At 72.0% G+C, this 115,343-nt stretch carries 96 protein-coding genes and 1 pseudogene (2 of these 97 running past the window's edge); 44 read left to right on the forward strand and 53 right to left on the reverse strand.

Translation table 11 applies throughout. From position 1 onward, the window contains the following. Together JOD54_RS36135 and JOD54_RS00490 are read right to left on the reverse strand one after the other, a co-directional pair. On the reverse strand, positions 1 to 8,092 hold the 5' portion of the coding sequence (locus tag JOD54_RS36135; protein WP_239573231.1) for a type I polyketide synthase. 7,040 nt of this gene lie to the left of the window's left edge; 8,092 of the gene's 15,132 nt are visible here — the first part of the coding sequence; it begins with the start codon at positions 8,090 to 8,092; its stop codon lies beyond the left edge, outside the window. Positions 8,093 to 8,224: 132 nt separating this feature from the next. Further along, entirely contained in the window at positions 8,225 to 9,466 is a 1,242-nt protein-coding gene (locus JOD54_RS00490) for a cytochrome P450 (RefSeq protein WP_204448644.1), read from the reverse strand. A gap of 298 nt (positions 9,467 to 9,764) precedes the next feature. On the opposite strand from JOD54_RS00490, the gene JOD54_RS00495 reads away from it, so the two are divergent. Further along, positions 9,765 to 10,421: a thioesterase II family protein gene (locus JOD54_RS00495; protein ID WP_204448645.1), complete on the forward strand. Its 657-nt coding sequence runs from the start codon at positions 9,765 to 9,767 to the stop codon at positions 10,419 to 10,421. Between the two features lie 548 nt (positions 10,422 to 10,969). On the opposite strand, the gene JOD54_RS00500 is transcribed toward JOD54_RS00495, so the two are convergent. Then, entirely contained in the window at positions 10,970 to 13,477 is a 2,508-nt protein-coding gene (locus JOD54_RS00500; RefSeq protein WP_204448646.1) for a helix-turn-helix transcriptional regulator, read from the reverse strand. Between the two features lie 344 nt (positions 13,478 to 13,821). Here JOD54_RS00500 and JOD54_RS00505 point away from each other — a divergent pair, with 344 nt between their 5' ends. From JOD54_RS00505 to JOD54_RS34925, 5 genes are all read left to right on the forward strand, one after another. Then, complete coding sequence (locus tag JOD54_RS00505; RefSeq protein WP_204448647.1) at positions 13,822 to 15,252, forward strand: acyl-CoA carboxylase subunit beta; 1,431 nt, start codon at positions 13,822 to 13,824, stop codon at positions 15,250 to 15,252. Between the two features lie 27 nt (positions 15,253 to 15,279). Then, the gene (locus tag JOD54_RS00510; protein WP_204448648.1) at positions 15,280 to 16,029 is read left to right on the forward strand and encodes a thioesterase II family protein; all 750 of its coding nucleotides are present in this window, start codon (positions 15,280 to 15,282) and stop codon (positions 16,027 to 16,029) included. An 84-nt stretch (positions 16,030 to 16,113) separates the two neighbouring features. Then, positions 16,114 to 16,491 (forward strand): hypothetical protein, encoded by a 378-nt coding sequence (locus JOD54_RS00515; protein ID WP_204448649.1) that lies wholly within the window; start codon positions 16,114 to 16,116, stop codon positions 16,489 to 16,491. Beyond that, positions 16,484 to 16,888, forward strand: coding sequence for a hypothetical protein (locus tag JOD54_RS00520; RefSeq protein WP_204448650.1), 405 nt, complete (start codon positions 16,484 to 16,486; stop codon positions 16,886 to 16,888). Before JOD54_RS00515 ends, JOD54_RS00520 begins: the two co-directional genes overlap by 8 nt. Before the next feature lie 547 nt (positions 16,889 to 17,435). Continuing rightward, positions 17,436 to 20,258, forward strand: a complete 2,823-nt coding sequence (locus tag JOD54_RS34925) for a helix-turn-helix transcriptional regulator (RefSeq protein WP_204448651.1) — start codon at positions 17,436 to 17,438, stop codon at positions 20,256 to 20,258. Between the two features lie 413 nt (positions 20,259 to 20,671). Here the strand turns inward: JOD54_RS34925 and JOD54_RS00530 are convergent, their stop codons facing one another. Together JOD54_RS00530 and JOD54_RS00535 are read right to left on the reverse strand one after the other, a co-directional pair. Continuing rightward, complete coding sequence (locus JOD54_RS00530; RefSeq protein WP_204448652.1) at positions 20,672 to 21,076, reverse strand: DUF1707 SHOCT-like domain-containing protein; 405 nt, start codon at positions 21,074 to 21,076, stop codon at positions 20,672 to 20,674. Positions 21,077 to 21,097: 21 nt separating this feature from the next. Next, entirely contained in the window at positions 21,098 to 21,658 is a 561-nt protein-coding gene (locus JOD54_RS00535; protein WP_307859765.1) for a YceI family protein, read from the reverse strand. A 125-nt stretch (positions 21,659 to 21,783) separates the two neighbouring features. Here JOD54_RS00535 and JOD54_RS00540 point away from each other — a divergent pair, with 125 nt between their 5' ends. Next, positions 21,784 to 22,986 (forward strand): cysteine desulfurase-like protein, encoded by a 1,203-nt coding sequence (locus JOD54_RS00540; protein ID WP_204448653.1) that lies wholly within the window; start codon positions 21,784 to 21,786, stop codon positions 22,984 to 22,986. A 57-nt stretch (positions 22,987 to 23,043) separates the two neighbouring features. Here JOD54_RS00540 and JOD54_RS00545 read toward each other — a convergent pair whose 3' ends face one another. Next, positions 23,044 to 24,171: a S1 family peptidase gene (locus tag JOD54_RS00545; protein ID WP_204448654.1), complete on the reverse strand. Its 1,128-nt coding sequence runs from the start codon at positions 24,169 to 24,171 to the stop codon at positions 23,044 to 23,046. 233 nt (positions 24,172 to 24,404) lie between these two features. On the opposite strand from JOD54_RS00545, the gene JOD54_RS00550 reads away from it, so the two are divergent. From JOD54_RS00550 to JOD54_RS00560, 3 genes are all read left to right on the forward strand, one after another. Next, positions 24,405 to 24,686: a hypothetical protein gene (locus JOD54_RS00550; protein WP_204448655.1), complete on the forward strand. Its 282-nt coding sequence runs from the start codon at positions 24,405 to 24,407 to the stop codon at positions 24,684 to 24,686. 25 nt (positions 24,687 to 24,711) lie between these two features. Then, positions 24,712 to 25,602 carry an alpha/beta hydrolase gene (locus JOD54_RS00555; RefSeq protein ID WP_204448656.1) on the forward strand — a complete coding sequence of 297 codons (891 nt, stop codon included), beginning with the start codon at positions 24,712 to 24,714 and terminating at the stop codon, positions 25,600 to 25,602. Between the two features lie 241 nt (positions 25,603 to 25,843). Further along, a complete protein-coding gene (locus JOD54_RS00560) occupies positions 25,844 to 27,475 on the forward strand; it encodes an ABC-F family ATP-binding cassette domain-containing protein (protein ID WP_204448657.1) in 1,632 nt (543 codons plus the stop codon). Positions 27,476 to 27,515: 40 nt separating this feature from the next. Here JOD54_RS00560 and JOD54_RS00565 read toward each other — a convergent pair whose 3' ends face one another. After that, on the reverse strand, positions 27,516 to 27,719 hold the full coding sequence (locus JOD54_RS00565) for an antitoxin (protein WP_204448658.1): 204 nt from the start codon (positions 27,717 to 27,719) through the stop codon (positions 27,516 to 27,518). Between the two features lie 103 nt (positions 27,720 to 27,822). On the opposite strand from JOD54_RS00565, the gene JOD54_RS00570 reads away from it, so the two are divergent. After that, entirely contained in the window at positions 27,823 to 28,440 is a 618-nt protein-coding gene (locus JOD54_RS00570; protein ID WP_204448659.1) for a TetR/AcrR family transcriptional regulator, read from the forward strand. On the opposite strand, the gene JOD54_RS00575 is transcribed toward JOD54_RS00570, so the two are convergent. After that, the gene (locus JOD54_RS00575) at positions 28,372 to 29,214 is read right to left on the reverse strand and encodes an isocitrate lyase/PEP mutase family protein (RefSeq protein WP_204448660.1); all 843 of its coding nucleotides are present in this window, start codon (positions 29,212 to 29,214) and stop codon (positions 28,372 to 28,374) included. The two genes, JOD54_RS00570 and JOD54_RS00575, sit on opposite strands and share 69 nt — an antisense overlap. A 120-nt stretch (positions 29,215 to 29,334) precedes the next feature. Between JOD54_RS00575 and JOD54_RS00580 the strand changes: the two genes are divergently transcribed. Continuing rightward, on the forward strand, positions 29,335 to 30,783 hold the full coding sequence (locus JOD54_RS00580; protein ID WP_204448661.1) for an AlkA N-terminal domain-containing protein: 1,449 nt from the start codon (positions 29,335 to 29,337) through the stop codon (positions 30,781 to 30,783). Positions 30,784 to 30,906: 123 nt separating this feature from the next. Here the strand turns inward: JOD54_RS00580 and JOD54_RS00585 are convergent, their stop codons facing one another. Together JOD54_RS00585 and JOD54_RS00590 are read right to left on the reverse strand one after the other, a co-directional pair. Continuing rightward, on the reverse strand, positions 30,907 to 31,443 hold the full coding sequence (locus tag JOD54_RS00585; RefSeq protein ID WP_204448662.1) for an EF-hand domain-containing protein: 537 nt from the start codon (positions 31,441 to 31,443) through the stop codon (positions 30,907 to 30,909). Between the two features lie 163 nt (positions 31,444 to 31,606). Then, positions 31,607 to 32,398, reverse strand: coding sequence for a DUF3050 domain-containing protein (locus tag JOD54_RS00590; protein ID WP_239573234.1), 792 nt, complete (start codon positions 32,396 to 32,398; stop codon positions 31,607 to 31,609). Positions 32,399 to 32,570: 172 nt separating this feature from the next. Between JOD54_RS00590 and JOD54_RS00595 the strand changes: the two genes are divergently transcribed. After that, the gene (locus JOD54_RS00595; RefSeq protein WP_239573235.1) at positions 32,571 to 32,897 is read left to right on the forward strand and encodes a hypothetical protein; all 327 of its coding nucleotides are present in this window, start codon (positions 32,571 to 32,573) and stop codon (positions 32,895 to 32,897) included. A 34-nt stretch (positions 32,898 to 32,931) separates the two neighbouring features. Next, entirely contained in the window at positions 32,932 to 34,176 is a 1,245-nt protein-coding gene (locus JOD54_RS00600; RefSeq protein WP_204448663.1) for a nucleotide sugar dehydrogenase, read from the forward strand. 3 nt (positions 34,177 to 34,179) lie between these two features. Here JOD54_RS00600 and JOD54_RS00605 read toward each other — a convergent pair whose 3' ends face one another. From JOD54_RS00605 to JOD54_RS00635, 7 genes are read right to left on the reverse strand one after another with little or no spacing between them, the layout of a single operon-like run. Then, complete coding sequence (locus tag JOD54_RS00605) at positions 34,180 to 35,466, reverse strand: FAD-dependent monooxygenase family protein (RefSeq protein ID WP_204448664.1); 1,287 nt, start codon at positions 35,464 to 35,466, stop codon at positions 34,180 to 34,182. After that, positions 35,463 to 35,861, reverse strand: a complete 399-nt coding sequence (locus JOD54_RS00610) for a DUF6917 domain-containing protein (protein WP_204448665.1) — start codon at positions 35,859 to 35,861, stop codon at positions 35,463 to 35,465. Before JOD54_RS00610 ends, JOD54_RS00605 begins: the two co-directional genes overlap by 4 nt. Then, positions 35,858 to 36,784, reverse strand: coding sequence for a Gfo/Idh/MocA family protein (locus JOD54_RS00615; RefSeq protein WP_204448666.1), 927 nt, complete (start codon positions 36,782 to 36,784; stop codon positions 35,858 to 35,860). Before JOD54_RS00615 ends, JOD54_RS00610 begins: the two co-directional genes overlap by 4 nt. Continuing rightward, positions 36,784 to 37,932, reverse strand: coding sequence for an Ldh family oxidoreductase (locus tag JOD54_RS00620; RefSeq protein ID WP_204448667.1), 1,149 nt, complete (start codon positions 37,930 to 37,932; stop codon positions 36,784 to 36,786). Before JOD54_RS00620 ends, JOD54_RS00615 begins: the two co-directional genes overlap by 1 nt. Next, positions 37,929 to 39,203: a M20/M25/M40 family metallo-hydrolase gene (locus JOD54_RS00625; protein WP_204448668.1), complete on the reverse strand. Its 1,275-nt coding sequence runs from the start codon at positions 39,201 to 39,203 to the stop codon at positions 37,929 to 37,931. Before JOD54_RS00625 ends, JOD54_RS00620 begins: the two co-directional genes overlap by 4 nt. A 1-nt stretch (position 39,204) precedes the next feature. Then, positions 39,205 to 40,035 carry a sugar phosphate isomerase/epimerase family protein gene (locus JOD54_RS00630; RefSeq protein ID WP_204448669.1) on the reverse strand — a complete coding sequence of 277 codons (831 nt, stop codon included), beginning with the start codon at positions 40,033 to 40,035 and terminating at the stop codon, positions 39,205 to 39,207. After that, on the reverse strand, positions 40,032 to 41,048 hold the full coding sequence (locus JOD54_RS00635; RefSeq protein WP_204448670.1) for a Gfo/Idh/MocA family oxidoreductase: 1,017 nt from the start codon (positions 41,046 to 41,048) through the stop codon (positions 40,032 to 40,034). The genes JOD54_RS00630 and JOD54_RS00635 overlap by 4 nt, the downstream gene beginning before the upstream one ends. Before the next feature lie 247 nt (positions 41,049 to 41,295). Between JOD54_RS00635 and JOD54_RS00640 the strand changes: the two genes are divergently transcribed. Genes JOD54_RS00640 through JOD54_RS00665 form a run of 6 tightly spaced genes read left to right on the forward strand, consistent with a single transcriptional unit; the run spans position 41,296 to position 48,242 of the window. Continuing rightward, complete coding sequence (locus JOD54_RS00640; protein WP_204448671.1) at positions 41,296 to 42,483, forward strand: DegT/DnrJ/EryC1/StrS family aminotransferase; 1,188 nt, start codon at positions 41,296 to 41,298, stop codon at positions 42,481 to 42,483. Further along, positions 42,480 to 43,604 (forward strand): DegT/DnrJ/EryC1/StrS family aminotransferase, encoded by a 1,125-nt coding sequence (locus JOD54_RS00645; protein WP_204448672.1) that lies wholly within the window; start codon positions 42,480 to 42,482, stop codon positions 43,602 to 43,604. Before JOD54_RS00640 ends, JOD54_RS00645 begins: the two co-directional genes overlap by 4 nt. After that, entirely contained in the window at positions 43,601 to 44,557 is a 957-nt protein-coding gene (locus JOD54_RS00650) for a UbiA family prenyltransferase (RefSeq protein ID WP_204448673.1), read from the forward strand. The genes JOD54_RS00645 and JOD54_RS00650 overlap by 4 nt, the downstream gene beginning before the upstream one ends. Further along, complete coding sequence (locus JOD54_RS00655; protein WP_204448674.1) at positions 44,554 to 45,864, forward strand: protoporphyrinogen/coproporphyrinogen oxidase; 1,311 nt, start codon at positions 44,554 to 44,556, stop codon at positions 45,862 to 45,864. Before JOD54_RS00650 ends, JOD54_RS00655 begins: the two co-directional genes overlap by 4 nt. Continuing rightward, positions 45,857 to 46,669, forward strand: a complete 813-nt coding sequence (locus JOD54_RS00660) for a class I SAM-dependent methyltransferase (protein WP_204448675.1) — start codon at positions 45,857 to 45,859, stop codon at positions 46,667 to 46,669. The genes JOD54_RS00655 and JOD54_RS00660 overlap by 8 nt, the downstream gene beginning before the upstream one ends. Then, positions 46,653 to 48,242 carry an AMP-binding protein gene (locus tag JOD54_RS00665; protein WP_204448676.1) on the forward strand — a complete coding sequence of 530 codons (1,590 nt, stop codon included), beginning with the start codon at positions 46,653 to 46,655 and terminating at the stop codon, positions 48,240 to 48,242. The genes JOD54_RS00660 and JOD54_RS00665 overlap by 17 nt, the downstream gene beginning before the upstream one ends. 31 nt (positions 48,243 to 48,273) lie before the next feature. Here the strand turns inward: JOD54_RS00665 and dprE2 are convergent, their stop codons facing one another. Then, positions 48,274 to 49,011, reverse strand: coding sequence for a decaprenylphospho-beta-D-erythro-pentofuranosid-2-ulose 2-reductase (gene dprE2, locus JOD54_RS00670; protein WP_204448677.1), 738 nt, complete (start codon positions 49,009 to 49,011; stop codon positions 48,274 to 48,276). A 364-nt stretch (positions 49,012 to 49,375) separates the two neighbouring features. Between dprE2 and JOD54_RS00675 the strand changes: the two genes are divergently transcribed. The 3 genes from JOD54_RS00675 (at position 49,376) to JOD54_RS00685 (ending at position 53,429) form a co-directional block, all read left to right on the forward strand. Next, positions 49,376 to 50,803 carry a family 2B encapsulin nanocompartment shell protein gene (locus JOD54_RS00675; RefSeq protein WP_204448678.1) on the forward strand — a complete coding sequence of 476 codons (1,428 nt, stop codon included), beginning with the start codon at positions 49,376 to 49,378 and terminating at the stop codon, positions 50,801 to 50,803. Positions 50,804 to 50,877: 74 nt separating this feature from the next. Further along, positions 50,878 to 52,272 (forward strand): family 2B encapsulin nanocompartment shell protein, encoded by a 1,395-nt coding sequence (locus JOD54_RS00680; protein WP_204448679.1) that lies wholly within the window; start codon positions 50,878 to 50,880, stop codon positions 52,270 to 52,272. A gap of 92 nt (positions 52,273 to 52,364) precedes the next feature. Then, positions 52,365 to 53,429 (forward strand): family 2 encapsulin nanocompartment cargo protein polyprenyl transferase, encoded by a 1,065-nt coding sequence (locus JOD54_RS00685; protein WP_204448680.1) that lies wholly within the window; start codon positions 52,365 to 52,367, stop codon positions 53,427 to 53,429. Between the two features lie 521 nt (positions 53,430 to 53,950). On the opposite strand, the gene JOD54_RS00690 is transcribed toward JOD54_RS00685, so the two are convergent. The 8 genes from JOD54_RS00690 to JOD54_RS00725 form a co-directional block, all read right to left on the reverse strand. After that, positions 53,951 to 54,652, reverse strand: coding sequence for a protein DA1 (locus tag JOD54_RS00690; RefSeq protein WP_204448681.1), 702 nt, complete (start codon positions 54,650 to 54,652; stop codon positions 53,951 to 53,953). After that, positions 54,649 to 55,599, reverse strand: coding sequence for a protein kinase family protein (locus JOD54_RS00695; RefSeq protein WP_204448682.1), 951 nt, complete (start codon positions 55,597 to 55,599; stop codon positions 54,649 to 54,651). Before JOD54_RS00695 ends, JOD54_RS00690 begins: the two co-directional genes overlap by 4 nt. Beyond that, positions 55,581 to 56,321, reverse strand: coding sequence for a protein phosphatase 2C domain-containing protein (locus JOD54_RS00700; RefSeq protein WP_204448683.1), 741 nt, complete (start codon positions 56,319 to 56,321; stop codon positions 55,581 to 55,583). Before JOD54_RS00700 ends, JOD54_RS00695 begins: the two co-directional genes overlap by 19 nt. Positions 56,322 to 56,515: 194 nt before the next feature. Beyond that, positions 56,516 to 57,250, reverse strand: coding sequence for a vWA domain-containing protein (locus JOD54_RS00705; RefSeq protein ID WP_204448684.1), 735 nt, complete (start codon positions 57,248 to 57,250; stop codon positions 56,516 to 56,518). A gap of 10 nt (positions 57,251 to 57,260) precedes the next feature. After that, a complete protein-coding gene (locus JOD54_RS34930; protein WP_204448685.1) occupies positions 57,261 to 59,375 on the reverse strand; it encodes a DUF4407 domain-containing protein in 2,115 nt (704 codons plus the stop codon). Beyond that, entirely contained in the window at positions 59,375 to 60,754 is a 1,380-nt protein-coding gene (locus JOD54_RS00715) for a hypothetical protein (protein ID WP_204448686.1), read from the reverse strand. The genes JOD54_RS34930 and JOD54_RS00715 overlap by 1 nt, the downstream gene beginning before the upstream one ends. A gap of 501 nt (positions 60,755 to 61,255) precedes the next feature. Continuing rightward, on the reverse strand, positions 61,256 to 63,598 hold the full coding sequence (locus JOD54_RS00720; protein ID WP_204448687.1) for a helix-turn-helix domain-containing protein: 2,343 nt from the start codon (positions 63,596 to 63,598) through the stop codon (positions 61,256 to 61,258). Further along, positions 63,595 to 64,851, reverse strand: coding sequence for an Hsp70 family protein (locus JOD54_RS00725; RefSeq protein ID WP_204448688.1), 1,257 nt, complete (start codon positions 64,849 to 64,851; stop codon positions 63,595 to 63,597). Before JOD54_RS00725 ends, JOD54_RS00720 begins: the two co-directional genes overlap by 4 nt. A gap of 272 nt (positions 64,852 to 65,123) precedes the next feature. On the opposite strand from JOD54_RS00725, the gene JOD54_RS00730 reads away from it, so the two are divergent. The 5 genes from JOD54_RS00730 to JOD54_RS00750 all read left to right on the forward strand — a co-directional run bounded on the left by JOD54_RS00730 (position 65,124) and on the right by JOD54_RS00750 (position 71,599). Then, positions 65,124 to 66,437, forward strand: a complete 1,314-nt coding sequence (locus tag JOD54_RS00730; protein ID WP_204448689.1) for an IniB N-terminal domain-containing protein — start codon at positions 65,124 to 65,126, stop codon at positions 66,435 to 66,437. A gap of 89 nt (positions 66,438 to 66,526) precedes the next feature. After that, complete coding sequence (locus JOD54_RS00735; protein WP_204448690.1) at positions 66,527 to 68,218, forward strand: GTPase; 1,692 nt, start codon at positions 66,527 to 66,529, stop codon at positions 68,216 to 68,218. 604 nt (positions 68,219 to 68,822) lie between these two features. After that, positions 68,823 to 69,851, forward strand: coding sequence for a hypothetical protein (locus tag JOD54_RS00740; RefSeq protein WP_204448691.1), 1,029 nt, complete (start codon positions 68,823 to 68,825; stop codon positions 69,849 to 69,851). Between the two features lie 33 nt (positions 69,852 to 69,884). Then, complete coding sequence (locus tag JOD54_RS00745) at positions 69,885 to 70,244, forward strand: hypothetical protein (RefSeq protein WP_204448692.1); 360 nt, start codon at positions 69,885 to 69,887, stop codon at positions 70,242 to 70,244. After that, on the forward strand, positions 70,241 to 71,599 hold the full coding sequence (locus tag JOD54_RS00750; protein WP_204448693.1) for a DUF2867 domain-containing protein: 1,359 nt from the start codon (positions 70,241 to 70,243) through the stop codon (positions 71,597 to 71,599). Before JOD54_RS00745 ends, JOD54_RS00750 begins: the two co-directional genes overlap by 4 nt. Here the strand turns inward: JOD54_RS00750 and JOD54_RS00755 are convergent. The 3 genes from JOD54_RS00755 to JOD54_RS00765 are packed head-to-tail and all read right to left on the reverse strand — an operon-like array spanning position 71,593 to position 74,002. Further along, positions 71,593 to 72,525 carry a ferredoxin family protein gene (locus JOD54_RS00755; RefSeq protein WP_307859770.1) on the reverse strand — a complete coding sequence of 311 codons (933 nt, stop codon included), beginning with the start codon at positions 72,523 to 72,525 and terminating at the stop codon, positions 71,593 to 71,595. The genes JOD54_RS00750 and JOD54_RS00755 overlap by 7 nt on opposite strands. Then, entirely contained in the window at positions 72,525 to 73,769 is a 1,245-nt protein-coding gene (locus JOD54_RS00760) for a cupin domain-containing protein (RefSeq protein WP_204448695.1), read from the reverse strand. Before JOD54_RS00760 ends, JOD54_RS00755 begins: the two co-directional genes overlap by 1 nt. Then, entirely contained in the window at positions 73,766 to 74,002 is a 237-nt protein-coding gene (locus tag JOD54_RS00765) for a hypothetical protein (protein WP_204448696.1), read from the reverse strand. The genes JOD54_RS00760 and JOD54_RS00765 overlap by 4 nt, the downstream gene beginning before the upstream one ends. Before the next feature lie 158 nt (positions 74,003 to 74,160). Here JOD54_RS00765 and JOD54_RS00770 point away from each other — a divergent pair, with 158 nt between their 5' ends. The 4 genes from JOD54_RS00770 to treZ all read left to right on the forward strand — a co-directional run bounded on the left by JOD54_RS00770 (position 74,161) and on the right by treZ (position 82,520). Further along, positions 74,161 to 75,339, forward strand: a complete 1,179-nt coding sequence (locus JOD54_RS00770; RefSeq protein WP_204448697.1) for a serine/threonine-protein kinase — start codon at positions 74,161 to 74,163, stop codon at positions 75,337 to 75,339. A 138-nt stretch (positions 75,340 to 75,477) separates the two neighbouring features. Continuing rightward, positions 75,478 to 77,598, forward strand: coding sequence for a glycogen debranching protein GlgX (gene glgX / locus JOD54_RS00775; protein ID WP_204448698.1), 2,121 nt, complete (start codon positions 75,478 to 75,480; stop codon positions 77,596 to 77,598). Further along, positions 77,598 to 79,835, forward strand: a complete 2,238-nt coding sequence (gene treY / locus JOD54_RS00780; protein WP_204448699.1) for a malto-oligosyltrehalose synthase — start codon at positions 77,598 to 77,600, stop codon at positions 79,833 to 79,835. The genes glgX and treY overlap by 1 nt, the downstream gene beginning before the upstream one ends. Positions 79,836 to 80,798: 963 nt before the next feature. After that, the gene (gene treZ / locus JOD54_RS00785; RefSeq protein WP_204448700.1) at positions 80,799 to 82,520 is read left to right on the forward strand and encodes a malto-oligosyltrehalose trehalohydrolase; all 1,722 of its coding nucleotides are present in this window, start codon (positions 80,799 to 80,801) and stop codon (positions 82,518 to 82,520) included. Positions 82,521 to 82,569: 49 nt separating this feature from the next. On the opposite strand, the gene JOD54_RS00790 is transcribed toward treZ, so the two are convergent. The 4 genes from JOD54_RS00790 to JOD54_RS00805 are packed head-to-tail and all read right to left on the reverse strand — an operon-like array spanning position 82,570 to position 85,629. Then, positions 82,570 to 83,025: a hypothetical protein gene (locus JOD54_RS00790; RefSeq protein ID WP_239573237.1), complete on the reverse strand. Its 456-nt coding sequence runs from the start codon at positions 83,023 to 83,025 to the stop codon at positions 82,570 to 82,572. A 41-nt stretch (positions 83,026 to 83,066) separates the two neighbouring features. Further along, positions 83,067 to 83,510: an SRPBCC family protein gene (locus JOD54_RS00795; RefSeq protein WP_204448701.1), complete on the reverse strand. Its 444-nt coding sequence runs from the start codon at positions 83,508 to 83,510 to the stop codon at positions 83,067 to 83,069. 27 nt (positions 83,511 to 83,537) lie between these two features. Next, complete coding sequence (locus JOD54_RS00800) at positions 83,538 to 85,049, reverse strand: hypothetical protein (RefSeq protein WP_204448702.1); 1,512 nt, start codon at positions 85,047 to 85,049, stop codon at positions 83,538 to 83,540. Between the two features lie 58 nt (positions 85,050 to 85,107). After that, a complete protein-coding gene (locus JOD54_RS00805; protein ID WP_204448703.1) occupies positions 85,108 to 85,629 on the reverse strand; it encodes a GNAT family N-acetyltransferase in 522 nt (173 codons plus the stop codon). Between the two features lie 43 nt (positions 85,630 to 85,672). On the opposite strand from JOD54_RS00805, the gene JOD54_RS00810 reads away from it, so the two are divergent. Next, positions 85,673 to 86,680 (forward strand): hypothetical protein, encoded by a 1,008-nt coding sequence (locus tag JOD54_RS00810; protein ID WP_204448704.1) that lies wholly within the window; start codon positions 85,673 to 85,675, stop codon positions 86,678 to 86,680. Between the two features lie 5 nt (positions 86,681 to 86,685). Here the strand turns inward: JOD54_RS00810 and JOD54_RS00815 are convergent, their stop codons facing one another. Both JOD54_RS00815 and JOD54_RS00820 read right to left on the reverse strand, forming a co-directional pair. Further along, a complete protein-coding gene (locus JOD54_RS00815) occupies positions 86,686 to 87,759 on the reverse strand; it encodes an MBL fold metallo-hydrolase (RefSeq protein WP_204448705.1) in 1,074 nt (357 codons plus the stop codon). A 70-nt stretch (positions 87,760 to 87,829) separates the two neighbouring features. Further along, positions 87,830 to 88,309, reverse strand: coding sequence for a hypothetical protein (locus JOD54_RS00820; RefSeq protein ID WP_204448706.1), 480 nt, complete (start codon positions 88,307 to 88,309; stop codon positions 87,830 to 87,832). 330 nt (positions 88,310 to 88,639) lie between these two features. Between JOD54_RS00820 and JOD54_RS00825 the strand changes: the two genes are divergently transcribed. Then, positions 88,640 to 89,275: an LAVTG motif-containing sortase-dependent surface protein gene (locus tag JOD54_RS00825; protein ID WP_204448707.1), complete on the forward strand. Its 636-nt coding sequence runs from the start codon at positions 88,640 to 88,642 to the stop codon at positions 89,273 to 89,275. Positions 89,276 to 89,342: 67 nt separating this feature from the next. Here JOD54_RS00825 and JOD54_RS00830 read toward each other — a convergent pair whose 3' ends face one another. From JOD54_RS00830 to JOD54_RS00840, 3 genes are all read right to left on the reverse strand, one after another. After that, a complete protein-coding gene (locus JOD54_RS00830) occupies positions 89,343 to 89,816 on the reverse strand; it encodes an Lrp/AsnC family transcriptional regulator (protein WP_204448708.1) in 474 nt (157 codons plus the stop codon). 45 nt (positions 89,817 to 89,861) lie between these two features. Further along, positions 89,862 to 91,010 (reverse strand): trans-sulfuration enzyme family protein, encoded by a 1,149-nt coding sequence (locus tag JOD54_RS00835; RefSeq protein ID WP_204448709.1) that lies wholly within the window; start codon positions 91,008 to 91,010, stop codon positions 89,862 to 89,864. Positions 91,011 to 91,240: 230 nt separating this feature from the next. Then, positions 91,241 to 91,951 carry a TetR/AcrR family transcriptional regulator gene (locus JOD54_RS00840; RefSeq protein ID WP_204448710.1) on the reverse strand — a complete coding sequence of 237 codons (711 nt, stop codon included), beginning with the start codon at positions 91,949 to 91,951 and terminating at the stop codon, positions 91,241 to 91,243. An 83-nt stretch (positions 91,952 to 92,034) separates the two neighbouring features. Between JOD54_RS00840 and JOD54_RS00845 the strand changes: the two genes are divergently transcribed. The 3 genes from JOD54_RS00845 (at position 92,035) to JOD54_RS00855 (ending at position 94,487) form a co-directional block, all read left to right on the forward strand. Beyond that, the gene (locus JOD54_RS00845; RefSeq protein WP_372440249.1) at positions 92,035 to 92,421 is read left to right on the forward strand and encodes an HIT family protein; all 387 of its coding nucleotides are present in this window, start codon (positions 92,035 to 92,037) and stop codon (positions 92,419 to 92,421) included. A 207-nt stretch (positions 92,422 to 92,628) separates the two neighbouring features. Then, positions 92,629 to 93,420, forward strand: a complete 792-nt coding sequence (locus JOD54_RS00850) for an SMP-30/gluconolactonase/LRE family protein (protein WP_204448712.1) — start codon at positions 92,629 to 92,631, stop codon at positions 93,418 to 93,420. A 104-nt stretch (positions 93,421 to 93,524) separates the two neighbouring features. Continuing rightward, positions 93,525 to 94,487 carry a hypothetical protein gene (locus tag JOD54_RS00855; protein ID WP_204448713.1) on the forward strand — a complete coding sequence of 321 codons (963 nt, stop codon included), beginning with the start codon at positions 93,525 to 93,527 and terminating at the stop codon, positions 94,485 to 94,487. 985 nt (positions 94,488 to 95,472) lie between these two features. On the opposite strand, the gene JOD54_RS00860 is transcribed toward JOD54_RS00855, so the two are convergent. From JOD54_RS00860 to JOD54_RS00875, 4 genes are all read right to left on the reverse strand, one after another. Next, positions 95,473 to 96,438, reverse strand: a complete 966-nt coding sequence (locus JOD54_RS00860; protein ID WP_204448714.1) for a LysR family transcriptional regulator — start codon at positions 96,436 to 96,438, stop codon at positions 95,473 to 95,475. Between the two features lie 203 nt (positions 96,439 to 96,641). Then, the gene (locus tag JOD54_RS00865) at positions 96,642 to 96,983 is read right to left on the reverse strand and encodes a hypothetical protein (RefSeq protein WP_204448715.1); all 342 of its coding nucleotides are present in this window, start codon (positions 96,981 to 96,983) and stop codon (positions 96,642 to 96,644) included. Positions 96,984 to 97,043: 60 nt separating this feature from the next. After that, positions 97,044 to 97,517 (reverse strand): cupin domain-containing protein, encoded by a 474-nt coding sequence (locus tag JOD54_RS00870; RefSeq protein ID WP_204448716.1) that lies wholly within the window; start codon positions 97,515 to 97,517, stop codon positions 97,044 to 97,046. A gap of 71 nt (positions 97,518 to 97,588) precedes the next feature. Further along, positions 97,589 to 98,098, reverse strand: a complete 510-nt coding sequence (locus JOD54_RS00875) for a hypothetical protein (protein ID WP_204448717.1) — start codon at positions 98,096 to 98,098, stop codon at positions 97,589 to 97,591. An 83-nt stretch (positions 98,099 to 98,181) separates the two neighbouring features. Here JOD54_RS00875 and JOD54_RS00880 point away from each other — a divergent pair, with 83 nt between their 5' ends. Next, positions 98,182 to 98,607, forward strand: coding sequence for an SRPBCC family protein (locus JOD54_RS00880; RefSeq protein WP_204448718.1), 426 nt, complete (start codon positions 98,182 to 98,184; stop codon positions 98,605 to 98,607). Positions 98,608 to 98,680: 73 nt separating this feature from the next. Beyond that, the gene (locus JOD54_RS00885; RefSeq protein WP_204448719.1) at positions 98,681 to 98,911 is read left to right on the forward strand and encodes a DUF5302 domain-containing protein; all 231 of its coding nucleotides are present in this window, start codon (positions 98,681 to 98,683) and stop codon (positions 98,909 to 98,911) included. A 53-nt stretch (positions 98,912 to 98,964) separates the two neighbouring features. Here JOD54_RS00885 and JOD54_RS00890 read toward each other — a convergent pair whose 3' ends face one another. From JOD54_RS00890 to JOD54_RS00910, 5 genes are all read right to left on the reverse strand, one after another. Next, entirely contained in the window at positions 98,965 to 100,302 is a 1,338-nt protein-coding gene (locus tag JOD54_RS00890; RefSeq protein WP_204448720.1) for a WS/DGAT/MGAT family O-acyltransferase, read from the reverse strand. Between the two features lie 87 nt (positions 100,303 to 100,389). Continuing rightward, complete coding sequence (locus JOD54_RS00895) at positions 100,390 to 101,814, reverse strand: serine/threonine-protein kinase (protein ID WP_239573239.1); 1,425 nt, start codon at positions 101,812 to 101,814, stop codon at positions 100,390 to 100,392. 182 nt (positions 101,815 to 101,996) lie between these two features. After that, positions 101,997 to 102,194: a hypothetical protein gene (locus tag JOD54_RS00900; protein WP_204448721.1), complete on the reverse strand. Its 198-nt coding sequence runs from the start codon at positions 102,192 to 102,194 to the stop codon at positions 101,997 to 101,999. Positions 102,195 to 102,383: 189 nt separating this feature from the next. After that, the gene (locus JOD54_RS00905) at positions 102,384 to 102,593 is read right to left on the reverse strand and encodes a DUF397 domain-containing protein (RefSeq protein WP_204448722.1); all 210 of its coding nucleotides are present in this window, start codon (positions 102,591 to 102,593) and stop codon (positions 102,384 to 102,386) included. Further along, a complete protein-coding gene (locus JOD54_RS00910; RefSeq protein ID WP_204448723.1) occupies positions 102,590 to 103,471 on the reverse strand; it encodes a helix-turn-helix domain-containing protein in 882 nt (293 codons plus the stop codon). Before JOD54_RS00910 ends, JOD54_RS00905 begins: the two co-directional genes overlap by 4 nt. 351 nt (positions 103,472 to 103,822) lie before the next feature. Here JOD54_RS00910 and JOD54_RS00915 point away from each other — a divergent pair, with 351 nt between their 5' ends. Further along, positions 103,823 to 105,010, forward strand: a complete 1,188-nt coding sequence (locus JOD54_RS00915; RefSeq protein ID WP_204448724.1) for an OmpA family protein — start codon at positions 103,823 to 103,825, stop codon at positions 105,008 to 105,010. A 1,139-nt stretch (positions 105,011 to 106,149) separates the two neighbouring features. Here the strand turns inward: JOD54_RS00915 and JOD54_RS00920 are convergent. Together JOD54_RS00920 and JOD54_RS00925 are read right to left on the reverse strand one after the other, a co-directional pair. Then, complete coding sequence (locus JOD54_RS00920; RefSeq protein WP_204448725.1) at positions 106,150 to 106,902, reverse strand: SAM-dependent methyltransferase; 753 nt, start codon at positions 106,900 to 106,902, stop codon at positions 106,150 to 106,152. A 130-nt stretch (positions 106,903 to 107,032) separates the two neighbouring features. Next, the gene (locus tag JOD54_RS00925) at positions 107,033 to 108,544 is read right to left on the reverse strand and encodes an MFS transporter (RefSeq protein ID WP_239573240.1); all 1,512 of its coding nucleotides are present in this window, start codon (positions 108,542 to 108,544) and stop codon (positions 107,033 to 107,035) included. Positions 108,545 to 108,637: 93 nt separating this feature from the next. On the opposite strand from JOD54_RS00925, the gene JOD54_RS00930 reads away from it, so the two are divergent. Continuing rightward, positions 108,638 to 109,285, forward strand: coding sequence for a TetR/AcrR family transcriptional regulator (locus JOD54_RS00930; protein ID WP_204448726.1), 648 nt, complete (start codon positions 108,638 to 108,640; stop codon positions 109,283 to 109,285). Between the two features lie 63 nt (positions 109,286 to 109,348). Next, positions 109,349 to 109,957, forward strand: a complete 609-nt coding sequence (locus JOD54_RS00935) for a class I SAM-dependent DNA methyltransferase (protein ID WP_307859771.1) — start codon at positions 109,349 to 109,351, stop codon at positions 109,955 to 109,957. A 90-nt stretch (positions 109,958 to 110,047) separates the two neighbouring features. Here JOD54_RS00935 and shbA read toward each other — a convergent pair whose 3' ends face one another. Further along, positions 110,048 to 110,626, reverse strand: coding sequence for an RNA polymerase sigma factor ShbA (gene shbA, locus JOD54_RS00940; protein ID WP_204455990.1), 579 nt, complete (start codon positions 110,624 to 110,626; stop codon positions 110,048 to 110,050). A 772-nt stretch (positions 110,627 to 111,398) separates the two neighbouring features. On the opposite strand from shbA, the gene JOD54_RS00945 reads away from it, so the two are divergent. Continuing rightward, positions 111,399 to 112,364, forward strand: coding sequence for a D-2-hydroxyacid dehydrogenase (locus tag JOD54_RS00945; protein WP_204448728.1), 966 nt, complete (start codon positions 111,399 to 111,401; stop codon positions 112,362 to 112,364). Between the two features lie 31 nt (positions 112,365 to 112,395). Here JOD54_RS00945 and JOD54_RS00950 read toward each other — a convergent pair. Further along, positions 112,396 to 112,557: pseudogene (locus JOD54_RS00950) on the reverse strand (acyl-CoA dehydrogenase family protein); the annotation flags it as partial. 58 nt (positions 112,558 to 112,615) lie between these two features. Next, positions 112,616 to 113,959, reverse strand: a complete 1,344-nt coding sequence (locus JOD54_RS00955; RefSeq protein ID WP_204448729.1) for a helix-turn-helix domain-containing protein — start codon at positions 113,957 to 113,959, stop codon at positions 112,616 to 112,618. Positions 113,960 to 114,221: 262 nt separating this feature from the next. On the opposite strand from JOD54_RS00955, the gene JOD54_RS00960 reads away from it, so the two are divergent. Next, positions 114,222 to 114,638, forward strand: a complete 417-nt coding sequence (locus JOD54_RS00960; protein ID WP_204448730.1) for a hypothetical protein — start codon at positions 114,222 to 114,224, stop codon at positions 114,636 to 114,638. A 42-nt stretch (positions 114,639 to 114,680) separates the two neighbouring features. Here JOD54_RS00960 and JOD54_RS00965 read toward each other — a convergent pair whose 3' ends face one another. Beyond that, a protein-coding gene (locus tag JOD54_RS00965; protein ID WP_204448731.1) for an acyl-CoA dehydrogenase family protein crosses the window boundary here: on the reverse strand, positions 114,681 to 115,343 show its 3' portion. 540 nt of this gene lie beyond the right edge of the window; only the last 663 of its 1,203 coding nucleotides appear in the window; the start codon falls outside the window, past its right edge — the gene reads right to left on this strand; its stop codon occupies positions 114,681 to 114,683.

A 115,343-nucleotide genomic window follows, 5' to 3' on the forward strand; every position in this document is an offset into this window, starting at 1 on the left:
TGCCGCGCACGTGCGCTTCGGCGAGCGAGGTGGTGAACCGGTCGCCCTCGTCGCGGCGCAGCGTGGCGAGCACGATCGGGTCCGCGACACCGGCGTCGTCGGCGGTCTCACCGATGCCGCCTGCCAGCACGGGGTGGGGGGCGCACTCGATGAAGGTGCCGTGGCCGTCGTCGAGCAGCGCGCGGGTGGCGGCGGCGAACTGGACCGGGCGGCGCATGTTGGTGAACCAGTAGTGCGCGTCGAGACCGGTCGTGTCGAGCTGACCACCGGTGACGGTCGAGTAGAACGGCACATCGGAAGCGCGGGGCACGACCGGGGCGAGGACGGCCAGCGCCTCAGCGCGCACGGTGTCGACGACCGGCGAGTGCCCGGCACCGTTGATGCGGACCTTGCGGACCCGCACCTGCTCGGCTTCGAGTTCGGCGACGAGCTCGTCCAGCGCGGCGTGCGGTCCGGCGACGGCGGCCGAGCGGGCGCCGTTGACGGCGGCGATAGTCAACTCACCGCCGAAGCGCGCCAGCCGGGCGCTGACCTCGTCCGGTGGCAGCGACACCGCCGCCATCGCACCCTGGCCGACGAAGCGCAGCAACAGCTTGCTGCGCTCGGCGACAACGAGCGCAGCGTCCTCAAGCGACAGTGCGCCCGCGAAGTGCGCGGCGGCGATCTCGCCCTGGGAATGGCCGACGACCGCGTCCGGGGTGATCCCGTTGGCCTGCCACAACCGGGCCAGCGACACCATCACCGCGAACAGCACGGGCTGCACGACATCCAGCCGGTCCCAGGACTCGGGGTCGCGCAGGGCATCCTCGACGGAGAACACGACGTGCCGCTCCAGCGCGGCGGCGCACTCGCGCACGGAGTCCCGGAACACCTCGGACTCGCGCATCAGGTGGTCGGCCATCCCCGACCACTGGGAGCCCTGACCAGGGAAGACGAACACGGTCCGGCCGGTCCGGCCGACAACACCCTGGATCAGGCCGGGCGCGGGCAGATCCGCCGCGAGCGCGGACAGTTGGGCTTCGTGGTCGGGACCGAGGAGCACGGCGCGGTGCTCGAACCAGGTCCGCTTGGCCAAGGAGTGGCCGATGTCGGCCGGATCAGCGGCGACACCGCGCAACTGGTCAGCGCGGTCGCGCAGTGCGGCGGCGGACCGGGCGGACAGCAACCACGGCCCGGGAACCCGGTCGACCTCGCGCGGGTCCGATTCGGGCGCCTGCTCGAGGATCGTGTGGGTGTTGGTGCCGCTCATGCCGAACGAGGACACAGCGGCTCGGCGCGGGCGGCCGGTGTCGGGCCACTCGACGCGTTCGGTGAGCAGCCGCACGCCCTGGTCCCACGGGACGTGCGGGGTCGGCTCGTCGATGTGCAGCGACCGGGGCAGCGTGCCGTGCCGCAGCGCGAGCACCATCTTGATCACGCCCGCAACACCGGCGGCCGACTGGGTGTGGCCGATGTTGGTCTTCACCGAACCCAGCAGCAGCGGGTGCACACGGTCACCGCCGTAGGTCGCGATGACGGCCTGGGCCTCGATGGGGTCGCCGAGTTCGGTGCCGGTGCCGTGCGCTTCTAGCGCGTCCACTTCGGACGGTTCGAGGCCCGCGCCTGCGAGGGCCTGCTCGATGACCCGCCGCTGCGCGGGACCGTTGGGGGCGGTGAGGCCGTTGGAGGCACCGTCCGAGTTGACCGCCGAACCCTTGACCAGCGCCAACACCGGGTGCCCGTGCTTGACCGCGTCGGAGAGCCGCTCGACGAGCAGCATGCCGACGCCCTCGCCCCAGCCGGTGCCGTCGGCGGACTTCGCGAACACCTTGCACCGGCCGTCGGAGGCGAGCGCGCCGCCCTGGGCGGCGTCGATGAACATGCCGGGCGTGGTCATGACGGTGACACCACCGGCGAGGGCCATGTCGCACTCGCCGTTGCGCATCGCCTGGATGGCGAGGTGGAGGGCGACGAGGCTGCTGGAGCAGGCGGTGTCGACGGTGAGTGCGGGGCCTTCGAGGCCGAGCGCGTAGGCGAGCCTGCCGGAGATCACGCTGGTCGCGGTGCCGGTGAGCACGTGCGGGCGCGATCCCTCGGGGATGTCGAAGTGGCCGATGCCGTAGCCGGAGGTCGCGGTACCGATGAAGACACCGGTGCGGCTGCCCTTGAGCTGACTCGGGTCGATGCCCGCGCGCTCGGCGGCCTCCCAGGAAGTCTCCAGCAGGAGACGCTGCTGGGGGTCCATCGCCAGGGCTTCGCGCGGCGAGATCGAGAAGAACGCGGCGTCGAAGTCGGGGGCGTCGTCCAGGAACCCACCGACGAAACCGTGGTCGGTCCACCCCCGGTCGGCGGGCACGGCGCCGATCGCGTCGACCTCGTCGAGGACCAACTGCCAGAGGTCTTCGGGTGTGTTGGCGCCACCGGGGAAGCGGCAGGCCATGCCGACGATCGCGATCGGATCGTCGGTGCTGACCGCCGCCCGCCGGGGCTGAACGCGCTTGTCCGCCGGGGCGTCGAGGAGTTCGCGCAGGTGGTCGGCCACGGCGGCAGGCGTGGGGTGGTCGAACACCAGGCTCGCCGGGAGCGGCTTGCCGATCTTGAGCGCGAGGGTGTTGCGCAGTTCGACGGCGGTGAGCGAGTCGAACCCGAGGTCCTTGAACTGCTTGCCCGGGTCGATCGAGGCCGCGGAGGGGAAGCCGAGGACCGTGGCGGTCTGCGCGCACACCAGGTCGACCAGGCGGGAAGTGTCGACCTGGGCGGCGGCGACCGGGCGGATCAGGGAGGTCAGCAGCGGCGGGATCGGTTTGCCCGCCAGGGTTCGGCGGTCCAGCGCCACGGGGACGACAACCGGGCCGGGCACAGCGAGCGCGCTGTCCAGAAGCGACAGACCGTGGTGGACGGTCAGCGGCGGGTAGCCGGAGCGGGCGATGCGGGCGATCTCGGCCTCACCGAGTGAACCGAGCATGCCGCCTTCGGTCGCCCACGCGCCCCAGGCGAGGGACAGACCGGGGAGTCCAGCGGACTGGCGGGCAGTGGCGAGACCGTCGAGGAAAGCGTTGGCGGCGGCGTAGTTCGCCTGGCCGGGGCTGCCGAAGGTGCCGGAGATCGAGGAGAACAGGACAAAGGCGTCCGGGTCGGTCAGCTCGTGCAGGTGTTGGGCCGCAAGCGCTTTCGGCCCGAGAACTGCGTGCAGGCGTTGCGGGGTCAGCGACTCGAGCAGGCCGTCGTCGAGCACCCCGGCGAGGTGGAACACGGCCGTGAGCCGGGGCAGGCCCGCTACCAGGGCTTCCAGTGCGTCCCGGTCGGTGATGTCGCACGCCAAAGTCCGGGCGCCGTCGACCGAACCCGCACCGGAGCGGCTCACAAGGACGACATCGCGCGCGCCGGAACCGATGAGGTGCTCGGCGAGGACCCGGCCGAGGGCACCGGTGCCGCCCGTGATCAGGATCGTGCCGTCGGGGTCGATGGCGCGCGGCAGGGTCAGCACGACCTTACCGGTGTGGCCGCCCTGACCGACGAACCGGAACGCCTCGGGCGCGCGGCGCACGTCCCAGGCCCGGATCGGCGGCGGGGTGAGCACACCCGCGGCGAACAGGGCCATGACCTGGGTGAGGATCTCGCCGATCCGGTCCGGACCCGCCTCGCCGAGGTCGAACGCGCGGTAGCCGGGGACGCCTTCGCGGACGTCGGTTTTGCCCATCTCGATGAACCGGCCACCCGGTCGCAGCAGGCCGAGCGAGGCGTCGACGAACTCACCCGCCAGCGCGTTGAGGACCACGTCGACCTGCGGGAACTTGGCGGCGAACGCGAGATCGCGCGACGACGAGAGGTGATCGTCGTCCAGTCCGGTGGCGGGCCACTTCGCAGGGCTCGCGGTGCCGAAGACCTGCGCTCCGAGGTGACGGGCGAGTTGGACGGCAGCCATTCCGACACCGCCCGCGGCGGCGTGGACGAGGACGGATTCGCCTTGCCGCAGGCCCGCGAGGTCGATCAAGCCGTAGTAGGCGGTGGTGTAGACGACGGGGATGGCGGCCGCGGTGACGAAAGACCAGCCAGCGGGCATCGGCGCCAGAAGGCGCTCATCGGTGATCGCCTCAGGGCCGATGGCACCGGTGACCAGGCCGAGGACGCGGTCGCCGACTTGGTGCCCTGCAACAGCGGACCCGACCTCGGTCACCACACCCGCGACCTCACCGCCGAGGTCGACCTGACCGGGGTACATGCCCAGGGCGTTGAGGACGTCCCGGAAGTTGAGCCCCGCGGCCCGGACGGCCACCCGGACCTCGCGCTCGCCGAGTTCCCGCGGCGCGACCGGGGCCAGGACCAGGTTGTCGACGGTCCCGCGTTCGGTGATGTCCAGTCGCCACGCACCGTCCGGGACCGCCAGCCCAGTATCCACAGGGGACAAACGAGGGGCGAAGGCGGCGCCGCCGCGGACCGCGACCTGCGGTTCACCGGTGGCGAGGGCGATGTCGACATCGCCGTCGACCAGGACGACCCGGCCGGGGTGCTCGGACTGGGCGGATCGCGCCAGCCCCCAGATCGCGGCCTTGGCCGGGTCGACGTCGTCGCCGGGGGCGGCGCGAACGGCGTCACGGGTGTTGACGACCACCAGGTCACTACCGACGAGGGCTTCGCGCAGAGCGGGGAGCACTTCGTCCACATCGGACCCGGTGACCACCACGTGGGCCGGGACCGCCTTGTCTGCGAGGACAGGGACCCAGGTGACGTCGTAGAGGTCGGTGGTCGTGGACGTGGCGCGCGCGGGCCGGGTGACCACGCGCTCGACGAACACGGCCAACTCGCCGTCCGGGTCGACCGCCGTGACCGACACCCCGCCGCCGGGCGCGGGCGAGACCTTGGCCCGGAGTTCGTTCGCCCCGGTGGCGCCGACAGCGACCCCGGCCCAGGTGAACGGGATGCCCGCCTGCCCACCGACCGCCTTGGCGGCGACGGCTTGGAGGGCACCGTCGAGCAGCGCCGGGTGCACGAGGTGGCTGCGGTCGTCGGTGGTCAACTCCACGAAGACGTCCTCGCCGCGCACCCACACCGCCCGGATCGCCTGGAACGCAGTGCCGTAGACCAGACCGGCGGCACCGAGACGGTCGTAGACGGAACCGGGGGCGACGGGCTCGGCGCCCTCCGGCGGCCAGTGCGCGAAGTCCGGGGCAACCAGCTCGGGCGGCTGCGCGAGAACACCTGTGGCGTGGCGGGTCCACTCTTGGCCTGCGAGTCGCGAGTGGATGGTCAGGGTGTCGCCGGTCGTCGACAGCAGGACCTCGACGGATCCGGACTCCGGGAGCACCAGGGGGTTCTCGAGGACCAGTTCGGCCAGCGCGGGGGCACCCGCGCGGGCACCCGCGAACAGCGCCATCTCGACGAAGGCCGTTCCGGGCAGGACAACCTGACCGTGGACGACGTGGTCGGCCAGCCAGGGGCGGGACGCGACGTCGAGGTGGGCGGTGAACAGGTGGCCGTCCGGGGTCTCCGCCGCGCCGGTGAGCAGCGGGTGACCGGTGGCGCCGAAGGCCGCCGACACACCCGGCCGCGGCCAGTAGCGCTCCCTGGCGAACGGGTAGGTCGGCAGGTCGACCACACGACCGCCGCCCAGGACCGACCGCCAGTCGACCGGCACCCCCACGACGTGCAGGGCGGCGACCGCCCGCAACAGTGATTCCGGCTCGTCTCGCCCGGCCCTCAGCGTCGCGACCCCCGACACCAGCGCCGACAGCACGCCGTCCGGCCCCAACTCGAGGTGGTGGGTCGCCCCGGCCCGCTCGACCGCCGCGCTGAACCGGACCGTCTCCCGGATCTGCCGCACCCAGTACTCGGGCGTGGCCGGGTCACCAGTTGAACTGTTCAACAGCGGGATTGTGGGATTGTTGAACGATAGACCCGTGATCGCCTGGCGGAACTCGTCGAGCATCGGGTCCATCAGGCGGCTGTGGAACGCGTGCGACACGGTCAGCCGCTTGAACCGCCTGTTTTGTTCACCAATCCTACGTTCGAACTGTTCAACAATCCTACAATCCCCAGATACCACAATCGAACGATCCGAGTTCACCGCAGCCAGGTCGAGGTCCTCGGGGAGGTCGATCTCGCCCTCGGCGGCCTCCACGGCGAGCATGGCGCCGCCGGTCGGCAGGGCCTGCATGAGTCGGGCTCGGGCCGCGACCAGGGTGCAGGCGTCGTCCAGGGACAGGATCCCGGCGACGTGGGCCGCGGCGACTTCCCCGATGGAGTGGCCGACCAGCGCATCAGGGCGGACACCCCAGGACTCCAGGAGGCGGAACAGCGCGACTTCCAGGGCGAACAGGCCGACCTGGGCGTTCGCCGTCTGGTCGAGCGCCTCGGCCGAGTCGAGCTCGAACCCGGGGAGCCGCTCGACGACCTCGTCGTGGGCGGCGGCGAAGACCGGGAACACCCGCAGTCCGGCGCCCATCCCCAGCCGCTGCGAACCCTGGCCGGTGAACAGGAACGCGACCTTCCCCGGCGTCACCTGGCCCTGAACGGCGGCGCCCGACCCCTGCGCCAACGCACGGAGACCGTCAACCCCGAACACGACAGCCCGCTGTTCAAGCCCGGCCCGCGTGGTCGCCAGCGACCAGGCCAGATCAGCGGGCTCGGCCTGGACCGCGAGCACCCGCTCAGCCAGCTCCCGCACCGCGTCCGCCGACCGTGCGGACAGCACCAGCGGTGTCACCGGCAGGTCGACCGACGGCGTCGCCTGGTCGGCCTCGACCGGGGCTTCCTCGATGATCACGTGCGCGTTGGTGCCGCTCACCCCGAACGACGACACGCCCGCGCGCCGGACCCGCTCACCCCGCGCCCACGGTCGGGCGGAGGTCAGCAGCGACACCGCGCCTGCGGACCAGTCGACCTGGTGGGACGGTTCGTCCACGTGCAGGGTCGCTGGCAGCACCTCGGCGGCAAGCGCCTGGATCACCTTGATCACGCCCGCGACACCGGCCGCGGCCTGCGTGTGCCCGATGTTGGACTTGACCGACCCCAACCACAGCGGCTCGGTCCGCCCCTGCCCGTAGGTGGCCAGCAGCGCCTGCGCCTCGATCGGGTCGCCGAGCACGGTCCCCGTCCCGTGCCCCTCGACGGCGTCCACATCGGACGGTCCGAGCCCGGCGGCGGACAGTGCGGACAGGATCACCCGTTGCTGCGACGGCCCGTTCGGCGCGGTCAGCCCGTTGGAGGCGCCGTCGGAGTTCACCGCCGACCCGCGCAGCACGGCCAACACCCGGTGCCCGTTGCGGCGGGCGTCGACCAGCCGCTCCAGCACCAGCACACCGACGCCCTCGGCCCAGCCGGTGCCGTCCGCGGCGTCGGCGAAGGACTTGCACCGGCCATCAGCGGCGAGCCCGCGCTGGCGGCTGAACTCGGTGAACACCCCGGCCGTGGCCATGACCGTCACACCACCGGCCAGCGCGAGCGTGCTCTCCCCGGTGCGCAGCGACTGGGCGGCCAGGTGCATCGCCACCAGCGACGACGAGCAGGCCGTGTCGATCGTGACCGCAGGACCCTCCAGACCGAGCGCGTAGGCGACCCGGCCCGAGGTGACCGCGGTCGCGCCGCCGGTGAGCAGGTAGCCCTCGGTGCCCTGCGGGTCACCCACCAGCAGCGACAGGTAGCTCTGGTCGTTCGTGCCCGCGAACACCCCGGTCCGGCTGCCGCGCAACGACTCCGGGTCGATGCCCGCGCGTTCGAGCGCCTCCCAGGACGCCCGCAGCAACAGCCGCTGCTGCGGGTCCATGGCCAGCGCCTCGCGCGGGGAGATGCCGAAGAACGCCGGGTCGAACTCGGCCGCGTCGGCGACGAAGCCGCCCTCGCTGACGTAGCTGGTGCCCGGCGTGTCGGGGTCGTCGGCGAAGCGGACGTCCCAGCCGCGGTCGTCCGGGAACGCGGTGATCCCGTCGCGGCCCTCGGACACCAGCCGCCACAGGTCTTCCGGCGAGGCGACCCCACCCGGGTAGTGGCAGGCCGTGCCGACGACGGCGATCGGCTCGCGCGCGCCCTCCTCGACCTCGCGCAGCCGGGCCTTGGTCTGCCGCAGGTCCGCCGTCACCAGTTTCAGGTAATCGCGGAGGGTCTCTTTGTCTGCCATCTACCAGGACCTCTCGGGCGGCGCACGACCGGCTGCGGACACACGGGAACCAACCCCGCGGGTATTTCCACATCTCCGCGCGACAACCCTAAAGACGGCGGTCCGCACTGGACAACCCCTAGCGGGCCCCTACTACCCGACCGCTACCGGGAACTGCAGCATCCCCCTGATAATAAAGGAATCCCGGCGCCGCACCTGACCGACCCGGCGCAGGTCCGGCAGCCGCCGCGCCACCGCGACCAACGCGATCTCGGCCTCGATCCTGGCCAGCGCGGCACCGAGGCAGAAATGGATTCCGGCGGAAAAGGACAACGTGTCCGGGCCGGATTCCCGGCCGATGTCGAAACGGTCCGGCGCCGAATAGACCTCGGGGTCCCGGTTCGCCGCGCCCGCGCAGATCGCCAGTTCCGCGCCAGCGGGCACGACGTGGCCGTCGAGTTCGACGTCGGTGTGCGCGATCCGCCGGTACTGCTGCACCGGCGTGTCGTAGCGCAGGGTCTCCTGCACGACAGCGGGCGCGAGCGCGGGGTCGTCCTTGAACCGGGCCCACTGCTCGGGGGCACCCAGGAGCGCGCGCACCGCGTTGCCGATGAGGTTGACCGTGGTCTCGGTGCCCGCCAGCGGCAGGAACATGCACAGCGGCACCAATTCGTCCATCGCCAGCCGACCGTCGTCCACCGCGGGCAGCAGGTCGCTGATCAGGTCGTCGCCCGGCTCGACCCGGCGCAGCGCGACGATATCGGTGAACATCACCGTCATCTCGGCGATCGCGGCCCGCACGTCCCTGGCGACCTCGACCGAGGCGACCCCGTCGAGCAGGTAGGCCATCCGCCTGCTCAGCTGGAAGAACAGCCGCCGGTGCCGCTCGGGGATGCCGACGAGGTCGCCGATCACCCGCAGCGGCAACTGCTGGGCGAAGGCGCTCATGAAGTTGAACTCCGCGCGCCCGGCCAGGATCCGGTCGATCAGCTCGTCGCACACCCGCTCGGCGACCGGCAGCCACTTCTGCAGCCGACGCGGGTTGAGCGAGGGCACCGACAGCTTGCGCAACCGCGTGTGCTCCGGCGGGTCGAGGCCGAGCATCGAGTTGTCGAACGGCATGAACTCCGGCGCCTTGGTGCCGTCAGCGCGGCGCACGCCGAAACGCTTGTCCCGCAACACCTTGTTGGCCAGCCGGTAGCTCGCGGTCACCCAGACGCCGAGTCCGCTCAGGTGCAGCGGCCCCCGCGCGCGCACCTGCTCGTAGAGCGGGTACGGGTCTTCCGGCGCGCGCAGCAGCAACGCGTACGGGTCGCCGCGGTCGCTCACGGCGCGCAAGTGGTCCTGCCACAACGCCATCTGCGCCCGCGCCTGTCGATCCGCGAGGTCGGTCATGTTCCCCTCCCGCGCCACGCTAGACCGCGGTTCCCCCCTAGCTTCAACCCCTAGCCCCATTGCGCCGTTCCGGTTCTTCACGCTCCGGGCGCCGTGGACATCCCGCGCTGGTGCTGCTAGGGGTTGCCCGGTGTCACCGGCTGCCGGCACCTTGGCCATGAGGCGCCGGAAAGTTCCCAACGCCCGCGCGCGGAGAGGAAGCCGGAGGCCATGGGCGGGCTCGGTCGCGCGGGGGACGCCCGTGGGTGATTCGTGGGTGTACCGGCTCCGGTCGGCGCCGCGGCCGAGGTGCAGGTTGGTGTGCTTCCCACCGGAGGGCGCCTCGGCGACGTTCTTCTTGCAGCTGGCCCAATCCATCGCGCGGCCGGTCGAGGTGCTCGGCGTGCAGTACCCGGGCCGCCGCGACCGCCGCCACGAACCGTCGATCACCTCCGTACCCGGCCTCGCCGACGGCGTCAGCTCCGAACTCGCCTGCCGGGCGGACCTGCCGATCGCCTTCCTCGGCCACGGCCTCGGCGCCGCGGTCGCCTTCGAGACCGCCGTGCGCGCCGAACGCGCGGGCCACCGCCCCGTGGCCCTGTTCGCCTCCGGCGCCCCGAGCCCGTCGCGCCTCGGTACCGCCGCCTACGTCGACACCGGCGAGTTCACCGAACCCACCCGGTTCCCCGCCCCCACCCCCCTGGCCACCCTGCACGGCGACCAGCGCGCCAGCGAAACCTACCGCTGGCGCCCCCAAGACCGCGTCTCCTGCCACATCCTCGCCATGATCGGCGACACCGACCCGGCCGCCACCCACGCCGACGCGTGGAGTGAAGTCACCACCGGCTGGTTCGAACTCCAACTCTTCTCCGGCGACCGCGGCTACCTGACGACGTTCGTGTCCACAGTGGCCAATACGGTGTCGGAGCGCATCACCGCCCTGTGCAAGTCCGCGAGCTCACCGGCAGCGGACTGACCGACGGCGGAACTTGGGTGCGCGGAGAAGTTGGCGCGGCCGGGGGCGGCGCCTAAGCGGCCTGCGGGTCGACGGTAGGGCGGGGTCGGGGCGGCGCCTAAGCGGCCTGCGGGTCGACGGTAGGGCGGGGTCGGCTCGCCTTCGGCATTGCGCTGGACCCGGGGTGGGTTGGGTGTGCTCGATGGGGCGAACTTGTTTTGCGCGGGGCCCCTACGCCAGCCGTGGCAGGACCGCAAAAGCCGGGGCCGAAAAGCATGGCCCTGTCCGCGCACAACGCTACGACTGCCGCCACCCCACGCAAAACAAGTCCGCCCCATCGAGCAGTTGGCACCTCGGGTTCCTGGGAGCGGTGGTGCGGCGAGCTGAGCAGCCCTTGACACCGGAGCCGATCGGCAGCCCACCCAGGTGGTCGGAGCGCCGCCGAGGCGGGCGGCGGAGCGATCTCCAGCCACTGCGGGGACCGCGACACCCGGCCCTGGATCCACAGTGGCCCAGACGGTGTCGGAGCGCATCAGCGTGAGTCGGCAGGCCTGCCGACCGCCCGCTGCTCACATGGTCGGTGTGCGGTTGAGTTCGGTGGTGCGTCCGGTGTGGATGGCCAGGCCTGCTGGGAGGTCGGAGCGCTTGCGGACGCCGAGTTTTCGGTAGATCTTCGTCAGGTGTTGTTCCACCGTGCTGATCGTGATGTAGAGCTTGTGCGCGATCTCCCGGTTGGTGTGGCCGAGCGCGGCCAGCGTGGCCACCCGGTGTTCGGCGTCGCTCAGGGTTGAGGCGGCGTGGTCGGTGTGGTCCGGGCGGCGGGCGGGGACCCTGTCCAAGAGGCCTCGGACACCACACGCCGTCGCTTCGTCTGCGGCGGTTTTGGCTATTCGGCGGGCTCGGCCCGCGTCGCCCCGGGTGGCTATGGCGGAGGAGAGTTCGGCCAGGGCCACGGCGGCGGCGTAGCGGTCGCCGGTGGCGCGGAACGACTCGGCGACCTCGTGCAGCAGGCGCACCGGGTGGTGGCCCGCCAGGGCGATGATCCGCATCGAGCGGGCCCGGGTGTGGCGGGCGGCCGCGGCGGGCAGGTCGGCTTGCGCGCGGGCGAGGTGCGCGGCGGCGCGGCCTCGGCCCAGGCGGAGGTGGGCTTCGGCGAGGTCGGTGCGCCACGGGACCAGTGCGGGCAGGTCGACACCGGCCGCGGCCAGGACGCGGCCGCAGGCTTGGAAGTCCGCGATGGCGGCGAGCACGCGGTCCGAGGCGAGGTAGTGGTGCCCGCGGGCCCGCAGGTACCGCGCGCCGACCACCGTGCCGGTCATGCCGTCGGGGACCACCTCGCGCAGCGCGGCGCTCTCGGCGTTGCCCATCGCCGTGTCGGCGGCGATCATCGTCGACAGCGGTAGACCTATCAGCACGCCCCACGACCGGGCGGGCAGCAGGGCCAGGCTGCGCCGTGCCGTGTCCCGCGCGGTGCGGATCGCGCCCTGCCGCAGTTCGACCTCGGCGCGCACCGCGCCCAGCAGCGCCGACCACGTGGTCGCGCGCCGCCGCTCGGCCTCGCCGACCAGGTCCGCGCACCAGCGTTCCGCCAGGTCGACCCGGTCGGCCATCAGCAACGCGGTCACCGCCGAGGCCAGCACCTCCAGGGTCCGGTCCCCCAGCGGGCACCCGTGCAGCACGCGCTCCGCGTCGGCGACGACGTCGGGCAACGCGCCGCGGACGAGCCCGGGGACCAGTGCGGCGGCGGCCCGTTCCCAGGACCGCGTCACCCGCACCGACGGCGACGTGCCGCGGATCCACTCGTTGGCCAACGCCATCCCGACGTCGTCGTGGACCTTGCCGGGGTCGTTGTGCCACAAAGTGAACCGCAGCGCCACCGCGGGGTCCACTTCGGACAGATGGGGGCTCTCCCCCGGGTTGTGCCGCCACACCGCGCCTGCCAGGTCGGCGGCGGTCTGCTCGCGGACGCGGCCCGAGGTCATCGGCAGCGCCCGCTGCAGGCACCGCACCGCGAACTCGCCCCGGTCGGTCGCGATCGCGTCCAGCGCGGCCGACCTCAGCACCGGGACCACCCAGTCGGGCAGGTCGGTGCCCGCGGCGACCACGAGCCGGGCCACCTCGACCGGTCGCGCGCGGCGCTGGTGCAGGACCCGGGCCGCGCGCAGGTGTAATCGGGCCGATTCGACCGGCGGCAGGCCGTCGAGCACCGCGGAGCGGACCGCGTCGTGGCGCAGCCGCCAACCGACCAGCACCCCCGCGGAGGTGAGCACACCGGTCAGCCGCGCGGCCGCCGTCTCGGTCTGGTCGGTCAGCTCCGCGATCGCCGCGGGCGAGGACCACGACCCCAACACCGCCAGCGCCCTGGCGACGGCGAGCAGCCTGGGCTCCCAGCGGTGCAGGCAGGCGACCACGGCTTGGCGGAAGGCGAACCCGGGCTCGGCCGCGGCCGGGTCGTCCTGGTTGTCGGCGAGCATGGCGTGCAGCAGCAGCGGGTTGCCGCCGGTGGCCCGGTGGTACGCGGGGGCCGCGCTGTCGTCACCGGTGCGGGCGCGCAGGAACTCGGCGACGCCGTGCTCGGTGAGCAGGCCGAGCCGCAGCCGGTGGTCGGCGTGCGTGGTCAGTTCACCCGATAGGGGCTCCCAGTCGGTCACCACGACCAGCACGGGTAACCCGGTCGCGCGCTCGCGCACCTGCCCGAGCAGCCGCAGCGACGCCGCGTCCACGTGTTGGACGTCGTCGACAACCAGCACCACTGGCCGCTTCCGGGCTTCGGCGAGCACCCGGTCGGTGAACTCGCCGTCGCCGGGGAGACCGGACTCGAGCTGCCGCACCGCGCCGAGGGGGATCTCCCGCTCCTCGCGCGAGCCGGACGCCGTCAGCAGCAGTGCCCCGGAGGCGCCGAGGCGGTCGACGAACAGGTCGAGCAGGCTCGTCTTGCCGCTGGCGGGCCCGCCGACGACGGCGACCACCCGCACCCCGCCCAGCGCGCACTCGGCGAGGTGGCCCACCAACGCCTCGACCGCGTTGTCGCGTTCGACCAGCCGCCGTTGGACCGACTGGCGTTCGACCAGTGTCATCCGGCCTTCCCTCCACACCCGGCGAGCGGCGTCCGACGGGGGAATCTACTCCCGCCGCGGGCTGTCGGAGAAGTGACCGGGCGAGCCGGATCATTGCCGAACAGATATTTTCCCGTTAACGCCACGCGGCCGGACGACTTTCGTCATCATGGGGTCGAATAGGGGTGTCCAGGGGTGGACAACGGGACTCGGCAACCAACCTACCCGCAGGTCAGAACCGGCGGTTTCCCCGGAACGGGGAACGTGGGGCGAGCTGGTCCGGTTAGGGCGGGATAGGGGGTTGTCGGCTTCGGGTCGCCCCTGGGATCGTCGGAAATCCCGGAGCCGGGTGGGGGGAAACAGCCATGACAGTTGTCGCCGGACATTCCCGTGGGGATAGCGCGCACACGCCTGACCCGCGTGAACCGCGAGAGCGGCTGGCGCGGTTGCTCGACGAGGGCAGCGCGGTGGACCTGAGCGACACGGGCCCCGAGACGACCGCGGTGACCGCTGTGCGGGGCCGGATCAACGGTGCCCCGGTGGTCGCCTACTGCACCGACGCGACCAACCGCGGCGGCTCGCTCGGCGCCGCGGAGGCCGACCGCATCATCGTCGCCATCGACCTGGCCGTGCGGCTGCGCGTGCCGGTGATCGGCGTGTGGCACTCCGGCGGCGCCAAGCTCGCCGACGGCGTGGAGTCCATGGACGGGGTCGGGCGGATGTTCGCCGCGATGACCCGCGCGTCCGGCCGGATCCCGCAGCTGTCGGTCGTGGTCGGCCCGGCGGCGGGCGCGGCGGCCTACGGACCCGCGCTCACCGACCTGGTGATCATGTCCACCGGCGGCAGGGTGTTCGTGACCGGCCCGGATGTGGTGCGCAGCGTCACCGGCGAGCAGGTCGACATGGAGGGCCTCGGCGGGGTCGAGGCGCACGGCCGCCGCTCCGGCGTGGTGCACGTGACCGTCGGCAACGAGGACGAGGCCTACGCCAGGGCCCGCGCGATCACCACGCTGTTCACCCGCCCCGGCCTGCTCGACGTGCGCGCGGTCGGCGCGCCGAGGCAGCTGCGGGACCTGCTGCCGGAGTCCGCCAAGCGCGCCTACGACGTGCGGCCGCTGGTCAAGGCCGTCCTCGACGACGGTGCCTTCGAGGAGTTGCAGGCGCGTTGGGCGCCCAACATCGTGGTCGGCCTGGGCAGGCTCGCGGGCCGCGCGATCGGTGTGATCGCGAACAACCCGCTGCGCAAGGGCGGCTGCCTGGACTCGCTGTCGGCGGAGAAGGCCTCGCGGTTCGTGCGGATGTGCGACAGCTTCGGGATCCCGCTGCTGGTCATGGTCGACGTACCCGGGTACCTGCCAGGCGTTGGGCAGGAGTGGGGCGGGGTGGTTCGCCGCGGCGCGAAGCTGCTGCACGCCTTCGCCGAGGCCGCCGTACCTAGGGTCACCCTGATCACGCGTAAGGCCTATGGCGGCGCGTACATCGCGATGAACTCCCGTTCGCTGGGCGCGACCGCGGTGTTCGCCTGGCCGGGGGCCGAGGTCGCGGTGATGGGTGCGGAGGCGGCTGTCGGGATCCTGCACCGCAAGAAGCTCGCCGCCGTCGAGGAGCCGGAGCGGGAGTCGCTGCGGGCCACGCTGGTGCTCGAGCAGCAGCGCACCGCGGGCGGCGTGGACCGGGCGATGGCGTTGGGCGTGGTCGACGAGGTGATCGAGCCCGAGCAGACCCGCGCCCGGCTCGCCAAGGCGTTCGCCGAGGCCCCCGCCGGTCGCGGCCACCATGGCAACATCCCCCTGTAGGACTCGCAGGGGAGAGGGGATCGAGGGATGAGCACGGACCTGTGGCTGCGCCGGTTCCACCCGGCACCGGAGGCGGCCACGCGGCTGTTGTGCCTACCGCACGCGGGTGGGTCTGCCAGCTACTTCTTCCCGGTGTCGCGCGCGCTGACCCCCTCGGTCGAGGTGGTGGCCGTGCAGTACCCGGGGCGCCAGGACCGGCGGCAGGAGCCGTGCGTGGAGACGGTCGGTGAGCTCGCCGACCAGATCGCGGACGTGCTGCCGCCGTACCTGGACAAGCCGCTGACCATCTTCGGGCACAGCATGGGCGCCTCCGTGGGCTTCGAGCTCGCGCTGCGGCTGCAACACCGCGGGACGGTCGTGCACGGTCTGGTCGTGTCCGGTCGCCGCGCCCCGTCCGCGCTGCGCGACGAGCGGATCCACGAACTCGACGACAACGGGCTGATCACCGAGATCAAGCGGCTCGACGGCACCGAGACCCAACTGCTCGACGACGACGAGATCCTGCGCATGGTCCTGCCGTCGATCCGCGCCGACTACAAGGCCGCCGAGACCTATAGGCGCACCGAAGGTCCGCGCCTGCAGGCACGGGTACTGGCGCTGACCGGCGACAGCGACCCGAAGGCGACGTTGGCCGAGGTCGACAAGTGGGCCGAACACACCGACGGCGGGTACGAGCGCGAGGTCTACCCGGGCGGGCACTTCTACCTCAACAAGCACGTGCCCGCGGTGCTCGACCGGATCCGCGCCCACATCAACGCCCTGTCCACAGTGGAGTAGCCGGGCGGGAGGGTGGGTCGCGGCCCGCCCTCCCGCACGTGCGAGGCTCACCGGGTCCGCAGTCGGAGCCTGGGAGCGGTAGCGATGATCGACGGGTTGTCCCCCACCCTGACCTGGGTCGCGGTCGGGGCGGCGGTGTGGGCGCTGGTGCTCGTGCTGCTCAACCGGCCGCTGTCGCTCGACCGCGCCGACAGCCGGGCCTACCTGGGGCTGTTGGCGCTGGTGGAGCTCGGTCTGCTCGCGCAGGCCGTCCTGGGGTTCGTCAAACTCGCGGGCGCCGACCACGACGTGCCCGCCCTCTCCTACGGCGGCTACCTGCTGGGTTCGCTGCTGATCCTGCCCGTCGCGGTGTTCTGGTCGCTGGCCGAGCGCACCAGGTGGGGCACGGCGGTGCTGGTCGTCGGCGCCCTGGTGATCCCGGTGATGATCGTGCGGCTCGACCAGGTGTGGACCCGTGGCTGAGCCGACCACCGACAACCCCACCCGCTCCGGACCGGGGCGGCTGCTGATCGCCGTCTACGCGGTCTTCGCGCTGGCCGCCTGCGCCCGCTCCGGGTCGCAGATCGCGACCCATTTCGACCGGGCGCCGTTGGCCTACCTGCTGTCCGCCTTCGCCGCCGCGGTCTACGTCGTGGCGACCGCGTGCCTGGCGGCCGGTACCCGCACCTCGCGCCGGATCGCGGTCGCGTCCTGCGTTGTGGAACTGCTCGGCGTACTGGCGGTCGGAACATCGAGCCTGGTCGTGCCGAGTGCATTTCCGGACGCGACCGTGTGGTCGGCATTCGGTATGGGATACGGTTTCATCCCGGTAGCGCTCCCCGTTCTGGGATTGCTCTGGATCCGCCGTACCGCAAGGTGAACGCGATTCGGCCCAACCGGACGCCTGCGCATCGGACTAGGCCATTCGAGGACCATTCTCTTCACTCTTCGTAGTGGGAGAAGTAGGGTCATCCGGTGTCTCGCTCTGCGGCCGCCTGCCCGCGACGACCCCTGCGAATCGATCCCGCAACCCCTGGTACACCCCTAACCTGCGGCGACTTAAGGGGCTCTTGATGTTGTTGGTTGGCGATTAACCCACCACCGGGGTCTAACCCACCGTATTCGCTGCGACCGCCGGTCACAGGTTCATCGTCCCAGAAAGTTGTTGAATGTGAGTCAAACCAATCGGACTGCGGTACGGCTGGCGCCGCAACCGGATGCTCCACTTGGTCCACCCGGAAAGCGAAAACGCATCAACATCACGCATTGTTCACCGGAGCAATTGGCAAACCTTCCACAACCGCGGTGATTGCCGTTAGATTCACCTCGGAGCGTGGGGCCACGGGGAAATCACTGATCACCGAGCGTGACTTCGGGCGGGGTGGGGCCGGACCGGAGCCGAGGGCCAGTAGGGGAAGGGGCGGCACATGGCGCTGGTCGAACGAGGAGAGGAACTGGCCGCTCTCGGGCGGCTGTACGCCGAGAGCGGTCGCGGCCGGGGTCAGGTCGCGTTGATCAGCGGCGGCGTCGCCAGCGGCAAGACCGAACTGCTGCACGCCTTCGCCGACCGGGCCGCCGCCGACGGCGCGGCCCTGCTCACCGCGACCGGGTCGCGCGCGGAGCGGACGCTGCCCTTCGGGGTGCTGCGCCAGCTGTTCGCCGGACCCGCGTTACCCGGGGCCGTGGCCACCGGCCTCACCGACCTGCTCGGCGGGACCGCGGCCGCGGCCGACCCGACCACCCCCGCCGACCTCAGCGACCCGACGGCGATCGGCCGGGCCGGGGCCAGGGTGCTCGACGAGGTGTGCGCCGCGCTGCTGGAACTGGCCCGCGACCGCACCGTCGTGCTCACCGTCGACGACGTGCAGTTCGCCGACGCCGAGTCGCTGCAGGCGCTGCTGTACCTGCGCCGCAGGATGCGCTTCGCCAGGGTGCTGGTGCTGCTGACCGAGTGGGCGCTGCCCCGGCCGACCCAGGCGGTGTTCCGCGCCGAGGTGACCCGCCAGCCCAACACCACCCACCTGCGGTTGGACCCGCTCAGCCGCGCGGGCGTCGCCGAGCTGCTCGCCTGCGAGCTCGACCCCGCCACCGCGCAGGTGCTGGCCCCGGTGCACCACGCGGTCAGCGGCGGCAACCCGCTGCTGGTCACCGCGCTGGTCAACGACCACAACGCCGCCGTGCGCACTGGCCTGCGCCCCGGGGACGGCGCGGTGGTGGTCGGCCAGGAGTTCGGCACCGCCGTGCTGGCCTGCCTGCACCGCTGGGAGCCCGCGATGCTGCAGGTCGCCCGCGGTCTCGCGCTGCTGGGCGACGCCGGGTCGCCGGTGCTGCTCGGCGCCCTGCTCGACATCACCTCCGACGCCGCCGCCCAGGTGCTCGACGTCCTGGAGCTGGCCGGTCTGCTCGACGGCGGCCGGTTCCGCCACCCCGTCGCCAAGGCCGCCGTCCTCGACAGCCTCGCCGCCGCCGACCGCCGCGGCCTGCACGCCAGGGCCGCCCGCCTGCTCTACCGCGATGGCGCCGCCGCCGACGAGGTGGCCCGCCACCTGACCGCGGCCGAGCGCACCGAGGACCCCACCGACGCGGCGTGGGCGGTCGAGGTGCTGCGGCACGCCGCGCAGGAGGACCTGGTCGCCGACCGGATGGACCTCGCCGTGCGCAGGCTGGAGCTGGCCGCGCGCACCAGCCAGGACGCCGACGAGCGCGCCGACATCACCACCCAACTGCTGCGCGTCGAGTGGCGCCGCAACCCCAGCGCCGCCGCGCGGCACCTGCCGTCGCTGCGCGCGGCCCGCGCCGAGGGCAAGCTGTCGGACCGAAACGCCGTGCACCTGGCCAAGTTCCTGCTCTGGTACGGCCACACCGACGAGCTCTCCGGCACCCTGTCGGACCTGGCCGCCTCCGCGGCCAACCGGGACGCGCCGATGGCCGGGCAGCTGAGCCTGGTGTTCCACTGGCTCGCCTTCCTCTACCCGCCGGTCGTCGCGGGGGTGCCCGCTCCGGACAACGGCCCCGCGCCCGCGCTGCTGGCCAACCCGTGGACCCGTGCGTCGGCGATGCTCGACCGGGTGCGCTTCGGCGGCCCGCGCGAGGAGATCGTGGTCGCCGCCGAGCACATCCTGCAGAGCTGCAGGCTCGGTGAGCAGACTCTCGGCTCGCAGCTGTCCGCCCTGGCCGCTTTGGTCCACGCCGACCGCAACGACCGCGCCGCGCACTGGTGCGACGCGCTGCTGGCCGACGCGACCGCCCGCGGCGCGATCACCTGGCAGGCCGTGATCGGCGCCATGCGCGCGGAAGTCGCCCTGCGCCAAGGGGATCTGCCCGCCGCGGCCGACTTCGCCACCACCGCCTTCGACAAGCTCTCGCCGCAGGGCTGGGGTGTGGCGATCGGGGTACCGCTGTCCACCGGCGTCGCCGCCGCCACCGCGATGGGCAAGCACGACGAAGCCGCCGCCCTGCTTCGGGTCCCGGTACCGGAGGCGATGTACCAGACGCAGTTCGGGCTGCAGTACCTGTACGCGCGCGGATCGCACTACGTCGCGACCGACCGTCCACATGCGGCACTCGCGGACTTCCAGCGCTGCGGCGAACTCATGTCCGGTTGGGACGTCGACCTCCCGGCGCTGGTCCCGTGGCGGGCCGGGGCCGCGCAGGCGCAGTTGGCCTTGGGGAACAGGGAAACCGCGCGGACGTTGATGGCTGAGCAGTTGACGCGCCCGGGAAGTGAGGGTGCACGCACGCGCGGGACGACCCTGCGGATCCTGGCCACGGCATCGCCCACGGAGCGGCGGGTGGCGTTGCTGACCGAAGCCGTGGAGTTGCTGCACACCGGCGGGGACCGGTTCGAACTGGCGCGGGCGCTGCTGGACCTGAGCCACGCGCACAGCGCCGCCGGGGACTGCGAGAAGGCTCGGACGGTGGCGCGGCGCGCGTTGCAGATGGCCAAGGGGTGTCACGCGGAACCGTTGAGCCGGGAGCTGTTGCCGGGGCGGGAGCCGGAGGTGCCGGAGCAGACGGGGCGGCATCAGGAGCCGACGGGGATGGATTCGCTGAGCGAGGCTGAGCGGCGGGTGGCGGTGTTGGCCGCGTTGGGGCACACGAATCGGGAGATCGGCGGGAAGCTGTACATCACGGTTAGTACGGTGGAGCAGCACTTGACGCGGGTGTACCGGAAGTTGAACGTGAGTCGGCGGACGGATCTGCCTGCGGGGTTGCCTCGGCAGTTGTTGGGGGCTGTGGAGGAGAGGTGACGACTGCGGCATCGCCGCCTGGTCCGTGGTGGTTGGGTGGGCTCGGTGGGGCTCGCGACCCGGACACGTGGTGGAGCGGTGTGCTTGATGGGGCTCGCGACCCGGGCCCGTGGTGGAGCGGTGTGCTTGATGGGGCCGGTCGGCTCGCCTTCGGCATTGCGCTGGACCCGGGGTGGTCCGGGGTGCTCGATGGGGCGAACTTGGTTTGCGCGGGGCCCCTGCGCCACCCGTGGCAGGACCGCAAAGCCGGGGCCGAAAAGCATGGCCCTGCAGCGAGGCAAGGCTACGGGCACCGCCACCCCACACAAACCAAGTCCGCCCCATCGAGCAGTTGGGGTGGGCAGCTTCCGAGTGTCCAGTGGCTGGGTTGGGTGGGTTGGGGCGGGCTACAAGATCGACAATTCGCTACAAGGCTAAGAGGCGAAGACGAGGATTAGGGCCAGGATGGCTAGGGGGGCTAGGGCCCACCAGGTTGAGGTGATGGCGACTACGGCCACGGTGCTCAGGGCGGCTACACCGAGAAAGGCGACCAGGCCTCGGTTGTTGCGCCGAGGCGCTGGTCGTTCCCAGAGGGTGTCCTGTTGAACGACAACCTTGGCCTCGACCTGGGGTGGGTCGAAGGACGGGTGGGGGGCGGGGAGGTCGTCGAAGAGGGTGTGGAGGTCTGAGCGGGTTCGGGCGGCGGTGGCCTGGGTGACGCGTTGCTCGTATTCGGCCAGGTCGATGCGGCCGTTGGACAGGTGGTCGGCCAGGGCGGCCACGGCCGCTTCGCGCTCGGCGGTGCCGACTCTGATGTTGGCCTCGCGACCGGTCGCCATGGCGCCCAGTTTACGCGGGGATCAGGCGTCCTTGCGCAGCACAGCTTCGATTTCCACCAGTACGCGCACGTCGTCGCTGATGACGAAGTTGCCGTTGGTGAGGGTGGACTGGTAGGTCAGGCCGAAGTCGGCCCGGCTGAGGGTGGTCGAGGCCGAGAAGGCCGTCTTCTGCGCGCCGTCGATGCCCACGCCGAAGCCGAGGGCCTCTACGTCGAGGGTGATCTGGCGGGTGGTGCCGAGCAGGGTCAGTTCGGCGTCGAGCAGGTAGTTGTCGCCGTTGGGGCGCAGGGCGGTCGAGGTGAGGGTGGCCGTGGGGTGCGCGTCGACGTTGAAGAAGTCGGGGCTCAGGAGGTGTCTGTTGAACGACTCGAGGCCGGTGTCGAAGGAGGCGGTGTCGATCTCGGCGGTGAAGGTCGAGGCGAACGGGTCCTCCGCGGTGACGATGACGCCGGAGAAGCGCTCGAAGCTGCGCCGGTAGCGGGCCAGGCCGAGGTGGCGCACCACGAAGGACACGTCCGAGTGGATGGGGTCGATGTCCCAGGTCCCGGCGACGTAGCCGGGGATCCGGATGGCGGTGGTCACTGGCGTGCTCCTTCGTGCTCGAACTGCTGACCCGCACAAGGTCGCACCCGTGACAATCCGCGTCAAAGTACTCCCGCGTACCGGGACGCCGACCGCCTAGGCTCGGAGGCGTGCTCAGTCATGGGATGACTTACGACGTGGCGGCGGTCCGGGCGAGGTTCCCCGCGCTCGCCGAAGGTGCGGCGCACTTCGACGGGCCGGGCGGCTCTCAGGTGCCGGTGGACGTGGCCGAGGCGGTGGCCGGGGTGATGGTCGCCGCGGTGGCCAACCGGGGGCGGGTGACGGCGGCCGAGCGGCGGGCCGACCTCATCGTCACCGAGGCCAGGCAGGCGGTCGCCGACCTGCTCGGCGCCGATCCGCGCGGGGTGGTGTTCGGCCGCAGCATGACCCAGCTCACCTACGACCTGTCCCGCGCGCTGGCCAAGGGCTGGGGCCCGGGCGACGAGGTGATCGTCACCCGGCTTGACCACGACGCCAACATCCGGCCGTGGGTGCAGGCCGCGGCCGCGGCGGGGGCGACCCTCCGCTGGGCCGACTTCGACCCGGCGACCGGGGTGCTGCCCACTGCCGCCATCACCGACCTGCTCACCCCGAAGACCAAGCTGGTCGCGGTCACCGCCGCGTCCAACCTGCTCGGCACCCAGCCGGACATCCCCGCGATCACCGCGGCCGTGCACGGGGTCGGCGCCCTCGCCTACGTCGACGGGGTGCACCACACCGCGCACGCGCTGGTCGACGTCAAGGCGTTCGGCGCGGACTTCTACGCCTGCTCGCAGTACAAGTTCCTCGGCCCGCACCTCGGCACGGTCGTCGCCGACCCGGAGTTGCTGGAGACCCTGCGGCCGGACAAGCTGCTGCCGTCCTCCGACGCGGTCCCGGAGCGGTTCGAGCTGGGGACGCTGCCGTACGAGTCATTGGCCGGGAGTACGGCGGCCGTTGAGTTCCTCGCGAACCTGGTGCCGGGCGAGGGAACAAGGCGAGAGCGCCTGACGAGGTCGCTGACCGCTCTGCACGAGCACGAGACCGTCCTCTTGCGACGACTCGAAAGCGGCTTGCGCGCACTTCCCGGCGTCACCGTCTACGGAGATCCTGAGCGCGCGAGGACTTCTACCGTTCTGTTCACAGTGGACGGCTTGACACCGCAAGAGGTGTACGAGCGCCTGGGATTGGCTGGGGTCAATGCGCCCGCAAGCCACTTCTACGCCATCGAGTGCGCTCGACACCTGGGTATCGGTGACGCGGGCGCAGTTCGCGCCGGGATCGCCCCGTACACCAACGAGTCCGATGTGGACCGCTTGCTCACCGCGGTGGTCGACCTGGCGGGATGATGGCGAGGCCCTACCCGGCGCACCCCGGGTAGGGCCTCTGTTCCACCGCCCCGCGTCTCAGCCGGTGACGAGCGTGAGCCCGTACACCGAGAGGATCTCGTTGACCGGCTGGAAGTACGTCGTGCCACCGGAAGAGCAGTCGCCGGACCCACCCGAGGTGACGCCCTGGGCCTGGTCGCCGCTGACCCACGAGCCGCCGGAGTCACCCGGCTCGGCGCAGGCGTTGGTGCGGGTCAGGCCGGACACGGTGCCCTGCGGGTAGTTCACCGAGGCGTTGGTGGCCTGGATGGTGCCGCAGTGCCACCCGGTGGTCGACCCGGACCGGCAGACGCTCTGGCCGACTCCGGCCTCGGAGGAGCCGCCGACGGTCACGTCCCCGTTGCCGTAGCCGTTCACCGTCGGCGACGGGGTCCACGACGAGTTCGACGCGACCCAGGCGTAGTCGTTGCCGGGGAAGGACGAACCGCGGAAGGTGCCGAGCGCGCTCTGGTCCGCGCCGGTCGCGCTGGAACCGGTGGTGCCGCAGTGACCGGCGGTGACGAACCCGCCTTCGACCGAGAACCCGACCGAGCACCGGCTGGACCCGTTGATGTAGTAGGCGTTCCCGCCCACGATCGACCCGGCGAACAGCTGGGGCGCTTCGGTGGTCTCGGCGACGCGGACCGCCCCGGCGCTCTTGGCCTTGTCCACGAAGGACGTGACGTCGGCACCCTGTGCGCCGCGGGTCACGGTGAGGACGACCGAGTTGGACGGCGCGTCGACGTACCAACCGGTGACGGCGGTCGGCGCGCCCGCGCCTGCCTGCTCGTCGATGGCGGCCTTGGTCGCGTCCAGGTCCGCGGCGCTGTGCGCCACCACGGCCGGACGGGCACCGGTGGCGCGGACGGCGTCCGCTCTGCCCGGGTCGGCCACGCCGACCACGAGGGTGCCGCCGTCGAGCCACGACCCGCCGAAGGCCGCGCCCGCGGCGTCGCGGGCGGTGGGCAGCAGGGCCCGCGCGCCGTTCTCCGCGGCGATCCGCTGGTGCACCTGCTCGGCGGTGAGGCCGAGGTCGCGCTGGAGGGCCGGGACGAGCGCCTCTGGTGCCGCGGTGGCCGCCGGGGTGAGCGCCACGGCCGCGCCCGCGGCCAGTCCGATGGCGCCCAACGCGACGACCGCCTGTTTTCTCGTGGTGCTGCTGCGCATGGGGATGGTCCTCTTCCTTGCTCGCAGGGTTCCCGGGGTCTCACCCAGATCAGCGACCGCTGATCGGGGCAAGCCCGCCGGGGCGATGGCGTGACGCTAGTTCGCTAAGTCGCAGGTCGGGCACCCTACGAAAGTTGGTTTCGGCAATTCTTCACCCAATGAGCGGCAAATCGGTTACCAACGGTGAGCGAAATTGGTGGGCCCGTCTGGCCCCATCTGGTTACATCAAACGAGTGACCGACGATGCGGAGGTTGTGACGATTTCGGGGGACCTCGGGGAGGCCGCGATGGACTGGCCGCCACCGGGCTGGGTGATCACCTTCGACATGGTCGACCTGCAGCGCGGCCGGGCCAGGTTCATCGGCATCGGCATCGTCGACGGTCACCCCGAGCCGCACCCGCACCTCAACCGCTACCGGCTCCCGGTGCGCCCGCTGGGGCCGGAGCACAGGCCAGTCCCCGACTGGGTGGCGCTGTCGGACATCATTGACGCGGTGCCGCCGCCGGGGTGGTGACCGTGTCGGTGTTCGGAGGTGTGCCGTGCCGCTGCACCCCCAGGTGCGCGCAGTCGCCCAGGCCGGTGGCGTCCCGCCGCCGCTGACGGTCGAGACGCTGCCCGCGGCGCGGGCCGGGTTCGTGGCGAGCACGCTCGCCGAGGCGGGACCGGGCACGCCGCTGGCCGATGTGTCCGATGTGGACGCCTACGGGGTGCCGGTGCGGATCTACCGGCCCGCGCCCGGCGCACCGGTCGTGTTCTACCTGCACGGCGGCGGCTGGGCCATGGGCGACCTGGACACCCACGACCCGCTGTGCCGCTACCTGGCCGCGCTCTCCGGGGCGGCCGTGGTCGCCGTCGACTACCGGCTGGCCCCCGAGCACCCGTTCCCCGCCGCCAGCGACGACGTCGACGCCGCCATCGCCTGGATCCGCCGCGAGGGCGAGGCGCTCGGGCTCGACACCACGCGGATCGCGATCGCGGGCGACTCCGCTGGCGCGCACCTGGCCACCACCGCCGCCCGCCGCTGGCGCGACCGGGGCCAGCCCTTCGCCGCGCAGGTGCTGATCTGCCCGATCACCGACCACACCGCCCCGCTGTCCGATGTGGACAGCCCGGGACTGCTGGAGCAGGGCCTGGCCTTCTGCTGGGACGCCTACGCCCCAGCCGGGGTCGACCGGGACCAACCCGACCTGTCCCCCACCTCGGCCGACCTCACCGGCATGCCCCCCACCCTGGTGATCACCGCCGAGTACGACATCCTCCGCGCCAGCGGCGAGTCCTACGCCCTGTCCCTGGCCGAAGCGGGCGTCCCCGCCGTCAGCGTCACCTACCAGGGCATGATCCACGGCTTCTTCCGCCGCCTGGCCCGCTTCGACTCCGCCCGCCAAGCCGTGGCCCAGGTCGCGGCCAACCTGCGGGCGGAGCTGTCGTGAGCGCGACACTGGTGGCCGGAGAGCTCGCCGCGGCACACGGAACCGTGGTGAGCTACACCGCCCTGACAGATCGGCCCGCAGGCGCCAACGGCCACAGGCCGAGCGCCGCCACAGACAGGAACGCGTCGATCCAACACCATTCCCGCGCCACAACCTCGCCCGCAGCGCACGAGCCCGGCCCGCACCGCGCCTCCGCCCGCCGAGCCGATGCCCAGTCCACCATTCTCTCGGCGGAGCTGTCATGAGCGCGACACTGGTGGCCAAGGGGTTGGCCGCGGGGCACGGGGATCGGGTGTTGTTCACCGATCTGGACCTGGTTGTGGCCCCGGGGGACGTCATCGGGCTCGTCGGGGTCAACGGGGCTGGGAAGTCGACGTTGTTGCGGACGTTGGCCGGGTTGTTGGTGGCTGAGGAGGGGGAGGTCCGGCTCAACCCGCCGACGGCGACGGTGGGGTACTTGCCGCAGGAGCCGGAGCGGCGTCCTGGGGAGACGGTGGCGGGGTTCTTGGCCCGGCGGACCGGGGTGGCCGAGGCCCAGCGGGTGATGGACGCGGCCGCCGAGGGGTTGGCGGCGGGCGGTGACGGGGACGAGTACACCGTGGCGCTGGAGCGGTGGTTGGCGCTCGGGGGCGCGGACTTCGAGGAGCGCGCGGAGGCCGCGGCCGCCGACATCGGGCTCGACATCCGCTTGGAGCAGGAGATGGTGTCGCTCTCCGGTGGCCAGGCCGCGCGCGCCGGGTTGGCCTCGCTGCTGCTGAGCCGCTACGACGTGTTCCTGCTCGACGAGCCGACCAACGACCTCGACCTGGACGGGCTGGCCAGGCTGGAGGACTTCGTCTCCGGGCTGCGCGCCGGCGCGGTGGTGGTCAGCCACGACCGCGAGTTCCTCACCAGGACCGTCACCAGCGTGCTCGAGCTCGACCTGCACCAGCAGCAGATCCACGAGTACGGCGGCGGGTACACCGCGTACCTGGAGGAGCGCGAGCTGGCCCGCAGGCACGCCCGCGAGGCCTACGAGGACTACGCCGACACGAAGTCGTCGCTGGAGGCCAGGGCCCGGTTGCAGCGCAACTGGATGGAGAAGGGCGTGCGCAACGCCCGGCGCAAGGCCACCGACAACGACAAGATCGGCCGCAAGCTGCGCGCCGAGTCGACCGAGAAGCAGGCGGCGAAGGCCAGGCAGACCGAGCGGATGATCGAGCGGCTTGACGTGGTCGAGGAGCCGCGCAAGGAGTGGGAGCTGCGGATGGAGATCGCCGCGGCCCCCCGGGGTGGCGCGGTGGTCGCCGCGTTGACCGACGCCGTGCTCACCAGGGGCGGGTTCGTGCTCGGCCCGGTGACCCTGGAGATCGGGTGGGCGGACAAGGTCGCCATCACCGGCGCGAACGGCGCGGGGAAGTCGACGCTGCTGGCCGCGCTGCTCGGCCGCGCCGAGCTGACCTCGGGCACGGCGTACCTGGGTCCCGGTGTGGTCGTCGGCGAGGTCGACCAGGCGCGCGGCCTGTTCCTGGGTGACGAGGAGCTGCTCGACGCGTTCGGCCGCCAAGTCCCGGACACCCCGACCGCGGAGGTGCGCACGCTGCTGGCCAAGTTCGGCCTGCGGGCGGCGCACGTCACGCGGCCCGCGGTCACGCTCTCGCCTGGCGAGCGGACCCGCGCGGCCCTGGCCCTGCTCCAGGCCCGCGGGGTCAACCTGCTGGTGCTCGACGAGCCGACCAACCACCTCGACCTGCCCGCGATCGAGCAGTTGGAGTCGGCGCTCGCCGAGTACCCGGGCACCCTGCTGCTGGTCACCCACGACCGCCGGATGCTCGACGCGGTGGCCACCACCCGGCGGCTGCGGGTCGACGCGGGCAAGGTGACCGAGAGCTGATCGGGCTGGGCCGCCCCACGCCGGGCGGCCCAGCCCCGGCTCAGCGCGGCGGCTTGGTGGTCGCCGTGTGCACCCGCCGGACCGCGGTATCGATCTGGCGACTGTACTTGCCCTTGGTCTTCTGGTTGACGAAATGACCGGCCTTGGCGGCCATCCGGTTGACCTTCTCGGGGTTCTTCTTGGCGTACTTGGTCGCCGCCGCGGCCGCCCCGGCCAGCGCGGTGAGCTTCTTCAACAGTGGCATCTCGGGCTCCTTCCCTGCTCCAGGTGCCTTACCCGGTTCAACGGGTCAAGTACCCCGATTGGTTCCTGACCACGCGTGATGACCGACCCATTACTGTGCACGTATGGCCACGTATGCATCAGTCAGCGGTAAGCGGCAGGGCGCCGTCACCCCGGCGCGGATCGTGGCCGCCGCGGTGGCGCTGACCGAGCGGCACGGCCTGGCGGACTGGACGCTGCGGCAGCTCGCAGGCGAGATCCGCGCCTACCCGGCGGTCATCTACCACCACGTCGGCGACCGCGAGGCCGTCGTGGCCGCCGTGCTGGACCAGGTCGTCGCCCAGTTACCGGTGCCGCCCGACCTGCCGTGGCGCGAGTGGTTCGAACGCCTGCTGACCGACGCGAGGCCGGTGCTGCGCCGCTACCCCGGTGCGGCGCGCAGGCTGGCCGTGCGGGGCGAGCGGGTGCCCGCCCTGCACGAGGTGGCCGAGCGCGGGCACGACGTCCTGCGCGCGGCGGGCTTCGCCGACGCCGAAGTGGTCTACACCCTGCTGGTGACCCACGCCTGGCAGAGCATCGCCACCGAGGACGACCGCGCCGGGCTCGACCGGGAAGAGACCAATTCGGACACCGCGACCCCCAGCGTCGACGTCTACACCTACGGCCTCACCTGCCTACTCGACGGACTTGCCGCGCACGAGCAGGGAATTGAGCTCACCCCAGGACAGGGCGTCGGCGACTGACTCGTAGGTCCCCCGCTCCAGCAGTTCCGCGGTCGCCCGGCGCACCAAGGCGTACGCGGACTGGGCGATGGCGGCGCCCAGGCTGATCCTGGCCACCCCGGTGGGCACGAGCTCGCCGACCGTCGGCGCGCCCGGGTACACCATCGCGTTGACCGGGGCCGGGATCTCGCGCACCAGGCGGGCCAGCACGTCCAGGTCGGTCAGACCGGGGATGAAGATCCCGGACGCGCCCGCGGCCAGGTACGCGTGCGCCCGCTCGACGGTCTCGGTGAACCGGGTGGACCCGTCGGCGCCCACCCCGCGCAGGTAGGTGTCTGTCCTGGCGTTGATGAACAGGGCGATCCCGGCCGCATCCGCCGCCGACCGCGCGGCGGCCAACCGGTCCGACTGCTCCGCGGTGGACCGCAGCCCACCGTCATGGGTGTCTTCGACGTTGACGCCGACCGCGCCCGCGGCGAGCACACCGCGCACCGTCTCGGCGACACCGTCGGCCGTGGCGCCGAAACCGGATTCGATGTCGGCGGTGACCGGCACGTCCACCGCGGACACCACGCGGGCGATCAGGTCCACCGCCGCGCCGCGCTCCAGCGCGTCGCCGTCCGGGGCACCCAGGCCCCAGGCGACCCCCGCGCTGGTGGTCGCGACAGCCGAGATGCCCGCTGCCACTGACACCGCCGCGCTGGCCACGTCCCAGGCGTTGGCCAGCAACAACGGTGTGCCAGCGGTGTGCAGTGCGGCGAAGGCGGCCGCTCGGTCCTGTTGGGAAGTTGTCATGGGGGCATACAAGCAGGGGGGACCGACAACGGCTGGCCGGATTGCGACGCGACTGCTTTCTGGACTGTCAAGTCGTTTTACCGCCAATGACGCTGTACGGCCGACCATCATCCTGTCCGGGTGCATGAGGATTTCGACCGCTGCGTACGTGCGGTGCGGTCCAGGGACGCGCGCTTCGACGGCTGGTTCTACACCGCCGTCAGGACCACCCGCATCTACTGCAGACCAAGCTGTCCCGGGATGCCGCCCAAAGCCGAGAACATGACCTTCTTCCCGAGTGCCGCCGCGGCGCAGCAGGCGGGGTACCGGGCGTGCAAGCGCTGCCGCCCCGACGCCAGCCCCGGGTCGCCGCAGTGGAACGAGCGGGCCGACCTCGCCGCGCGCGCCATGCGGCTGATCGCCGACGGCGTCGTCGACCGCGCAGGCGTGCCCGGCCTGGCCGCCCGGCTCGGCTACAGCGTCCGCCAGGTGGAGCGCCAACTGCTCGCCGAGTTCGGCGCCGGACCGCTCGCGCTGGCCAGGGCGCAGCGCGCGCAGACCGCCCGGCTGCTGATCGAGACGACGGCGCTGCCGATGAGCGAGGTCGCCGCGGCGGCCGGGTTCGGCAGCATCCGCACCTTCAACGACACCGTGCGCGAGGTGTTCGCGCTGCCGCCGACGGAGCTGCGGCTGCGGGCGGGCAGACAGGTCGCCAGCCCCGGGGTGATCTCGCTGCGCCTGCCGTTCCGCCAGCCGCTGTGCCCGGACAACCTGTTCGGCTACCTGGCCGCCACCGCCATCCCCGGTGTCGAGGAGCTGCGCGACGGCGCCTACCGGCGCACCCTGCGGCTGCCGCACGGCACCGGGATCGCCACCCTGCGCCCGACCACCGACCACATCGCCTGCCAGCTCGCGCTGACCGACCTGCGGGACCTGGCGCGCGCGATCAGCCGCTGCCGCAGGCTGCTCGACCTCGACGCCGACCCGATCGCGGTGGACGACCTGCTCGCCGCCGACCCGGTGCTGGCCCCCTCGGTCCGCCGCGACCCCGGCCGCCGGGTGCCGCGCACCGTCGACGGTGCGGAGCTGGCCGTGCGCGCCGTGCTGGGGCAGCAGGTGTCCTTAGCCGCGGCGAAGGCACACCTGGTCCGCCTGGTTCAGGACAACGGCGACCCGGTGCTCGACCCGGCCGGTGGGCTGACCCACCTGTTCCCGACGCCCGCCGCGCTGGCCGAGCTCGACCCGGACCGCTACGCACTGCCCCGCGCCAGGCGCGACACCATCGTCGCCCTGGTGACCGCGCTCGCCAACGGCGCGCTCGACCTGGGGGTGGGTGCCGATCGGGAACGGGCTCGGGCGCGGTTGGGCACCATGCCCGGGTTCGGTTCCTGGACGGTGGAAACGATCGCGATGCGCGCGCTCGGCGACCCGGACGCGTTCCTGCCCGGCGACCTGACCGTGCGCGCGGCCGCCCGCACCCTCGGCCTGCCGCACACCCCGACCGCCCTCACCGCGCACGCCGCCGCCTGGCGGCCGTGGCGCGCCTACGCCGTGCAGTACCTCTGGGCCATCGGCGACCACCGCCCCTGACCCTCCCCAGTGGACACCCGAGCTCGTGCCGGAGCCCGGATCCGACCAAGCAGTCCACACTAGACTCATGACAACGAGGAACCCCTGCCCGCGTTTCGCCGCGGACAGGGGTTCCGGCAAAGCCTAGTTACCCAGCAGCGAGATGTCGTGCTTGCCCTGGTGGTAGTCGCGGACCGCGTCGACGAGTTCCTCGACCGACAAGGTGCCGCTGTGGTTGGTGTCGAGCTGCTGGAAGGACTGCTCGGCCTGGCGCTCGTCGACGCCGGCGGCGCGCATCCAGCGCTTGAACTCCGCGGAGCTGACCTCGCCGTCGCCGTCGGTGTCGGCGATGTCGACGATGGCCTCGATCGAGGGGCGCAGGTTGCGGTCGAAGCCCGCGTCGCCAGCCTGGACGATCTCGCGCTCGGTGATCTGGATGAACTGCTCGAGGGTGACCTGGCCCTGCGGACCGGACCCGGCCTTGTCGGCCAGGGTCTCCCACATGGTCGAGTACGCCGAGAGCAGCGCCCGGCCCTTCGGCGAGTTCTCCTGCTCGCCGAAGCCCTGCAGGATCCGGCGCGCCTCGCTCTCGTAGTCGGACCGGTCGATCGTCCCGTCCCCGTTGTTGTCCCAGAGCTCGAAACGACGCTTCAGCCTGCTGTCCTGGACGCTAGCGGTCACGACCTTGCTCCTTCGTGTGCCTGGGCCTTCTCTGCGCGGGGCACCGGCCACAGTGGATTTCCGGCCCCGCGAAAGCGACACTAGCAACGCTGGAACGACCCGGTCGGCTTCAAGCGTCCCCAAATCGGGGGTATTCGGCATCCTCCGATCGGGACACCGGTAGTCACGCGGTGGCCGGCTGCCGGTCCATCGCCGCGACGATGCCGTCCCACAACCGGATCCGCGCGCGCAGCACACCCACCACCGTGGTCACGCATTCGGCCCACTTCGCCTCGTCCGGTCCACAGAGGTCGGCCACCAGCTGCATCGCCATCGGCAGGTGGTGCTCGGCGTCGACCTCCAGGTGCCTGCGCAGGTAGGCGCGCAGCAGCGACAGCGGTTCGTGGTCGCGCGGGACCCTGGTGAACATCCCCGGCAGCAGGTCGTCGCGGCCGAAGGCGAACGCGGCCGCCTGGCAGTGCACCGGGGCCCGGCTGACCAGTTCCCAAGTGGACCGGACGTAGTCGGCCGACGGTGCGGGGACGACGGCGTCGGTGAGCGCGTCCGGTACCGAGGAACCCGCGCGCAGCAGGTCGAGGAAGGTGTCGATGGCGAGCGTGTCCGCCCCCGCTTCGGTCATCGCGTGCCGGTACAGCTCGTAGTGGCTGACGAACCCCTCGCCGAACGCGTCGCTCTCCTCCAGCAGCACGATGTCGTTGACCAGCCTGCGGGAGATCGGCGCCCCGGTCGGCACCCAGGGCACGCGCACGCAGGTCAGCTCGTTCTGCAGGCTCTTGAGCAGGGACATGTGGTCCCACACGGCGAACACGTGGTGCGACATGAACACCGCGACCTCGGCCGGGGTGCTGATCCGCCGGTAGATCGGGTGCGCGCTCGCCAGCGCGAGCACGGGTTCGGCGCCCGCCACGACGCAGTCGATGCCGGGGTGTGACCGCACCCAGTCGTAGCGGGTCATCTCCACCTTGCCCTTCGCCGTCCACCATGACCTAGCGGACGCTAAGGACACCGGCGGTCACGCGCCACTTATCAATGAGGTGAAAACCCGTACCCGAATCGGCGACTGCGGGTGGGTGGGGAAATGACCAGCATGGGCAGCACGCACCCGATCACCCAGGAAGGACCCCGCGATGCGGTTCGCCCGCTCGGTCTCGACCACCCTGTCCTGCGCGGCGCTGACCACCCTCGCGCTCGCACCGACCGCGGCGGCCGACGAGCCACCGCCCCAGCCGGACCAGGTCGTGGTGTTCCAGTTCGAGTTCAAGCCGGTCACCGTCTACCGCGCGCCGAGCGGGTGCTACACGCTGCCGCTGGCCTCGCACGTGCTGATCAACCAGACCGACCGGGTGGTAACCATCTACCACGACCCGCTGTGCGTCTTCCCGATCTTCCCGGTGCACCAGCTCGCCCCCGGCAACGGCACGCACGTCAGCCCGGTGGGCAGCTTCCGCGTCTAACACCGGCCCCACCGGAGGAAGGAACAGCGATCCCGTGTCTGCGGACCTCGTGGTGGTCGGGCTCGGCTACGTCGGACTGCCGCTGGCCAGGCGCGCCGCGGCCGCGGGACTGGCCGTGGTCGGCATCGATACCGACGCCGAGGTGGTCGCGGGCCTGACCGCGGGGCGCTCGCACGTGCAGGACACCAGCCCGGCGGCGATCACCGGGATGCTCGCCGCCGGGTTCACCGCGACGACCGACTTCGCCGCTGTGTCCACTGCGGACACCGTGGTGATCTGCGTGCCGACCGGGTTGGTCGACGGCGAACCGGACCTGCGCGCGGTCATGGCGGCGGGCAGCGCGGTCGGGGCGCGGCTGCGGCCGGGGAGCCTGGTGGTGCTGGAATCCACGAGCTACCCCGGCACGACGGAAGAGGTCCTACTGCCGCTGCTGGAATCCGGCGGCTTGGTGGCCGGGGTGGACTTCAACCTGGGCTACTCCCCGGAGCGGATCGACCCGGGCAACGGCGAGTACGCGCTGGAGAACACGCCCAAGGTGGTCGCGGGGCTGACCCCGGTGTGCGCCAAGCGGTGCGCGGCGTTCTACGAGGTGCTGGTCGACTCGGTGGTGGTCGCGGCGGGGCTGCGCGAGGCGGAAACGGCGAAGCTGCTGGAGAACAGCTACCGCCTGGTCAACATCGCCCTGGTCAACGAGCTCGCGGTGTTCTGCGACCGGCTCGGCATCGACGTGTGGGACGTGCTGCGCTGCTCGGCCACCAAACCCTTCGGCTTCCAGCCCTTCTCCCCCGGTCCCGGTGTCGGCGGCCACTGCATCCCGGTCGACCCCAGGTACCTGGCCAACCGGGCGCGCGCCGAGGGCCTGCCGTGCTCGATGGTCACCACCGCGCACGAGGTCAACACCGGCATGCCCGGTTACGTCGTGCGCCGCGCCCGCGACATCCTCACCCGCGACGGCGGCCGCGTCTTCGGCGCCCGCGTCCTACTCCTCGGCGTGACCTACAAAGCCGATGTCGCCGACCTGCGCCAGTCCCCCGCCACCGGCGTCGTCCGCCAACTCCGCGCCCTCGGCGCCCACGTGACCTACCACGACCCCCACAGCCCCGCCTTCACCGTCGACGGCAACCCGGTCCCCAGATCATCCACTGTGGACACCTCGGTCGACCTCGTCATCCTCCTGCAGGCCCACCGCGACTACGACCTGGCCCAGGTGGCCCGTACCGCCAAAGCGGTCCTCGACACCCGCGGCACCATGGACGGCGACAACGTCGAACGGCTGTGACCCTCACGGCTTGCGCAACGCGGCGAGCAGGGTGCGGCCGAGGACGGCCGGGGTGAGCATGTCGACCGGGCGGATGCGCATGTTGATGACCTCGGCGAACCGCTGGGCCACCAGGGGGTCGGTCATGGCGGCGTGGTCGATGGCGGTGGAGATGGCCCGCTGGAAGGGGAAGCTGAGCGGGCGGGCGGCGGTGACGTGCGGCAGGCGCAGGTCTTCGGTGGTGCTGGTCTGCCACGCGGCGTCGACGACCACCTTGAGGCGGCGGAAGTACGCCGCGGTGGGTTCGCCGGTGCCGAGCCAGGCCGCCAGGGCCGAGGCGTGCAGTGCGGCGGACGGGACGCCCTGGCCGTAGATCGGGTTGAAGGAGGCCACGGCGTCGCCGACCGGGACCAGGCCCTCGGGGAAGTCGGCGACCAGGTGGAAGTCGCGGCGGAGGCTGTGCGGGAACCGGTGGGTGCGCACCGGGCCGACCGGCTCGCAGGTGCGGGCCAGGGTGGCGAAGGCGTCGGCGGGTTCGAGCAGGCAGCGGGCGGTGAACTCGTCGGGGTCGCGGGTGGGGCGGTCGTCGGCGTAGCCGGAGATGGTGCACATCCAGCGGTCCGGGCCCAGCGGGGCGACGCAGCTGACACCGGGTCGGGCGGAGGCGGGCGAGCGCAGCGAGTGCACCGCGAGCAGGTCGTCCAAGCGCTGGTCGGGGGTGCGGCGGTAGAGCGCGGTGGCGTAGCCCAGGTCCAGCTCGATCCGGGTGCGCGGCGGGCCGGGGTACCCCTGGTCGGCCAGCCACGTGCCCAACCGGCTGCCCCGGCCGGTGGCGTCGACGACCAGGTCTACGCCGTCCACAACGGACCCAGAAGCCAACCGCACGCCCTCGACCCGAGACCCGCCAACCAGTCCCACCACGCGGTCGGGGAGCAGCCGCACCGAGGGCAGCACCGACTCGCGGATGTGCCAGTCCAGCAGCGGTCGGTAGAACGGCACCAGCACGTCACCGGCGACCACCGGCCTGGGCTGCCCGTCGACGAACATCCGCCCGTCGCGCCCCGGCGTGCACACCACCACCCCGGCCCCGACCATGGCGTCGAGCAGCCCCGGGAACCAGTGCACCAGCAGTTCCTGGCCCAACCCCAGCAGGACGTGGAACTGCTCGGCGTGCGTCGTCCCCGGCCTGGTCACCGGCTCGGGCGGCAGCGGGTCCGGCTCGACCACCACGACCTCGTCGGCCCAGTCCCGCAACACCCTGGCCGCGAGCAGCCCGGCGACGCTGCCGCCCGCGACAACCGCGCGCTTCACGGGGCGGACTGGACGAATTGGACGGTCGACTCCGGCGAGAGCGCGATCTGCTCCCCGGTCACCGGCGCCTCCCGGCTGATCAGGATGTTGTAGTGGTTGGGGAAGTGGCAGGCGTCGAACCCGAGCACGGTGCCGACCACCTGGCCCCCGATCCGCACCTCGTCCCCCCGGTCGATCACCCCGCCGCTGCGGATCTCGGCGAACCCGAGGAAGCCGACCCGGTCGATGCTGCCGTCGCCGACGCCGTGGTCGGTGGTGACCAGCTCGTGCACCTCCCCCTGCCGCACGCAGCGGCTGGCGAACTCCTCCAGCCGCATCCCGCGGTCCTCGCGCCGGTGCACCAGCACCTTCACCAGCACCCCGGACACGGTCCGCTTGCTGCCGTCCTCGATCATGTCGTCTCCCCGATGAGTGCGGGCCGCGACCACTGCTCGGCCCGGTAGGCGGCGTCGACCAGCGCGAGCGCGGCCAGGCCGTCGCGGTCGGCGCCACCGGTGTGGATGGCCAGCGTGAAAGCCCGCAGGACCCCGCCGTACTCGTGCCACAGGGACTGCTTGAACCCGGCGAACCCGGCCAACATGTCGGCGTGGTGCACCGCTCCGTCGGCCAGGCGGACCTCGACGTCCTTGGTCTCGCCCTGGTGGTCCCAGTCGAGTTCGACGGTGGCCGTGGCGCCGGACCCGGCGGTCAGCTCGACCACCGCGGCGCGGTCGACGCCAATCGAGTCCCTCGTTATGTCCACATCAGACACCGTGAGATCGCCGAGGAACATCCTGGCCAGGTCGAAGGCGTTGGGGCCGTTGTCCGCCACGCACCCACCGCCGCACCGGGTCGGGTCCAGGTACCAGCGGTCGTCGCCGACGTGGTCCTCGATGCGCTCCAGGTAGCGGACCCGCACGGACTCCACCGGAACGCCGCGGGGGAGGTTGTCCAGGAGGGCGCGGACCCGGGCGTTGTAGCGGCGGTGGAACGAGGTGAACAGCACCGCGCCCCTGGTGGCCGCCAGGTCGGCGAGCGCGAGGCCGTCGCGCAGGCGGGTGGCCAGGGGTTTCTCCACGCACACCGGCAAACCGGCGTCCAGCAGGTCGGCGCACACCGGCGCGTGCTGGTCGTTGGGCACGGTCACCACGACCCCGTCGAGGCCACCCGCGGCGATCATGTCCCGGTGGTCGCGCCAGCACGGGACCTCGTCGCGGTAGGGCGCCAGCGCTTCCGGGCGCACGTCGCACACCGCCGCCAAGCGCAGCGGACCGCCCTCGCCGAGCGCGGCCAGGTAGTACCGGGAGATCACGCCGAGGCCGATCACACCGATGCGCATCAGCACACCGCCGGCGGTGCCACACCCAGCCGCCCGGCCAGCGCGGACAGCTCGGTGAACAGCCCGTCCCCCAGCGGAACCCCGTCGCGGCGGGACCGCTCCGCCTGCCGCGACTCAGGCACCCCCGGATACGACACCTCGCCGCCCGGCTCCACCGGCGGGCAGGCCAGCAGCGCCCCGAACAGGGATCCGGCTTCACGCTGGTAGATCCCCGGTTGGCGCAGCGCGGCCGGGGCGATGGCCAGCACGAGGTAACCGATGTTGTCGTCCGGCGCCCCGTCGACCGCCAGCGCCGCCTGCGACGGCCCCAACCCCGCGCCCGGCACCAGCGCGGCCAGCACCTCGACCATCAGCGCCAACCCGAACCCCTTGTACTGCGCCGATCCCGAGCCGCCGAGCCAGGTCAGGTGCGCCTCGCCGCCGTCGAACCTGGTCGGGTCGGTCACCGCCGCCCCCGCGTCGTCGGCCAGCCAGCCCTCGGGGACCTCGTCCCCGGCGCGCGCGGCCGCCCGCACCTTGCCCGTGGGGACCGTCGTCGTGCTCATGTCCAGGAGGAACGGCGGGTTCTCCCCAGCGGGCGCGGCCACGCTGAGCGGGTTCGTGCCCAGCATCGGCACCCGCCCACCCGGCGGGCGCGCAATCCGCTGGTGCCCGCAGTTCGAAGCGACCACACCGACCATGTCGTGCTCCACCGCCCGCAACGCATGTGGGCCCGCGCAACCGAAGTGCGTGCCACCACGCACCGACACCAGCCCGATCCCGTACTCCGCCGCCCGGCGCACAGCCAGGTCCATCGCCTCACCGGCCAGCCACAACCCGAGCGCGCCCTGCCCGTCGAGCAGGACCGTGGCACCCCGGTCCGCCAGCACCCTCGGCTCGGCATCGGCTCGAGCGCGGCCAGAGGTCAGCAGCGGCAGGTAGATCCGGGTCAGGTTCACCAGGCCGTGGGAGGTCGTACCGGTGATGTCGCCGTGGCACAGCGCGGTCGCGGCGGCCTTTGCCCGCTCCGGCGGGATCCCGTGCGCGGTGAAGACCTCGGCGGTGAACCGGAGCAGGTCGTCGTGATCAACGCGGACCGTCCCAGCGGTCTGGCGGGAGGCGGATCGAGCTCCGGGGAGGCTGGTGGGGGCGGGGGCCAGCTCGGTCATCGTCTTGCCGTTCTGGTCGGTGGGGCGGTTGACGGAGTGGTTCGTGGCGAATCGGCGAAGGCGCACAGCACTCGGGAAACCTGGTCGGCGAACGCGGCCAGGTCCGCGATGGCGACGAACTCCCCCTCGGCGTGGGCGTTGTTGGCGGCCAGGTCCCCGGGGCCCAGCACGGCCGTCGCGGCACCGGGAACACCGGCCATCCAGATCGCGTCGCAGGTGAAGGCGGGCTCGGAGGGCGGCCACTCGGGCACACCCGCGGCGGCCATGACCGCGTCCACCCACGGATTCGCACCGGAGAGCGCGGGCAGGCCCCGTTTGAGCCAGTCCACTGTGGTCACCCGGTGGGCGTCAGCCGCGGTTCTGGCCAGCTCCGGGACCTGGGCGAAGGTCTCGCCGAACCGGGCGATCCCGTCGGCGACGGCCAGGTCCAGCGCCTCGGTCAGCGCCGCACCGCCATCGGCGTAGGCGAGGTTGACCAGGAGATCGCCGGTTCCGTAGACGCGGTTGTGGCTGGTTCCGGTGTGCAGTCCGGCGATGCACGCCCGCTCGCCCGCCAGCCGCGTGGCCAGGTGCTGCGCCAGGAACCCGAGCAGCACCGTCGCGTTGTGGCCGTCGCCGGGGCGGTCGTCGATCGAGCCGGTTCCGGTGACCCGCACTCGCGCGGTCGCCGATGCCGTGGACCTGGGTAGGTACCGGCCGCCGGTGGGTTCGCAGAAGATGTTCAACGCGCCGTAGTACCCGGCCCTGACCAGTGGGCGGGTGCCGAAGGTGCCCATCGCGCCGCCCTCTTCGCCGGACACGGCCTGGATGAGCACGCCGATCTCGGTGCCCACCCGGGGATCCAGCCGTCGGGCCTCGCGGACCCCGGCCAGCAGCGCCACGGCGGGCCCTTTCGCGTCCACCGCGCCCCGGCCGTGGATGGCGGTCCCGTCGTAGCGGCTGGGCTCGTGCCCGGCGACGGTGTCCAGGTGCACGTTGAACATGACGGTCGGGGCGTCGCGCGGACCGAACCGGAGCACCAGGTTCGGCTGCCCAGCGAGGAAACTCGGGGACTGGGCAGCGGCGCGGACCACCTCGGGAACACCCGGGAGGTCCAATTCGGACATCTCCGCCGGGGCGTGGTGCTCGACCACGAAGTCGCGGGCGGCGTCGGCGTAGAGGTACTGCGCCTCCCACAGCAGTCCGGGTTCGACGCCCTCCAGCGGACCCGCCGTCGGCAGGTTGATCAGCCGCAGCAGCAGGGCCGCGTCGGCGTCGGTGAACGCGGTCACGTCACCGGCTCGCCGGGGCCAGCAGGGCCTCCAGCGCCCGGCCCGCCGCGATGAACCCGTCCGCCGTGCCCGCGCCGCTGTCGCGCTCGTGCGGTCGCAGCGCCAGGTGCGGCTCGATCGACAGCGCGCCCTGGTAGCCGAACTCGGTGAGCATCGCGAGGCACCCGGCCACATCGGCGTTGCCCTCGCCAGGAAGTGTCCACTCAGGACCATTAGGGGTGGCTACCCCGTCCTTGATGTGCACGTGCGCGATGTGCTCGACCAGCGGCCGCAGGTAGTCCACGGCGGGGTAGCCGTAGGCGATGCCGTTGCCGGTGTCGAACAGCAGCCGCAGCGCCGGGCTGTCGGCCTCCTCCAGCATCCGCACCGCGCGCATGGCGTCCGACCCGGCCCACCCCGCGCAGTTCTCGTGCAGCAGCACCAGGTCCGCCTGCTCGGCGCGCGCCGCGAGCTCGCGCATCCGGCGCAGCGCCCGGTGTTCCCACTCGTCGGGGTGCAGGCCGTCGTTGGGGTAGGACATCACCCGCACGTACCGGGTGCCCAGTCGCCCGCAGCGGTCGGCGAGTACCCGCAACTCCTCCAGGTCGAGACCGAAGTCGCGCGTGATCGCGGTGGACCAGTCGCCGATGCGCGAGTCGACGCAGACCGTGCGCAACCCCAGCTCCGCCAACGTCCCCGCGACCCGGTCGAACGCCGCCTCGCTCAGCTCCGCCAGCGCCACCCCGTCCACGGTGCGCAGCTCGATGGCCGACCAGCCCAGCGCGGCGATCGCCGCCACCTGCTCGGCGAGGCCCGCCCCGGCCTCGTCGCCGATCCCGGCCAGCACGGTCACCGCTGCGCCCCCACCGGCGCGCGCAACCCGGCCTGCCGCTTGGCCTCCGACAGCACCGCCACGACGGCGGCGCCGGTGGCGGGCTCGTCGGCGATCCGCTCCGCCCCGTCGAAGTGCCGGTAGGCGGCGGTCAGGAACGCCGCCAGCGAGTCGTCGCGGAAGACCGAGTCGACCTTGCCGCCCCTGGTGCGCACCGACAGTTGCGCGTACTCGTCCGCGGCGCTGATCGGGTAGTGCCCGACCAGGGTCCCGCCGTCGAGCTCCAGGGTGATCCGCCGCTCGCGCACCGGCGAGGTCAGGTCGGCGCGGATGTCGGTGTGCACCCCGTCGGCGTGCCGCAGCCGCAGCCAAGCGCTGCCCAGCGCGGGGAACACCGCGTCGCCGAGCAGCATGTCCGTGCAGCCCGCGCCGACGACCTCGCCCCGACCGGCGAGCAGCAGCGCCACCGCGAGCGAGTGCGGCACCTCTACGTCGAACGCGCTCGGGTGGTCGTCACCGGCCAGCGTCCTGGCGAAGCGCGGCTTGGACTGGGTGACCTCGATCGACCTGAGCTGCCCCAACCGCCCGCCGGTGAGCACGCCCCGGATCCGCGCGGTCAACTCGCTGCTGCGCCACTGGGTGACCGGCAGCAGGTCGAGGCCGCCGTGGTCGCACAGCCGCAGGATCTCCCGCAGCTCCACCTCGTCGGCGGCCAGCGGCTTCTCCACCAGGAACCGGCGGAACCCCAGGTCGGCCAGTTCGGTCAGCGGCCGCAGCCGGGCGCTGGGCCCGGTGCACAGGTGCACCACGGTCCGCTCCGGGTCCAGCAGGGTGGCCGCGTGCGCCAGCGAGTGCGCGACGGCGACGTCGCCGAGGTCGCCCGCCTCCCCCTCGGCGAGCCTGCGCCTCGGGTCGTACACGGTGATCGGCGGGCGGCCGAACGGCCTGCCGCCGCCGTGCCCGAGTTTGCGCAACACCGGCAGGTGCAGGCCTGCGCCTGCCCGGCCGAGCCCGACCACGAGCGTGCCCAGCATGGGTGGCGTGCCTCCTCCTGGCTCCTGGAACGCGCCAACCCTGGTGTCCCCCCGGTGGGTGTGTCAACGCGGACCCCGGACCGCCACACGACCGTGTGATCTTTTGTTTGTGTTGCCGCGCAATGGATGTCGACCGCCTAGTTTGGACCCGATGCCGGGCCTGGGGCGGGCGTCGAGTCGCCAGTGGAGCGCCGCGGGCGAGAGCGGTACGGGACAAGCGAGTGCGGGACAAGCAGCGGGGACAGGCATGGAGCACGCCGCGGTAGTCGCGGATCGGGGGACCGCGGCCGCGGTCCCCTTCTTCACCCAGGCGGCGTCGTTCACCGCGCTGTGGCCGTCGATCAAGGACAACCTCGAGGCGGTGCTCGACCGCGGCAAGTACTCGCACGGGCCGCTGGTCGGCCGGTTCGAGGAAGCGCTGGCCGAGTACCTGGGCGCCGGGCACGTGGTCGGGGTCAACTCGGGCACCGACGCACTGGTGCTGCTGCTGCGCGCCGCCGGGCTGCAACCGGGCGACGAGGTGGTGGTGCCCGCGTTCAGCTTCGTGGCCTCAGCCTCGTCGGTGGTACTCGCGGGCGGGACACCGACCTTCGCCGACATCGACCCGGTGACCTACGGCATCGACACCGGCACCGCCGCGGTCACCGTGGCGACCAGGATGGTCATGCCGGTGCACCTGTTCTGCCAGCTCGCCGACCTCGGCTCGGTGGTCGCCTTCGCCCAGCGGCACGCGCTGACGGTGGTGGAGGACAGCGCGGAGGCCATCGGGATGCGCTGGGACGGCACGCACGCGGGCCTGCACGGCGCGGGCGGGGTGCTCTCGTTCTTCCCCACCAAGACCCTCGGCGCGCTGGGCGACGCGGGCGCGGTGATCACCGACGACGCCAGGATCGCCGAGACCGCCGCCGCGCTGCGCCACCACGGCCGGTTCGGGCACACCCTGGACAACTTCCCCGGCATCGCCACCGAGACCACGCTGCCCGGCCTCAACAGCAAGATGGACGACGTCCAGGCCGCTGTCCTGCTCGCGAAGCTGGCCACGCTCGACGCCGACATCGCCCGCCGGGCGCACCTCGCAGCGCTCTACAGCGAGGGCCTGCGCGGGTGCCCCGGTGTCCGCCGCCTGCCGACGGTGGTGGAGCGGGAGGTGGACACGACCGCGGTGTTCTACGTCTACCTGGTCGAGGTCGACCACCGCGACGCGCTCGCTGCGTACCTGGCGGCCAACTCGGTCGGCACCGAGACGTACTACCCGGTGCCGCTGCACCTGCAGCCCTGCTTCGCCCACCTCGGGTACCGCAGGGGCCAGTTCCCGCACGCCGAGGCCGCCTGCGCGAACGCCGTGGCGCTACCCCTCTACCCGGACCTCACCGAGGCCCAGGTGGACCGGGTCTGCTCGCTGGTGCGCGCCTTCTACGGCGGGGGTGGCGCGTGACGCTGCCGTTCTTCCCGCCGGACCTGTTCGACCACGACCGGGATGTGCTGCTGGAGACGGTGTACCGGATCGGGACCGGCGCCGGGCAGCGGTTCATCCTGGGCGACCGGACGGCGGCATTCGAGCAGGCGCTGCGGTTGCAGTTGGGCGCGGCGGACGTGGTCGCCTGCGGCAGCGGGACCACGGCGCTGACGCTGGTGCTGCGGGCGATGGGGGTCGGTGCCGGGGACGAGGTGGTGGTGCCCGCGTTCGGGTGCGCGCCGCTGGCGTCGTCGGTGATCTCGGTCGGGGCGACGCCGGTGTTCGCCGACGTGCACCCGTGGACGATGGTCGTGGAGCCCTACGAGGTCGAGTCGGCGATCTCGGGCCGGACCGCGGCGATCATGCCCGCGCACATGTTCTCGGTGATGGCCGACATGCCCACGATGCGCGAGCTGGCGATCCGGCACGGGGTGCGGCTGGTCGAGGACTCCGCGGTGGCCCAGGGCGGTGAGCTCGCCGGTCTGCAGGCTGGCCGCTGGGGCGACGCGGGGGTGTTCTCGTTCGTGCAGGTCAAGACCTTCGGGTCGATCGGCGAGGGCGGCGCGGTGGTCACCGACGACGCGGAGCTGGGCCGGATGGTGCGGATGCTGCGCAACCACGGCCAGGACGGGCACACCCGGTTCGTGCACCACGTGGTCGGCCACAACAGCCGGTTCGACGAGGTGATGGCCGACTTCCAGCTGCACCGGCTGCCCGGTCTCGCCGCGCGGTTGCGCCGTCGCGCCGAGATCGCCGACTACTACACCGAGCGGTTCGCCCCGCTGGTCGAGCGCGGCGTGCAGCCCCCGCCGCCGGGGCGCGACGGGCGCTGCTTCTACGTGTACTCGCTGCTGGCCGAGCGCCGCGACGACCTCAAGCGGCACCTGGCCACCCGCGGTGTCGGCAGCCACGTCTACTACCCGGCCCCGTTGCCCGCCCAGCCCGCGTTCGCGCCCTACGCCCGCCCCGGTCAGTACTGGCCGCACGCGGAACTGGCCAGCGCCCGCACGCTCGCCCTGCCCATCTACCCGCACCTGACCGACGCCCAGGTCGAACACATCGCCGACGCGGTCTGCGACTTCCCCGGGAGTCCCCGATGACCATGCCCCTGTCCCAAGGGCCGCTCGCCCCGGCCGCCGCGCGCGTGCGGCTGGGCGCGTACGCCCGGCTCGCCAAGCTCGACGTCTGGGACTACTACCTGGCGCTGCCGCTGGCCTGGTCGCTGGTCGGGTTCGGCCCGTCGGCGCTGGTGCCGCTGCTGGTCTTCGGCCTGGGCACGGTCTGCGTGGTCGCCGGTTCGGTGGCCTTCGACGACGTGACCGGCTACCGCGACGGCAGCGACGCGGCCAACTACGGCCAGAACGCCCCTGCCCGCAAGCTGGCCAGGAAGCCGTTGCTCACCGGGGAGTTGAGCGAGGCGGAGGCCATCCGGTTCGGCTGGCTGGCCGTCGGCGCCGGCGCCGCGCTGTGGGTGCTGGCCTTCGCGGTCGCCCCCTTCGCTCCACTGTGGACCGCTCTGGTCGCCGCGCTGTGCCTGGTGTCCGCCGTCCAGTACTCGTGGGGCCTCAAGATCAGCTACCGCGGCTGGCAGGAGGTGTTCCTCGCGGGCTTCGGCACCGGCCTCGTGCTCGTCGGCGCCGGGTTGACCACCGGCGGGATCACCGGGTTCGGCGCCGTCCAAGCCGTCCTCTTCGGACTGGGTCCGCTGCTGTTCGGCGTGTACTCCAACACCCGCGACGCCGACGGCGACGCCGCGGTGGGTCGACCCACGGTGGCCGCGGTGCTGAGCCCGTTGGGGAACAAGGCGTTCATCGCCGCGCTGACCGTCGCCGAGGTGGCGCTCGTGGTCACCTCGGCCGGGCTCGGCCCGGCGCCGTGGTGGTTCGGGCTGGCCATGCTGCCCGCCATGGGCGTGCGGGTCGCGCAGTTGCGCCGCGGCGTCGGCCTCGGCGACCTGCTCGCCGCCCGGTCGCTCGGCCTGCGCGCCCACCGCACCACCACCGCGACGCTGATCGCGGTCAACCTGATCCTCCTGGTTGGAGCCGGTTCGTGAGCCCAGATCTGGATGTCGCCGTCGTCGGAGCCGGGATCGCGGGCCTGGCCGCCGCGTACCGCCTGCGCGCGCAGGGCAGGTCCGTGCACGTCTTCGAGTCGGCCGAGGACGTCGGCGGCCGCATGCGCACCCTGCGCCGCGGCGGGTACCTCGCCGACACCGGCGCCGAGATGATCGGCAGCACCGGCTACCCGGCCACCTGGCGGCTCCTCGACGACCTGCGGATCAGCCGCGACGACGTGCCGCTGATCGGCGCGGACCTGGCCATGTGGCGCGACGACCGCGCGCACCGGCACGTCGGCGACCCGCGCGCGCTGCTCACCGGCGCCGGGCTCGGCGTCGCCGCGAGGCTCGACCTGATCGCCCTGCTCGGCGGTGCGGCGGCGCGGCGCAAGGCCTACGACGTCGACGCGCCGGAGGCCACCCCGCTGGGCACCCGCACCATCGCCGAGATCGCCAAGGGCGACCTGCACGACTACCTGCTGCAGCCGCTGGCGGGCGGCTACTTCGGTTGGGACACCGCCGAAGCGTGCGCGGGTCCGTTCGTCAGCCACCTGCTGGCGGTCGGCGCGACCAAGACCTTCCGCACCTACCGCGACGGCATGGACGCCGTGGCGCGCAGGCTGGCCGAGGAGGTCGAGGTCAGCACGGGCGTCCCGGTCCGCGAGGTGGCCACCACCGGGACCGGTGCGCGGCTGGTCGCCGACCGCACCCCGCTGACCGCGCGGACCGTCGTGCTCGCCGTGCCCGCACCGGTCGCCGCCGACCTGCACCCCGGTGCGCCGGAGTACGTGCGGCTGTGCCGGTACCGGTCGATGATCAAGGTGGTCTGCCCGCTGTCGCGGCCGCTGGACGCGCTGCCGGGGTCGTTCGCGCTGGCCGTGCCCGAGGTGGAGAACGACGTCCTGGCCGGGGTGGTGTTCGACGACCGCAAGCACCTCGGCCGGGTGCCCGCCGGGCGGGGCATGGTCAGCCTGGTGGTCAGCCCCGGCGCGGTGCCGGAGCTGATCGGGGCCAGCGACGACGAGATCAGCCGGACCCTGGTCGCGCACGCCGAGCAGTACCTGCCCGGTCTCGCGCACGCGTTGCGCGACACCGTGGTCAGCCGGTTCGAGCACGGCCTGCCGATGCCGACCGCCGCCGCGCTCGCCGCCCGCGCCGAGTTCGCCGAGCGCCCGCCCGCCGCCGTCGAGTACGCGGGCGACTGGTACGCGTTGCGCCCCAGCAGCGAGGCCGCGGTCCGCTCCGCCGAACTGGTCGCCGAACGCCTGTCCACAGCGGACTCCCCGGCGGTGGCCCGTGGCTGAGCCCGCCGTCTTCGGCCGCCCGGCCATCAGCTACGTCTTCGGCACCTCCTTCGCCAGGGAGCAGGAACGGCTCGCACTCGGCGAGCTCCTCTGGGACCCGGGCACGACGAGCAGGCTCGCGGCGCTGGGGATCGGCCCCGGGACGCGCTGCCTGGAGGTCGGTGTCGGGCACGGGTCGATCGCGGGCTGGCTGGCCGAGCAGGGCGCCGCGGTCACCGCGGTGGACATCGACATCTCGCGCGCGTTGTGGCTGCGTCAGCACGGGATCTCCTTGCACGAAGCCGATGTCCTGCGCGACGGGGTGCCGGGCACGGGGTACCACGTCGTGCACGCCCGGCTCGTGGTGCAGCACCTGGCGAACCGCAGGGACGCGGTGCGGCGGATGGTCGCGGCGTTGCGCCCCGGCGGGCACCTGGTGCTCGAGGACACCGACACGGCGACGACCCTGGCGACCGCGGACGGTGTGCTGCGGCCCCGGGTGCGCGACGCGGCGTACACGGTGATGGCCGAGTCCGGGTACCACCCGCGCTGCGGCCTGCTCGATGTCGACCTCGCGGTGGCGGCCGGGTTGGTGGACGTGCGCGCCGAGGGGCGGGCCGAGGTGGTGACCGGTGGCACGCCGCAGGGGCGGTGGTTCGCGCTGTGGCTGGAGCACCTGCGCCCGGCGATGGTGGGCCGCGGCCTGGTGTCGGAGGCCGAGGTGGACGCCGCGCTGGCCGATCTCGCCGATCCCGAGGTGCGCTGGCTGTCCCAGGTGATGATCACGGTGGTCGGTCGGAAGGGCGGCGATGAGCAAGCCGCGTGATCTCGGCACGCTGTTCGACGAACTCGTCGACCGCAAGACCCGCACCACGGTCCGGCTGGCCAGGCCGCTGGACATCGCGCCGGACTTCGGCACCACCTACGACGTGCCCGCGCTGGCCGCCCTGGTGCGCAACGCCGCCGGGTGGCTGCACACCGCCGGGGTCCGGCCGGGTGATCGGGTGGCGATCGTCAAGCGCAACCACTGGGACTACGTGCTGCTGGCGTGCGCCGCGGTCCGGGTCGGGGCGGTGCCCGCGCTGCTGTCGGACCAACTGGCGCCGCACACCCTGGAGGTCATGCTCGAGCGGCTGGAGCCCGCGCTGCTGATCACCACCCGCGCGGTTCTCGACACCGCTCGCGCGCACGGCATCACGCTGATCTCGCGGGCGGCGCGCACGGTCACGCTGGAGGGCCGCTACCCGGACACCCTCAACCTGGAGCGGCTGACCGGCCACGAGCCGCCCGCGCCGGTCTCCCGCGACGACGACGAGCCGCTGCTGATCGTGCACACCTCGGGGACCACCGGGGTGCCGAAGCTGGTGGTGCACACCAACAGCACGCTGGTGCTGGGCTTGGCGGGCGGCGAGTGCACCCGGCTGCCGGTCGTGTCGGCCCGCAAGCGCGACACGGTCTGCTCGGCGATCGCGTTCAGCCACGGCCGCGCGGTGCCGTGGACGATCAGCGCGCTGTGGTTGGCGCCGCGCGAGATCCTGATCGCCGACTCGGCCGACGACGCCGAACCCCTGCTGCGCGCCCACCCGCCGACGACCCTGGAGGCCCTGCCGTCCACGTTCGTCCGCTGGCGACCGCTGCTGGAGCGCCCCGACCACCCCTTCCGCGACATCCGCGTCTTCATCAGCACCTTCGACGCCGTGCACCCCCCGACGCTGCGCGCCTTCCTGAACGGCACCCGCAAGCGCCCGCTGTGGGTCCAGGTGTGGGGCCAGAGCGAAACCGGTCCGCTCACCTTCCGCTTCCTCACCCGCCGCTCGCTGTCCCGCCGCGACGCGCGGCACCCCACCACCCGCAACCTCGGCCGCCCGGCCCCCGGCCGGACCCGCCTGCGCGTGGTCGACCCGCATTCCTTCGCGCCGGTCCCGCGCGGTACGCCGGGCCTGGTGCTGGCCAAGACCCCCACCCAGTGCGTCGACTACCTCGGGGAGCGCGAGCGCTGGCTGGCCAAGACCGACGGGCAGTGGTGGAACACCGGCGACATCGGGGTGCGGACCCGCTGGGGGTCGTACCTGATGCTGGACCGGGAGGTGGACGTGCTGCCCGGGCAGAGCTGCGTGGAACTGGAGGACGTCCTGGAGGAACGCGTCCCCAACGTCGTCGAGTGCGTCGTGCTGGGCACCCCGGGCAGGCTGCCGCAGCCGGTCGTGGTGACCCGCGACGGGGTCTTGGACCCGCAGGCCTGGCGGAGTGCCTCGCGCGACCTGCCCGCGTTGGCCGAACCGGTGGTTCTCGCGTGGGAGCAGATTCCGCGCACGGGCACGGGCAAGGTCCGGCGGATGGAGCTGCGCGCGGTTCTGCGAGCCGGCCAAGATACGTTTGGCACCGGCCGCTGGACGTGATTTCGACGCCAGTCGTTCACCTATTACCGGATCATCGGGGAAGCTTGCGCCAGATCCGGCGGGGCAGCAGGCGCATGCCGAAGAACACCGGTCGCAAAACACCGGGTACCCACACCTCACCCCGCCCGCGGCGCAGAGCGCGGACCGTCGCCGCGGCCACCTGGGCCGGGGTGGAGGAGAACGGCGCCGGGGACATACCCTCGGTCATCCGGCCGATCACGAACCCCGGCCGCACGAGCAGCAGGCGCGCGCCGGAGCCCGCGAGGGCGTCGGCGAGGCCGCTGGCGAAACCGTCCAAGCCCGCCTTCGCCGACCCGTAGACGTAGTTGGCCCGGCGGACCCGGGTGCCCGCCACGGAGGAGAAGACGACCAGGGTCCCCGACCGCTGGCGGCGGAGCAGGGTCGCCAGGTGGGTCAGGACCGACACGTGGGCCACGTAGTCGGTGTGGACCACCGCCAGGGCGTGGTCGACATCGGTCTCGGCCCGGGTTTGGTCGCCCAGCACGCCGAAGGCGACGATGACGGTGTCGAGCCGACCGTGCGCCTCGACGAGGGAGTCGAGCAGCCGCGAGTGGGCGGTGAGGTCGTCGGCGTCGAACTCGGCGGTGTGCACGGCGGTGGCTCCCGCGGCGCGGAGCGCGGCCTGCTGGTGATCAAGATCACCGGCCCTCCTGGCGGCCAGGACGACCTCCCGGCCCTGCGCCAGCAGGCGCGCCACCTCTAGTCCGATCTCGCTGCGCCCGCCGAGGACGACCACCACACCGCTCATCCGGCCAGTCTGCCGTGCTCACGCTGCGTCCATCCGAGGTATCCCTGTGTCACGTACGGCCCAATCGGGCGCAAGATCGAGTGAGCGAGCCGCGACATGACTACTCGCGGTCTGCCTTATCGCTGAATCCGGTCGGTTCTCTTGGGTTATCACCAGCCGATTCGGGGACTGTACTGTCACGAATTCGCGGTGCTAGCTTCAACGCCGTCGACAATGGCGAAGCGACGGTCGAGGCGGCCACCGGGACACTCACCTGAGTGAACATGAATGTGAGGTGCTTTCCGCCTGCGCGGCTATTCGCCGGTCGCCCGCATTGTCCCACGCGACCTTCCCCATTCCAGGATGAGCGATTGGCGGTAGCACCGTGACCGAGACCCTGCGCCCCGTCGGCGGCGAAGCGCCACCGCAGCAGAGCCTCACCACCGAGGCGGCGCGCAACCTCGCGACCACCACCAAGTCCGTCCCGCAGATGCAGGAGATCACCTCCCGCTGGCTGCTGCGGGTCCTGCCGTGGACCCACGTCGGGGGCGGCACCTACCGGGTCAACCAGCGCCGCAGCTACGTCGTCGGCGACGGCCGGATCGCCATCGACTACGTCGTGGGCGACGGGCGGATCACCGTCAACCGGGCCGACGCCCAGCCCCGCGTCGTCGCGGGCGACCTGCGCGAACTGGCGTTCCTTCGCGACTTCGAGGACGAAGAGGCGCTGACCGCGCTGGCAGGCCTGTTCCGGCAGGAGGACTACGCCGCGGGCGACACGCTCGTGGAGTGGGGGCACGCCGCCGACCGGTTCCTGGTGATCGCGCACGGTCGGGTCGAGCAGCGCGCCGAGGGCCAGTACGGCGACGAGACCGTGGTCGGCGTGATCACCGACGGCGAGTACTTCGACCAGTGGGGGCTGCTGCAGGAGAAGATCTGGGACTTCACCGCCAAGGCCGCGACCGCGGTGACGGTGCTGTCCCTGCGCCGCAGCGAGTTCCAGGAGCTGCTCGACCGGGCGCCGTCGCTGCGCGCGCACGTCGAGGCGTACCTGGCCAGCGGCGCGCACGAGCAGGACGGCGAGGTCCCGATCAACCTCGCCGCGGGCCACACCGGCGAGGTCGAGCTGCCGGAGACCTTTGTGGACTACGAGGTCTCCCCGCGCGAGTACGAGCTCTCCGTCGCCCAGACCGTGCTCAAGGTGCACACCCGGGTGGCCGACCTCTACAACCAGCCGATGGACCAGGTCGAGCAGCAGCTGCGGCTGACCATCGAGGCGCTGCGCGAGCGCCAGGAGCACGAGCTGGTCAACAACCGCGAGTTCGGCCTGCTGCACAACGCCGACCCGCGCCAGCGGGTGCACGCGCGCACCGGCGCGCCCACCCCCGACGACCTCGACGAGCTGCTGTCGAAGGTGTGGAAGGACCCGTCGGTCATCCTCGCCCACCCCAAGGCGATCGCCGCGTTCGGCCGCGAGTGCAGCAAGCGCGGGATCTACCCGGCGTCGGTGGACCTCGGCGGGCACCACGTGCCGTCCTGGCGCGGGGTCCCGGTGCTGCCGTGCAGCAAGATCCCGATCAGCGACACCCGCACCACCTCGATGATCCTGATGCGCACCGGCGAGGAGAACCAGGGCGTCATCGGCCTGCACCAGACCGGGCTGCCCGACGAGTACGAGCCGGGCCTGTCGGTGCGGTTCATGGGCATCAACGACAAGGCCATCCTGTCCTACCTGGTCACCGCGTACTACTCGGCCGCGGTGCTGGTGCCCGACGCGCTCGCCGTGCTCGACGACGTCCAGATCGGTCTCTGACCCCTCGCGGTGCCCCGTGCCAGCGGGGCACCGCGCCGTCCACTCCATCTCAACCTGACCCGGGGGTTTCCGGCGTGACCGAGCTACTCGACACCGCGACCGACCACAGCCAGCAGAGCCTGAGCACCACGGCCGCGCGCAACCTCGCGACCACCACCAAGTCCGTCCCGCACATGCAGGAGATCAGCCCGCGCTGGCTGCTGCGGATGCTGCCGTGGGTCGAGGCCCAGGGCGCGGTGTACCGGGTCAACCGCAGGCTCAGCTACACCCTGGGCGACGGCCGGGTCACCTTCACCAACACCGGCGCCGACGTCGACATCGTGCCGACCGAGCTGCGCGAGCTGGCCCTGCTGCGCGACCTCTCCGACGACGCGGCGCTCACGGAACTGGCGAACCGGTTCGCCCAGCGCGAGTACAGCGCGGGCCAGACGATCGTCGAACGCGGGCGCCCCGCCGACGCGGTGCACCTGATCGCGCACGGCAAGGTCACCACCTACACCGAGGGCCACTTCGGCGACGAGGCCGTGCTCGCGGTGCTGGCCGACGGCGAGTTCTTCGGCGACCGCGGCCTCGTCGACGCCGACGCCACCTGGGACTTCACCGCCAAGGCCAGCACGGCGTGCATCGTGATGACGCTGTCGCGCTCGGAGTTCCTGTCGCTGCAGGAGCGCTCCGCCGCGCTGCGCGCGCACGTCGAGGCGTTCCGGGCCAGCCCGGCCAACCGGACGAACAAGCACGGCGAAGCCGAGATCGCGATGTCCTCCGGGCACTCCGGCGAGCACGAGCTGCCCGGCACCTTCGTCGACTACGAGGGCAGCCCGCGCGAGTACGAGCTGTCCGTGGCGCAGACCATGCTCAAGATCCACACCCGGGTGGCCGACCTCTACAACCAGCCGATGGACCAGGTCGAGCAGCAGCTGCGGCTGACCATCCACGCGCTGCGCGAGCGCCAGGAGCACGAGCTCATCAACAACCGCGACTTCGGCTTCCTGCACAACGCCGACCTGCGCCAGCGGCTGCACACCCGCGAGGGCGCGCCCGCCCCGGACGACCTCGACGAGCTGCTCGCCAGGCGGCGCCGGTCGAACTTCTTCCTGGCCCACCCCAAGGCGATCGCCGCGTTCGGCCGCGAGTGCACCAAGCGCGGGCTGTACCCGCCGACCACCGAGGTGCACGGCAAGGTGGTGCAGTCGTGGCGCGGGGTGCCGCTGCTGCCCTGCGACAAGATCCCGGTCAGCGACACCGGGACCACCTCGATCATCGTGCTGCGCACCGGCGAGTCCGACCAGGGCGTGATCGGCCTGCACCAGACCGGGATCCCCGACGAGTACGAGCCGGGCCTGTCGGTGCGGTTCACCGGGATCAACGACAAGGCGATCATGTCGTACCTGGTCAGCACCTACTACAGCGCCGCGGTGCTGGTCCCGGACGCGCTCGGCGTCCTGGAGAGCGTCCAAATCGGACTGTGAACCGGTGGCCCGTGCCGCGCGCACGGGCCACCGACCGCTCCCCCCGCGGGCACGACCGCCCGTCCCCTCTCCGTTGAAACGAGGACCGGCCCGTGTCCACCAACCCCACCGTCCACGTCCCCGGCACCCGGCGCCCCACCGGTCACCGCTCGGCCAGGGAGGTGCTCACGCACAGCCGCTCCGCGCTGGCCCCGGCGCTGCGCGCGGCGGTGGACTCGCTGCCAGAGGCGATGCGGCACATCTCCGGCTACCACTTCGGCTGGTGGGACGAGCACGGCAGGCCCACCGAGGCCGACGCGGGCAAGGCGATCCGCCCGGCCCTCGTGCTCACCGCGGCCGAGGCAGTCGGCGGCTCCGCGGCCGAAGCCCTGCCGGGGGCGGTGGCCGTCGAGCTCGTCCACAACTTCACCCTCCTGCACGACGACGTCATGGACGGCGACCGCACCCGCCGCCACCGCCCCACCGCGTGGACCGTCTTCGGCCTGGGCCCCGCGATCCTGGCGGGCGACGCGCTGCTCACCCTCGCCTTCGACGTGCTGGCCGCCAGCGACCACCCGCGCGCCCAACCCGCGGCCCGCGTCCTGTCCGCCGGTGTCCTCGCCGTCCAGGAAGGACAGGCGGCGGACCTGGCCTTCGAACAGCGCGCGGACGTCACGCTGGCCGAGTGCCTGCGGATGGCCGAGGGCAAGACGGGGGCGCTGCTCGCCTGCTCCACGACACTGGGCGCGCTGCTGGGTGGTGCCGCACCAAGTCAGGTGGACCAGTTCCGGTCCTTCGGCGAGCGCCTCGGCGTGGCGTTCCAGTTGGTGGACGACCTGCTGGGCATCTGGGGAAACCCCACGGCCACCGGCAAACCGGTCTACTCCGACCTGGAGAACCGCAAGAAGTCCCTCCCCGTCGTCGCCGCCCTCGCCACCGACACCCCGGCCGCGCGCGAACTCCAGGCCCTCTACGCGGGTTCTGAGCCGCTCACCGCCGCCGACCTCGTCCACGCCGCCGACCTGGTCGACTCAGCGGGCGGCCGAGCCTGGGCCCGCACCCGAGCCACCGAACTCCTCGCCGACGCCACCGACCACCTGGCCGCCGCCCTGCCAGAGGAACGAGCCGAAGCCGAACTCCGCGCCCTGGCCGACCTGATCATCCTCCGCGACCACTGAGCCTTGAGCGCCCGCCCTACGGCAGGGCGCCGGTTCTGACGACGCTCGACCGCCTCGATGCCCGTCTGGCCCGCCCGACACCCAAGCCGCCGCGAGCCACCTCAGCCCGCGGTGGTCCGTGATGATGCCCGAGAGCGATCGCCCGCTCCGAGACCGACCACCGGCGTTTCCTGCGTCGCCGCGCGAACATCCACCGCCGTCCGTGGGTGCGTTCGCGCCGCCTCCGGCAGGCGCCGGGGCTAGTGACAGGCGGCAGAACCGCCTCGATCTCCATCCGGCCTCGGCGGGCGATTGGCCCGCGTCAAAGCCCACCGCCGGTGTGGCCTGCCTCGCCGCGCAAACACCCACCTTGGCCAGTGGCGCGGCCACGCCGCCTACGGCAGGGCGCCGGTTCCGGTGACGGGCGGCAGAACCGCCCCGATCTCCGGCTGCGGCCTCGGCAGGCGATTGCCTGCGCCAAACCCACCACCGGTGTGGCCTGCTTCGCCACGCGAACACCCACCTCGATGAGCGCCTCCGCCCTACGGCAGGGCGCCGGTCCTGACGACGCTGGTCAGGACCGCTTCGATGCCCGCGTGCACGATCGCGGCCCGGACCATCCGGTAGCCGTGGCCGTAGACGGGGTCGGGGTTGGTGTCCATGGCGGCTCGGAGGCGGGTGGCCAGGGGGGTGTCCTGCTTCTTCAGCCAGGCTCCGGCGAACACCTCGCACACGCCTTCCTCCAGCGGGAGCGGGAGCGGGCCGGACTTGCGTTCGGCGAGCCAGGCGTGGCCGAGTTCGTGGGCCAGGGTGGCGCCGAAGTGGACCGGGGTGAGGCCGCCCGCGATCTCGATGGACACGGCGGCGTAGCCGTCGGGGCCCCACTGCTGGTGGGTGATGCCGAGGACGCCGTCGCGGCCGGTGGTGTCGGGGGAGAGGGGGCCCGGGTCGGCGAGGGTGACCCGGACGCGGCGGGTGAGTTCGATGCCGAGGGCGGCCATGGCGGCGCGGACGACGGGGATCTGGCCGCGGGCGTCGTCCTGGCACTCGATGGCGCCGAGCGCGCAGCGCGGGCAGCGGGTCGAGGCGCCCCACCTGCTCCACCCGGGGGTGCGCTGGTCTGGCGCGGGCCTGCCGCACAGGGCGCAGCGCATCGCCACCGGGTGCGACACGCAGGTCGGTTCCTCGTGCATGGACAGCTCGTAGCTGCCGGGGGGCGCTCCCCCGCACACCGTGCACGTCACCGCCGCACCTCGATCCACGTTCCGCCGGGGCCACGCCGCCACGCCGAGGTGGTCGACCCCGGCGCGGGCGCGGAGACCCCGGCCAGGACCCGGTCAAAGTAGCGGCCCCAGATCCGCGCCGACGGCCGGGCGGACGCGTCGCGGCCCAGCGCGGCGGCGAGCAGGCCGCGGCCCTCCCGGTCCAGCACCCCGGCCGCGCGGGCGGGGTCGCGCGACACCGACCCGCCCGCGCCGGGGGCCAGGCAGCGCAGCACCACCAGGCCGAGCTTGTACAGGTCGGTCGCCTGGCTGGGCAGCCGCTCCGGTGCCTCCCAGTCGGGCATGTCGAGCTGGGCGACCACGGCGGCCGAGCCGCGCACCCGCACGGCGTCGCAGTCGACCAGCATCGCGGTCGGCCGCCGGTCGAGCCGGAACACCGCGTTGGTGGGGTTGATGTCCCCGATGACGATGTCGAGCTTGTGCAGCAGGTGCACCGCGGCGGCGAAGTCGCGGCACACCAGCGCCCGCTGCGCGGTGGTCGGCGCGGGCATGCCCAGCCGGTCCGCCCGCGCCGGGTCGATCAGCAAGAACTGCAGCTCCCGCAGCGACCGGTCGGCTTCTCCGCTGGGCAGCACCCGGTCCTGGAAGTAGGTGTCCGGGATGAGCCGCACCAGGACGCCGTGCACGCCGTCGTCGTCGGCGACGACCCGCAGCGGCCACGCGGTGAGGCTGTCGAGCCTGGCGCGCGTGGCCGCGTCGAGCCGCAGCCTGCGGGCGACGAGCTGGTCGAGCCCGCCCGGCGGCTTGTGGCCGGGGCGGTACCGCTTGTAGACCACCGACGGCACCTCGGCGACGGAAGCTCCGGGGGCGAGGTAGACCTGCGCCTGGCCACCTTTGCCGATCATCGGGCCGAGCGTGCCGAGCGCGGACGGCGGGATGGTGGTCGCGGTCACGGCCGGGCGGGCCACAGCGCGACCACCGTCCGATCGTCGTCGTAGGTCTTGCGGGCGAAGCCGACCTGGGCGGCGAAGTCCAGCTCGTGCGGCGGGGTGCGCCACAGCCGCGCGAGCGTGGTGCCGACCTCGCCGGTGCCGTGGCCGAGCGGGTCGCCGACGCCGTCGGTCATCACCACCAGCGCCTCGCCGGGGCGGACCGACCCGGAGGACAGCACCGGCTCCGCGGGCAGCGGGAGGGCCCGGGTCGCGGAGCTGTGCAGCTCGGCGCCGTCGTTCTTGACCGGCTGGGTGGGCAGCCAGCCGCCGTCGGCGCCGAGCACCCACACCGAGGTGTCGCCGATGGTCCCGGTGACCATCCGGTGGCCGTCCTCGGCCGGGACGAGGTCCAGCACGGCGAACGACGCGGTGGTCGCCATCGTGGCGGCGACGTCGGCCAACGGCCGGGCACCGGCGTCGACGACACCGCGGTCGAGCAGGTCGGCGCGGCAGTCCTGTTCGACGTCGGAGCTCAGGACCCGGAAGAACGCGGTCCAGTCGACGAAGGCCCGCTGCGCGCCCGCGAGCACGGCCCCCAGGCGCCTGATCCCCCGGTTGACCGCGGCCTCGGCGGCGACGTGGGACAACGCGCCCGAGGACAGCCCGTCGGCGACGGCGACGATGAGGTAGCGCCCGTCTCCGGTGACCCGGACCCCGTAGGCGTCCTGACGGACCTTGGCGTACGCCCGGTGCGACAACCCGCGCACGCTCGCGGCGCGCACATGAACTGTCGCGTTAGGACTGTCTACAGTGAACCCATCGAGCTCGGTGTCCTTTCTGGACCAGAGATCGGGACTGGGCCGTGGGACGACGAGGGAAGCGGCGCGGCCGGGTTCGCCGATCACATACCGGGCGATCCCGTTGTGCGTGGCGCTGTCGGCGGACACGCGGGTCACACGAAGTCGTCGTCGGCGCCGAAGGACGTGACCCCGCCTGGCAGGTCCTCGTCCGGCGGCAGCAGGATGCCGGAGTTGCCCATGGCCATGCTCTGACCGGACTTGAGGATGCTGGAGATCAGCACCTCCGCCATCGCGGTGATCGCCACCGCCGGGTTCTGCCCCTGGTCGGCCAGGTACATCCGCATCGGCTTGGACCCGGTCGCCGGGTGGATCATCCGCTGCAGCGTCGTCGGCACCGCGCCCTCCACCCCGAACGGGATCACGTTGGGGTACATGGGAAAGCCCTGGTTGCGCGCCTTGTCGTAGTGCGTCAGGTCGGCGAAGGCCGACTCCCACGCCCCCGGGTCGGTCGGCTCGCCGTCGCTGAGGAAGAACACCGCGGGCCGGTGCACCGCGAACCCGTCCGCCTTGAGCTGCTTGATGTTGGACTCGATCTCCGTGCGCAACAACCGCAGCGGCGCCCCGAAGGCCGTCCCACCCCTGGCCGCCAACGACGGCAGCACCAGGTGGTCGTCGAGCAGATCGCACAACGGCAACCGCACCTGGGCGTCGTCCGCGAAGTCGATCATCGCGAACCGCACCTTGTCCGACAGGATCGGCGCCTTGGCCAACGCGTCCACGATGGTCGGGATGATCCGCCCCACCGCGTCGAGCTTGGGCCCCTGCATCGAATACGACACGTCGACGACCAGGTAGAACGGGAGCAGTTTCCCGCGTTCGGACTCCATGTGGCTCCTCCTAGGGGTGCTGACCGGCCACACCGGTGACCGGCCGCATCGGGACGGTCCGCTCACCGGTGCGCGGCTTGGCGGTGTGGGTGGGGGTGGCGGTGTGGGCGATGGGCAGAGCTGCCGTCTGGGCGGCTGGCGCGGGCAGGGCAGTGGTCGGCTTCGGTGCGGTGGGGGCAGGCGCGGCGAGATAGGCGGTGGGCAGGGGCGCCCCGGAGGCAGCTGGCGTGGGCGACCTGGTGGGCAGGGCAGGAGCGGGCAGGGCCGTGGACGACTTCGGTGCGGCGGAGGTCGCCGGGGCTGCTGTGGGGGCGGCCTGCGCGGGTGGCCAGGTGGGAGCGGGCAGCGCTGCCGATGGCCGAGCAGGGGCAGGCAAGGCCGTGGTCGGCTTCGGTGCGGCGGAGGTTGGCGGGGTGAGCGGGTTGGCCAGGAGCGCGGTCGGCCTCGGTTGTGGGGCGGGCGGGGTGGCCTGGCCCGCGGTGGGGACCTGCGGGATCGGGTGCGGCGCGGTGGGGTTCAGCGGCGCGACCGGGAGCGGCTGTGTGGTGGGCCAACTGGGCGCGGAGGCGGCGCTCGGCGAAGCAACCGGGCGCGCCGACGGCGAGGCATGGGGTGCCACGACACCATTCAGCGCGGTGGTCAGAGGCGGTGGCGGGGCACCGTTCGGCCCGGTGGCACCGTTCGGTGTGGCCGGGGGTGGTGGGGTGGGGGCGTTGCCGTTGGGGGGCTGTGGGGTGGCGGCGGGGAGTCGGATTGGGCGCAGTGGTTGGGTGGTGAGGCTGCGGGGGGTCGCGGTTGGGCCGTAGGGGGCCAGGTGGCTGATGTTGCGCTGGTACCACTCGGTGAGTTGTTCGTCGGTGCGCAGCATCGCCAACTCGGCCCAGACGGTCACCGAGCGCAGGGCGATGTCGGTTTGGCGGGCGATCAGCTCGTCCGTGGCGCGTTTGCCGACCTCGATCTGGGCGTCCACCCGTTGTTGGGCGAGGTCGAGCTTGGCCTTGTCCTCCATGTCGCGCACCGCCCGGTCCGCGGCCACCTGCTGTTCGTCGACGTTGTCTGCGTCGTCGTCGGCTCGGTCGACCATGCGGTCGTAGAGGGACTTGGTGCCGACCGAGGTGATGAGCTTGACCAGCACCGGGAGGATCTCGATGCACAGGAACAGCAGGAACAGGAACAGCCGTGCCTGCGCGGCGGCGGTGTTCTTGTCGCTGAGCCGCTCCAGCGCCGTCATCCTGGCCATCAGGCCGGTGTTGCCGTTCTCGGCGTCGGCGGTCTCGGATTCGGCCACCCGCTTGCGTTCCTGGGCCACGCGCAGGTCGCGTTGGACGTCGGGGAGCTTGGCCTTGGCGGCTTCGACGGCGCTGGTCTGGCCGTCGCGGATGCGCTTCTCGGCTTCGGCGGTGACCCGGTTCAGCTCGGCGAGGGCGCGGTCGCGGTCGGCTTTGGCGTCGTCGGCTTCGCGCTGCTTCTGGCGTTGCGAGTCGCCGACGCCGGGGCGGCCGGTGCCGCAGGTGCCGTCGAGTTCGCACTCGGCCTCGGCCTGGGCCTTGCGGTAGGTGGTCTCGGCCGCGTCGTAGCGCTGTTGGGCCCTGATGACGTCGGCGTCCTTCGCGGCGGCTGGCAGGTCGCGGCCCTCGATGACGGCGCGCAGCCCGCTTTCCTGCTCGGTCAGCGCCTTGATCGACTTGAACGCCTCGTCGAGCTTGCGGTTGCCCTCCTCCAGCGCCTCGGCCCGCATGCCCATCAGTTCGGCGTTGATCTCCGGCTGGAAGATCCGCAGCACCAGCGGGGTGGACACGACGGCGCCGATCACCAGCGCGAGCGCGATCCTGGGCAGGGCGAGCAGGAACCGCTGCCAGCCGCCCGTGACCGCGCCCATGCCGATGACCAGCATCCGGTCCAGGTTGAGCACGACGACCGCCCAGCCGACCCCGGCGGCGGCGCTCGCGGGCACCGAGAGCCCGAGTGCCGAGTGCAGCGCGAAGAACGCCGAGACCCCGGCCAGCCCGGCCGTGGTGAGCAGGACACCGCCCATGGCGGCGTGCCGGACCAGGTCACCGGGGGCTTTGCGCAGGACGTGGGGACGGGCGCCCGCCAACCGGGCGAGCAGGAGCGCTACGCGCATCAGGCCTCTTCCGCTGGGGTGGATCGGTCGAAGGTGAAGACGGGCCCGGCGCCGATGACCTCTTCGACGGCGATCGGCGGGGCCATCGCGACGTGCAGCCGCAGCGGGGCGACCGCCGGGTGACCGGTCGCGGTGATCACCGGTGGTGCCACCGGCGTGGGGCCGGGCAGCGCGGGCAAGGTCAACGCGGGCATGGCGTGGTCGAGTTCGGGGAACACGACCGGCGGCATCAGGATGGGCATCGTCACCTGCTTGGGCGGCTCGATCACCGGGATCGGGCCGACCCGCGCGGTCCGCGCGCCGAGGTCGTTGCGGGCGCGCACGTCGACGAAACCGGTGGTGCGCAGGTCGATGGCGACCGTGCCGTGACCCGCCCCGCCGTCCACCACGACCGCCCGCCCGTCCGCGCTCACCTCGATCTGCGTGGCGTGCTCGGCGGCCCAGGCGATCTCGACCGGTTGCCCCAGCAGCACGTACGGGCGCGTGGCCTCCGCCAGGGTGAGCTCGGGCGGGTCCTCGTGGTGGCCGAGGAGGGCGTTGAGGTAGCGCCGCCACTGCGCCGCTTCCGGTCGTGCGCCGGGGGCCCTTCCCACGGCCAGGCGGAGCAAACCCAGCCCGGTCTGGTCCAGCGCGCTCGCCGCGGCGTCCGGGTCGACCCTGCCGGAGGTGGCGGCGCCGGGGGTGAGGCAGCGCAGGATGAACAGGCCCAGCTTGTACCGGTCGGTTTCCGGGCTGAGCGCGTCGCCTTCCGGCGGGACCCAGTCCGGCGTGTTGAGCTGCTGGTGCGAGGTGACGGTGCCCAGCGGGCGGACGCCGTCGCAGTCGATGAAGTAGACGCCGCTGTCGGGGTGCACCTTGAACAGTTCGTTGGCGTGGTTGATGTCGCCGAACGCCACGTTCAGCTCGTCGTGCAGGAAGGCGAGCCCGCTGGCGAAGTCGCGGCACAGGGTGAGCCGTTCCTCGGCGGTCGGTGTCGGCAGCGCGAGGCGCCTGGCCCGGCTCGGGTCGATGAACAGGTATTGGACCTCGCACGGGTTGATCGACCGCGTGCCGGTCGGGCTCACCACCGTTGTGGTGTACTCGCTCGGGATCCGGGGCAGCACGAGCCCGATGACGTCCCCGTCCTCGTTCTCCACGACCCGGCACGGCCACGCCGCGACCCGGTCGAGGACCGCCCGTCGCGCCGGGGTCAGCGCCCCGCGCAACCGCACGATCCCGCGCAACCGCTGCGGGTCTTCGTGCGCCTTGCGGTATCTCTTGTAGACCAGCGGCCCGGTGCGGTCCGCGACCTTGTAGCCGGGCAACTCGTGGACAACGGCCTCACCGCCCTTGCCCAATTCCCGACCCCACGTCCCGAGATCCGATTCGACCACCGACACTGGCGCCATCCCCGACGGATTCACGCTGGCATCCCCTTTTCGCGTACGGCAACAACGGTATCGAGCACAGCCGCTGATCGTTACGCCATCTGGCAGAAAATCGCCCGGGAATCGCCGGTCAAAAGGAAGACACACCTGAACATCGCTCACCAGTGGCGATTTTCCGCCACGCCGACCGATCCACAATGGACGCCTCGCCTGCGGTAGTGGGCCTCGATCCAGGAGCCGCCCACCTAAATGCTCGATGGGGCGGACTTGGTTTGCGTGGGGTGGCGGTATCCGTAGCGTTGTGCGCTGCAGGGCCATGCTCTTCGGCCCCAGCTTTGCGGTCCTGCCACGGGTAGCGCAGGGGCCCCGCGCAAACCAAGTTCGCCCCATCGAGCACACCCCACACCCACGATCCAGCGCAATGCCGAAGGCGAGCCGACACCGCCCCATCAAGCACACCGCACCACGGCGGAGCGACCGCCGGGTTCCGTGGACGCGCTCCGGATGAAGGGGCTACGCGCCGGGGGAGGTGGTGGCCACGAGGTCTCTGAGTTGGGCCAAGAGGTCACCGCGGCTGGTGGCGCCGAGGCGGGAGCGCATGCGCGCCATGTGGTGTTCGACCGTTTTGGCCGAGATGAAGAGGCGGTCGCCGACCTGTTTGTAGGTGAGGCCCGCGAGGACCAGTTCGGCGACCTGGAGTTCTCGGCCGCTGAGGGGGGAGGTGCCAGCCGGGGTGGGGTCTTCGCGGGTGGCTTCGGATCGCAGGGTCCTGGCGCAGTCGAGCAGGGCCAGCATGCGTTTGCGGTCGGTGGTGCGGGTGGCGGCTTGGCCCGCGAGCCGGGCCGCGTCCCAGTGCAGGCCGGTGGCGTGCAGGGCCCGGGCGGCCGACTCGACCTGGGCCGTGGTTATCTTGCCGGAGAGGACTTCCAGCCAGCAGCGGGCGGCTTCGGCGAGTGCGCCGGGGAACGGGTCCGAGCTCGCGGCGAGCGCCTCGACGTGCGCCAGCGGCGTGGGGTTGCCGGAGGAGAGCTCCGCGTGGAAGGCGAACCAGTGCGGTAGCGCTGTCCACACAGGAGGGTTGCCGAGGGAGTCCAAGAGGGTCCAAGCGCGGCGGAGGAACGGGGCGAAGCGGTCCTGGTCGCCCAGGCGCGCGGCGGCTACCGCGAACTCGCCGAGCGGCAACAGGGTGAAGAGGTCTATCTCGTGACGGACCACCACCTCGTGCGCCTTGTCCCAAACCCGGCGCAGTGCCGCCAGATCACCCGCGCGGCGCGCCACCCCCACCGCCAGGCCGATAGCGAACAGGTGGTCGCGGGGAGTTCGCGGTGCGACGATCTCGACGGGTTCGCCGCGGAGCATGGCGGGCCACGCGGCCAGGAGTGCGTGTCTGGCGCGGAAGAGCTCACCACCGGTGTTGGCCGTGGCGGCGCGGGCGAGCAGGGGTTCTGCGATGCCGGTGGCCCCGGTGTGCACGGCGAGGATGGCACCGAGGGCAGCCGGGGAGTCCGGCAGCAGCGCGGAGCGACCCACGGGTTCCATCACCTCAGCCGCTCTGACCACTGTGGACAGTGCGGCCGCGTCGCCGTCGATGGAGTCGAGCACGCCGCGGGCGGTGAGGGTGGTCGCGGTGGTGAACAGCGTTGGGGGTTCAGCGGAGTGGCCCGGGAGCGCGGTGCGGGCTTCGGCGACACGACCCGTGGCAGCGAAGCCGATGACCGCCAGCGCACCTGAACCGGCCCAGTTGTAGAGCTCCGCGCTGCGGGTGGGTTGGCCACGGTGGGCCAAGGCGGCAGCGGCGACGTGGGCGGCCCGGGGATCACCGGCGACCAAGAGGGCGTCGGCGCGGCGCAGCGCGGTGTCGAGGTCGCCCGCGCGGGCCTCGGCTTCGGCCCGGCCGACCTCGTCAACGGGGTGGCCCGCGTTCTCGGCCGCCTGGTGCAGGCGCACGGCGAAAGTGGGTTCGGCTTCGGCGGCTGCCGCGGCGTAGACCGCTCCCGCGGCAGGACCCGACGCGTCCGCGGCCAGGAGTGCGGCGGCGAAGTCGCTGGTCGGACCGGTGCGGGCCAACCGCAATCGGGCCAGGCCGCCGAGGACGGCGGTGCGCTGGTCGGCGGGGACGAGCGCGCGCAGCACCGTCGCGGCCAGCGGGAGCAGCGTGCCGTCCGCGGCGAGCAGCCCGGTCGCGCGGGCCTCGTCGACCAGGGCCGCGGTCGCGGTGGGGGCCTTGTCCAGCAGGTCGGCGAGCAACGTCGTGTCGGCGTTGACCTCGGCCGCGAGCAGCGCCTGGACCTGCTCCACGGTCAACCGGTCGAGGTCGAGGCGGAACTCCTCGAGCGCGGCGGGCGGCACGGTGTCCCGCTCGGGGCACATGTGCGGCGCCAAGCGGTGAACAAGCCCAGGCACACCACCGGTCTGGGAGTGCACGAACGCGGCTTGGCGCGGGTCGGCACCCAGCGCCGAGAGGCACGCCGCAGTGCGGTCGACGTCGAAGGCGCGGAGGACGATCTGACCGCGCAGGCGGCCGAGCAGGGCGGTGAGGCCCGTGGGCCGCGGCCGGGGGCGGGCGGCGATGACCAGCCCGGCCGACTCGTCGGTGAGGTGCGCTTCGATCTCGGCAAAGTCCTTGTCGCACAACAGGTGTGCGTCGTCGACCAGCAGCAGGCCGCCGGAGCCGCCGCGGCGGTGGGCGCCCTCGGTGGTGGCGAGCAGGTCGAGCAGCGCGCTCTTGCCGTACCCCGCGGGGGCGATGACGGCCAGCCGGACCGGGGCGAGGCCGCCGCCGGTGATCGCGGCGCACAGCCTGCTGGTGGGCTCGTCGAGCACGAGTTCGTCGGGGCTGGCGTGCCCGGGGATCACCGGGTGCCCCGGCGGGCCAGCGCGAAGCGGCGCGGCGGCGGTTCCAGCGCGACGACCTCGACCGGCGGCCGGGGCGGTGGCTGCTCGACCACGGCCACCACATCGCCCGAACCATCCATATCGGACGCGAGCACCGGCATCAGGCTCGGGGCGCTCTCCGGGTCGGGCACGGTGGTCGCGGGCAGCGCGGGTCGCGGGAGCGGGGCGAGCGCCAACACCGCACCGCGCGCGGCGGCGGTGGCCGGGTCGTCGAGCACGGGACCGGGGGCGAGGTGGGCGACCAGCGGGATCTTGGCAGTGCCGCCCGCGATCACCGCGGTCGTGGCGGTGCCGAGCAGCGCGCGGGTGGCGGCGAGTGCGGGCAACAGCACGGGGGCGGCCAGTTCGGTGAACTCCGCGCGGCTGACGGTGACGTCGGTGCGCAGGTGCGGGACGGGGACGCGGACCTCGGCCGCCGAGGAGAGCCGCTCCTTTGCCGTGCCGCAGGCGGTGCGCAACGCGGTGTGCGGCACGTGGTCGGTCTGGGCGGGCAGGACGGCGGTGGTCTCGAGGTCGGCGGAGCCCGCGATCGATGCTGGTGGCGCGACAGCGGCCACGACGTGGCGGTAGAGGGCGTCGTCGACCGCGGCGCCCGCGCGAGGGGTCACGTGGTGTGCAACGACGTCGAACGCGACGGGGTTACGCATTAGCAGCGCGTGATCCGCGCGGTGTCCGCCGAGGAGCGTCACGACCAGCGGCGATCCGGTTCCGACCGGCACGTCGGCGTGGTGCGCCTCCGCGGCGGCGACGACCGTGGGCAGCAGCACGACCCCGGGCAGCCCGGCGTCCGCCAACGCGTCGCGCAGCAGCCCACGCCGGTATGTCCCCCACTCAGGTGGGTGGGTGACCGCAATGCGCTCGGGCGAGCCGCCCTCGGCCTCGGCGACCACGTCGACCACCCACCCGACGAGCGCGGCGACCAGGTTCTCCGCCGGGTAGAGCTGCCCGGCGAGCAGCACCGGGACGTCGTCGCCGACCCGGTCCAGCAGTGCCCTCGCGAAGCACTCCGGCTGCCGCGCCCCCGCCTGCTCCGCGGCCGCACCTGCCAACAGATCCCCTTGCGCACCAAGGAAGATCGCCGACGACAGCCACCGCGCCGAGCCCTCGAGCGCGACCACGTCCGCCGCGCCGTAGCCACTGCCCGCGCGCCTGCGGACGGCGGCGGCGCACCGGGTGCGGCCGACGTCGACGCCCAGCAGGTACGACGGGGGCATCGCGCGGTCCTCTCGGTCACGGGGCGATCACGGGTGCCCCTGTTCGTACCAGGCGACCAACCCCCGTCAGCAACCCCGAGTGGTACGCACAACACTCCCTAACCCCCTAATAGGTGAATACCCATCCCGCTGTCGGTGGGGGATTGAGACAGGGAGTGATCCCCGATGGCAGCCTGCGCCACTCGGCCTAACGTTGGTGATCATCCGCTCAGGTCGATGCCCCCGGTCCGGCGAGCGGCGCCAGTCCCCACCCAGTCCCCCGAGGAGAAGCGTTGTCCAGCACCGGCTCCGGCCAGCCCACCCAGCCCGTCCCGGCCACCCAGCCCGCTCCGGCCGCCGAAAGCCTGACGCCGCACGAGTTCGCGCTCTCGCTGCTCACCGACGACGCCGCGCGCACCGCGTTCGCCGCCGACCCGCAGGGTGCGCTCGCGGGGGCGGGCCTCGGCGAGTTCTCCGTGCAGGACCTGCAGGACGCGCTGCCCTTCGTCGCCGACTACGCCCCCGCGGCCGACCTGCGCGCGGTCACCGAGGCGCTGACCTCGGCCGCCGAGGTCAGCGGTACCGTCGCCCCCGCCACCTCGACCGGCCACCTCGACGCCGGGACCGACTGGTTCACCAGCGCCAACACCCTCGACGCCGCCGACGGCCTGCACGCCGTCGCCGCGGGGGCCACCAACGACCTCGGCTACGCCGCCGACCTCACCGCGGGCGAGGACTCCGTGCTCGGCGCGTTCGCGCTGGAGTCGGAGCAGGTCACCGGCGAGGGCCACGTCGCGCTCTCCACCGACCGCTTCGCCGCGGCCGCTGGCTCGTCGGACCTGGGCACCGTCGCCGCGGCCGCCTCGTCCTCCGGTGCCGCCGTCGCCGCGGGCGCCGCTGGCTTGCACGCCGAGGTCGGCCTCGCGTCCACTGTGGACTTCTCGGACCCGACCGCGCTGCTCGACGACGTCGCGCTGCCCGAGGTCGAGGTGTCCGCCGCAGGCGCGGGTTCGCTGAGCACCGCGGGCCTGACCGACCAGTTCCACCTGCCCGAGATCGACCCGACCGGCGCGCTGGACTCCGACTCGCTGCGCGGCGCCGACCTCGCGGCTGGCACCGTCGCCGACTACGTCAGCTCCGGCGGTGAGCTGCTCAACGGCGCGAGCGCGACCCTGGGCGGCTTCCTGACCGGCGCCTCCCCGCTCGACGACGTCGAGGAGATCAGCGAGCACCTGCGCGCGACGCTGCCGCAGCCGGTCCCGGCGCCGGAGCCCGCGCAGCACCTCCCGGTCGACACCGGCTCGCTGCCCGAGTTGTCCGACCTGCCGCACCTGCCCGAACTGCCCGGCGGCCTGCCCGGTCACCTCCCGGTCGACCTGCCGGACCTGCCCGGGGGGCTCCCGCACCTGCCCACCGACCTGCCGCAGCTCCCGGTGGACCTGCCGCACCTGCCCGTCGAGGTGCCCGACCTCCCGGTGGCCAACCCGCTGCCCGACGTGGCCAGCCAGGTGTCCCACTCCGTGGGCGGCCTGACCGACGGCGTGCTCGGCGACCACGGGCTGCCCGACGTCGGCGGCCTCACCGGTGACCTGGACCTCGGCCACTGAGCCGACCCGCGGTGGAGGCGGGGTCTGTCCGAGTGACGGGCCCCGCCTTCTTCACCTATCCGGGGGAACACGGCATCCTCAAAAGGGTGATGACCGCACCGCCCTGGTTGGGCCTGTTGGACGACACCATCCGGGCCTGCGCCGCCCACCAACGCCACGACCTGGTCGACCGCCTGCTCGACCGGCGCGCCGGCCTGCTCGAACCCGGCCGCCGGGTGGTGGTCGCCGGGTACCCCGGCAAGGGCAAGAGCCACCTGGTGAACGCGCTGGTCGGGGCCGAGGTCTGCCCGGTCGGGGCGGACCTGACCACCGAGGTCGCCACCGTCGTGCGGCACGCCGAGCGACCCACCCCGCTGCTGCCGCCCGCCGACCGCACCACCAGCCGCGACGTCGGGCTGCCGCGCGCTCTGCTGGGCGCGGGCCTGGTCCTGGTCGACTCCCCCGGCTTCGGCGCGCCCGGCTGCCCGAGGACCGCGCGGGCGCTGGCGGCGCTGGCCGAGGCGGACGCGGTGCTGGTGGTCACCGACGCCACCAGTGAGCTCAGCGCGCTGGAACTGGAACTGCTCACCCACGTCAGCAGGCTGTGCCCGACCGTGCTGGTCGCGCTCACCAAGATCGACCTGGTGCCCGGGTGGCGCCGGGTGGCCGACGCCGACCGGGGTCGGATCGCCGAGGTCGGGGTGAGCGCCACCCTGGTCCCGGTGTCGTCGGTGCTGCGCGCCACCGCGGTGCGCACCGAGGACGCCGAGCTGAACAAGGAGTCCGGCTTCGCGGACCTGATCGGGGTGCTGCGCCGCGACGTGCTCGCGGACCCGGCGCGGGTGGCGGCCAGGGCGGCGGCGGCGACCAGCGGGCTGGCGTTGGAGCAGCTGATCACGCCGCTGCGCGCGGAGTTCGACGCGGGCGTCGCGCCCACCGACACCCGGGCGCTGGCCGAGTGGCAGGCGGCGGGGCGGCGGGTGGAGCGGCTGCAGCGGGAGAGCGCGCGCTGGCAGACGCAGTTGGCCGACGACGTCGCGGACCTGGTGTCGGACCTGGACTTCGACCTGCGCGAACGGACCAGGCGGATCCTGCGCGAGGTCGACGACTACTTCGACGCCGCCGACCCCGGCAAGGTGTGGCCGGAGTTCACCGACTGGATGTACGACGCGCTCACCTCGGTCGCGGAGGTCAACTCCGGGTGGCTGGTGGAGCGGTTCGAGTGGATCGCCGCCCGGGTGGCCCGCCAAGCGCTGCCGGACGCCGACGTGGTGCCGTCCGCGCTGCTCGGCGAGCTGGGCGCGAGCTGGCAGGAGGACATGCGGCGGCCGAACATCGAGCGCTTCTCCCCGGCGCAGAAGGTGTTCGTCGGCCTGCGCGGCTCCTACAGCGGCCTGCTGATGTCCGGCCTGGCCACGACGCTGGCCGGACTACCGCTGATCAACCCCATCTCACTCGGCGCAGGCGCCGCCTTCGGCGCCCGCAGCGTCTTCGAAGAGCGAGGTGCCCGCCTCAAACGCCGCCAAGCCGTGGCCAAAACCGCCGCCCAACGCCACGTCGACGACTTCTTCCTGCGCTACGGCAAGGAAGCCAAGGACGCCACCCGCACAGTCCACCGAACCCTCCGCGACCGCTGCGTCGAGGTGGCCCACTCCCTGCGCGAAGCCGCCACCGAGTCGGCCCGCACCATCAAGTCCGAACTGGACGCCGAAGCCACCCGCCGCACCACCCGCCTCACCGAAGTCCGCCGAGACCTCGAACGCCTCCTGGCCCTGCGAACCCGCATCGAGTCCACCCGATGACCACCCTCCCCGGCACGGCACTGAGCCTGCTTGGCCAGACCGCGCACGAAGCCCCGCCGACCACCGGCCACACCCCACTCCCCTGCGCGACAAAGGGCCTGGCGAAGCGGGCCACCCCCGCACCTCGCCTGCCAGGCCGTGCCGACCACTGGACACTCGGAACCGTCGGTGCCAACTGCTCGATGGGGCGGACTTGGTTTGTGCGGGGTGGCGGTGCCCGTAGCGTTGTGCGCGGACAGGGCCATGCTTTTCGGCCCCAGCTTTGCGGTCCTGCCACGGGTGGCGTAGGGGCCCCGCGCAAACCGAGTTCGCCCCATCGAGCCCACCCAGCCACCACGAACCAGCCCCGCCAACCCAGCCCACCGAGCCAACCCCGCCAACCCGGCCACCGCTCCCAGGAAGATCCGGTGCCAACTGCTCGATGGGGCGGACTTGGTTTGTGTGGGGTGGCGGTGCCCGTAGCCTTGCCTCGCTGCAGGGCCATGCTTTTCGGCCCCAGCTTTGCGGTCCTGCCACGGGTGGCGCAGGGGCCCCGCGCAAACCAAGTTCGCCCCATCGAGCACACCGCACCACCACGAACCGACCCCGCCCACAGGGCTACCCGATGACCGCCCTCCCCGATGCCGCGTGGGATCTGCTTGGGCGGGCTGTGCGGGAGGCGCCCGCGGTTGCTGAGGTGGCGCGGGAGTGGGGGGCTCGGTTCGACGGGGCGTTGCGGGTTGAGGTCGTCGGGGCTCCGGGGTCGGGGCGGGCGACCGTGGTGGAGGCGGTGGCTGGGGCTGCGTTCGACGTCGTCGAGGGGCAGGGGGATGTTCGGGTGCGGCTGGTTCGGCGGCCGGGGGAGGTTGTCGACGGGGATGCTGTTTCGACGATCGTGGTGCTGTCGAGGGCGGATGAGTTGGGGGGTGGGCATGGCGACGCGATGGAGTGTGCGCGGGTGGTCGCGGCCAGGCACGCCCGCGACGACCTCGGGGAGCATTGTCAGGCCGTGGTGGCGGTCGCGGCGTTGCCAGCGGTGGGTGGACTCCGGCTGACCAGGTCCGATGCCGCCGCACTGTCCACTTTGGTCAATGCGCCGGACGCGCTGCTGTCGGTGGACCGGCTCACCGCGCACGTGGGACCGGAGTTGCCCGCGAAGCTGGGTCTGTTCGGGGTCCGGGCGGCGGTCGAACTGGTGCGGCAGGGGTCGGCCGTCCCCGCCGGGCTGGTCGCGCTCAGCGGGGTGCCCGACCTGTTGGCCGCCATCGACACCCATTTCCTGGCGCGCGCCGCCGTCCTGCGCGCGCGGGCCGCGCTCTTGGCGCTGCTGCCGTTGCTGAGCGGCCACCCGCTGTCCGCCGACGTCGAACGGGTGTTGACCAGCGCGCACGAGCCCCGTGAACTCCGCCTCCTCGCGGAATTGGCCGCGGGTCGGGTCACCTTCGACGAGCGCGACGACGAAGCCAGGCACCTGCTCGGCGGCCACGGCACGGCGCCCGGGACCAGGTTGGCCCTCAGCGGCGACCCGTACCAGGCCTACCTGCGCTGGCACGCGCTGACCGAGTCGCCCGAGCGCACCCACGCGCAGCGGTGCGCGGCGGGGATCGTCGCCAGGACCTGCGAGGCGCTGGTGGCCGTCGGTTTCGTCGAATAGCGGGCACCCTGGCGCCGGGATACCGTCACGCTGGTGGACCGGGGTCGGCAAGGGGAGTTCAGCGTGGAGTGGGGTCCGAGGCACGACCGGCTGCTCACATTCGCCTACCGCTGCGTCGGGGGTTGCGTGGCGGACCGGCCGCTGGCCAGCGAGGTGACCGTCGACCTGGTCGCCGCGCTGCTCGACCACCCCGACCTCGACGACGACCGGTCCCGGTCCAAGGTGGTCGCCGAGCTGGCGGCGGCGCTGACCCCGTACGCGGACCCGTGGACCATCCACGACGCGGTGCGCCACGCCGCGTGGCGGGACCTGGTGGGTCGCCCGGGGTTCGACCCGCACAGCCTCGTCGACGCGGTGCGCGGCTTCACCCGGCACCTGTCCGTCCCGGCATGATCGCGGTCGCCGGTGCCGGTGGTTACGTCGGCCGCAAGCTGATCACCGCGCTCGACCGGCCGGTGCTGGCCATGGGGCGGCGGGTCGAAGCCCTGCCCGACGGCGAGCACGTGCGCAAGGTCGCGGTCGACGTCAACGACACGGCCGCGCTGACCGAGGCCCTCAGCGGCGTCGACACCGCGTACTACCTGGTGCACGGCATGGCCGCGGGCGCCGGTTTCGCCGACCGGGACCGCGATGCCGCCGCGTCGTTCGCGCGCGCGGCGAAGGACGCCGGTGTCGGCCGGATCGTCTACCTCGGTGGACTCGGCCAGGGTCGCTTGTCCCGGCACCTGGCCAGCAGGCAGGAGGTCGGCCGGGTCCTCGCCGGGAACGGGGTGCCGGTGGTCGAACTGCGCGCCGCGGTGATCATCGGCGCGGGCAGCATCTCGTTCGAGATGTTGCGGTACCTCACCGAGCGGCTGCCGCTGATGATCTGCCCGCGCTGGGTGGACACCCGGGTCCAGCCCATCGGCGAGGCGGACCTGGTCCGGCACCTGGTGCGCGCAGCCGACGCGGACGTCCCCGCCGGTGTGCACGAGGTCGGCGGCCCGGATGTCCTGACGTACCAAGAACTCATGCAGCTGTACGCGTCGGTTCGCGGGCTGCCCCGGCGGCGGATCGTGCGCGTTCCGCTGCTCACACCCGGGTTGTCCGCGCACTGGGTCAACGCGGTGACGCCGGTGGACCGGGCGGTGAGCCGGTCGCTGATCGACAGCCTCACCACCGACGTCGTGGTCACCGAACCGAGCACGGCCTTCGGCATCGACCCCACACCTGCGGCCGATGCCATCCGGTCCACATTGGACGACCAGCGGGACGGGGTCGCCGCTGCCGCGTTCGACTTCACCAATGGCCTCCGCGACGGCGTGTTCACCCTCACCACCAAGGTCGACCTGCCGCCCTCGGACACCCCGGCCGCGCGGCTCGACCTGCGGCGGTGCGGTGGTTCGCTGCGCTGGTACGGCTGGGCGTGGGCGTGGTGGCTGCGGATCGTGCTCGGCAGGCTGTTCGGCGAGCGGCTGACCCTGCACCGGCCGGAGCGGGTGACCTTGGGATCCACTGTGGACTGGTGGACGGTGGAGGAGTTCGGCAACCGGTACATCGTGCTGCGCACGGAGAAGTGGTTCTGCGGCGAGGCGTGGCTCGGGTACCGGATCAGCGGGACGACGCTGCAGCAGGTCGGTGCGTTGCGCGCGAAAGGCCTGCTGGGCTGGGTGTACTGGCGCGCGGTGTACCCGATCCACCTGGTCGTCTTCCGGGTGATGGCGCGCAAGCAGGTCACCAGGGCGCACGCGCTCGCCCAGTCTCAGTGATCGTCGAGCCACCGCACGAGCTCGAACCGGCGCACCCCGGCCGGAACTGTCGCCGAGCAGGTCAGCGGGCTGTCGCTTCGCGTGAACACCGCCCGGACCACCAGCGCGGCACCATCGAGCTCGACATCCCACTGCTCGTGCCCACTGCGCTGAACCCGCACCGGCGGGAACGAGTCAACACCGAACTCCCCCGCCCTGGACCGGGCGAACTCCTGGGCCGCTTGCACGGGTGCGGTGAACGCCGACCGGCCGCGGAAGTACGCCGGTTCGATGAGTCCGGACTCATAGCGCTTGGCCACCTCGATGCCGCTCGCGGGCGGGACTTGGCCGTAGTAGAGCCCGTGCGGCAATGCGACAAGGTTGCCCGCGAACCGATCGCCGCCGACATGGGTGCACTCCCAGGTCTCTTGTGGACGATCAGCCGACAGTGCCGCCGCGAGCGGGCGACCACGAATCGCGCAGCACGGGTCGTGGCGGCCGTGCGCACACACCAGATACACCGGATCGTCCGATGGTTCCCCGCGCGGCTGGGCCAACCCGATGTCCACCAACTCATGCGGATCGTCGAACCGGTGCCACCACACACGTTCCCACCCAGGTGCCGAATCCACGAACGCCCACCGCCTGGGCCCTGGCCGAACACGTCCCGGACGGCGGATCAACAGAACCCTGGCGTGCACAGCGGAAGCCTGGGCGGCGATGGCGGACACAACCTCGGCGGGCAATGACGAATCGCGCCACGGATCCGGCCCCCAAGGCCCTGGCTGCTCAACCAGAACCCAGTACCTAACCGGCGGCGCACTCGCCCCGAGCGGATCCCCCCGGCGCAGACACCCATCGGCGCAACGCTCCACCTCAGAGCTCACGGGGAACCAGGGTTCCATCTCGCGGCAGTCGCCGCACAAGAAGCAGGCACACCGCGGCATCAACGGTCACAAGGAACCAGGACTCCCTCTCGCAACAACCTCCGCACAAGAACCCCCTGATCCGCCGCCGAGATCCCCGGCAGCTCACCCACCACCTTCGGCTCACCCGACAGCAACGCCCGCAACGCTGCCCCCGTCGACGCGGGCAAAGACAACTCGTCCCCCGGCACCTCCAGGACCACCCTCTCCCCCTCGGTCCGCAGCCGGTACCGCAACCCCGCGCGCACGCGCACCACCGAGCCCGTCGCGGCCGAGCGCACTGCGGCGGCCTGGGCCAACGGGGACAGCGGTTCGGGTCGGGTGCCCTGCCACACCTTGTCGCGGACCCGGCGGGTGACCTCGTCAATCGGGGTGTCGCGCAGTACTTGGCCCAGTGCCTCGACCGTCGCGGCCAGGTGTGGCGCCAACTGTTCGGGGTCGGCCGCATCGATGCCGAGCGGGAGGGTGGTCCGCAACTGGGGGTCGCGGCCCGCCAACGCGAGCAGCGCCTCCACCAGCGCGTACCGGGTGAGGACGTGCACGCCGACGGTCAGGTGCGCGGACACCTCGCCGAGGGCGGTCGCGGAGTGCAGGTAGCCGCGGGGCAGGTAGAGGGCGTCGCCGGGGTTGAGGGTTTCCTCGATCAGCGGGGTGTCCAGCGCGCGCTCGGCCACGGCGTCGGCGTGGTGGTCCCACGGCTGGGTGCGCAGCGGGTCGGCGTGCACCGGCGCGTGGACCCGCCAGCGCTTCTGGCCCGCCACCTGCAGGACGAACACGTCGTGCACGTCGTAGTGCGCGGAGAACCCCTGTGACGACGGGGGCGTGATGTAGGCGTTGATCTGGACCGGGTGCCCGAGGTCGACGCCGAGCTGTCCGGCGAAGTCGATCAGCGGCGGCCACAGCCGGTGCAGGCCCTGCAGCACCACGGTCGCACCGTCGTCGAACAGCCGGGAGACCTTGTCGTCGGCGACCTGGTCGGTGATCTCCGCGCCCACCCCGCCACCGCGGGTGAACTGGTCGGACGACAGGACCGCGCCGTTCTTGGCGACCCGCAGGAACGGCGTGCGCAGCCCACGGCGCGACAGCAGCTCGTCGGCGTCGTCGAGGGTCAGCAGGTCGTCGAAGCCCTTGGGCAGCCGGGGTGTCAGCAGCGGTGCGGCACCCCAGTACCGCGCGGCGAACTCATCCGGCTCGACGCCGACGCAGCGCCGGAGGGCCGGGCGGTCCGTGCTGGACCGCCCGACCGCGGTGGCGACCGCTGTCACCGGGCGCTGCCGTCGGCACCGCCGTCCGCGCCCCCATCGCCCCCGCCGTCGGCGGCACCGTGGTCGGACCCGGCGCCCGCGTCGGCACCACCGTCCGCCCCGCCGTCGTGGCCGCCGGGTACGCCCGACGCGCCGTGGTCGGCAGTGCCCGCCGCACCGTCGGCACCGCCGTCCGCGCCACCGTCGGACCCGGCTGTGTGCCCGCTGCGGATGTCGTCGTCTTCGAGGGACATGGCTACCTCCTCGTCTAGGGATTGACTCGTGGTGGGAGTCACCGCACTGGTACCCCCGAACGGGTCAAACCATGCCGGTGTTCCACCCGTCGAGCGCCACGTTTGCCCGCCGGGGGCCTCGGGTACCTCCCGTCGGGGCGTGACGCGCGGGAGGTGCGATGGGGACGCCGACGTTGCTCGACGACCGGTACCAGGTCGGCGAGCTCATCGGTTCGGGTGGGATGGCGGAGGTGCACCGGGCGGTCGACACCCGTTTGGGGCGGTCGGTCGCGGTGAAGCTGTTCCACCCGAAGGCCGATGGCGCGACCGTGTCCCGGCTCGAGACCGAGGCGCGGTTGCTGGCCGGTCTGTCGCACCCGGGGGTGGTCCGCGTCTTCGACGTCGCGGTCGACAACCAGCGCCCGTACCTGGTCATGCAGCTCATCGAGGGTGGCACGCTGCGGGACCGGCTCGACGGGGGCCCGCTGCCCGCCGGTGAGGTCGCCGGGGTCGGGGTGCGGCTGGCCGGGATCCTGGGGTACGTGCACTCGCGCGGTATCGTGCACCGCGACGTCAAGCCGTCCAACGTCCTCGTCGACGAGGAAGGCGTGTACCTGGCCGATTTCGGGATCGCCCGGGCGCTCGGCGGCGCCAGGCTCACCTCGACCGGCCACTGCGTCGGGACCGCCGCCTACCTGTCCCCCGAGCAGGTGCGCGGGCAGTTGGCGGGTCCCGCGGGCGATGTCTACTCGCTCGGGCTGGTGCTGCTGGAGTGCCTGACCGGCACCACGGCCTACGACGGGTCCGACATCGAGGCCGCGGTCGCCCGGCTCACCAAGGACCCGGACATCCCGGACTGGCTCCCAGCGGCGTGGTCGGAAGCGATCACCGCGATGACCCGGCGCGACCCCGAGGAACGGCCGGACGCCGCCGAGTGCGCGCGCCTCATCCGCGCCCTGGGAACGGACCAGGTCGCACTACCGGCCACTCCGGTGCGGCCAGACGCGGTGCACCTGACCACCGAGGCGCCGGTGGGTTTCCCCGCCGAGAAGCGGCCGTCCCGGCTGGTGCACGCCGGTCTGATGGCCGGAGCGCTGCTGCTCGGTGGGGCCGCCGCGCTGCTGTCGACGGGTGACTCCAAGGCGGAGCCGTCGCCGTCGCCGGTCGCGGTCACGCCGACCACCACAGCGGCCCCGACCACGACGCAGGGCATGGCGCCGCTGCCGGTCCGCGCGGCGACCGGGGTCATCGAGGTACCGACCGTGCAGACCAAGGTCGTCACCATCACCCGCCAGCAGGAACGCCCCCGCTTCCCCTGGCCCCCCTACCCCGATTGGGACTGGGGCGGAAGCAACTAGCCGCGGTGACGGCGGGCACAACCCCGCCATCCTGCGAGCACACCCCTGATCCCCATAGGCTGGGACGCGCGCGACAGCCACCCCGAGAAGTGACCGCCTCGCGCCGTACCCGCGGCCGGGCATGACCGAGGAGAACGTGTGCGGCCCTGGCCCGGAACCCCTTACCCGCTCGGTGCGACTTACGACGGCGCGGGCACGAACTTCGCGGTGTTCTCCGAGGCGGCGAGCCGGGTCGACCTGTGCCTGTTCGACCAGGACGGGACCGAGCACCGGGTGCGGATGCCCGAGGTGGACGGGTTCGTCTGGCACTGCTACCTGCCCGGTGTGCTCCCCGGCCAGCACTACGGCTACCGGGTGACCGGCCCGCACAACCCGTCCGACGGGCAGCGCTGCAACCCGACCAAGCTGCTGCTGGACCCGTACGCCAAGGCCGTCACCGGTGCGGTCGACTGGGACCAGTCGGTGTTCGGCTACACCTTCGGCGACCCCGAGCAGCGCAACGACGACGACTCCGCGGCGCACACGGTCAAGGGGGTGGTGGTCAACCCGTTCTTCGACTGGGCCAACGACCGGCCCCCGAAGACGCCCTACAACGAGACCGTCATCTATGAGGCGCACGTGCGCGGGTTGACGATGCAGCACCCCGGTGTGCCGCCGGAGATGCGCGGGACCTACGCGGGCCTGGCGCACCCCGCGGTGATCGAGCACCTGCAGCGGCTGGGGGTCACCGCGATCGAGCTGATGCCGGTGCACCAGTTCCTGCACGACCACGGGCTGCAGGAGCGCGGGCTGCGCAACTACTGGGGCTACAACACGATCGCGTTCTTCGCCCCGCACGCCGAGTACGCCGCGCAGACCGCCCAAGGCGCGCAGGTCGCGGAGTTCAAGGCGATGGTCCGCACGCTGCACGAGGCCAACATCGAGGTGATCCTCGACGTGGTCTACAACCACACCGCCGAGGGCAACCACCTCGGGCCGACGCTGTCCATGCGCGGCATCGACAACGAGGCGTACTACCGGCTGGTCGAGGACGACCAGCGCTACTACATGGACTACACCGGCACCGGCAACTCGCTCAACGTGCGCAACCCGCACACCCTGCAGCTGATCATGGACTCGCTGCGGTACTGGGTGAGCGAGATGCGCGTCGACGGCTTCCGGTTCGACCTGGCCGCGACCCTGGCCCGCGAGTTCTACGACGTGGACCGGCTGTCGGCGTTCTTCGACATCGTCCAGCAGGACCCGGTGATCAGCCAGGTCAAGCTGATCGCCGAGCCGTGGGACGTCGGGCCGGGTGGCTACCAGGTCGGCAACTTCCCGCCGCTGTGGACCGAGTGGAACGGCAAGTACCGCGACACCGTGCGCGACTTCTGGCGCGGGGAACCGGCCACGCTCGGCGAGTTCGCCTCGCGCATCACCGGGTCCTCGGACCTCTACCAGGAGGACGGCCGCAAGCCGTTCGCCTCGATCAACTTCGTCACCGCGCACGACGGGTTCACCCTCAACGACCTGGTCTCCTACAACGACAAGCACAACGCGGCCAACGGCGAGGACAACCGCGACGGCGCCGACGACAACCGCTCGTGGAACTGCGGCGCCGAGGGGCCGACCGACGACGAGCAGGTCAACCTGCTGCGGGCCCGCCAGCGGCGCAACATGATCGCCACCACCATGCTGTCGCAGGGTGTGCCGATGCTGCTGCACGGCGACGAGATGGGCCGCACCCAGGACGGCAACAACAACGGCTACTGCCAGGACAGCGAACTGTCCTGGGTGGACTGGTCACTGGCCGCGACCAACGACGACCTGGTGGAGTTCACCGCGGGTGTGGTGGCGCTGCGGGCCAGGCACCCGGTGTTCCGGCGGCGGCGCTTCTTCGCGGGCCGCCCGATCCGGCGCGGCGACGAGCTGCGCGACATCGCCTGGTTCACCCCCGGCGGGCAGGAGATGTCGCACGAGGACTGGGAGTCCGGGTTCGGCCGGTGCATCGTGACGTTCCTCAACGGCGAGGGCATCCCCGACCTCGACACCCGCGGGGAGCGGGTCACCGACGACTCGTTCCTGTTGTGCTTCAACGCCCACCACGAGGACATCGCCGCGGTCGTGCCCGACGGCGACTACGGCGCCGAGTGGGAGGTGGTGCTCGACACCGCGACCGGCGAGGTGTCGGCCCCCGCACCGGCCAGGTACTCCGGCAAAAGCGAGCTCGTCCTGCCTTCGAGGTCCCTCATCGTGTTGCGACGCACCGGGAGCGAGTGATGCGGTCGACCTACCGCGTTCAGCTGCGGCCGGGTTTCGGGTTCGCCGAGGCCGCCGCGATCGTCGACTACCTGGCCGACCTGGGGGTGGGGGCGCTCTACACCTCACCGATCCTGACGCCGACACCCGGGTCCACGCACGGGTACGACGTGGTGGACCCGAGCCGGGCCAACCCGGAGCTGGGTGGGGAGGCCGGGCGCCGGGCGCTGGTGGACCGGTTGCGGGCCGCGGGGTTGGACGTGGTGGTCGACATCGTGCCGAACCACATGTCGGTCGAGGTGCCCTCGGCCAACGCGTGGTGGTGGGACGTGCTGGCGCACGGCCCCGAATCGCGCTACGCCAGGTACTTCGACATCGAGTCCTTCCCGGTGCTGCTGCCGGTCCTCGGGTCCGATGAGGACATCGCGAAGGCCACCGTCGATGGGGACGTGCTGCGCTACTACGACCACACGTTCCCCCTCGCCCCGGGAACAGCGGACGCGCCGGACGTCCTCGCCAGGCAGCACTACCGGCTGATCGACTGGCGCCGGGCGGGATCGGAACTCAACTACCGCCGGTTCTTCGACGTGACAACACTGGCGGGGGTGCGGGTCGAAGACGAGGAGGTCTTCGACGCCACCCACGGCGAGGTGCTGCGCTGGGTCAGCGAGGGCGATGTCCAGGGCCTGCGGGTCGACCACCCGGACGGTCTCGCGGACCCAGGCGGGTACGCGCGGCGGCTGGCTGAGCGGGCGCGGTGCTGGATCGTGGTGGAGAAGATCCTCGAGCCGGGCGAGGAACTGCCCCAGTCGTGGCCGGTCGCGGGTACCACGGGGTACGACGCCTTGCGCGAGGTGTGCGGGGTGTTCGTCGACCAGGGCGCTGAGGGCGCCTTCACGGGTCTGGCGGATTCGCTTGGGGTACCGACGGATTTCGATGCGGTGCGCACCGAGGCCCGACGGTTGATCACGTCCACGTCGCTGGCCGCTGAGGTGCGGCGGATCGCCTCTCATGTGTCCGATGTGGACGTTGCGGCCGCGCGCGAGGCGGTCGCCGAGGTGATGGTGGCGTTCCCGGTGTACCGGTCGTACCTGCCGGAGGGCGCCGAGTACCTCGCGGCCGCGATCGGGCGGGTGCGGCGCGAGCGCCCAGACCTCGGCCCGGCCTTGGACGCCATCGACACGCAGATGCGATCGGGCGGCGAACTGGCGACGCGACTGCAGCAGACCTCGGGCATGGTGGTGGCCAAGGGAACCGAGGACACCACGTTCTACCGCTACACCCGCTTCGCCGCCCTCAACGAAGTCGGCGGCGACCCGTCCCGCTTCGGGGTCGGCGTCGAGGAGTTCCACGCCGCGCAGGCGCAGCGGGAAGCCACACACCCACTGGCGATGACCGCACTGTCCACACACGACACCAAGCGGTCGGAGGACGTGCGAGCACGGCTGGCCGTACTCGCCGAACTACCAGAAGACTTCGCCGACGCGGTCCAGCGGTGGACCGAGCGCCGCGGACTGCCAGAACCGTGCCTGAACCTGCTGGCCTGGCAGACCCTGCTGGGCGCCTGGCCGATCAACCCCGACCGCCTCTCGGCCTACCTGGACAAGGCCGCCAAAGAGTCGAAGATCCGAACATCCTGGACCGACCACGACGAGGAGTTCGAGGAGACCGTGCGGGCCTGGCCGCGCGCGGTACTCGGCGACCCGGGCCTACTGGCCGAGGTCGAGGCGTTCGCCGCCCGAATCGCCCCGCACGGCTGGTCGAACTCCCTCGGGCAGAAGCTGCTGCAACTGGCCGGACCGGGTGTGCCGGACGTGTACCAGGGCACCGAACTGTGGGACCTGTCCCTCGTGGACCCGGACAACCGCCGCCCGGTGGACTTCGCGGACCGAGCGGAACTGCTGGGAAAGCTCGCCTCCGGCTGGCCGCCGCCGATCGACGAGACGGGCGCGGTGAAGCTCCACGTGGTGAGAACGGCCTTGCGACTGCGACGGGAGCGACCCTCCCTGTTCACCGGGTACCAGCCGGTGTACGCGTCGGGGCCTGCGGCTGAGCACGCGGTGGCGTTCGAGAGGACGGGGCTGGTGGCAGTGGCGACCCGCTTGCCGGTGGGCCTGGATCGCCGCAACGGCTGGGGGGACACGGTATTGCGCCTCCCCGACGGGGAGTGGGTAGACCTGTTGACCGACCGACCAACGGACGGCGGGATGGCCGAGATGCTGGCGGACTACCCGGTCGCACTACTGGTGCGTGCGTGATGGCCGAGCCCTTTGGCGTGTGTGCTTTCTCGGTCGCGAGTGCGGCACGAGACCGCAGGCACGTGGCGAAGAGGGCGAGCGACGACCACAGGTGGAGCACGGCGTTGCAGCCGACCGACGGCGAGGCGGCCAGCCGACAGCAGCGTAGCCACGATACTCGCGGACCGTCCGCCCGCACTATCGGTGCGTGCGTGATGGCCGGTCCCCATGGTGCGTGGCCGCCATCGCGGACCCGGGTGCGGGCGGGGCACGAGACGACGCGAGACGACTACAGACGGGGAGCCACTGTGTTGCAGCCGTCCGGCGGAGAGCGGGTCTACAGGGCAAGCAATCAGCCGACGGACGGCGGGATGGCCGAGATGCTGGCGGACTACCCGGTCGCCCTGCTGGTGCGTGTGTGATGGCCGAACCGTTCAGCGTGTGGGCGCCTGCGCGGACTCGGGTGCGGCTGGACGTCGAGCGAGTGTGGCGCGACGGCCACAGATGCGTCACGGCGCTGCAGCCAGCCGACGACGAGATTGCCAACAACCGACAGCGGCGCGGCCACGATGCCCGCGGGCTGCCCGGGACACTGCGGCTGCTCGCACGGAAGGCGAACCCATGCAGCGTGTGCACATCGTCCCGGGCGAGAAGGGGCACCACCCGGTTGCGCTGCTGGTGCACACGTGATGGCCGAGACGTCGGCGGCGCGTGGCACGCGACGCCCCCCAGTCGGGACACGGTGTTGCAACCAACCGGCGGCGAGGTGGCCGACCGAAAGCGGCGCGGCCACGATGCTCGCGGACTACCTGGTCGCGCTGCTGGCGCGCGCGTGATGGCCGTGCCCATCAGCACAGCGTCGCAAGCATCATGGACTCGGCTCGGCATCAGGGACGTTCGGTACGAGACGGCCGGCGGCGACCAAGGATGGAGCAGCATGGTGTTGTTCGCGGACTACTGGGTCACCCTGTTGGTGCGTGTGTGATGGCCGAACCGTTCAGCGTGTGGGCGCCGTCCCGGTCGCGGGTGCGGGTGGAGACTGGGGGTGCCCGGCACGAGATGGCGCGGGATGACCGGGGGTGGTGGCACGCCGAGGTTCCCGGCGCTGGCGCGGGATCCGACTACGCCTTCCTGCTCGATGACGACGCCACCCCGTTGCCGGATCCCAGGTCGTTGTGGCAGCCGAACGGGGTTCATCGGGCTTCTCGGGTCTACGAGCACCGGGCGTTCGAGTGGACGGACGCCAGGTGGACCGGGCGCCCTCTGGCCGGTGGAGTCGTCTACGAGCTGCACGTCGGGACGTTCACGAGCGTGGGGACGTTCGATGGGGCGGTTGAGAAGTTGGACCACCTGGTGGACCTGGGTGTCGACTTCGTGGAAGTGTTGCCGGTCAATGCTTTTGACGGGGTCGCCGGGTGGGGGTATGACGGGGTGCTGTGGGGGGCGGTGCACGAGCCCTACGGCGGGCCGGATGGGTTCAAGAGGTTTGTGGACGCCTGTCATGGGCGTGGGATCGCCGTGATCCTCGACGTCGTGTACAACCACCTCGGGCCTTCTGGCGCCTACCTCGACCGGTTCGGGCCGTACTTCGCGGGGAAGAACCAGTGGGGTCCGACGCTCAACCTCGACGGGCCGGAGTCCGATGAGGTCCGTCGGTACGTCATCGACAACGCCCTCGGGTGGCTGCGCGACTTCCACGTCGACGGGCTCCGGTTGGACGCCGTGCACGCGCTGGTGGACACCCGCGCGACGCACCTGTTGGAGGAGTTGGCGGTCGAGGTCGAGACCCTGTCCACCGGGCTGGGTCGGCCGTTGTCGCTGATCGCCGAGTCGGACCTGAACGATCCCCGGCACGTGACCCCCCGGGCAGCGGGCGGCTACGGCCTCGACGCCCAGTGGTGCGACGACCTGCACCACGCGTTGCACGTGACGTTGACCGGCGAGACTTCGGGCTACTACAAGGACTTCGAGCGCGCCCTGCCGGAGACGCTGCGGTCGGCGTTCTTCCACGCGGGTACGTGGTCGTCCTTCCGCAAGCGGACCCACGGCAGGCCGGTCAACACGCTGACCACACCCGGGCACCGATTCCTGGCCTACCTGCAGAACCACGACCAGATCGGCAACCGCGCCACCGGCGACCGCCTGACCGCGACGGTGTCCAACGACCGGCTGCTCTGCGGCGCCGCCCTGGTGCTGTGTTCCCCTTACACCCCAATGCTTTTCATGGGCGAGGAGTGGGGCGCGACGACCCCGTGGCAGTTCTTCGCGTCGTTCCCCGACCCGGAGTTGGCCGAGGCGGTGCGCACGGGCCGTCGGCGGGAGTTCGCCGAGCACGGCTGGGGCGAGACAGAAGTCCCGGACCCGATTTCGCCAGACACCGTCAAGAACTCCACTGTGGACTGGAACGAACTCGACGACCCCGAGCACCAGCGTGTGCTGCGGATCTACCGGGCGCTCATCGCGTTGCGCCGCAAGCACCCCGAGCTCACCGACCCGCGCCTCGACCGGTTCAAGGTCGAGCACGGCGGGGGCTGGCTGGTACTGCACCGCGCGTCCTTGCGCGTCGCCGTCAACTTCGGGCCCGACCACGTGAACCTGCCCCTGCGGGCCACCTCGGTGCTGCTCGCCGCGGACCGGGTCGAAGCCAGGGGCGACGTCGCGCTACCGCCGGAGACCTTCGCGGTGGTCAGCACGGTCCGGACATAGGTCTTGGCCGTGTCGTGCGGGACACGGCCAAGACTCCACCCGTGGACGATCACTCCACGGTGCGGCGGTACCGGACCTCCCGCCGGGGTCCGGGCAGGGCGAACTTGCGGATCAGGTAGGTCAGCGCCGCCCCGATCAGCAACCAGACGATGGCCGCGGTGCCGTAGTTGAACAGCACGGCCGCCTTCTCGGAGTCGGGGGTGAACAGGCCGTCGAAGCCCAGCGAGACACCGCCGGAGAAACCGTCCACGAACGAGGCGAAACCGTTGCGCGGGTTCGCTTCGGCGAGGACCAGGATGATCTGCGCGACCAGCACGACCGCGAACAGACCGACCACGAAGGTGATGGCCGAGCACACCATGCGCACCGCGCGCACCCGGCTCGCGTAGCTGTCCTCGACCCGCTCGTTGACCACTTCCTCGTGCACCGGGCGGACGTACTGGTCGTCCCGGTCCACCGGTAAGGCCCGGGTCCGCCGCGGGTCAGGCTCTTGCGGAACTGTCATGCACCCATGGTCGCACCACCGGGTGAAGCCCGCTTGACAACTCAGCGCGGCACGGGGTACCGCTCGACCAGCCGGTCCAGCGTCGCCCGGATCCCCTTGAGGTTCTTGGCGGGGAAGCGGACGAGCTCCAGCAGGAAGCCGATCCGCGCGGTCGACCAGTCGAAGGTCTCGGTCACCTCGGTGCGGCCGTCGCCGAGGTCGCGCAGCTGCCAGCGCCAGCGGTGGCCGTAGAAGTGCCGCCACGCGATGAGCGTGCCCTCCTCGAACTCGACCACGGTGTTGAGGATCTTGTAGGGCAGCCCGATCTTCATGTCCATGCCGAACCGCGACCCCAGTTCCAACCGCCGCGGCCCGCTCGACCGCGCGGCGACCACGCTGCCGGACCCGTCGATCAGCGGGTGCTGCGCCGGGTCGGCCAGCATCCCGAAGAGCACCGCGGCGGGTACGCCCACGATCCTGCTGTCACTCACCTGCCGCTTGGTCATGCCGAACATGTTACCCGCCGGTACATGCTAATGGGTGAGCAACTGGGCCATGCTCTCCCGCACGGTCGGGTCCGGCTCCTGGGCCACCGCGGTGCGCAGCGCGGTCTGCACGTCGGGCTGCCAGGTCTCGGGCCCCCACCCGGTCAGCGTCCGCACCGCCATCACCCGGTTGCGGACCACCGGGCAGCGCAGCGAGGTCAGCACGAACTCCACCCCGCGCCCCGGGAACTCGCGCAGGCCGGTGACCACGACGTCGAGCACGGCGTGGTCGTTCCACCTCGCGCCGACCCCCGCGATGTCGCCGGGCCCGGTGCCCAGGTCCGACAGCGGCAGGACGGTCGAGGCGATGTCCAGGATCGCGGGCAGCCGCTCCTCGGTGGCCTGCGCGAACAGGCCCGCCCAGTCGGCAGGCGAGGCATCGGTGCGGACCCGGCGCAGGGAGGCGGGGAAGCGGTCGATGTCCAGGACCGCTGCCGCGTAGGCGGCGTCGTGGAACGCCCGGTCGCCCGCGGCGTCCAGGTCGCGCAGGGTCAGCTCGCGCCAGCGCGGTTCGGCCATCAGGTCCCGGCAGCGCCGGACCAGGGTGTCGTGCCTGGCCAGATCCCAGCCCCTCGCGTACCGCAGGTCCCAGCCGGGGCCGGAGAGGAACTCGGAGATCCGGGCGGTCGCGACGAAGTGCCGGAGGCTGTGCGCGCGGCGGATCAGGTGCCCGACGAGGAGTGACACGGCGACGGGGGCTTCGTCGTAGTCGTCGATGTCCTCCGCGGGCCCGCCTTCGATCAGCGCGCAGATGATGTCGGTGGCGGCGTCGAGCAGCTCGTCGTCGACGTCGGCCGCGGAGAGGGCGGGGACGAGACCGCCGACGGTGGCCGCGCGGTGGGCGAGGTAGCCGTCGAGGACGGTGTTGCGGAAACCGCCGCGCAGCAACCACTCCCGCAGCACCGGGCCGGTGGTGTCGTCGAACCGCTCGACCACGCCGATCCGGCCCCACCCCTCGACCCCGCTGGCCAAGGCGAGCAGGGCGGGCTCGGGGTCGGCTTGAGTGGCCCGCACCGCGGCGGCGGCGAAGACGGTGAACTCCTCGTGCCTGCCCAACCGGAGCAGGACGTCCACATCGGCGGCGTCGGCGCCCAGGCCCAGCAGCGCGATGCCGAACTTCACCGGTGCGCGGTGCTCGGCCTCCGTCGCCAACTTCCTGCCGAGAGCGCGCACCCCGTCCGGCAGGCCAAGCGCCCGCACCCCGGACAGGACCTGGTCCAACTCGGCGAGGACGTCGCGGTCGCACAAGGCGGAGTAGAGCGCTTCGTGGCGCCCATCGGCGATGGCCGCCGCGACCAGGGCCGGGAGCGCGGTGGCGACCTCAGCCGGGTGGTGGGTCAGCGCGGTGCCGTCCGACCACGGGACCAGGCCGCCCCCTCGCCGGTGATCGATCTGGGCGTCGGGCAGCACGTCCCCGCCGGGGAGCAGGCCGCGGCCGCTGGGATCGAGGTGACCGGCCACGTGGTCGTGGATCGAGGGGCGGTCGTGGTTGAGGGGCACGCACCCATTGTCGCGCGCGCATCCGACACCCAGCGCGACGCGTCGAACACGCGCCGGTTCAGCCCAGTCGCTTGACGAGGAGCTCGAAGGCGAGGTCGTCGCGGCGCGGCACGCCGAACCGGTCGTCGCCGTACGGGAAGGGGACGAGCTCGCCGGTCTGGGTGTAGCCGCGGCGGACGTACCAGGCGATCAGGTCGGCGCGGGCGGTGAGGACCTTCATCCGCATCTCCGGCAACCCCCACTCCACGGCGGCGACCCGCTCCGCCTCGGCGAGGGTGAGCCTGCCGACCCCGCCCGCCTGCCTGCCCGGGTCCACGGCGAACATCCCGAAGTACCCGGCGCCGTGCTCCTCGGCGACGTGGCAGCAGGCGACGAGCACACCGTCCTGTTCGGCGACGATCACCGCGCTCTTGGCCGCGGTGATCACCTCGGCCACCCCGGCCGCGTCGGTGCGCTGACCGTCGATCAGGTCGGCTTCGGTGGTCCACCCCCGCCTGCTCGCGTCACCGCGGTAAGCGGATTCGACCAGGGGCACCAAGGCATCGACGTCGGCGAGCGTCGCGCGGCGGAAGGAGAGCACGAACCGAGCCTAGCTCTCATAGGGGACTGACTACGCTGCCCGCATGGGACTGTTCGGTCGCAGGAAGGCCAAGGCGGAGGCCGCCGCGCTCGCCGAGCACCTGGTCCTGGACCGGTGCTGGGACGACTTCGCGCTCGACGTCGGGGTCGACGCGGTGACCGACGGGCACCGCAAGGCCGGGCTGGCCCTGCTCGGCGAGTGCCGCGACGACCACGAGGCGCGCACGCAGCGGGTCCGCGCGCTCGCCGACGCCGCGATCGGGCAGTCGACCGAGATCCGGGAGTTGCTGACCACCGACGAACTCGACCAGCCCCAGGCGGCGGACGTGCTGCTGTGGCTGGGCAGCACGCTGATCGCGGAGGCGTGGGAGATCCGGGGCGGCCGGTGGGCGCGCACGGTCGGCGAGGAACGGCAGAAGCTGTTCTTCTCCCGCCTGCGCGAGGCCCGCGATCCGCTGATGGCCTCCGCCCGGCTGGCACCGGAGGACGCGACCCCGTGGGTGGAGTTGCAGCGGTACGCGCGCGGGATGCGGCTCGACCAACCGCAGCGGGACTTCGTGTGGCTAGAGGCGATGCAGCGCTGCCCCACCTCTTACCCCGCGCACGTAGGGCGGCTCCAGACGCTCGCGTTGAAGTGGGGTGGTTCGCACGAGGAGATGCTGTCGTTCGCGCGGGACACGGTGGCCAAGGCCGCGCCCGGCAGTCCTCTTGTGGCGATGCTGCCTATAGCGCACGCCGAGTACCTGCTCAACGAAGGCGACCGGTTCATCGCCGAAGGCAGCGCGTGGGCCTACGTGAAGCTCAACGCCAGGTACTTCACACCGCGGTTACGGGCGGAGTTGGCGGAAGCGGACGCCAAGGGGTCCGCTTCCGGCGTCTTCGCGAAAGAGGTGCACAACCTGTTCGGCTGGGCGATGTTGGAGTCCGGTGACCTCGACCGGGCGCGGTGGCACCTGGCCAAGGTCGGCAACCGGCCGTCCTCGCTGCCGTGGTCCTACAGCGGCGAGCACGCCTACGCCAGGGCCCTGGTCCGGTTGGGCGTGACGATCTAGACGATCTAGCAGTCGTTCCACCAGTAGTCGAGCTTCGGCGGCGCGGACACGTCCACCCGCTCGCCCGGCTTCGGGATGGCCACCGCGACGCCCTGCTTGTCGGCCTCGACCAAGAGGCGGTCCACCGGGTCCGTCCACGGGTGCGGCGCCAAGGAGAAGGTCGCCCAGTGCACCGGGATCAGCAGCCCACCGCGCACGTCCACGTGGGAGGCCACGCCCTCTTCGGGTGTCATGTGGATGTCGGGCCAACCCGGCGCGTAGGCACCGATCTGCACGAGCGTCGCGTCGAACGGGCCGTACTGGGCGCCGATCTCGCGGTAGCCCGCGAAGTAGCCGGAGTCACCGGTGTAGAAGACCTTCTTCTCGCTGCCGTCGATCACCCAAGAGGCCCATAGAGTGCCGTCGCGCTTGAACCCCCGCCCGGAGAAGTGTTGGGCAGGAGTCGCGGTCAGGGTCACCGCGCCGATCTCGTAGGACTCGTGCCAGTCGAGTTCGATGATCCGGTTCGCGGGCACCCGCCACCGCTCTAGGTGCGCACCGATGCCGAGCGGAACAACGAACGGCGCCTCTTGCGTCCGCGTGAGCGTGCGGATGGCACCGAGGTCAAGGTGGTCGTAGTGGTCGTGCGAGATGACAATGGCGTCCAAGCGCGGCAGAGACTCGATCGGCTGCGGCGGTTGGTGCAGCCTGCGCGGCCCTACCAACCTCGACGGGGAGACCCGGTCGCTCCACACGGGGTCCAGCAGCACCCGGGAGCCGTCTAGCTCAATCAAGCTAGTGGCGTGTCCGTGCCAGGTGATGTGCAGCCCGGTGTCTATAGGCGCTAGAGGCCCGACAAGGGGGATCGGACCGGCGGGCTTGCGCCCGGCGTTCTCACGGATCAGCGTGCGCAGTGTGTTGCGCATGGCGCCCGGCTCCACTGGCGTGGGCTCGGCCTGGTTGCGGAAAGCACCATCCCGGTACTGCGGCGACCGGGTAACCCTCTCGCCGCGGGGTCGGCGCCCGATGGCGAAAGGCACATCCCACGCGACCCAGGCAGCGGCAGCGGCTACCGCCAGCGCGGTCAGGACTCGTTTCATCCTTCGATAGTGCTCGCCGCCGCCTGTGGGCGCTCTCAGACCCCGCCGCGATCCCCCTCACAGGGTGGGGCTACTGCTCCCTGGTGGCCAACCGCAGCCGCATCGCCCGTCGAGCGACCAAGCCGGGCCGGGGCGTGCGGATCGAGACCGCGCCCAGGAACTCGGGCTCGACGCGCAGGCCCGCCGGTGCCGGGTAGTCCTCGTGCGGGGCGTTCGGGTGCTCCGGCGGCAGCAGGTCGAGCACCGCGCGCAGCGCCCACCTGGCGTGGCCTTGGTAGGACCAGACCACGGACTCGGCGGTGAACACGTCCCAGTCCGGGACCAGCCGCGATCTCGCCGCGGTGACGTCGTGCGCGTCCTTGATGACCACGTAGTCGACGTGGGTCTCCCACGCGTAGGTGGCCACGATCGCCTCCGGCCGGTCGGCCCCGCCGCAGAGGTGGACGGTGAACCCGTCCGCGACGACCGCGCGCAGCAGGTCGTCGATCTCGCCGAGGTGCGCCGGGTCCGCTAGGTCGAACGCGTGTGACTGCTGGCAAGGCTGGCTCATCGTGATCACCCGATTGGCCGGTGCCATCGTGGGGCAGATGCCGCCAGCGATGACACGTTGTGGTCGTACCGCCTGTCTACATCACCCGAATGAGTCATGGTGTGGGAGTGATGTCACTGACACAAAGAGGACACATATCGATGCGGTTCACACCTACAGGTGATGGGAGCGAGGTATCGCCTGGGTAACCGCGACACCAACAGTGCCTACCCGCCGAAAGTTCCACCCAAAGGGGTGACTACTCTCACGCCGCACCACCGTCGGTGGCTCGACCGTCATGCGTTCGTGTCGTCACCGCAGGCCCCTGCTGAGGATGGAGTCCCCTTGCGCATGTCCCTCTCCCGCGATTGGCTCCGCTCCGCGGGCCGCGTCGCCGCCGTCACGACCCTCGCCGCCGCGGCCCTCTCGCTGTTCGCGGGCAGCGCGAGCGCGCACGTCCCGTCTTACGGGGTCAACTGCGACCGCGAGACCGGCGTGCTCACGGTCTGGATCCAGGCCGACTCCTACCAGGACTCCGAGCAGGTCGTGAACCGCGCGGTGGTGAAGGACGGCGACAAGACGCTGCTCAACACCACCTTCAAGAGCGCGCTGGAGCGCAAGACCTGGGAGCTCGACGGCACCGTCGACCACAAGCTCACCTTCGACGTCGACATCGAGCCGGACCCCAACAAGCCGAAGTGGGAACTGCACGAGGTCGAGAACGTGAAGGCGTGCAAGACCGAGACGACCAAGCCGACCACGACCACCACCACGACGGTCGCGCCCACCACGGTCTCGACCACGCCGTCGTCCACCGCGCCGACCACGGCCAGCACGGTGATCTCGCCGACCACCACGGTCGCCCCGAACCCGAACGACCTGCCCGACACCGGCTCCAACGTCGGCCTGCCGCTGGCCATCGGTGGCCTGCTCGTGCTGGGCGGCGGTGGCGCCCTGCTCGTCGCGCGCCGCAAGCGCAGCAATTAGTACGTAGAACGACGAACGGCCGGACCCACGTTGGTCCGGCCGTTCGTCGTTCTCCGAGTTCGTGGTTCTACGAGATGGGGGTCTGCACCGGGCTGGTGATGGCCTCGAAGACCAGCAGCGTGTTCACCGAGACCACCTCCGTCCGGTTGAGCAGTCGGGAGATGAGCAGCTGCTGCAGGTGGGTGGTGTCCGGCACGGCCACCTGGATCAGGTAGTCGTCCGGGCCTGCCACGTGCAGCAGCGACACCGTCTCCGGCTGCTCCAGGACGAACGCCTTGAACTCCTCCACTACGCGCTGCCGGTGCGGCCTCACCCGGACTGACAGCAGTGCGCTTATAGGCCTACCGAGCGCGGCGAGGTTGACCGTGGCGTGGAAGCCCGTGAGCACACCGCGCCGCCTAAGCGACCGAACCCGCTCCAGTGCCGTCGACGGGGCGACGCCGACTATGGCGGCGAGCTCCTTGTTCTGCACGCGGGCGTCGCGTTGCAGTTCGCGCAGGATGGCGAGGTCCGTGGCGTCGATGTCGGCTGGCTGGCCCATGGTGTCCGTGTCTCTCTGCCGCAGGTCGGTCTCTCCGAACCTATGTCAGCGGTGGGCGTCCTTGAGCGCGTAGTCCAGATCGGCCTGGACGTCGTCCGGGTGCTCAAGCCCAACCGATATTCGCAGTACAGCGGCATGCGGCTTGGCGTGCGCGGCGACCGGGCGGTGGGTGAGTGATGCCGGGTGCTGGATGAGGGTGTCGACGCCGCCCAGCGACACGGCGTGGGTGACCAGCCGCACGCCGCTCACCGTGCGCGCGGCCTCGTCGGGGCCCGCGACGGCGAAAGCGATCATCGCGCCGGGCCCGGACATCTGGGTGCCGACGAGCGGGCCGGACGGGAAGAAAACCTCGCGCACGTACTCGTGGCCCGATAGCCACTCTGCGAGCCTCTTGGCGTTCTCCTGCTGGGTCGACACCCGGATCGGCAGGGTCTGTAGGCCGCGGTGGAGCAAGTAGGCGGCGAGCGGGTGCATAAGCCCGCCGGTGACCGCGCGGACCTGCCTGAGCTTGGCGGCCCACTCAGCGGAGGTGGCCACTACGCCACCGATCACGTCACCGTGTCCCCCGAGGTACTTGGTCGCCGAGTGCAGGACCAGGGCCGCGCCGTGCTCTATAGGACGCTGCAGGACCGGGGTGGCGAACGTGTTGTCCACGATGACGGGCACCCCGTTGGCCTGCGCGGTGACAGAGGCCAGGTCGAACAGCTCAAGGGTGGGGTTCGCCGGGGTCTCGACGATGACGAAGCCGGTGTCCTCACGCACCGCGGCGGCGATGCCGTCCGGAGTGGCCCACGTGACCGTGGTGCCTAGAAGGCCGGAGGCCAACACGTGGTCCGAACCCCCATAGAGGGGCCTAACGGCGACGATGTGGGACTTTCCCGCCGCGACGGTGGCCGTGAGACAGGCAGCCAACGCCGCCATCCCAGAGCCAAACGCGACGGCCTGCTCCGCGCCCTCCAGCCGCGCCAGAGCCGACTCGAACCGCGCGACGGTCGGGTTCCACAGGCGCTGGTAGACGAGGCCACCCTCGGCAGGGGGTAACCCGCCGGTGGCGAGGGCCTCGTAGGCCGCCCCACCGGAGTCGACATCGGGGATCGGGTTCGTCGTGGAGAGATCGATCGGGGGCACGTGCACCCCCAGCGCGGCGAGGTCCTCGCGTCCCGCGTGCACAGCCGTGGTGGCCAGACTGGTCATCCCGCACCCTCCTCAAAGGTCGGGCCCAGGATGGGTGCTGCGAAACCCCCGCGGACCGGTCACCGAAACGCGGGGGAGAAATGGCAGGCGCACCCGCCGCCAGTTCGGCCGAACACCACCGTTCAGCCCCCAAAACCGAATCCGATTCGCCGACGCCGCGGCCGCGGCGTCCCGATTGGGAATCGATCTCGCGTTCCACCGCTGCGGTTGAGAATCGCGTTCGCCTTCGATCAGCCCACGGCCGATTCCGGCGCGATCGACTCCTCGGCGATGTGGTCGGTGGTCGAGGCGGCAGCTGTGTCCGATGTGTCCTGGTGATCCGCCCCCGTGGGCTCGTGAGCGGCGACGAGGCTTTCGATGATGCCCCGGGTGCGCTCCAGGGTGTCCTGGTGGCCGGTGTGCGAGAGGCGGAAAGCCAGTCGGGTCAGGACGTCGCCGAGGGTGACGCACTGGAGCAGGGTCGTGCGCAGCGCCTGGGTGTCGGTGAAGGCGAAGTGGCGGACCAGCAGGGTCGCGAACGCTTCGGCGAGCGGGTCTTTGGCGTCGTCCTGGGGCTCCAGTTCGCCCGCGGCCAGCCCGGCGCCGCTGATCGCGCGGAACCCGTCCTCGGTGCGGCACATGTCCACATAGACCGCGTAGGCGCGGTCGAGCCCCGCGCGCCACCCGCGCACCGGCGTGCGGTCGGCGAGGACGCGTTCGTGGAATCGGCGGGTGTTGCGTTCGACGACCGCGCGCATGACGGCGGTTTTGTCCGGGAAGTACCGGTAGACCGATCCGATCGACACGGTCGCCGCCTTGGCGATGTCCGCCGTGGTGGTCGCTGCGTACCCCTTGACGGCGACGACCCTGGCCGCGGCGTCGAGGATCCGCTCGATCTGGCGGCTGGCCCGATACTGGGTGGGCGTGCGCCGGACCCGGTAGGGCGTGTCTGGAACGGTCACGCGGGCCATTGTGCCCAGAAGGATTCGGACGTTCGGCCCATGAGGAGGGATCCTTGTCGGAAACATGCGTGTTCTGTCGAATCGTGGCTGGGGAACTGCCTGCGGTCATGGTCCACCAGGACACTGATGTGGTCGCTTTCCTCGACCACCGGCCGCTCTTTCGCGGTCACGTCCTCTTGGTCCCGCGCACCCACGTGACCGTGCTGAGCGATCTGCCCGCCGAGCAACTCGTGCCGTTCTTCGGGATGGCGCAGCGACTGGAACGGGCCGTCGAGGACGGTCTCGGTGCGGACGGTTCGCTGGTGCTGATCAACAACATCGTCAGCCAGTCGGTGCCCCACCTGCACCTGCACGTCATCCCGCGCCACCGCAAGGACGGCCTGCGGTTCTGGCTCGGCCCGCGCCACCCCTACGACGCCGAGCACCCGGCGGAGGCGTACGCGGCCAAGATCCGCGCCCAGCTGGCCTAGCGCGTCCCCCTCGGCGCGGGAAGCACTCACCGGGGCGCGGGAATTCGGCGCGAACGCCACCCCCGGCGTGTGACCGTCGGCTACCGTGCGTAGTGCCACCGGCGGCCCGTGGCGGGGAAAATGGGGACATCCGGGCCTTGCGCTCGGCGCCGCCGCCGGACACATTGGTTCAGACCACTTAGTGGTTCAGACCAAAGAGGGGGCGCCATGGCGATGATCAGACCGACCGAGCTGATCGCCCGGCGGTGCGTGGGGCTGCTCGGCAGCCGGGTCAGCGGCCCGCGCTGGACCGGCCGCACGCTGTCCTGGGTGGACACCGAGCGGTCGGTGCTGCAGTTGGGGCGGATGACCCCGCTGGGCCCCCGACACATCGCGACGCTGGTGCTCGACGGCCGGGTGGTCGCCGCGGTACCCGCCACCGGCGGCTGGGTGGTCGGCGGCGACCCGGTGTTCCTGCGCCAGGACGGCCGCGCGGTCGCGCTCGACCTGCCCGCCTGCGACGGCCTCTGGTGCGACCCGGCCGGGCGGCTGTGGCTGGGCACCGACCACGGGCTGCACCGGGTCGACCTCGGCGGCCGCGTCCAGACCGTGCTCGACGGGCCGACCGCCGCCCTGGCCTGGAGCCCGGACACCAGGACCCTGTACCGGGTCAGCGACGGCGGCCTGGCCGCACACGACTTCGACCTCGCCAACGGCACCGCCGGTCGCGCCCGCCCGCTGGTGTCCTCCGCGCGCGGGGTCGCCGTCGACACCGACGGGTTCGCCTGGGTCGCGGGCGGCAACACCGTCCGCCGAGTCGACCACACCGGTGTGGCGTACACGATCGTCCGGCTGGAGGGCGCCCCCGCGCTCGACTGCTGCTTCGCCGGCCCCACGCTGTTGATCACCTCGGCCGACGGGGCGGTGCACTCCTGCGCCCCCGGCACCACCGGCGCCCCCTCGGTGCGCTGGACGGGCCCGCACCGACGGGGCAAGACGGGCGCACCGGCGTTCCCCTGACCAGAGCAGGGTGGTCACCGTGGGCACCCGGGCGTTCGTATGTTCGAGCGAATCCGCTTGATCGGTCTACCAACTCGGCCGCCGCAAGAGGTACCCACCTAGGTGTGGACTCTGCAGCGCGTTGGCGCGCGCCCGCCGTCATCCTCGGCGTGGCCGCGCTCGCCCCCCTCGCGGCAGGCCTCGCGCTCGGCTGGGCGAACTGGGTGACCGTCCCGGTCATGCTCGTCGCGCTCGCCGTCGCGGGGCTGGTGGTCAAGCAGGTGCTGTTCTACCGCGAGCAGCGCGAGCTGCGGGCGGAGGCGGCGCGCGAACGGGCCACGCCGAAGGTGGAGCAGGCACCGCACGCCGAGCACCACGTCCCGGCGATCCCGGTCGACAGCGCGGAGCCGTACTACCGGTTCATCCTCACCTGCACGGTCTGCTGGCAGCCCAGCGCGGGCCTGCCCCAGCACGGCAACCTGCGCGGCCTGGCGGTGCACTCGATCCTCGAACGCGCCCGCGCGGTCACCGTGACCGGCTCCCCCACCGAAGCCGAGGTCGTCCAGACCCGCCTGGCCGCCGAGCTCGGCGCGATGGCCCAGGACCGCTCCGGTCAGATCATCACCTGGGCGGAGAACGTCGGGCTGACCGTGCCGGAGGAGGACGCCCGCCGCCTCGACCGGCTGACGCAGCTGCGCAAGGAGAAGCAGGTCCGCCACCACGAGCAGGAACTGGAGCAGCGCACCCGCGCCTACCTGGCCGACGAGATCCTCGTCGACCCCGGCACCGCCGTCGTCTGGTGGCTGGCCAGGCACCCGGAACAGGTCCGGGAAGCCGCCGACCTGATCCCCGCCTTCGCCAAGATCAGCGCAGCCGTCACCAAAACCGAAATAGCCCCCCACCACGCCGAACGCCTAGACGACCGCCCCACCCTCAGCGCCGTCAACTGGCCCCGCCTCAACACCCCCGTGGACGAGGAAAGAAAAGCCCTCCCCACCGCCGACGCCCCAGAACAACCCCTCTGGCCCCGAGGCAACCGAGACCACGGCGATTACGACGAACCAGAAGACTCCACTTCGGCCCGATAGTCCGAGGCCATTGTTGCCAACCCATCGAGCCACCCGCCGGGTCAGCCCACCCAGCCCGACCAACGCCCCGGAAGCCGCCGGTGCCAGACCAATCCCCTACCCCGGCCACCCAACCCAGCCACCACGATCCGGCCCCGCCAACCCAGCCCACCGAGTCAACCCCGCCAGCCCCACCACCGCTCCCAGGAACCCTCGGTGCCAACTGCTCGATGGGGCGGACTTGTTTTGTGTGGGGTGGCGGCAGTCGTAGCCTTGCCTCGCTGCAGGGCCATGCTTTTCGGCCCCGGCTTGTGCGGTCCTGCCACGGCTGGCGCAGGGGCCCCGCGCAAAACAAGTTCGCCCCATCGAGCACACCGCACCACCCAGGGATCCAGCGCAATGCCGAAGGCGAGCCGAAAGATCATCTAATCGAGCAGCCCCCGATATCAATCCTACCGAGGCGCACCGACAGAACAGGCGCACGAAAGAACCCTGTGCACAACCCCAGCCGTTGTGGACAACCCGGCCAGCAAGCGCGCCGAGACCCCCGCATGCGCCCCACGCCCGCCCAAGAAGCGTGACAGGCCCCGGCGTCGGCTCCACCCGACCTCCGGGGCCCGCCGTCCCCATCGCGCGAGGGCGCGGTGCGCGGTGTCCCGGCCGCGGCGACCGCAGAGGCGATGCGGACGGACGGTGATCCGCTGCCGACCCTGCACGGCGCGGTCCACCGTTCCGACGGCAATGGTCCCCGGTTATCGGGCATCCGGCAACGACGTCCATCACTTAGCGGTCATCAAAATTCTTAACTCACCGGGCGCGAGCGGCCGACTACACTCATTCGGCCCAGCACCGGGGCCACTCGGCGGGGTCGAACCGGACGATCCGGGCGCGCGGCCGGGGGGCGACGTCCGAATCGGGACCTGGGGGCAGTCGCGCATCCCACAAAGAAGCCTTTGCTGCGTTAAGGCCCGATCGGGGGACGCGGACCGGCCCCGGCCGTTCGCGCTCACGCGTGGTGTTCGGCCCACCACTTCGGGTAGTGCGGGTTGCGGGCGACGAGGCTGTGGTAGCCCTCGACGACCGTGTCGAGCAGCACGCCGGGGTCGATGGGGCCCAGGTCCTTCCAGGCGAGCTCGAGCCGGTTGCGGATGGGGTCGCCGACCAGGGGGCGCACGACCAGGCCGCGGCCCTCGTTGGAGGTGGGCTGGGCCAGGCTGACGCACTGGCCGGTGATGACGAACTCGCGCGCGGAGCTCGAGTCGCTGATCTCGTGGGTGATCCTGGGCTCGAACCCGGCGGCCCGGCAGGCGGCGCGCAGCGGGCCGATGCCGCCGTGGTCCTCCTGCGGGTCGATCATCCAGTTCTCCTCGGCCAGGTCGGCGAGGTCGATGACGTCGCGCTCGGCCAGCCGGTGGTGCTGCGAGAGCGCGACGAACTCCGGCTCGACCTCGACCACGAGCTCGCGGCGCACCCCCTCGGCGCCGCCGATCTCGAACCCGATGACGTCGCACAGCACTGCGGCGTCCAGGCGGCCCGCCCGGACCCTGCCCTGCAGGGCGGCGGCGGACGGGTCGGTGTGCACCTGGACGCTCAGCGGCGGCGCGTCCGGCCCGTGCAGGTCGGCGTACGCGGCGATCAGCAGCGGCACGACCGCCGAGAGCAGCGGGCTCGGCCTGCCGCCGATCTTCAGCTCGACCGGGCCGGTCGGGGTGGCGCCGGTGGCCTCGCCGCGCAGGTCGGCCATCTCGTTGACCACCGACCGCGCCTTGGCCAGCACCGTGCGCCCGAACGAGGTGGGCACCACGCCGGTCCTGGCCCGTTCGAACAGGGGCGCGCCCATGGCCCGTTCGATCCGTTGAAGTTGAGAGGTCAACGACGGCTGGGACAGGCCGAGTGCCGCGGCGGCCCTGGTGATGCTGCCCTCGTCGGCCACCGCGATGACGATCCGCAGGTGTCGGAACTCCAGTTCCATGGTCCACATGTTATGGCCACGGATTATGCGGCCGACACGGGGAACGCGCGGCGGTCCCGCGGGCCGGTGGGTTCGGGAGCGGCAGGCCCCGGCTGGGGGGAGTGCCGAGGCCTGCCCGGCCGACCACCGCGCCGCCCGTGCCTGGGGGGATGGCGGGAGGGCGCTGCAGGCGGTCGGGTCTGTGGGGTGCTCCCACAGGTGGTTTACCCCTCGCCGAGCCGGGCGAAACGGGCGTCGACCGGGACCAGCACCAGCCTGGCGCGCTCCTGCGCGACCTCGAGCAGCTGCACCCGCACGCCCTCGACCACCGCGGCGTCGCCCGGGTTCAGCGTGACGTCGACCCCGCCACCGGCCACCCGCACCCGGTCCGGGCCGACATCGGCCTTGAACCGGATGTCGAACACCTCCAGCGTCGGCGACCCGGTGATGGTCACCTCGCAGCGGATCTCCGAGCAGGTCCCGGCGTCGCCCTCGGCCTGGCAGGCGGTACCCGCCACGAGCGCCAAGGCCACCACGAGCAGGGGCAGCGGCGGTCTTCGCACCATGTGGTCAAGATCGCGGCGGGTCGGCGCCGCGCTACTGCGGCATCCGGGGGACGTGCCGCCTCACACGTGGTACTGGTCGTGCCTGGCGTAGAACTCGGTCCAGTCCTCGGCGGAGAACTCCCGGCCGGACTCCACCCGCTCGGCGAGTTCGACGAAGAAGTCCTCCCTCGGCGGGCCGGGGGCGAACAGGATCAGCATGGACGCCGGTTCGTCGGACTCGTTGCCGAAGGCGTGCACCCCGCCTTCCGGGACGTAGAGGAAATCGCCCGCGGTGGCGGTGACCCAGCGCTCGCCGTCGAAGAGCCGGACCGCGCCGTCGAGGATGTAGAACGACTCGGAGAACGTCCGGTGGAAGTGCGGCCGCGGCCCGCTCGCGCCGGGCGCCATGTCCCAGCGGAACATCCCGTACTGCCCGTTGGTGGTGCTGCCCGGCGCGACGAAGTGCGCCGAGGTCTTCGGCCGGTCGAGCACGGTGATCTCGTCGACCGGGCGCCAGCGCGCGGTGACCTCGCCGGTGGTGCCGAGGTACGACATGGTTCTCCTCTCGCCGGGACACCCACTCTGCCACCACCGCGCCTGGCGCGGAGTCCTGTGAGGACAGCCGGTCAGTCGTCGCAGGCCAGGCGCCTGGGGCGGACCGGGCGCGGCACCCTGGTGAGCGCGCGGACCCGCCTGGTGCTGCCGTGTTCGGCAAGCAGCGCCAGCAGTTCGCCGTCTGCGGTCCTGGCGAGGCTGCGCTGCACCCACTCGGCCGCGGCGAGCACCGCGTCGCGCGAGACCGGCCTGCCCGCGAACGCGTCGTGCAGCAGGCACCACTCGGCCAGCCGCGCGGCGACCGGCTCCGCGGCGGCGACCGCGGGGCGAACCCTGGCCGCCCAGCGCGAGAACCCCGGGCCGCGCTGGGCCCGGTCGTCGATGCGCGCGATCGCGGCCGCGGTGGCGGTCGAGGGGTCGGGGTCGCGCAGGACCGCGGCGAGGAAAGCGGCTTCGTCGGCGGGATCGGCCGCGCGGTACCAGGACAACCGCAGTCCCGCGTCGGTGCTGAGGGCGCGCGGGTCGTGCCGGGTGCACTCCGCCAGATCCGCCACAGCCGCGATGTGGTCCAGCAGGTTCACCGTACGTCCTCCGCCGAGAAAGATCCGCCGCCGAGGATAGTCCGCTGGTGCCCCGTGCTGATCATCGGCGCTACCCTCACCCGATGCGGTTCGGTACCGGGATTGACATCGCCGCGCCCGCGGCACGGGTGTGGGAGATCTACCGCGATGTCGAGCGGTGGCCGGAGTGGACGGCGTCGGTGACCTCGATCACCGCGCTGGACCCGGGTCCGCTGCGGATCGGGGCCCGGGCGCGGATCCGCCAGCCCAAGCTGCCCACCACGGTCTGGACCATCACCGAACTCGACGACGGCCGCGCCTGGACCTGGGTGGCGGGCGGCCCCGGTGCCCGCACGGTGGCCACCCACGTGGTCGAGCCGCGCGGGGACGGCGGCGCGCGGGCGGAGCTGTCGCTGACCATGACCGGCCCGCTCGGCCTGCTCGTCGCCAAGCTCACCGCGGGCCTCACCGACCGGTACCTGGCGCTGGAAGCCGAAGGCCTCAAAGCACGCGCCGAAGGCGAGCGGTGATAATCAATTCGTCCCCGCGTCGCGCCCGTGCGAGGCTGGGCCAACCACTCGATTCGCCGTGGAGGTCAACACCATGTCCGATCAGCCCCGCCAGACCGAGGACCCCGCTGGCGAGGAAGCCCCTGGTTCGGACACCCCCACCACGTCCGAACCCGACGACGTGAAGGCCCGCTTCCGCGAGGCCCTGGCCCGCAAGCAGGCCCAGAACAAGACCGGTGAGGGCCACGCCACCACGGGCTCCAAGGTCCACGACGCCCACGGCCGCGCGGGCGCCAAGCGCCAGTTCCGCCGCAAGAGCGGCTGACCCCAGGTCACCCCGAGGCCCCGCGAACCCCGGTTCGCGGGGCCTCCGCCGTTCTAGACGCTCTTCTCCAGGGCCGTCAGCTCGGTGTCGAGGTGGGCGAGCAGGCGCTGGAGGTGGGGGACGGTGCGGCGGCAGCCGGTGAGGCCGAACTCGAGGGAGCCGTTGTAGCTGGTGACGGTGATGTTGAGGGCTTGGCCCTCGTACGGGATCGAGACGGGGTAGACGCCGAGCATCTTGGCGCCGTTCCAGTAGAGCGGGGTGGTGGGGCCGGGGACGTTGCTGATCATGAGGTTGAAGGCGGGTGGGGTGAGGCGGACGGCGCCGGGGAGCAGGCCGAGGGCCAGGGGGGCGAACGGGATGGCGCTCAGGGCGGTGACCTGCAGTTGGCTCATCCCGCGGTAGACGTCCTTGCCGCGGCGGGTGGACTCGGTGATGGCGGCCAGGCGGTCGGCCGGGTCTTCGCGGTCGGTGGCGAGGGTGCACAGGATCATGCCGAGCGCGTTGCCGCCCGCGGAGTCGTCCGAGCGCAGTGACATCGGGACGGCGGCGACCAGGGGGCGCTGCGGGAGGGAGTCCAGTTCCAGCAGGTACCGGCGGAGGGCACCGGCGCACATCGCCAGCATGACGTCGTTGACCGTCGCCCCTGTCGCCTCCCCGACGGCGCGGACGCGGGCCAGCGGCCAGCCCTGGGCGGCGAAGCGCCTGGCGCCGGTGATGGGCACGTTGAGGATCGACCGGGGTGCGGCGAAGGGCAGCGTCGCGGTCTGCTCGCGGAAGACCTCGTTGGCGTACCTGGCGAACGCGGGTCCCAGCCCCACCAGGTCGCGCAGGACCGCGCCGACACCGGCGGACCGGGGGCGCGGGGTGGGGTCGACCTCGCGCGCGGCCCACGGCGGGCGGGTGTCGCGCACAGCGGGGTCGGTGGCCAGCGAGCGCTGCAGCAGCCGCAGCGCGGACACGCCGTCGAGCAGGGCGTGGTGGACCTTGGTGTAGAGGGCGAACCTGTTGTCCCGCAAGCCTTCGACCAGGTGCGCCTCCCACAGCGGGCGGTGCCGGTCGAGCAGGGAGCCGTGCAGCCGCGACACCAGCTCCAGCAGTTCGCGGACCCGGCCGGGGGTGGGCAGCGCGGAGAGCCGGACGTGGTACTCGAGGTCGAGCCGGTCGTCGTCGGTCCACACCCACTGGCCGACGGTGCTGACCGGGCCGCGCGGCCTGCGCCGCAGCAGCGGGTTGATCTCCCCGTTGGCCAGCAGGGCCCGGTGCAGCTCGCCGACGTAGTCGGGCCCGGCGCCCTCGGGCAGCGAGAACAGCTGCAGGCCGCCGACGTGCAGCGGGTGCTCGCGGGACTCGCCGAGCAGGAACATCGACTCCGTGACGGGCATCAGCGACACGGTCGGCCTCCTTCGCTCGGTGTGCAGCGGTGCCGCGCCGAACGCTGCCACCGGTGCCCGGCCCGCGCAATCAGTCCCAGGTGGACCTCAGCGCGAGTCGGAGTCGATGAGGTACTTACCACCCACGAGGACGACCTTCACCATCTTCTTCCCGGCGACCTCGCCAGCCGCGCCCTTCACCGTGACGTCGACCGGCACGGTGACCGACCCGTCCTGGTTGGAGGTGACCCCGTTGGCGTTGCGGGAGGAGATGTACTGGAACTGGCCCCAGTGCCGCTCGAACCCGGCGAAGTCGCCGAAGGCGGTCTTGCCGTTGGGGCCGAGCATGTCCCAGCGGACCTGCGCGGGGCTGTCGCTGCCGTAGTAGGCGATGACCGTGCGGCCCGCCGCGGTGTAGTCGGTCACCTTCTGCGAGACGACCGGTGCGGTCGAGGGCGTGGTCGGTGCCGGGCTCGGCGGGTCCTGGCTGACGGTGATGATCGTGGTGCTCGTGGTGTTGGTCCCGGCGCCGTTGCCGGAGTTGCCGCTGGTCAGCACCAGGGTCACCGCCGCGGCGAGTACCACGACGCCCAGCAGCAGCGCGATGAGCACGCCGCGCGAGGGCGACGGCCGCTGCGGGTCGGGCGGAGGCGGCGGGGTGAGCGGGCGGGGTGAGCGGATCGGGTTCGGCTTGGCCGGGACCGTGCGCTGCTCGAACTGGGGCACCCGCAGCGGCGCGGTCGGCAGCGCCAGCAGGGACGCGGCGTCGTCCATGGTGGGGCGGTCGGTGGGGTCGGCGCGCAGCAGGGTCATCAGGGTCGGGGTGAGCGCGCCCGCGCCGCGCGGCGGGGTGACGTCGCCGGAGGCCACCGCGTGCAGCAGGGCGAGCGGGTTGGGGTTGAGGCCGAACGGGGGCGCGCCCTCGACCGCGTGGTAGAGGGTGGCGCCCAGGGAGAACACGTCGGAGGACTGGCTGGGGTCCTGGCCGCGGGCGATCTCGGGGGCCAGGTAGGCGGGGGTGCCCGCGAGCATGCCGGTCTCGGTGACGGTGCCGTCGTCGATGGCCCTGGAGATGCCGAAGTCGGTGATCTTCACGGTGCCGTTGTCGCCGAGCAGGATGTTGCCCGGCTTGACGTCGCGGTGCACGATGCCCGCGGCGTGCGCGGCGGCCAGCGCGGCGGCGACCTGCGAGCCGATGGCGGCGACCTGCTCGGGCGGCAGCGTGCCGTCCTCGGCGAGCACGGCGGACAGGCTGCGCGAGGGCAGGAACTCCATCACCAGGCAGGGGTCGCCGTCGTGCTCGGCCACGTCGAGCATGGCGATGGCGTTGCGGTGCTGCAGCCGGGCGGCGATGCGGGCCTCGCGCATGGCCCGGCGCCTGGCCTCGTCGGTCTGCGCCGGGGTCAGCCCTGGCCGGATGATCAACCGCTTGAGCGCGATGACCCGCTCCAGCCGCTCGTCGCGGGCCCGCCACACCACGCCCATGGCGCCACTGCCGACGGGCTCCTCGAGCCGGTAGCGCCCGGCGAGCAACTCACCCCGTTCGATGACCAGGTACTCCTCGCGTGCGTGGACCTCGGGCCCCGAGTGCAGGAGCCGAGACTAGCGAATCACACCGACGGGCGATCATCCGTCCACCGGAGGTGATTGTGAGGGGCCTGTTGGTCACAGCGAGTCCGCACCGGGCGGCTCGAACAGGTCAGTGCTCGATCGGGCTAGTGGGCGGGTCTGATGGCGCCGGTGGCGACGGCGCGCACGAGGTGGCCCGCCGCGGCGGCGGGGAAGCCGAGCTCGCGGTCGGGCGCGGTGCCGCGCACGGTGAGCGCCTCGGTGGACAACCGGATCAGGACGCACGCACCCGTGGTGCAGCGCGAGCCGCGGCGGAACCCCGCGGCCGACCCGCTTTCCGACATGATCGCCCCCTCCCCTACCCCGGCGCCGCGCACCCGGCTGGAGGCGCGCGGAAGCGCTTCAGCTGTGCGAATGGTCCGACCACGCGGCGTCGGGCGATCTTGTCACCTCAGGTTACCGCAAGGTTACGAAGCGCGCCAGGACCCCCCGCGTGCGCATTCGCGGAGGGTCCGGCGGACAGATCAAGGACGTCAGTTGGCCAGCAATCCACCAGGCACGAGGTCGAACTCGCCGTTCTTGACACCCGCGGTGAAGGCCACCCATTCCTCGACGGAGTAGGTGTGCGCGGGAATGGACAGGTCTTTGGAGTCGCGCAGCGAGATGGAGCCGTCGTCGAGGACGGCCACCTGGACGCAACCACCGGTGGAACAGAAGCTGCTCTGCTGGTAAATGGTGTTCATCGGGGTCTTTCTTCCTTGCTCGAATAGTGTTCCAGCATCGAACGAATCGAGTCCCGGCTCGCCTCCACGGAGAGGCACTTCCGGCTGAGGTCATCAAAGATCCGCGTGTAGCGGGTGATGTCGCTCTCCTGCTCGAGCCACCGATCACCAGCGCTGAGTTCGATGTGGACCGAGTTGCGGTCGTATTCGCTCTCGAACGTGAAGACCACGAACGTGCACTGGATGGCGATATCGGGCCCTGCCGCGAAGGGGTAGACGCGCAGGGTGACACCTTGACGCTCACTCGCCAGCAGCAACGCGGCCAACTGGTCGGCCATCACCTTCGGCGACCCGACGACGCGGTGCAGCGTCGCCTCGTCGAGGATGACTCCGATCCTGGGCTGGTCCTCGCGCTCGACGAGAATTTCCTGGCGCTTGAGGCGCAGTCGGACCCGCTTCTCCCGTTCGATGTCGTCATCTCGGGGGTAGATCGCGCGGAACAGCTCCCGCGCGTACTCCTCCGTCTGGAACATTCCGGGAAACGTCGATTGGACGTAATAGCGGATGTTGGACGCCTCGGACTCCAGCGAGATGAAGGTGTCCATCGCGGTGGACACCACATCCGCCAGGTCCTGCCACCACGCCTGCCTGCGGCCGTCCCCGGCCAGCCGCAGCAACTGGTCGCGCAACTTCTGGTCACCGACCCCGTAGAGGTCGAGCAGGTCGCGCACATCCCGTGCCTTGGGCACCCCCTGTCCCGTCTCAAGCCTGCTGATCTTGGACGGCGAGCACTCCAGGTGGTCGGCAGCGTCCTCGAGGTGCAGTCCACGCAACTCGCGGAGCCTGCGCAGTTCCTGCCCCAGGCGGCGCCGCGGGATGAGCGGCGTTTGCGATGGCATCAACGCCTCCTCGCGCCATGCAATTGCCGAACGGGATTGCTCGTTCGGACTGATGCTCGACCGTACCACTCGTTGACCTCAGCACGACCAGCGGACGGCCTGTTCGCACCCGCCCCGACCAGGCTCGCTCCACTGAGGACCGAACCACGCGGGCTTGCAGGATGCAAGTGCATGACACCCACACGGGGGTGACCCGAACGGCGTACGACGCGACGGCGAGTGGCTGAATTTCGTCGCACTTGCTCCATGCACTTGCATGGAGCCCTTGCGTGACGAGCTTGAATCTCGGAATCTGAAGGCGAACTTGCGTAGCCGCCCGGCTGGGCGGCCCGTCGCCGAGGGGAGCGCGCGATGACCAGACGACAGCAGCACGGGAGGGCCACCGGCGGACCGGGACCGAAAGCCGCGAAGGCGCTGATCATGATCACCGCGATCGGGGCGGCCTCGGTGGGCTGCGGCACCGCCACCGGGCCCGAACCCCGGGGCCCCACCCTGGTGCTGGCCGCCACCGCGGTCGCCACCGAGCAGCGCCCCGCCCTGACCTCGGCGGCGCGCGCCGAGGTCGCCGCCGCTTTGGGCACCGATCGGGCCCGATTGCGGATCGTGATCAGCGGCCCCGACCGGGCGAGGGTGCTCGAGGACGGCGATCTGCGATTGCGCCGTGGCACCCAGGTCGAGCACGACACCGCGCGCAGAGCCGAGTTGACCAGGCAAGAGGTGCTGCGGATCGATTCGGTGCTCGGCGCGGCGGCCGGCCAGGCACCCCAGCTCGACCTCGCGGGCCTGCTCGACGTGATAGCCCGCACACCGGGGCCCGGCACGGCCGTGGTGATCAGTTCCGGGGTGCAGACCGCGGGTCCGCTGGCCATCGCGGCCCTCGGCTGGGACCGGGTCGGGTCCGACGAGGTCGTCGAGCAGGCCAAGCGCGACGGGCTGGTGCCGGACCTGCGGGGCAAGCGGGTGGTGCTCAGCGGGATCGGCGAGGTCCACCAGCCGCAGGAAGCCCTACCGCCACCGCTGCGCGACCGGCTCGCCCGGATGTGGCTGCGCTTCTGCCAGGCGGGCGGCGGTGACTGCACCCTGGACGGCGAACCCCTCGTGGGCGGCGAACCCAGGTCGACCGCCGCCGTCCCCACCGTCCCGGTGCCGCACCCTCCGGTGCTCACGGCCCAAGCGGCGGCGGGCCCGGTCGAACTCCCCAGCGACATCCTCTTCTGGCCGGACTCGGCGGATCTCCTGCCCGACGCCGACCCCCTGCTCGCGCAGGTCGCCAAAGCGCTGCCTGCCGGTTCTCGAATACGCCTCATCGGCCGCACCGCGTCGGTCGGCCCGGCGGAGTCCGCCCGCGCGTTGAGCTTGCGACGCGCGGGCGCTGTCCGCGACGGGTTGACCGCCCGCGGTGTGCCCGCCCCGTCTCTCAGCGTCGAGGGACTCGGGTACGACCGCCCCCTGGTAGCCGACCGCGACGCGGCGGGAGCCTTCATCCCCGCCGCCGCGCAGCGCAACCGGTCCGTCGAGCTCGTTGTCACCCGCCCGTAGGGAGACCCGCCATGCGAACACGCCACCTGCCGCTGTCGATGTGGCTACGCCACCCGATCGTCTGCGCGAACGCCACTTTCCTGTCCCAGGGCGCCGAACCCGGCGAACTCGCCCACGAGGTCCGGGGACTGACCAAGGCCACCAAGCTCGTCCACCGCCGTTCCAGGCGCATGGGGCGGTGGAGCGCCAAGGCGTGCTTGGCCGCCGCCGCGGCGATGGCCTCGTTCCGGCTCGCCGCGGCCGCGGCGGACAAGACCCGGGTCCTCGGCGGTGCGCACCACACGACCGCCGCGAAGGGGTGGGCCATCAGCGCTCGGCAAGCCCGCCCGCTGCTGTCGGAGACGTTGCGCCGCATGGACGAAGAGGTCGCGGCGGGTGTCGCCACCCACCACCAGTCCCGGAGCAGGGTGGTGTCCGCGATCGCGTACCTCATGTTGGCCGTTGACGCGGTAGCCCTGTTCACGGTCTTCTCGCTGCTGCTCAACATCGACTGGACCTCGACGCCCGCGGTGACCACGGCCGTCGCCTTCTCGCTGTTCGGCGCCGGGATCCAGGCGAAGCTCGCCCTCGAGCTCGGCCGCAGGCTCTGGACGTGGCGGATGGCGCGGACCGGCGGCTCCGTCATCGCCTGGACGGCCCTGGCGTTGTTGGCGGTCAGTGCCTGCGCGGCAGTGTCGATCCTGTTGCGCGTGCGGTACGAGGGAGCCGAGATCGACCAAGCGGGACTCGCGACCGCCCTCGGCCTCGTCCTGGCGGGGTGCGCGTTGGCGGCTCCTTGGATCATCGTCCAGCAGGAGGCGTACGACGGCTCGCCGCTGACCAGGAGGGCGGGGGCACTCACGCGGGTGATCCGCCGTGCCTGCGCGGAATCCGACCGCGGTCTCCGCCGCGCGGAACGCTCGCTCACCAGGGCCCGCGCGCTGGAAGCCCGGCTGCGTCGCGAACACGCGCGCGTGCTGGCGCGGATCACCCGCTACTACTTGCCCGCGCACCGCACGATCCTGCTAGCCCGCGACCTAGTGGCTCGACCGAACGACCACGGGCTGCCGATCCGGCTGCCGGTGGACCAGACCCCGCTGACCACCGCGGTCGACCAAGCGCGCGCCGCGGTGGCCCGCGCGGAGGCGGCGCGGCCGGGGTCAGGGCTTGCGGGCGACGACCGCGTAGGTCATGGACCTGGCCGGGTCCGTGGCGGCGGGGAGATCGGGACGCCACTGGGAGGTCCACACGACACCGGGGTCGACGATCTCGAGCCCGTCGACGAGGGCAGCGACCTGCGCGCGGTCACGGGGGTGCGCCGGTGAGCCGCTGCTGGCGTAGAGGCGCAGGACGTCCTCGCGCTTGTCCGGCTCCTCGTCCGCGGTGCCGTGGGTGATCGCGACGAAGCTGCCGGGGACCATCGCCGACAGGTAGCGGCGCAGCGGCTCCTCCGGCTCGGCGACGAAGTGCAGCACCGCCAACATGAGCAGCCCGATCGGCCGGTCGAAGTCGAGCACCCCGGCCGCGGCGGACAGCACCGCGTCCGGGTCCCGCAGGTCGCCGAGGACGGCGGTGGCGTTGGTCGCGTCGGCGAGTTCGATCTCGCTGTGCGCGATGGCGATGGGGTCGTTGTCGACGTAGAGGACCCGCGCCTCGGGGGCGGTCTCGTGCACGTTGCCGACGGTGGGGATGCCGGAGCCGAGGTCCAGGAACTGGGTGACGCCGTTGTCGGCGCAGTGGCGCACCGCGCGGCGCAGGAAGGCGCGGTTGAGCCTGGCCGCGTCGGCCGCCCCCGGCATGACCCGCAGGAACTGCTCGGCGAAGGCGCGGTCCGGTTCGAAGTTGCACGCGCCGCCGAGCAGGTAGTCGTAGATCCGCGCCGGGTGCGGTCGATCCGGATCGATCTCGGCCACGTTCGCCCTCCCCTGCTGCCCTGTCCGCCCGGGGTCGATCGTAGCCGGCGGGCAACCGCGGCGCCGCGCAAACGCCAGCGGGCCCCGGCTACCGCGCCGGGGCCCGCTGTGGCGGTGGGTCAGCCGACTGTCACATGTGGACAGCGGGTGCCGCGGTCTTGAGCTCCTCGGGGACGCCGGGGCGCAACACGAAGGCGCAGATGACACCGCCGACGGCGAACAGGATGCCGCTCCAGGTGAACGCGGCGCTGTAGCCCGACACCGCGGCCGACATCGGGTTCGCGCCGCTGACGAGCGCGTCGGTGACCGCGGAGGCGGCGATGGTGCTGAACAGCGCGGTGCCGATGGAGCCGCCGATCTGCTGCACGGCGTTGATCGCCGCCGACGCGACCCCGGAGTCCTGGGCGTCGACGCCGAGGATGCCGACGTTCATCGCCGAGGCCATCGTCAGGCCGATGCCGAACCCGGCGATGAGCAGGGCGGGCAGCACGGAGGCGGCGTAGGTGCTGTCGGCCTCCAGCAGCGCGAGCAGGCCGATGCCCGCCCCCGCGACCAGCATGCCGACGGTGACCAGCAGCCGCGGCCCGATCTTGGGCAGCAGCACGGTGGTGGCCAGGGTGGCGCCGACCATCAGCGTGCCGATCATCGGCAGGAAGGACAGGCCGCTGGTCACCGGGGTGAAGCGCAGGTTCACCTGCATGAAGTAGGTGAGGAACAGGAAGATCACGAACATCCCCGCGCACAGCACGAAGATGGCCAGGAACGAGCCGCCCCGGTTGCGGTGCAACAGGATCCGCAGCGGCAGCAGCGGGTGCGCCGACTTGGTCTGCCAGGCGACGAACCCGATCAGCAGCACACCACCGGCGATCAGGAAGCCCCAGGTGCTCGGCGAGCTCCACGACTGCGACTCGGCGTTGCCCAGGCCGTAGACGAGGGCGAACATGCCAGCGGTCGCGCCGACCACGCCGAGCCAGTCGATCTTCGGGCGCTCGGTGGCCGATCCCTTGCTCAGCAACGAGACGCCGCCGACGAAGCCGATGCCCGCGAAGATCAGGTTGACGTACATGCACCAGCGCCAGTCGAGGTACTCGGTGAGCACGCCGCCCAGCAGCAGGCCGATCGCGCCGCCCGCACCGGAGATGGCGCCGAAGATGCCGAACGCCTTGCCGCGCTCGGCCGGGTCGGTGAACGTGGTGGTGAGCAGCGACAGCGCGGCGGGGGCCAGCAGCGCGGCGAACACGCCCTGTCCGACGCGGGCGGCGACGAGCACCTCGAAGCTGGTGGCGGCACCGCCGACCGCGGAGGCGAGCGCGAAGCCCGCGACCCCGACGAGGAAGGTGACCTTGCGGCCGAACAGGTCGGCGACGCGGCCGCCGATGAGCAGCAGGCTGCCGAAGCTCAGCGCGTAGCCGGTGATCAGCCACTGCCGCTGGTCGTCGCTGAACTGCAGCGCCTTCTGCGCCGACGGCAGCGCGATGTTGACCACCGTGGCGTCGAGGATGACCATGACCTGGGCGATGGCGATGACCGCGAGGATCAGCCAGCGCTTGGAGTGCCCGTGGTCGGCGCCCGGGTCCGGCGGCGCGGTCGGTTGGCGGGTCGTGGGTTCGGTGTCCGGCACAGCCGGGTCCGACAGAGTCAAGGTCTCCCCCTGCGAAGATGTCCACTGTGGTGTCGTGGCGACGCTAACACAGAAGCGGAGGTACTCCCTCCGCTTTTAGGTTAAGCTGAGAGCGTGACGTCTGACACCGAGCACGGGAATCGACCGCTGCGCGCCGATGCTGAGCGAAACCGCGGCCGCATCGTGGAAGCCGCCCGCGAGGTGTTCGCCGCGCACGGTCTCGCCGCCTCGCTCGACGACGTCGCCCGCGCCGCCGGGGTCGGCATCGGCACCCTCTACCGCCGCTTCCCCACCAAGGACGCGCTGCTGTCGGCGGTGTTCGACCAGGTGGTCACCGAGATCACCGCCGAGGTCGACCGGCACGCGGCCAACCAGGACCCCTGGCTCGGCCTGGTCGGGCTGGTGACCGACGTGCTGGAGCGCCAGTCCGGCGACCGCGGCGTGTTCGAGATCTGCACCAAGGCGGACTTCGGCCACTTGGAACGGATCTCCGCGCACTACATCCCCGCGGTGGAGGCGCTGGTCACCAGGGCCAAGGCGGCCGGGCAGGTGCGCGCCGAGGTCACCGGGACCGACATCGGCCCGGTGATCGTCATGCTCTCGGCGGTCGGCGAGGCCACCGCCTCGGCCGACCCCCAGCTGTGGCGGCGGTACCTGGCGCTGGTCCTCGACGGCATCCGCGCGCCGGGCACGACCCCGCTGCCGCCCAACGGCCTCTCGCACACCGAGCTCATGGCGGCCATCAGCTCCTCGCGGGTGTGAGCCGGTGATCTCATCCGGCCAGGTGCTGGACCACCCGGCCGCGGCGGCGGCATGCTGTGCGGCGTGGCTACCCAGAACCCAGCGTTCGACCTGATCGGCAAGCGCTACGACGAGTCCTTCGTGGAACGGGATGTCCAGATCGCCGAGGCGGCGTGGCTGGCCGAGCAGCTCAGCCCCTCCTCGCGCGTGCTCGACCTCGGCTGCGGCAGCGGCCTGCCCACCTCGCGCCAGCTCCTCGACGCGGGCCTGTCGGTGGTCGGGGTCGACGAGTCCCCGGTCATGCTCGACCTCGCCCGCGAGCAGGCGCCCGGCGGCGACTACCGGCTCGGCGACCTGCGCGAGCTCGACGGGCTCGGCGAGTTCGACGCGGTGGTGGCGTTCTTCGCGCTGCTGATGCTGCCCAAGGCCGAGATCGAGTCCACCCTGCGCGCGATCCACTCGGTGCTGACCGGTCCGCGGCTACTGCTGGTGAGCATGGTGCAGGGCGACTTCGACGCGTTCCCGGTGAACTTCCTCGGCGCGCCGACCACGGTGTCGGCCTACCCGCCGGACCAGCTGCGCCAGGTCGTGGCCGACGCCGGGTTCACCGACGTGACCCTGCGGGAGTTCGAGGCCGAGGCGGAGCCGGGGCGCATCGAGGTCCAGCTCTACCTGCGCGCGAGGGCCGCCTGAAACCAGCGACCGCTGGGTCGCGGCACACAACGCGACCCAGCGGTCTTTGGTGAGAGGTCTACTGGGGATAGCTCGAGCGGATCGGGGTACTCAGAGCCAGTCGGCGGCGGTGAGGCTGCCGCGCAGTCGGGTCAGTGCCCGGTGCTGGGCGACCCGGACGGCGGTGGCGGTGAGGCCGATGGCGGCCGCAGTCTCCTGTGCGGACAGTCCCACGACCAGGCGCAGCACGAGGATCTCGCGCTGGCGGGGGGCGAGGGTGTCGAGCAGCCCGGCGAGGCGGCCGCGCATCTCGGCGCGCAGGGTGATCTGCTCGGGGCCGAGTCCGTGGTCGACGGTGTCGGGCACGTCGGCGACGGGGTCCGAGCGGTCGCGGCCGGAGCGGCGGTAGTAGTCGGCGACCTTGTGGGAGGCGATGCCGTAGACGAACGGGAGGAAGGATTCCTTGTCGTCGCTGTAGCGCGGCAGGGCGCCGAGGACGGCGAGCAGGATCTCCTGGGCGACGTCGTCGGCGGAGGAGAAGGCGGAGCCGGTGCGGCCGATGCGGGCGCGGCAGTAGCGCACGATGGCCGGGTTGATCCAGGTGAACAGGGTGCCGATGGCGTCCTGGTCACCGGCCAGTGAGGCGGCGACGAGCTCGTGGAAGGCGGAGCTCTTGAGCCGGGCGAACACGGCGTCGGTCGTGGGGTTCCGGGTGGGCTGGGTCCCCGTCACCTGCGGCGGCGCGGTGTCCGACGCGGGCGAGGAAGCTGTCGACGTCACATGAGCCCCCAGATGTTGCGGCGCACCGAGTGGTGGAGGTACGCCGTCGAGGTCCGGAACGGCGCGGTTGTCGCGACTCACCGTCCCCTCCGCCCGTGAAACAGTCGGATTCGATGGTGGCCCTGACGCAGAGTGAGGATAGCCGGGGTAGGGGCTGTGCACCAGGGGTATCGCTGCTGCATACGGGCGATGTTTTCGTATTCAACCTCACAGCGGTAAGAGCACAACGACCCTATCCGCCACACGTCGTACCCCGGTCCGCCGCGCAGCCGGGACCGCCGTGCACCGGGGCCGCTCGGCGGCCGCGCTCGGTGCGCGCTCTCGGTTGGGCGGGATATCCCCAGGTGGGACGTACTGTAGCCGGGGCAGCCCGATCCGGGAACCTCCAACGGGTGGTCGTTTTCCCGCCGGCGAGGCAACCTTGATCAAGGTGGGCGCGGGGGCATACTGGACGGTAACGATCACCGCTAGTCCGTTCGGGTACTCATCCTCACGAATGGAGTAAGACTGGTCTACAGAGACGAGCATGATCCACATTTTGCTTCACTCTATCGTGCAGCACAGCCCTGCTGACCTGGGCAAACGCGACTCCGGAGCGGGTCGTTTGACACCCCGCCCCGCCGGTTCCTAGCGTTGCCAACCTGTCCGGCCCGGCACCACCCGAACGGGGAACCTCACTCGAATGGACACCCGCGCACGGCCGACCGTCGTGGTCTTGCACGGCGCCGACCGCCCCCCGGGCATGGCCGCGGTCGAGGCGGTCGCGACCGTCCGCTACACCACCGCGGACCGCCTCGGCGGCGCGCTGGAGGGAGCCGACGTCCTGTTCCTCTGGGACACCCGGTCCACCGCGCTGGCCCGGGTGTGGCCCGCCGCCGAGGACCTGCGCTGGGTGCACGTGGCGGGGCCCGCCGTGGCGCACCTGCTGTTCCCGGCGCTGCGCGACAGCGCGGTGTCACTGACAAACACGGCTGGCGTGTTCGACGAGCCGATGGCCGAGTACGTGCTGGGCCTGGTGCTCGCCTTCGCCAAGGACCTGCCCGCCACGCTGCGCGACCAGTCCCGCCGCCGCTGGCAACACCGGGAGACCGACCGCGTCGCCGGGTCGCGCGCGCTGCTGATCGGCACCGGCCCGATCGCCAGGGCCATCGGCCGCAGCCTCCGGTCGGTCGGTATGCACCTTTCTTCTATAGGGCCCACCGCTCGATCAGGTGACCCCGACCTGGGCGACATAGTCCCGCTGTCTCAACTGCGAGCGACCGCCCCCGCCCAGGACTGGCTGATCCTCGCGCTCGCCCTCACCCCCCAGACCACGGGCCTGGTCAACGCCGACCTGCTGCGCAACTGCAAGCCCACCGCCCGCCTGATCAACATCAGCCGCGCGGGCCTGGTCGTCACCCCCGACCTCATCAACGCCCTGGACACGGGCCGCCTCTCCGGCACCGCCCTCACCGTCTTCCCCGACGAGCCCCTCCCCCCGTCCTCCCCCCTCTGGGACATGCCCAACACCCTCATCACCCCCCACCTGTCCGGCGATACCCGCGCCCTCCGCGAAGAACAAGTCCGCCGCTTCACCGACAACCTCACCAACTACCGATCCGGCCACCCCCTCACCAACCTCGTAGACAAATCCCAAACCCCCCGCTGAGGCGGTCCAACTCGACGAGATCGCTGAAGGGTCACTTCAGCTCGGCTGACGACTTTCCCAGTAGGCGGCGGGCGACGATCAGCTGTTGGATCTGTTGGGTTCCTTCGAAGATGTCGAGGATCTTCGAGTCTCGGGCCCACTTCTCCAGCAGGGAGTTCTCGCTGTAGCCCAGGGATCCGGCGAGTTCCACGCAGTCGAAGCGATCTGCCGAGCGCATCTCGTTGCAGCCTGAGCAATCCGCGGCGGATGAGTCATTTCACCGCGGTGGATCGCGTGAGCAGGTGGCCCAGGTCGGCCACTTGAGCGTCTGACGGGTGTTTGTGGGTGGCGCTGCGCAGCGTGCCCAGGCGTTCGGCGAGACGGTTGGAGCGGATGTTCGTTGCCATGTCGACCACCTGGTGGCCGATGCGGGCGCCTGATTCCGGGTCGCCGCCGGTGAGGTGGGCCGTGGCCAGGTCGGTGAGGAGGAAGGCGAGCCGCTTGGCGCGGAGGGTGTGGGATTGTGCGGTGGCGGTGGTGAGCGTATCGATGGCGCGGGTGGCGTAGGTGGGTTGTTGTGCGGCGAGAACGGTGTAGATGAGGCCGGTTTCACCGGTGAGCAGTGTCCGGGTGTACGACCGGGGTTCAGGTAGCGGCTCTTGGGGGTTGGCGAGGGCTTCTTCGGCGCGCACGAGGTTGTCAGTGGCGCGGGTCGGGTGGCCGGATTCGGCGTGGGCTCGGGCGTGTGAGGCGTAGATGAGAGCCCGGGTTTGGCCGGATTCGGTGTGGTCGGCGGACAGGGTGGCGAGCGTGAAGGCGTTGTTGGCCTCGGCGTAGTCCCGGGACTGTGTGTAAACGCGACCGATTTGGTTGAGCGCGAGCGCTGAGCGCATGTGGTCGTCGGTGTGGCGGGCGGCGGCTAGGGCTTGGCCGGTGTAGCGGAGAGCGGCGCCTGGAAGACCAACTCCGTGGGACGCCCAGCCAGCGAGGGCTAGCAGGTCGGAGAGGACGGCGTGGAGCTGGTGGTCGACGGCGTCGGTGTGGGGGGAGTTGAGCAGGGTTCGGGCCCATCCGAGTTGGGCTATGACGGCGTCTCGGACTGCTCCGCCGCCGAGTTGTTGTTCTTGGGTCCAGAGGACGCGGGTGAGTTCGCGGAGTTGGTCGACCTCGGTGGTGCCGACGCGCGATGGGGTGGGGGTGGCGACGGCGGGGCTGCTCAACAGTGCCAGGTCGGCGGTGGTGAGGGTGGCGCCCATGGCGATCTTGGCCAGCAGTCCCATGAACTCTCGACGGTCGGGCACGGTCGGTACCGGCTCTCTGGTGGCGGGTTCTGCGGTGGGGGTGTGGGCGAGGCCCATGAGGCCGCGGGGGACGCCGAGGCCGTCGGCGATGCGGGCGAGGACGTCGTAGGTCATGACCTGGCGACCGCGGGCGATGGCGGAGACCTCGGGTTGGGCTTGGCCGGTGAGGTGCGCGATGCGGCGTTGGGAGATGCCGTGCCGCTTGAGGGTGCGGTAGACGGTGACGATGTCGCGCTCGGCGAGAGCTGCCCGCATGACGGGGTGGTCCCAGATCGCCGGGTCGGGTCTGTCGTTGGGATTGCCCCAGGTGCTCATGCCTGCTCCCGCATCAGCGCTGGTCACGCCGTTGGTAGCGGACCCGGTACCCACCGTAACAACGGCCGGAGCGCCCGTCACGCCACAACCGCGCCGATAAGTCCGCCCTATATGCCCGCCGTATCACCCGGCGACGACTTCACGCCCGCATCCCCGTCAGTTGTCAGCACCAGTGCGTCGCATGGACCAGGCGCGGAGCTCGCCTCGGCACGCGGCCGGTCTCCACCCTTGGCTGCCCAGCCGTCAACCGTTTGGAGCGCACGTGAGCAACACCCAGGCAGTCCTGTCCCTGCGGAACGTGGACACACCCACCCCGCTGTGGGACGAACTGACCCGCCTGAACCACGCCGTCCGCCACCACCTGCACTGGCACACCGAGCTGACCGTCAGCAGCGTCGCCCTGTTCAGCACCAATTGCCCGTCCAGCCGCGTGGAGATCCACGTCCCCGGCGACCGGGCTGAGGCGTGCGCTCGCGTCCTCGCCTGGCGCGAAAGCCTGCTCGACACCACGGTGCACCTTGAGGTCGGCCAAGAACCCAAGGTCAGCGTCTATGGCCGCTTCTTCGACGGAACCGCTGTGGCCGTCACCGCGCCGCTATCGGCGGAAGACGTGGACGACCTCGACACCCACCAACTCGGCGACACGGTCTTCGCCTGGCTCCAGACCCACGCCGCGTAGCAAGGCTGGTCCCACGTCAGGTGTGGCGTGGGACCAGCCGACTCACTTCAGCTCGGCGGAGGACTTGCCGAGGAGGCGGCGAGCAACGATCAGCTGCTGGATCTGTTGGGTGCCTTCGAAGATGTCGAGGATCTTTGAGTCTCGGGCCCACTTCTCCAGCAGGGAGTTCTCGCTGTAGCCGAGGGATCCGGCGAGTTCCACGCAGCGGAGGGTGATGTCCGAGGCGCTGCGGCCCGCTTTGGCTTTGGCCATGCTGGCTTGCAGGGAGTTGGGCTTGCGGTTGTCGGCCATCCAGGCGGCTTCCAGGGACAGCAGGTACGCGGCCTCCCAGTCGGCTTCCAGTTGTAGGTAGGTGGCGGCCGCGGCGGGTTGGGTGAGGGGTGGGCGGTCGTAGTCGATCTCCACGCCTGCGGTGGACAGGATGCGGCGGGTTTCCTCCAGGGCGGCTCGGGCTACGCCGACGGCCATGGCGGCTACCAGGGGGCGGGTGTTGTCGAAGGTCTGCATGACGCCCGCGAAGCCCTGGGTGGGGTTGATCTCGGGGCTGCCGAGCAGGTTGTCGCGGTGGACGCGGACGTTGTCGAGGCGGAAGTGGGCGGTGTCGGAGGCCCGGATGCCGAGCTTGTGCTCCAGGCGCACCAGGTCGAACCCGGGGGTGCCGCGGTCGACGACGAAGGACTTGATGGCGGCCTTGCCCAGGGAGCG

The sequence above is a fragment of the Actinokineospora baliensis genome (genome assembly GCF_016907695.1).
GTDB classification, from domain to species: domain Bacteria; phylum Actinomycetota; class Actinomycetes; order Mycobacteriales; family Pseudonocardiaceae; genus Actinokineospora; species Actinokineospora baliensis.

What these genes read in the sequence shown, in the direction of transcription:
- JOD54_RS00500 (WP_204448646.1), bottom strand. Translation starts at nt 13,477, where the DNA reads ATGACACTGGTCGAACGCCAGTCGGTCCAACGGCGGCTGGTCGAACGC.
- JOD54_RS00735 (WP_204448690.1), top strand. Translation starts at nt 66,527, where the DNA reads ATGACCGCACCGCCCTGGTTGGGCCTGTTGGACGACACCATCCGGGCC.
- JOD54_RS00880 (WP_204448718.1), top strand. Translation starts at nt 98,182, where the DNA reads ATGCGGTTCGGTACCGGGATTGACATCGCCGCGCCCGCGGCACGGGTG.
- JOD54_RS00790 (WP_239573237.1), bottom strand. Translation starts at nt 83,025, where the DNA reads ATGACAGTTCCGCAAGAGCCTGACCCGCGGCGGACCCGGGCCTTACCG.
- JOD54_RS00830 (WP_204448708.1), bottom strand. Translation starts at nt 89,816, where the DNA reads ATGGGCCAGCCAGCCGACATCGACGCCACGGACCTCGCCATCCTGCGC.
- JOD54_RS00595 (WP_239573235.1), top strand. Translation starts at nt 32,571, where the DNA reads ATGCGGTTCGCCCGCTCGGTCTCGACCACCCTGTCCTGCGCGGCGCTG.
- JOD54_RS00615 (WP_204448666.1), bottom strand. Translation starts at nt 36,784, where the DNA reads ATGCGCATCGGTGTGATCGGCCTCGGCGTGATCTCCCGGTACTACCTG.
- JOD54_RS00610 (WP_204448665.1), bottom strand. Translation starts at nt 35,861, where the DNA reads ATGATCGAGGACGGCAGCAAGCGGACCGTGTCCGGGGTGCTGGTGAAG.
- JOD54_RS00750 (WP_204448693.1), top strand. Translation starts at nt 70,241, where the DNA reads ATGATCGCGGTCGCCGGTGCCGGTGGTTACGTCGGCCGCAAGCTGATC.
- treY (WP_204448699.1), top strand. Translation starts at nt 77,598, where the DNA reads ATGCGGTCGACCTACCGCGTTCAGCTGCGGCCGGGTTTCGGGTTCGCC.
- JOD54_RS00885 (WP_204448719.1), top strand. Translation starts at nt 98,681, where the DNA reads ATGTCCGATCAGCCCCGCCAGACCGAGGACCCCGCTGGCGAGGAAGCC.
- JOD54_RS34930 (WP_204448685.1), bottom strand. Translation starts at nt 59,375, where the DNA reads ATGCGCGTAGCGCTCCTGCTCGCCCGGTTGGCGGGCGCCCGTCCCCAC.
- JOD54_RS00810 (WP_204448704.1), top strand. Translation starts at nt 85,673, where the DNA reads ATGGGACTGTTCGGTCGCAGGAAGGCCAAGGCGGAGGCCGCCGCGCTC.
- treZ (WP_204448700.1), top strand. Translation starts at nt 80,799, where the DNA reads ATGGCCGAACCGTTCAGCGTGTGGGCGCCGTCCCGGTCGCGGGTGCGG.
- JOD54_RS00490 (WP_204448644.1), bottom strand. Translation starts at nt 9,466, where the DNA reads ATGACCGACCTCGCGGATCGACAGGCGCGGGCGCAGATGGCGTTGTGG.
- JOD54_RS00860 (WP_204448714.1), bottom strand. Translation starts at nt 96,438, where the DNA reads ATGGAACTGGAGTTCCGACACCTGCGGATCGTCATCGCGGTGGCCGAC.
- JOD54_RS00590 (WP_239573234.1), bottom strand. Translation starts at nt 32,398, where the DNA reads ATGACCCGCTACGACTGGGTGCGGTCACACCCCGGCATCGACTGCGTC.
- JOD54_RS00560 (WP_204448657.1), top strand. Translation starts at nt 25,844, where the DNA reads ATGAGCGCGACACTGGTGGCCAAGGGGTTGGCCGCGGGGCACGGGGAT.
- JOD54_RS00770 (WP_204448697.1), top strand. Translation starts at nt 74,161, where the DNA reads ATGGGGACGCCGACGTTGCTCGACGACCGGTACCAGGTCGGCGAGCTC.
- JOD54_RS00755 (WP_307859770.1), bottom strand. Translation starts at nt 72,525, where the DNA reads ATGCCGCGGTGTGCCTGCTTCTTGTGCGGCGACTGCCGCGAGATGGAA.
- JOD54_RS00635 (WP_204448670.1), bottom strand. Translation starts at nt 41,048, where the DNA reads ATGCTGGGCACGCTCGTGGTCGGGCTCGGCCGGGCAGGCGCAGGCCTG.
- JOD54_RS00505 (WP_204448647.1), top strand. Translation starts at nt 13,822, where the DNA reads ATGACAGTTGTCGCCGGACATTCCCGTGGGGATAGCGCGCACACGCCT.
- JOD54_RS00870 (WP_204448716.1), bottom strand. Translation starts at nt 97,517, where the DNA reads ATGTCGTACCTCGGCACCACCGGCGAGGTCACCGCGCGCTGGCGCCCG.
- JOD54_RS00945 (WP_204448728.1), top strand. Translation starts at nt 111,399, where the DNA reads ATGGACACCCGCGCACGGCCGACCGTCGTGGTCTTGCACGGCGCCGAC.
- JOD54_RS00530 (WP_204448652.1), bottom strand. Translation starts at nt 21,076, where the DNA reads ATGGCGACCGGTCGCGAGGCCAACATCAGAGTCGGCACCGCCGAGCGC.
- JOD54_RS00865 (WP_204448715.1), bottom strand. Translation starts at nt 96,983, where the DNA reads ATGGTGCGAAGACCGCCGCTGCCCCTGCTCGTGGTGGCCTTGGCGCTC.
- JOD54_RS00650 (WP_204448673.1), top strand. Translation starts at nt 43,601, where the DNA reads ATGACCATGCCCCTGTCCCAAGGGCCGCTCGCCCCGGCCGCCGCGCGC.
- JOD54_RS34925 (WP_204448651.1), top strand. Translation starts at nt 17,436, where the DNA reads ATGGCGCTGGTCGAACGAGGAGAGGAACTGGCCGCTCTCGGGCGGCTG.
- JOD54_RS00795 (WP_204448701.1), bottom strand. Translation starts at nt 83,510, where the DNA reads ATGACCAAGCGGCAGGTGAGTGACAGCAGGATCGTGGGCGTACCCGCC.
- JOD54_RS00540 (WP_204448653.1), top strand. Translation starts at nt 21,784, where the DNA reads ATGACTTACGACGTGGCGGCGGTCCGGGCGAGGTTCCCCGCGCTCGCC.
- JOD54_RS00820 (WP_204448706.1), bottom strand. Translation starts at nt 88,309, where the DNA reads ATGAGCCAGCCTTGCCAGCAGTCACACGCGTTCGACCTAGCGGACCCG.
- JOD54_RS00850 (WP_204448712.1), top strand. Translation starts at nt 92,629, where the DNA reads ATGGCGATGATCAGACCGACCGAGCTGATCGCCCGGCGGTGCGTGGGG.
- JOD54_RS00835 (WP_204448709.1), bottom strand. Translation starts at nt 91,010, where the DNA reads ATGACCAGTCTGGCCACCACGGCTGTGCACGCGGGACGCGAGGACCTC.
- JOD54_RS00705 (WP_204448684.1), bottom strand. Translation starts at nt 57,250, where the DNA reads ATGGAGTCCGAACGCGGGAAACTGCTCCCGTTCTACCTGGTCGTCGAC.
- JOD54_RS00900 (WP_204448721.1), bottom strand. Translation starts at nt 102,194, where the DNA reads ATGTCGGAAAGCGGGTCGGCCGCGGGGTTCCGCCGCGGCTCGCGCTGC.
- JOD54_RS00545 (WP_204448654.1), bottom strand. Translation starts at nt 24,171, where the DNA reads ATGCGCAGCAGCACCACGAGAAAACAGGCGGTCGTCGCGTTGGGCGCC.
- JOD54_RS00825 (WP_204448707.1), top strand. Translation starts at nt 88,640, where the DNA reads ATGTCCCTCTCCCGCGATTGGCTCCGCTCCGCGGGCCGCGTCGCCGCC.
- JOD54_RS00905 (WP_204448722.1), bottom strand. Translation starts at nt 102,593, where the DNA reads ATGAACACCATTTACCAGCAGAGCAGCTTCTGTTCCACCGGTGGTTGC.
- JOD54_RS00765 (WP_204448696.1), bottom strand. Translation starts at nt 74,002, where the DNA reads ATGTCCCTCGAAGACGACGACATCCGCAGCGGGCACACAGCCGGGTCC.
- JOD54_RS00740 (WP_204448691.1), top strand. Translation starts at nt 68,823, where the DNA reads ATGACCGCCCTCCCCGATGCCGCGTGGGATCTGCTTGGGCGGGCTGTG.
- JOD54_RS00515 (WP_204448649.1), top strand. Translation starts at nt 16,114, where the DNA reads ATGATCGACGGGTTGTCCCCCACCCTGACCTGGGTCGCGGTCGGGGCG.
- JOD54_RS00510 (WP_204448648.1), top strand. Translation starts at nt 15,280, where the DNA reads ATGAGCACGGACCTGTGGCTGCGCCGGTTCCACCCGGCACCGGAGGCG.
- JOD54_RS00815 (WP_204448705.1), bottom strand. Translation starts at nt 87,759, where the DNA reads ATGAAACGAGTCCTGACCGCGCTGGCGGTAGCCGCTGCCGCTGCCTGG.
- JOD54_RS00575 (WP_204448660.1), bottom strand. Translation starts at nt 29,214, where the DNA reads ATGACAACTTCCCAACAGGACCGAGCGGCCGCCTTCGCCGCACTGCAC.
- JOD54_RS00725 (WP_204448688.1), bottom strand. Translation starts at nt 64,851, where the DNA reads ATGCCCCCGTCGTACCTGCTGGGCGTCGACGTCGGCCGCACCCGGTGC.
- JOD54_RS00910 (WP_204448723.1), bottom strand. Translation starts at nt 103,471, where the DNA reads ATGCCATCGCAAACGCCGCTCATCCCGCGGCGCCGCCTGGGGCAGGAA.
- JOD54_RS00640 (WP_204448671.1), top strand. Translation starts at nt 41,296, where the DNA reads ATGGAGCACGCCGCGGTAGTCGCGGATCGGGGGACCGCGGCCGCGGTC.
- JOD54_RS00620 (WP_204448667.1), bottom strand. Translation starts at nt 37,932, where the DNA reads ATGACCGAGCTGGCCCCCGCCCCCACCAGCCTCCCCGGAGCTCGATCC.
- JOD54_RS00565 (WP_204448658.1), bottom strand. Translation starts at nt 27,719, where the DNA reads ATGCCACTGTTGAAGAAGCTCACCGCGCTGGCCGGGGCGGCCGCGGCG.
- JOD54_RS00915 (WP_204448724.1), top strand. Translation starts at nt 103,823, where the DNA reads ATGACCAGACGACAGCAGCACGGGAGGGCCACCGGCGGACCGGGACCG.
- JOD54_RS00665 (WP_204448676.1), top strand. Translation starts at nt 46,653, where the DNA reads ATGAGCAAGCCGCGTGATCTCGGCACGCTGTTCGACGAACTCGTCGAC.
- dprE2 (WP_204448677.1), bottom strand. Translation starts at nt 49,011, where the DNA reads ATGAGCGGTGTGGTGGTCGTCCTCGGCGGGCGCAGCGAGATCGGACTA.
- JOD54_RS00570 (WP_204448659.1), top strand. Translation starts at nt 27,823, where the DNA reads ATGGCCACGTATGCATCAGTCAGCGGTAAGCGGCAGGGCGCCGTCACC.
- JOD54_RS00955 (WP_204448729.1), bottom strand. Translation starts at nt 113,959, where the DNA reads ATGAGCACCTGGGGCAATCCCAACGACAGACCCGACCCGGCGATCTGG.